The 114,430-nt window shown below is 74.0% G+C and carries 93 protein-coding genes, 1 other RNA gene and 1 riboswitch (1 of these 95 cut by a window edge); of the genes, 47 read left to right on the top strand and 47 right to left on the bottom strand.

The features are described from left to right. Window positions 1-621, bottom strand: partial view of an aldo/keto reductase gene (locus PUR61_RS12740; RefSeq protein ID WP_329878910.1) — the 5' portion only. It extends 414 nt beyond the left edge of the window; 621 of the gene's 1,035 nt are visible here — the first part of the coding sequence; it begins with the start codon at window positions 619-621; its stop codon lies off the left edge, out of view. Window positions 622-756: 135 nt separating this feature from the next. Here PUR61_RS12740 and PUR61_RS12735 point away from each other — a divergent pair, with 135 nt between their 5' ends. After that, window positions 757-1,704, top strand: a complete 948-nt coding sequence (locus PUR61_RS12735) for a hypothetical protein (protein ID WP_443035159.1) — start codon at window positions 757-759, stop codon at window positions 1,702-1,704. A gap of 89 nt (window positions 1,705-1,793) precedes the next feature. Here PUR61_RS12735 and PUR61_RS12730 read toward each other — a convergent pair whose 3' ends face one another. After that, the gene (locus PUR61_RS12730; protein ID WP_329878908.1) at window positions 1,794-2,855 is read right to left on the bottom strand and encodes a 3-dehydroquinate synthase family protein; all 1,062 of its coding nucleotides are present in this window, start codon (window positions 2,853-2,855) and stop codon (window positions 1,794-1,796) included. 167 nt (window positions 2,856-3,022) lie between these two features. On the opposite strand from PUR61_RS12730, the gene PUR61_RS12725 reads away from it, so the two are divergent. Next, window positions 3,023-5,557 (top strand): ATP-dependent Clp protease ATP-binding subunit, encoded by a 2,535-nt coding sequence (locus PUR61_RS12725; RefSeq protein WP_443035162.1) that lies wholly within the window; start codon window positions 3,023-3,025, stop codon window positions 5,555-5,557. Window positions 5,558-5,613: 56 nt separating this feature from the next. Here the strand turns inward: PUR61_RS12725 and PUR61_RS12720 are convergent, their stop codons facing one another. Further along, the gene (locus tag PUR61_RS12720; protein WP_329879031.1) at window positions 5,614-6,498 is read right to left on the bottom strand and encodes a metallophosphoesterase family protein; all 885 of its coding nucleotides are present in this window, start codon (window positions 6,496-6,498) and stop codon (window positions 5,614-5,616) included. 507 nt (window positions 6,499-7,005) lie between these two features. Here PUR61_RS12720 and PUR61_RS12715 point away from each other — a divergent pair. From PUR61_RS12715 to PUR61_RS12690, 6 genes are all read left to right on the top strand, one after another. After that, window positions 7,006-7,908: a S1 family peptidase gene (locus PUR61_RS12715; protein ID WP_329878906.1), complete on the top strand. Its 903-nt coding sequence runs from the start codon at window positions 7,006-7,008 to the stop codon at window positions 7,906-7,908. Window positions 7,909-8,058: 150 nt separating this feature from the next. Then, window positions 8,059-9,516: a S28 family serine protease gene (locus tag PUR61_RS12710; RefSeq protein WP_329878905.1), complete on the top strand. Its 1,458-nt coding sequence runs from the start codon at window positions 8,059-8,061 to the stop codon at window positions 9,514-9,516. A 154-nt stretch (window positions 9,517-9,670) separates the two neighbouring features. Continuing rightward, window positions 9,671-10,300: a TetR/AcrR family transcriptional regulator gene (locus tag PUR61_RS12705; protein WP_329878904.1), complete on the top strand. Its 630-nt coding sequence runs from the start codon at window positions 9,671-9,673 to the stop codon at window positions 10,298-10,300. After that, window positions 10,284-11,918 carry an acyl-CoA dehydrogenase family protein gene (locus tag PUR61_RS12700; protein WP_329878903.1) on the top strand — a complete coding sequence of 545 codons (1,635 nt, stop codon included), beginning with the start codon at window positions 10,284-10,286 and terminating at the stop codon, window positions 11,916-11,918. Before PUR61_RS12705 ends, PUR61_RS12700 begins: the two co-directional genes overlap by 17 nt. Continuing rightward, a complete protein-coding gene (locus tag PUR61_RS12695) occupies window positions 11,915-12,844 on the top strand; it encodes an amidohydrolase family protein (protein WP_329878902.1) in 930 nt (309 codons plus the stop codon). Before PUR61_RS12700 ends, PUR61_RS12695 begins: the two co-directional genes overlap by 4 nt. 181 nt (window positions 12,845-13,025) lie before the next feature. Next, a complete protein-coding gene (locus PUR61_RS12690; protein WP_329878901.1) occupies window positions 13,026-13,451 on the top strand; it encodes a hypothetical protein in 426 nt (141 codons plus the stop codon). Window positions 13,452-13,455: 4 nt separating this feature from the next. Here PUR61_RS12690 and PUR61_RS12685 read toward each other — a convergent pair whose 3' ends face one another. The 3 genes from PUR61_RS12685 to PUR61_RS12675 all read right to left on the bottom strand — a co-directional run bounded on the left by PUR61_RS12685 (window position 13,456) and on the right by PUR61_RS12675 (window position 15,740). Beyond that, entirely contained in the window at window positions 13,456-14,295 is an 840-nt protein-coding gene (locus tag PUR61_RS12685; protein ID WP_329878900.1) for an MmyB family transcriptional regulator, read from the bottom strand. A gap of 45 nt (window positions 14,296-14,340) precedes the next feature. Then, window positions 14,341-14,823, bottom strand: coding sequence for a DUF2269 family protein (locus tag PUR61_RS12680; RefSeq protein ID WP_329878899.1), 483 nt, complete (start codon window positions 14,821-14,823; stop codon window positions 14,341-14,343). A gap of 140 nt (window positions 14,824-14,963) precedes the next feature. Next, on the bottom strand, window positions 14,964-15,740 hold the full coding sequence (locus PUR61_RS12675; RefSeq protein WP_329878898.1) for a 4'-phosphopantetheinyl transferase family protein: 777 nt from the start codon (window positions 15,738-15,740) through the stop codon (window positions 14,964-14,966). A gap of 210 nt (window positions 15,741-15,950) precedes the next feature. On the opposite strand from PUR61_RS12675, the gene PUR61_RS12670 reads away from it, so the two are divergent. Then, window positions 15,951-17,513, top strand: a complete 1,563-nt coding sequence (locus PUR61_RS12670; RefSeq protein ID WP_329878897.1) for a choice-of-anchor A family protein — start codon at window positions 15,951-15,953, stop codon at window positions 17,511-17,513. Between the two features lie 108 nt (window positions 17,514-17,621). Here PUR61_RS12670 and PUR61_RS12665 read toward each other — a convergent pair whose 3' ends face one another. Then, the gene (locus PUR61_RS12665) at window positions 17,622-18,251 is read right to left on the bottom strand and encodes a TetR family transcriptional regulator (protein ID WP_329878896.1); all 630 of its coding nucleotides are present in this window, start codon (window positions 18,249-18,251) and stop codon (window positions 17,622-17,624) included. A gap of 62 nt (window positions 18,252-18,313) precedes the next feature. Between PUR61_RS12665 and PUR61_RS12660 the strand changes: the two genes are divergently transcribed. Further along, window positions 18,314-19,267 (top strand): hypothetical protein, encoded by a 954-nt coding sequence (locus PUR61_RS12660; protein WP_329878895.1) that lies wholly within the window; start codon window positions 18,314-18,316, stop codon window positions 19,265-19,267. A gap of 110 nt (window positions 19,268-19,377) precedes the next feature. Here the strand turns inward: PUR61_RS12660 and kynU are convergent, their stop codons facing one another. Continuing rightward, window positions 19,378-20,604, bottom strand: a complete 1,227-nt coding sequence (kynU, locus tag PUR61_RS12655; RefSeq protein ID WP_329878894.1) for a kynureninase — start codon at window positions 20,602-20,604, stop codon at window positions 19,378-19,380. A gap of 44 nt (window positions 20,605-20,648) precedes the next feature. Then, window positions 20,649-21,479 carry a tryptophan 2,3-dioxygenase gene (locus PUR61_RS12650; protein WP_329878893.1) on the bottom strand — a complete coding sequence of 277 codons (831 nt, stop codon included), beginning with the start codon at window positions 21,477-21,479 and terminating at the stop codon, window positions 20,649-20,651. 264 nt (window positions 21,480-21,743) lie between these two features. Between PUR61_RS12650 and PUR61_RS12645 the strand changes: the two genes are divergently transcribed. Beyond that, the gene (locus tag PUR61_RS12645; RefSeq protein ID WP_329878892.1) at window positions 21,744-22,178 is read left to right on the top strand and encodes an Lrp/AsnC family transcriptional regulator; all 435 of its coding nucleotides are present in this window, start codon (window positions 21,744-21,746) and stop codon (window positions 22,176-22,178) included. Window positions 22,179-22,266: 88 nt separating this feature from the next. After that, window positions 22,267-22,818 carry an NADPH-dependent FMN reductase gene (locus PUR61_RS12640; RefSeq protein WP_329878891.1) on the top strand — a complete coding sequence of 184 codons (552 nt, stop codon included), beginning with the start codon at window positions 22,267-22,269 and terminating at the stop codon, window positions 22,816-22,818. An 88-nt stretch (window positions 22,819-22,906) separates the two neighbouring features. On the opposite strand, the gene PUR61_RS12635 is transcribed toward PUR61_RS12640, so the two are convergent. After that, entirely contained in the window at window positions 22,907-23,542 is a 636-nt protein-coding gene (locus PUR61_RS12635; protein WP_329878890.1) for a MarC family protein, read from the bottom strand. 207 nt (window positions 23,543-23,749) lie between these two features. On the opposite strand from PUR61_RS12635, the gene PUR61_RS12630 reads away from it, so the two are divergent. The 3 genes from PUR61_RS12630 (at window position 23,750) to PUR61_RS12620 (ending at window position 27,460) form a co-directional block, all read left to right on the top strand. Beyond that, window positions 23,750-24,310, top strand: a complete 561-nt coding sequence (locus PUR61_RS12630) for a DoxX family protein (RefSeq protein WP_329878889.1) — start codon at window positions 23,750-23,752, stop codon at window positions 24,308-24,310. Between the two features lie 271 nt (window positions 24,311-24,581). Then, window positions 24,582-25,280, top strand: coding sequence for a hypothetical protein (locus PUR61_RS12625; RefSeq protein ID WP_329878888.1), 699 nt, complete (start codon window positions 24,582-24,584; stop codon window positions 25,278-25,280). A 347-nt stretch (window positions 25,281-25,627) separates the two neighbouring features. Continuing rightward, window positions 25,628-27,460 carry a glycosyl hydrolase family 18 protein gene (locus tag PUR61_RS12620; protein WP_329878887.1) on the top strand — a complete coding sequence of 611 codons (1,833 nt, stop codon included), beginning with the start codon at window positions 25,628-25,630 and terminating at the stop codon, window positions 27,458-27,460. 205 nt (window positions 27,461-27,665) lie between these two features. Here the strand turns inward: PUR61_RS12620 and PUR61_RS12615 are convergent, their stop codons facing one another. Continuing rightward, window positions 27,666-28,226, bottom strand: a complete 561-nt coding sequence (locus PUR61_RS12615; RefSeq protein ID WP_329878886.1) for a MarR family winged helix-turn-helix transcriptional regulator — start codon at window positions 28,224-28,226, stop codon at window positions 27,666-27,668. A 181-nt stretch (window positions 28,227-28,407) separates the two neighbouring features. Here PUR61_RS12615 and PUR61_RS12610 point away from each other — a divergent pair, with 181 nt between their 5' ends. The 4 genes from PUR61_RS12610 (at window position 28,408) to PUR61_RS12595 (ending at window position 33,368) form a co-directional block, all read left to right on the top strand. After that, on the top strand, window positions 28,408-29,718 hold the full coding sequence (locus PUR61_RS12610) for an MFS transporter (protein WP_329878885.1): 1,311 nt from the start codon (window positions 28,408-28,410) through the stop codon (window positions 29,716-29,718). 284 nt (window positions 29,719-30,002) lie between these two features. Continuing rightward, window positions 30,003-31,631, top strand: a complete 1,629-nt coding sequence (locus PUR61_RS12605) for a dolichyl-phosphate-mannose--protein mannosyltransferase (protein WP_443035158.1) — start codon at window positions 30,003-30,005, stop codon at window positions 31,629-31,631. 3 nt (window positions 31,632-31,634) lie between these two features. Then, complete coding sequence (locus PUR61_RS12600) at window positions 31,635-32,573, top strand: ABC transporter permease (RefSeq protein WP_329878884.1); 939 nt, start codon at window positions 31,635-31,637, stop codon at window positions 32,571-32,573. Window positions 32,574-32,783: 210 nt separating this feature from the next. Then, window positions 32,784-33,368, top strand: coding sequence for a TMEM165/GDT1 family protein (locus PUR61_RS12595; protein ID WP_329878883.1), 585 nt, complete (start codon window positions 32,784-32,786; stop codon window positions 33,366-33,368). Window positions 33,369-33,425: 57 nt separating this feature from the next. Here PUR61_RS12595 and PUR61_RS12590 read toward each other — a convergent pair whose 3' ends face one another. After that, complete coding sequence (locus PUR61_RS12590) at window positions 33,426-34,649, bottom strand: peptidoglycan-binding protein (protein WP_329878882.1); 1,224 nt, start codon at window positions 34,647-34,649, stop codon at window positions 33,426-33,428. 403 nt (window positions 34,650-35,052) lie between these two features. Between PUR61_RS12590 and PUR61_RS12585 the strand changes: the two genes are divergently transcribed. Beyond that, the gene (locus PUR61_RS12585) at window positions 35,053-37,137 is read left to right on the top strand and encodes a DHA2 family efflux MFS transporter permease subunit (protein WP_443035157.1); all 2,085 of its coding nucleotides are present in this window, start codon (window positions 35,053-35,055) and stop codon (window positions 37,135-37,137) included. A gap of 59 nt (window positions 37,138-37,196) precedes the next feature. Here the strand turns inward: PUR61_RS12585 and PUR61_RS12580 are convergent, their stop codons facing one another. Further along, complete coding sequence (locus tag PUR61_RS12580; protein ID WP_329878881.1) at window positions 37,197-37,721, bottom strand: MarR family winged helix-turn-helix transcriptional regulator; 525 nt, start codon at window positions 37,719-37,721, stop codon at window positions 37,197-37,199. A 116-nt stretch (window positions 37,722-37,837) separates the two neighbouring features. Between PUR61_RS12580 and PUR61_RS12575 the strand changes: the two genes are divergently transcribed. Then, window positions 37,838-38,155 carry a cupin domain-containing protein gene (locus PUR61_RS12575; protein ID WP_329878880.1) on the top strand — a complete coding sequence of 106 codons (318 nt, stop codon included), beginning with the start codon at window positions 37,838-37,840 and terminating at the stop codon, window positions 38,153-38,155. Window positions 38,156-38,274: 119 nt separating this feature from the next. On the opposite strand, the gene PUR61_RS12570 is transcribed toward PUR61_RS12575, so the two are convergent. From PUR61_RS12570 to PUR61_RS12555, 4 genes are all read right to left on the bottom strand, one after another. Beyond that, complete coding sequence (locus PUR61_RS12570; RefSeq protein WP_329878879.1) at window positions 38,275-39,156, bottom strand: phosphotransferase; 882 nt, start codon at window positions 39,154-39,156, stop codon at window positions 38,275-38,277. Window positions 39,157-39,225: 69 nt separating this feature from the next. Further along, the gene (locus tag PUR61_RS12565) at window positions 39,226-39,711 is read right to left on the bottom strand and encodes a glycine-rich domain-containing protein (RefSeq protein ID WP_329878878.1); all 486 of its coding nucleotides are present in this window, start codon (window positions 39,709-39,711) and stop codon (window positions 39,226-39,228) included. A 338-nt stretch (window positions 39,712-40,049) separates the two neighbouring features. After that, window positions 40,050-40,892 (bottom strand): helix-turn-helix domain-containing protein, encoded by an 843-nt coding sequence (locus PUR61_RS12560; RefSeq protein ID WP_329878877.1) that lies wholly within the window; start codon window positions 40,890-40,892, stop codon window positions 40,050-40,052. Continuing rightward, a complete protein-coding gene (locus PUR61_RS12555) occupies window positions 40,889-41,344 on the bottom strand; it encodes a DUF6879 family protein (RefSeq protein WP_329878876.1) in 456 nt (151 codons plus the stop codon). Before PUR61_RS12555 ends, PUR61_RS12560 begins: the two co-directional genes overlap by 4 nt. 322 nt (window positions 41,345-41,666) lie before the next feature. Between PUR61_RS12555 and PUR61_RS12550 the strand changes: the two genes are divergently transcribed. Together PUR61_RS12550 and PUR61_RS12545 are read left to right on the top strand one after the other, a co-directional pair. Further along, window positions 41,667-41,999, top strand: a complete 333-nt coding sequence (locus PUR61_RS12550) for an antibiotic biosynthesis monooxygenase family protein (protein ID WP_329878875.1) — start codon at window positions 41,667-41,669, stop codon at window positions 41,997-41,999. Window positions 42,000-42,303: 304 nt separating this feature from the next. Continuing rightward, entirely contained in the window at window positions 42,304-43,194 is an 891-nt protein-coding gene (locus PUR61_RS12545; protein WP_329878874.1) for a helix-turn-helix domain-containing protein, read from the top strand. Between the two features lie 46 nt (window positions 43,195-43,240). On the opposite strand, the gene PUR61_RS12540 is transcribed toward PUR61_RS12545, so the two are convergent. The 6 genes from PUR61_RS12540 to PUR61_RS12515 all read right to left on the bottom strand — a co-directional run bounded on the left by PUR61_RS12540 (window position 43,241) and on the right by PUR61_RS12515 (window position 50,428). Beyond that, window positions 43,241-44,092 carry an ECF transporter S component gene (locus PUR61_RS12540; RefSeq protein WP_329878873.1) on the bottom strand — a complete coding sequence of 284 codons (852 nt, stop codon included), beginning with the start codon at window positions 44,090-44,092 and terminating at the stop codon, window positions 43,241-43,243. Next, window positions 44,089-45,699, bottom strand: coding sequence for an ABC transporter ATP-binding protein (locus PUR61_RS12535; RefSeq protein ID WP_329878872.1), 1,611 nt, complete (start codon window positions 45,697-45,699; stop codon window positions 44,089-44,091). Before PUR61_RS12535 ends, PUR61_RS12540 begins: the two co-directional genes overlap by 4 nt. After that, window positions 45,696-46,976: a CbiQ family ECF transporter T component gene (locus PUR61_RS12530; protein WP_329878871.1), complete on the bottom strand. Its 1,281-nt coding sequence runs from the start codon at window positions 46,974-46,976 to the stop codon at window positions 45,696-45,698. The genes PUR61_RS12535 and PUR61_RS12530 overlap by 4 nt, the downstream gene beginning before the upstream one ends. 189 nt (window positions 46,977-47,165) lie before the next feature. Further along, window positions 47,166-47,876 (bottom strand): SCO2322 family protein, encoded by a 711-nt coding sequence (locus tag PUR61_RS12525; RefSeq protein WP_329879028.1) that lies wholly within the window; start codon window positions 47,874-47,876, stop codon window positions 47,166-47,168. Window positions 47,877-48,034: 158 nt separating this feature from the next. Continuing rightward, window positions 48,035-49,312: a prenyltransferase/squalene oxidase repeat-containing protein gene (locus PUR61_RS12520; protein WP_329878870.1), complete on the bottom strand. Its 1,278-nt coding sequence runs from the start codon at window positions 49,310-49,312 to the stop codon at window positions 48,035-48,037. Between the two features lie 88 nt (window positions 49,313-49,400). Then, a riboswitch (cobalamin riboswitch) is annotated at window positions 49,401-49,522 on the bottom strand. A 219-nt stretch (window positions 49,523-49,741) separates the two neighbouring features. Next, a complete protein-coding gene (locus tag PUR61_RS12515; RefSeq protein WP_329878869.1) occupies window positions 49,742-50,428 on the bottom strand; it encodes a TetR family transcriptional regulator in 687 nt (228 codons plus the stop codon). Between the two features lie 320 nt (window positions 50,429-50,748). Between PUR61_RS12515 and PUR61_RS12510 the strand changes: the two genes are divergently transcribed. From PUR61_RS12510 to PUR61_RS12500, 3 genes are all read left to right on the top strand, one after another. Beyond that, window positions 50,749-52,059, top strand: a complete 1,311-nt coding sequence (locus tag PUR61_RS12510) for a glycosyltransferase family 4 protein (RefSeq protein ID WP_329878868.1) — start codon at window positions 50,749-50,751, stop codon at window positions 52,057-52,059. Window positions 52,060-52,258: 199 nt separating this feature from the next. Further along, the gene (locus tag PUR61_RS12505; RefSeq protein WP_329878867.1) at window positions 52,259-53,062 is read left to right on the top strand and encodes a class I SAM-dependent methyltransferase; all 804 of its coding nucleotides are present in this window, start codon (window positions 52,259-52,261) and stop codon (window positions 53,060-53,062) included. Then, window positions 53,059-54,186, top strand: coding sequence for a prenyltransferase (locus PUR61_RS12500; protein ID WP_329878866.1), 1,128 nt, complete (start codon window positions 53,059-53,061; stop codon window positions 54,184-54,186). Before PUR61_RS12505 ends, PUR61_RS12500 begins: the two co-directional genes overlap by 4 nt. Before the next feature lie 172 nt (window positions 54,187-54,358). On the opposite strand, the gene PUR61_RS12495 is transcribed toward PUR61_RS12500, so the two are convergent. From PUR61_RS12495 to PUR61_RS12480, 4 genes are all read right to left on the bottom strand, one after another. Then, window positions 54,359-55,312 (bottom strand): hypothetical protein, encoded by a 954-nt coding sequence (locus PUR61_RS12495; protein ID WP_329878865.1) that lies wholly within the window; start codon window positions 55,310-55,312, stop codon window positions 54,359-54,361. A gap of 311 nt (window positions 55,313-55,623) precedes the next feature. Further along, window positions 55,624-56,763 carry an N-acetylmuramoyl-L-alanine amidase gene (locus tag PUR61_RS12490; RefSeq protein WP_329878864.1) on the bottom strand — a complete coding sequence of 380 codons (1,140 nt, stop codon included), beginning with the start codon at window positions 56,761-56,763 and terminating at the stop codon, window positions 55,624-55,626. Between the two features lie 39 nt (window positions 56,764-56,802). Then, window positions 56,803-58,110, bottom strand: a complete 1,308-nt coding sequence (locus PUR61_RS12485) for a hypothetical protein (RefSeq protein ID WP_329878863.1) — start codon at window positions 58,108-58,110, stop codon at window positions 56,803-56,805. Between the two features lie 266 nt (window positions 58,111-58,376). Beyond that, window positions 58,377-59,030, bottom strand: a complete 654-nt coding sequence (locus tag PUR61_RS12480; RefSeq protein WP_329878862.1) for a class I SAM-dependent methyltransferase — start codon at window positions 59,028-59,030, stop codon at window positions 58,377-58,379. A gap of 186 nt (window positions 59,031-59,216) precedes the next feature. On the opposite strand from PUR61_RS12480, the gene PUR61_RS12475 reads away from it, so the two are divergent. Next, window positions 59,217-60,305 carry an alcohol dehydrogenase catalytic domain-containing protein gene (locus tag PUR61_RS12475; RefSeq protein WP_329878861.1) on the top strand — a complete coding sequence of 363 codons (1,089 nt, stop codon included), beginning with the start codon at window positions 59,217-59,219 and terminating at the stop codon, window positions 60,303-60,305. A gap of 122 nt (window positions 60,306-60,427) precedes the next feature. Here the strand turns inward: PUR61_RS12475 and PUR61_RS12470 are convergent, their stop codons facing one another. The 3 genes from PUR61_RS12470 to lanL all read right to left on the bottom strand — a co-directional run bounded on the left by PUR61_RS12470 (window position 60,428) and on the right by lanL (window position 66,056). Continuing rightward, on the bottom strand, window positions 60,428-60,598 hold the full coding sequence (locus PUR61_RS12470) for a hypothetical protein (RefSeq protein ID WP_329878860.1): 171 nt from the start codon (window positions 60,596-60,598) through the stop codon (window positions 60,428-60,430). Window positions 60,599-60,894: 296 nt separating this feature from the next. Further along, on the bottom strand, window positions 60,895-62,901 hold the full coding sequence (locus PUR61_RS12465; RefSeq protein ID WP_329878859.1) for an alpha/beta fold hydrolase: 2,007 nt from the start codon (window positions 62,899-62,901) through the stop codon (window positions 60,895-60,897). Beyond that, window positions 62,898-66,056, bottom strand: a complete 3,159-nt coding sequence (lanL, locus tag PUR61_RS12460; protein WP_329878858.1) for a class IV lanthionine synthetase LanL — start codon at window positions 66,054-66,056, stop codon at window positions 62,898-62,900. The genes PUR61_RS12465 and lanL overlap by 4 nt, the downstream gene beginning before the upstream one ends. A 529-nt stretch (window positions 66,057-66,585) precedes the next feature. Between lanL and PUR61_RS12455 the strand changes: the two genes are divergently transcribed. The 3 genes from PUR61_RS12455 to PUR61_RS12445 are packed head-to-tail and all read left to right on the top strand — an operon-like array spanning window position 66,586 to window position 69,333. Further along, window positions 66,586-67,422 carry a Nif3-like dinuclear metal center hexameric protein gene (locus PUR61_RS12455; RefSeq protein WP_329878856.1) on the top strand — a complete coding sequence of 279 codons (837 nt, stop codon included), beginning with the start codon at window positions 66,586-66,588 and terminating at the stop codon, window positions 67,420-67,422. 23 nt (window positions 67,423-67,445) lie between these two features. Then, window positions 67,446-68,189, top strand: a complete 744-nt coding sequence (locus tag PUR61_RS12450) for a zinc ribbon domain-containing protein (RefSeq protein WP_329878854.1) — start codon at window positions 67,446-67,448, stop codon at window positions 68,187-68,189. A gap of 4 nt (window positions 68,190-68,193) precedes the next feature. After that, window positions 68,194-69,333, top strand: a complete 1,140-nt coding sequence (locus PUR61_RS12445; RefSeq protein ID WP_329878852.1) for a bifunctional RNase H/acid phosphatase — start codon at window positions 68,194-68,196, stop codon at window positions 69,331-69,333. A 132-nt stretch (window positions 69,334-69,465) separates the two neighbouring features. Here the strand turns inward: PUR61_RS12445 and yaaA are convergent, their stop codons facing one another. Next, on the bottom strand, window positions 69,466-70,251 hold the full coding sequence (gene yaaA / locus PUR61_RS12440; RefSeq protein WP_329878850.1) for a peroxide stress protein YaaA: 786 nt from the start codon (window positions 70,249-70,251) through the stop codon (window positions 69,466-69,468). Between the two features lie 40 nt (window positions 70,252-70,291). Further along, a complete protein-coding gene (locus PUR61_RS12435) occupies window positions 70,292-70,750 on the bottom strand; it encodes a DUF3995 domain-containing protein (RefSeq protein WP_329878848.1) in 459 nt (152 codons plus the stop codon). 242 nt (window positions 70,751-70,992) lie between these two features. Between PUR61_RS12435 and PUR61_RS12430 the strand changes: the two genes are divergently transcribed. From PUR61_RS12430 to rnpB, 3 genes are all read left to right on the top strand, one after another. Further along, a complete protein-coding gene (locus PUR61_RS12430; protein WP_329878846.1) occupies window positions 70,993-72,459 on the top strand; it encodes an RNB domain-containing ribonuclease in 1,467 nt (488 codons plus the stop codon). A 108-nt stretch (window positions 72,460-72,567) separates the two neighbouring features. Further along, entirely contained in the window at window positions 72,568-74,010 is a 1,443-nt protein-coding gene (locus PUR61_RS12425) for a DHA2 family efflux MFS transporter permease subunit (protein WP_329879027.1), read from the top strand. Window positions 74,011-74,023: 13 nt separating this feature from the next. Beyond that, window positions 74,024-74,421: RNase P RNA component class A (gene rnpB, locus PUR61_RS12420), an RNA gene on the top strand. Between the two features lie 116 nt (window positions 74,422-74,537). On the opposite strand, the gene PUR61_RS12415 is transcribed toward rnpB, so the two are convergent. From PUR61_RS12415 to PUR61_RS12405, 3 genes are all read right to left on the bottom strand, one after another. Continuing rightward, window positions 74,538-74,798, bottom strand: a complete 261-nt coding sequence (locus PUR61_RS12415; protein ID WP_329878844.1) for a Prokaryotic metallothionein — start codon at window positions 74,796-74,798, stop codon at window positions 74,538-74,540. A gap of 117 nt (window positions 74,799-74,915) precedes the next feature. Continuing rightward, window positions 74,916-75,314, bottom strand: a complete 399-nt coding sequence (locus PUR61_RS12410) for an ACT domain-containing protein (RefSeq protein WP_329878842.1) — start codon at window positions 75,312-75,314, stop codon at window positions 74,916-74,918. Between the two features lie 188 nt (window positions 75,315-75,502). Then, a complete protein-coding gene (locus tag PUR61_RS12405) occupies window positions 75,503-76,093 on the bottom strand; it encodes a dihydrofolate reductase family protein (protein ID WP_329878840.1) in 591 nt (196 codons plus the stop codon). Between the two features lie 307 nt (window positions 76,094-76,400). Here PUR61_RS12405 and PUR61_RS12400 point away from each other — a divergent pair, with 307 nt between their 5' ends. Next, a complete protein-coding gene (locus PUR61_RS12400) occupies window positions 76,401-77,066 on the top strand; it encodes a PadR family transcriptional regulator (protein ID WP_329878838.1) in 666 nt (221 codons plus the stop codon). A 91-nt stretch (window positions 77,067-77,157) separates the two neighbouring features. Here PUR61_RS12400 and PUR61_RS12395 read toward each other — a convergent pair whose 3' ends face one another. Together PUR61_RS12395 and PUR61_RS12390 are read right to left on the bottom strand one after the other, a co-directional pair. Next, on the bottom strand, window positions 77,158-77,355 hold the full coding sequence (locus PUR61_RS12395; RefSeq protein WP_329878836.1) for a hypothetical protein: 198 nt from the start codon (window positions 77,353-77,355) through the stop codon (window positions 77,158-77,160). A gap of 28 nt (window positions 77,356-77,383) precedes the next feature. Then, window positions 77,384-77,614 (bottom strand): hypothetical protein, encoded by a 231-nt coding sequence (locus PUR61_RS12390; RefSeq protein WP_329878834.1) that lies wholly within the window; start codon window positions 77,612-77,614, stop codon window positions 77,384-77,386. A gap of 425 nt (window positions 77,615-78,039) precedes the next feature. On the opposite strand from PUR61_RS12390, the gene PUR61_RS12385 reads away from it, so the two are divergent. Further along, window positions 78,040-78,741 (top strand): bifunctional DNA primase/polymerase, encoded by a 702-nt coding sequence (locus tag PUR61_RS12385; protein WP_329878832.1) that lies wholly within the window; start codon window positions 78,040-78,042, stop codon window positions 78,739-78,741. 92 nt (window positions 78,742-78,833) lie between these two features. Here the strand turns inward: PUR61_RS12385 and map are convergent, their stop codons facing one another. Next, a complete protein-coding gene (gene map / locus PUR61_RS12380) occupies window positions 78,834-79,679 on the bottom strand; it encodes a type I methionyl aminopeptidase (protein WP_329878830.1) in 846 nt (281 codons plus the stop codon). 98 nt (window positions 79,680-79,777) lie between these two features. On the opposite strand from map, the gene PUR61_RS12375 reads away from it, so the two are divergent. Further along, window positions 79,778-80,041, top strand: a complete 264-nt coding sequence (locus tag PUR61_RS12375; RefSeq protein WP_329878828.1) for a hypothetical protein — start codon at window positions 79,778-79,780, stop codon at window positions 80,039-80,041. A 111-nt stretch (window positions 80,042-80,152) separates the two neighbouring features. On the opposite strand, the gene PUR61_RS12370 is transcribed toward PUR61_RS12375, so the two are convergent. After that, window positions 80,153-81,514: an MFS transporter gene (locus PUR61_RS12370; protein ID WP_329878826.1), complete on the bottom strand. Its 1,362-nt coding sequence runs from the start codon at window positions 81,512-81,514 to the stop codon at window positions 80,153-80,155. A gap of 158 nt (window positions 81,515-81,672) precedes the next feature. Then, a complete protein-coding gene (locus PUR61_RS12365) occupies window positions 81,673-82,386 on the bottom strand; it encodes a hypothetical protein (RefSeq protein ID WP_329878824.1) in 714 nt (237 codons plus the stop codon). Window positions 82,387-82,433: 47 nt separating this feature from the next. Between PUR61_RS12365 and npdG the strand changes: the two genes are divergently transcribed. Together npdG and PUR61_RS12355 are read left to right on the top strand one after the other, a co-directional pair. Then, window positions 82,434-83,126, top strand: coding sequence for an NADPH-dependent F420 reductase (gene npdG, locus PUR61_RS12360; protein ID WP_329878822.1), 693 nt, complete (start codon window positions 82,434-82,436; stop codon window positions 83,124-83,126). A gap of 246 nt (window positions 83,127-83,372) precedes the next feature. Continuing rightward, entirely contained in the window at window positions 83,373-83,570 is a 198-nt protein-coding gene (locus PUR61_RS12355) for a hypothetical protein (RefSeq protein ID WP_329878820.1), read from the top strand. 62 nt (window positions 83,571-83,632) lie between these two features. On the opposite strand, the gene PUR61_RS12350 is transcribed toward PUR61_RS12355, so the two are convergent. Continuing rightward, on the bottom strand, window positions 83,633-84,448 hold the full coding sequence (locus tag PUR61_RS12350; RefSeq protein WP_329878816.1) for a site-2 protease family protein: 816 nt from the start codon (window positions 84,446-84,448) through the stop codon (window positions 83,633-83,635). A gap of 259 nt (window positions 84,449-84,707) precedes the next feature. Here PUR61_RS12350 and PUR61_RS12345 point away from each other — a divergent pair, with 259 nt between their 5' ends. Continuing rightward, on the top strand, window positions 84,708-88,163 hold the full coding sequence (locus tag PUR61_RS12345; RefSeq protein WP_329878814.1) for an AfsR/SARP family transcriptional regulator: 3,456 nt from the start codon (window positions 84,708-84,710) through the stop codon (window positions 88,161-88,163). 141 nt (window positions 88,164-88,304) lie between these two features. Here the strand turns inward: PUR61_RS12345 and PUR61_RS12340 are convergent, their stop codons facing one another. From PUR61_RS12340 to panB, 3 genes are all read right to left on the bottom strand, one after another. After that, window positions 88,305-89,117 carry an ABC transporter permease gene (locus tag PUR61_RS12340; protein ID WP_329878813.1) on the bottom strand — a complete coding sequence of 271 codons (813 nt, stop codon included), beginning with the start codon at window positions 89,115-89,117 and terminating at the stop codon, window positions 88,305-88,307. Then, the gene (locus PUR61_RS12335) at window positions 89,114-90,145 is read right to left on the bottom strand and encodes an ATP-binding cassette domain-containing protein (RefSeq protein WP_329878812.1); all 1,032 of its coding nucleotides are present in this window, start codon (window positions 90,143-90,145) and stop codon (window positions 89,114-89,116) included. The genes PUR61_RS12340 and PUR61_RS12335 overlap by 4 nt, the downstream gene beginning before the upstream one ends. Before the next feature lie 217 nt (window positions 90,146-90,362). Then, on the bottom strand, window positions 90,363-91,232 hold the full coding sequence (gene panB / locus PUR61_RS12330; protein ID WP_329878810.1) for a 3-methyl-2-oxobutanoate hydroxymethyltransferase: 870 nt from the start codon (window positions 91,230-91,232) through the stop codon (window positions 90,363-90,365). Window positions 91,233-91,541: 309 nt separating this feature from the next. Between panB and PUR61_RS12325 the strand changes: the two genes are divergently transcribed. The 3 genes from PUR61_RS12325 (at window position 91,542) to PUR61_RS12315 (ending at window position 95,400) form a co-directional block, all read left to right on the top strand. Further along, window positions 91,542-93,200 carry an MFS transporter gene (locus PUR61_RS12325; RefSeq protein WP_329878808.1) on the top strand — a complete coding sequence of 553 codons (1,659 nt, stop codon included), beginning with the start codon at window positions 91,542-91,544 and terminating at the stop codon, window positions 93,198-93,200. 244 nt (window positions 93,201-93,444) lie between these two features. Next, window positions 93,445-94,086, top strand: coding sequence for a TetR/AcrR family transcriptional regulator (locus tag PUR61_RS12320; RefSeq protein WP_329878806.1), 642 nt, complete (start codon window positions 93,445-93,447; stop codon window positions 94,084-94,086). A 264-nt stretch (window positions 94,087-94,350) separates the two neighbouring features. Then, window positions 94,351-95,400: an endonuclease/exonuclease/phosphatase family protein gene (locus tag PUR61_RS12315; RefSeq protein WP_329878803.1), complete on the top strand. Its 1,050-nt coding sequence runs from the start codon at window positions 94,351-94,353 to the stop codon at window positions 95,398-95,400. A gap of 25 nt (window positions 95,401-95,425) precedes the next feature. Here the strand turns inward: PUR61_RS12315 and PUR61_RS12310 are convergent, their stop codons facing one another. Further along, entirely contained in the window at window positions 95,426-97,183 is a 1,758-nt protein-coding gene (locus tag PUR61_RS12310; RefSeq protein WP_329878802.1) for an NAD+ synthase, read from the bottom strand. 152 nt (window positions 97,184-97,335) lie between these two features. Here PUR61_RS12310 and PUR61_RS12305 point away from each other — a divergent pair, with 152 nt between their 5' ends. Together PUR61_RS12305 and PUR61_RS12300 are read left to right on the top strand one after the other, a co-directional pair. Then, complete coding sequence (locus PUR61_RS12305; RefSeq protein WP_329878801.1) at window positions 97,336-98,697, top strand: glutamine synthetase family protein; 1,362 nt, start codon at window positions 97,336-97,338, stop codon at window positions 98,695-98,697. A gap of 166 nt (window positions 98,698-98,863) precedes the next feature. Then, complete coding sequence (locus PUR61_RS12300; RefSeq protein ID WP_329878800.1) at window positions 98,864-100,075, top strand: hypothetical protein; 1,212 nt, start codon at window positions 98,864-98,866, stop codon at window positions 100,073-100,075. Here PUR61_RS12300 and PUR61_RS12295 read toward each other — a convergent pair. Next, window positions 100,042-101,211, bottom strand: coding sequence for an acyltransferase family protein (locus PUR61_RS12295; RefSeq protein ID WP_329878798.1), 1,170 nt, complete (start codon window positions 101,209-101,211; stop codon window positions 100,042-100,044). The two genes, PUR61_RS12300 and PUR61_RS12295, sit on opposite strands and share 34 nt — an antisense overlap. Before the next feature lie 445 nt (window positions 101,212-101,656). On the opposite strand from PUR61_RS12295, the gene PUR61_RS12290 reads away from it, so the two are divergent. Next, window positions 101,657-104,686, top strand: coding sequence for a bifunctional [glutamine synthetase] adenylyltransferase/[glutamine synthetase]-adenylyl-L-tyrosine phosphorylase (locus PUR61_RS12290; protein WP_329878796.1), 3,030 nt, complete (start codon window positions 101,657-101,659; stop codon window positions 104,684-104,686). Between the two features lie 128 nt (window positions 104,687-104,814). On the opposite strand, the gene PUR61_RS12285 is transcribed toward PUR61_RS12290, so the two are convergent. Beyond that, window positions 104,815-105,726, bottom strand: a complete 912-nt coding sequence (locus tag PUR61_RS12285) for a phosphatase PAP2 family protein (protein ID WP_329878794.1) — start codon at window positions 105,724-105,726, stop codon at window positions 104,815-104,817. A gap of 319 nt (window positions 105,727-106,045) precedes the next feature. Between PUR61_RS12285 and pulA the strand changes: the two genes are divergently transcribed. Both pulA and PUR61_RS12275 read left to right on the top strand, forming a co-directional pair. Beyond that, window positions 106,046-111,550: a pullulanase-type alpha-1,6-glucosidase gene (pulA, locus tag PUR61_RS12280; RefSeq protein WP_329878792.1), complete on the top strand. Its 5,505-nt coding sequence runs from the start codon at window positions 106,046-106,048 to the stop codon at window positions 111,548-111,550. A 546-nt stretch (window positions 111,551-112,096) separates the two neighbouring features. After that, on the top strand, window positions 112,097-114,430 hold a 2,334-nt coding region (locus tag PUR61_RS12275), incomplete at its 3' end, for a M4 family metallopeptidase (protein ID WP_329878790.1).

Raw genomic sequence — 114,430 nt, 5'->3', positions numbered from 1 at the left:
GGGCCCCCAGGGCAGGACGCCCATGCCGTGCCGCTGTGCGGTCGGCAGGACGTGGGTCTCCACGGAGCGGGCGAGGGCGGAGTACTGCGGCTGCTCGCTGCGGAACCGGACGTGTCCGCGCCGTTCGGAGACCCACTGGGCCTCGACGATCTGGTCCGCGGGGAAGTTGGAGGTGCCGACCGCGCGGACCTTGCCGGAGCGGACGAGGTCGGAGAGCGCGGAGAGCGTCTCGTCGATGTCGGTGTCCGGGTCGATCCGGTGCACCTGGTAGAGGTCGATGTGGTCGGTGTCGAGGCGGCGCAGCGATCCCTCCACCGCCCGCGTGATCCAGCGCCGGGAGTTCCCGCGGTGGTTGGCGTCCGGGCCCATCGGGCTGTGGAACTTGGTGGCGAGGACGACGTCGTCCCGGCGGCCCCGGATCGCCCGGCCGACGATCCGCTCCGATCCGCCGTCGCCGTAGATGTCGGCGGTGTCCACGAGGTTGATGCCCGCGTCCAGGGCCAGCCGGATCGTCCGGACGCCCTCCTCCTCGTCGGTGTTGCCCCAGGAACCGAACATCATGGCCCCGAGGGCGAATTCGCTGACCGATATGCCGGTGCCGCCCAGAATCCTGTGTCTCATGCGACGTGTGCCCTCCGTCGTCGGACCGGTCGGATGAACGGTTCCACTCTGACCCAGCGGCCACGGGCACGCCAGGGGACGTGTGCGAGATGTCCGTTTTCTCTCCAGGTCGGCTGGTATGGTACTTCTCGCCCGATGACTGACGCTCCGTCAGTATCCTTTCTGCACAACCTCGGGAGGCCCCGCGTGCGTACCGTCCTCGAACGCGCCGAATGGTTCGTCTGGCTCTCCGCCCGTCCGCTGGAGCAGCACCGCTTCGCCCACCACTTCCTCGGCGGCGGCGCCGACGCCGTGGAGACCGCGCTCGCCGCCTACGTCCGCCCCGACGGCGGCTACGCGTACGCGCTGGAGGCGGACGTGCGCGGGCCGTCCTCGCAGCCGCTGGCCGCGGCCGCGGCGCTCAACGTCCTGGACGAGATCGGCCGGTGCGACGCCGCCCGCACGGCGCGGCTCCGCAGTCACCTGCCGAGTCTGACCTCGCCCGACGGGGGCCTGCCGACGCTCCATCCCGGCATCGCCGGCTACCCGTCCTCGGCCGTCCTCACGGTGCGGCCGAACCCGTCGGGCAGCCTGCTGGCCACCGGGGTGATCGTCGGCCGGCTGCACCGCAACGGCATCGAGGACCCGTGGCTGGACGCCGCGACCGAGTTCTGCTGGCAGGCCGTCGACGGTCTGACCTCCTCCCACCCGTACGAGGTGGAGGCCGCCCTCGCCTTCCTGGACGGCGTTCCGGACCGGGGGCGGGCCGCCAAGTCCGCCCAGCGGCTCGGCGAACTCGTCCGCGACCAGCGGCTGGTGGTGACCGACCCGGCGCGGGCCGAGGAGTTTCCGGTCCACCCCGCGTACGCGGCGGGGGAGTACCACTACGTCACCGACGTCCTGCGGACCCCCCGTTCGCTCGCCCGGGAGTGGTTCACCGAGCAGGAGGTGGCGCGTTGCCTGGACCACCTGGCCGCCGTGCAGCAGGAGGACGGCGGCTGGCCCGTGCTGTGGCGGCTCTGGGCCCCGGGCTCGGCGGCCGAGTGGCGCCCGATCGTCACCCTGGACGCCCTGCGCACCCTGCGGGCCCACGGCCGGCTCTGACCGTTCCCGCCGGCCGGACCCCGGACCCGGACGGACCCCGGACGCCGCCGGGTCCGCCAGCGCCTAGGGTCCGCCGGGTCCGCCGGCGCCTAGGGTCCGTCGGGCGCGGCCGGGCGGCTCCCCTCCGGATCGCGCTCCATCGCGTCCAGGGTGCGGGCCACCACCTGCTCGGCCACGTCCGGGACCAGCTCGACACCGCGCGGCCCGTCCAGCACGAACGCGAGCCCCGTGCCCGACAGGGCCTTCTTGTCCTGCCGCATGAGGGCGATCAGGGCAGCCGTCCCGACCCCGGCCGGCAGCCGCTCGCGCAGCCCGTACGCGCGCACCGTCGCCAGGTGCTCGGCCACCCGCTCCGGGCCGATCCGGCCCAGCGCACCGGCCAGCCGCCCGGCGAACACCGTGCCGATCGCGACGCCCTCGCCGTGCCGCAACGCGAAGTCGGTGGCCCGTTCCAGGGCGTGGCCCAGGGTGTGTCCGTAGTTGAGGATGTGCCGCAGCCCGCCGTCCCGTTCGTCGGCGGCCACCACCGAGGCCTTCAGCGCGACGCTCGCGGCGATCTGCTCGTGGACGGGCAGCCCGCGCAGGTCGCCGGCGCCGATGAAGTGGCAGCGGGCGATCTCGCCGTACCCGTTCGCCCACTCCACCGGCGGGAGGGTGCGCAGGTGGTCGGTGTCGCACAGCACGGCCCGGGGCTGCCAGTAGGCGCCGACCAGGTTCTTCGCCTCGGGCAGGTTGACCGCGGTCTTCCCGCCGACCGCCGCGTCCACCTGCGCCAGCAGGGTGGTCGGCAGATGGATCACGGCCACCCCGCGGTGGTACAGCGCCGCGGCCAGGCCGACCGCGTCGGTCGTGGTGCCGCCCCCGCAGGAGACCACCACGTCGTGGCGGGTCAGGCCGTATCCGGCGAAGGCCCGGCAGAGCTCCTCCACCGTGGCCAGGGTCTTGCGGTGCTCGCCGTCCTGGGCCGGGACGAGCAGGGACGGCACGCCCGGGTCCGGGACCTCCTCCGGCGGGCGGGCCGACACCACCACGGCCCGGGCCGCGCCGGTGGAGGCCACGACGGAGGGGAGCAGGTGCCGGACCCCGGGGCCGATGTGCACGGGGTAGGAGCGGTCACCCAGCCGTACGTCGATCCGTCGAGGAGTCGTCATGTCCACAGCGTGCCGACTCCGGATGCCCGTGAACAGAGCGCCTCCCGGGTGCCTCCCGGGCCCCTTCCGAGCCCCTCGCCCGACCGCCCGCGCTCGGGAGGCGGGGCCGCACGGCCTGTGTTTGTGTGGGGGCGCAGCCCGCTCGGGAGAGGTGAACCACCGTGACCATGCCGCCGTTCGGATCGAACGACCCGTTCTCCGACCTGCTCAGCCGGTTCTTCGGCATGAGCCCGATGGCGTCCCCACCCAACGTGCAGCGGGTGCCGATCGGCCGGCTGCTCAGTGAGTCGGCGCAGGAGCTGCTCGGCCTGGCCGCGCAGCGTGCCGCCGAGGACGGGAGCAGCGATCTCGACACCGTGCACCTGGTGTGGGCGTCCACCCGGGTGGATCCGTCGCGCCGGATGCTGGAGCGGGCCGGGATCGACCCGGACCGGCTGGCCGGCGACCTGGCGGAGGCGCTGCCGGTCGGCGCGGAGACGCCCACCGGGGACGGCCGGCCCGCGTTGACGCCGGCCGCCAAGCGGGCGCTGCTCGCCGCGCACGCCCGTTCGCAGGCGGCGGGTGCCTCGTACATCGGGCCCGAGCACATCCTCGGGGCGCTGCTGGAGGAGGAACGGTCGGGCGCGGGGGCGGCCCTGCGGAACGTGGCCCCCTCGCAGGAGGCGCTGCGCACGGTGCTGGACGGCCGCAGCTCCGGTGGCGAGCGCAGCTCCGGCGGTGCGCAGCCGAGCCGGACGCCCACCCTGGACGAGTACGGCCAGGACCTCACCGAGGAGGCGCGGGCGGGCCGGCTGGACGCGGTGGTCGGCCGGGCCGAGGAGATCGAGCAGACCGTCGAGATCCTGTCCCGCCGGACCAAGAACAACCCGGTGCTGATCGGCGAGCCGGGCGTCGGCAAGACGGCGATCGTGGAGGGGCTGGCGCAGCGGATCGTCTCCGGTGACGTGCCGCAGAGCCTGAAGGAGAAGCGGGTCGTCACCCTGGACCTCACCGGGCTGGTGGCCGGCTCCAAGTACCGCGGCGAGTTCGAGGAACGGCTGAAGAGCGTGATCGACGAGGTCACGGCGGCCGAGCAGAGCGTGATCCTGTTCCTCGACGAGCTGCACACGGTGGTCGGGGCGGGATCCGGCGGCGAGGGTTCGATGGACGCGGGCAACATCCTCAAGCCGGCCCTGGCCCGTGGCGAGCTGAGCGTGGTCGGCGCCACCACCCTGGACGAGTACCGCCGGCACATCGAGAAGGACGCCGCCCTGGAGCGTCGCTTCCAGCCGGTGCTGGTGCCCGAGCCGACCGTCGAGGAGACCGTCGAGATCCTGCGCGGCCTGCGCGACGCGTACGAGGCGCACCACCAAGTGCGCTTCACCGACGAGGCGTTGGACGCCGCCGCGACGCTCTCCGACCGCTACGTCAGCGACCGCTTCCTGCCGGACAAGGCGATCGACCTGCTGGACCAGGCGGGCGCGCGGGTCCGGCTGCGCAGCCTGAGCGGATCGACGACGGCGATGCCGGTGCAGGACCGGATCACCAAGCTGCGACGCGAGCTGGAGGAGGCGGTGGCGGACGAGGAGTTCGTCCGGGCCGCCAACCTGAAGGCCGAGCTGCGCCAGACCGAGGACGAGCTGGCCGCGCTCGCCGAGGACCGGGAGGAGGTCGTCGCCGTCACCGCCGAGGACATCGCGCAGGTACTCTCCCGCCGTACCGGCATCCCGGTGGCCGAGTTGAACGCCACCGAGCGTGAGCGGCTCCTGCGGCTGGAGGAGCACCTGCACGAGAAGGTGATCGGGCAGGACCAGGCGGTCACGGCCGTCGCCCAGGCGGTGCGCCGCGGTCGGGCCGGCATGGGCGACCCGGACCGGCCGACCGGCTCGTTCCTCTTCCTCGGGCCGACCGGTGTCGGCAAGACCGAGCTGGCCAAGGCCCTGGCCGCGCTGCTCTTCGGCGACCCGGACCGGATGATCCGCTTCGACATGAGCGAGTTCCAGGAGAAGCACACGGTCTCCCGGCTGGTCGGCTCCCCGCCCGGGTACGTCGGGTACGACGAGGCGGGCCAGCTGACCGAGGCGGTGCGCCGCAAGCCGTACAGCGTGCTGCTCTTCGACGAGGTGGAGAAGGCCCACCCGGACGTCTTCAACCTGCTGCTCCAGGTCCTGGACGACGGGCGGCTGACGGACGCGCAGGGCCGCACGGTCGACTTCCGCAACACCGTGGTGATCATGACCAGCAACATCGGGTCGCAACGGATCCTCGACCACGCCGGCGACGTCGACGAGATCAAGGACGAGCTGATGCGGGACCTGCGGACGCAGTTCCGGCCGGAGTTCCTCAACCGGATCGACGAGGTGATCGTCTTCCACGGGCTCACCCGCAAGGACCTGCTCCAGGTGGTGGGCCTGCTGCTGGACCGCAGCCGGCGCCGCCTGAAGGCGCAGGACGTCCGGCTGGAGGTGACGGACGACGCCAAGGAGTGGCTGGTGAACCGGGGCTACCAGCCGGAGTTCGGGGCCCGGCCGCTGCGCCGGACGATCCAGCACGAGCTGGACAACCGGATCTCCAACCTGCTGCTGGACGGCAGCGTGCAGGAGGGCGACACGCTGGTGGCGAAGGTGTCGGGCGGCGAACTGGTGGTGGTGACGGAACGGCCGGAGCCCTCGGCGACCTTCGCGGAGGCCGAGGAGAAGGCCGAGGAGAAGGCGCCGGAGTAGGGGCGGCAGGGCGGGGAGGCGGCGCGTCGGGAGTGACCGGCGCGCCGCCCGGGCGTTCAGGACTGCGGGAAGACCTCGCGCAGCAGCGGGTCCGGCAGGCCGCGCTTGCCCCACTCGCGCGGGTAGCCGAGCGAGACCTCCTCGAACCTGACGCCGTCGTAGCTGGTCCGCCGGGGGATGTGCAGGTGGCCGTAGATCATCGCGGCGGTGTTGAAGCGGCGGTGCCAGTCGGCGGTCAGCTCCGTGCCGCACCACTGGGCGAACTCGGGGTACCAGAGGATCTCGGTGGGTTCCCGGACCAGCGGGTAGTGGTTGACCAGGACGAGCGGCAGCTCCGGGTCGTGCCCGGCCAGCCGCTTCTCGGTGAGCCGGACGCGCTCGCGGCACCAGGAGTCGCGGTCCGGGAACGGGTCCGGGTGGAGGAACCGCTCGTCGGCGCAGACCACGCCGGACTCGTAGGCGGCGGCCAGCGACTCCTCCTTGGTCGTGGTGCCGGGGGCCCGGAAGGAGTAGTCGTACAGCACGAAGAGCGGCGCGACGGCGACCGGGCCGCCGGCGCCGGTCCAGACCGGGTACGGGTCCTCGGGGGTCACCACGCCGAGTTCGCGGCAGAGCCGGACCAGGTACTCGTACCGGGCGACACCGCGCAGCTGGACCGGGTCGTTGGGGTGCGTCCACAGCTCGTGGTTGCCGGGCGCCCAGATCACCTTGGCGAAGCGCTCGGCGAGCAGGCCCAGCGCCCAGCGGATGGTGGTGGTGGACTCGGCGACGTCACCGGCGACGATCAGCCAGTCGTCGGGGGACTCCGGGCGCAGCTGCTCCACCAGGTCGCGGTTCTGCTGGTAGGAGACGTGCAGGTCGCTCACGGCGAGCAGGCGTCCGGCCCGCCCGGGCCCGGTGTCGCCGCGCCCGGCGGTGGTCCTGTCGGTCGCTCCGGTCACTTCGGTCACTTCAGCCCCCATGTCGTCACCCGGCCTCCGGCCAACAGTACGGGGGGCGGACGGGTGTGTGCCCGCAGAGTGGCCGGATCTCGACCACCGGAGGCGGGGACCGGACCCCGGAGGACCCCGGTCGGCGCCGGGTCGGACCCGGCCCGGCGCCGGCCCGAGCCCGGCCCGAGCCCGGCCCGGCGCCGGAGACCGAACCGCCGGAGCACGCCGAGGTCGGCCGACCCGGGGCGTGAGCCGGCGGGTTGCGGCCACGGCCCGGCTCCGGCTGCGGCTGATCAGCGTCGGCCGTCGGCACCGGCCGGTGGACGGCGTCGACGCCAATAGCCCTCAGAGGCAGGTGAGTTGACGCTCCGGTCGTTCGGCCGGCGCGTCGGGGTCGGTCGGGGCGGCCGAAATCGTCGCCCCGGTCGGGGCGTCCGGATCCGGACTCGGCCCGACTCTTGACAACACGTCATGTCCGCGACAGCTTTGGTGCACCCCCACACCGAGAGGTCTCTCATGAAGAAGCCGCTCATAGGCACGCTCGCCACGCTCCTGTTCGCCGGGGCCACCGCCCTGGCCGGAGCCCCCGTGGCGACCGCCGCCCCCTCCGTCACCGCCCCGACCGCCGTGACCGCCGAAGCCGCGGCCCGGACCGTCGCGGCGGCGCCCGAGGGTCAACAGGCGCTCGCCGCAGTCACCTTCGCCGGTACCGTCGCGCTCAACAACTGTTCCGGCTCGCTCGTCCGGCTCCCCAACTCCACCGCCAACGACCCGGCCCTGGTGCTCTCCAACGGCCACTGCCTGGAGACCGGCATGCCCGGCCCCGGCCAGGTGGTCGTCAACCGGGCGTCCAGCCGCACCTTCACGCTGCTCAACGCGAGCGGCGGATCGCTCGGCACGCTCCGTGCCACCAAGATCGTGTACGGCGCCATGACCGACACCGACGTGTCGATCTACCAGCTGAACACCACCTACGCCGCGATCCAGTCGCAGTACCGGATCGCCCCGCTGACCGTCGCGGCCACCCACCCGGTCCAGGGCACCCCGATCAAGGTCGTCTCCGGGTACTGGAAGAAGATCTACTCCTGCTCCGTCGACGGGTTCGCCTACCGGCTGAAGGAAGCCGAGTGGACGTTCAAGGACTCCGTCCGCTACACGTCCAGTTGCAACGTCATCGGTGGCACCTCGGGCTCGCCGGTCGTCGACGCCAACGGCACCGTCGTCGCCGTCAACAACACGATCAACGAGTCCGGCCAGCGGTGCACCCTGAACAACCCCTGCGAGGTCGACCAGAACGGCGCGGTCACCGTCCGCCGGGGGATCGGCTACGCCCAGGAGACCTACACCATCCCGGCCTGCTTCGCCTCCGGGAACCGGCTCGACCTGACCCTGCCCGGCTGCACCCTGCCGCGCCCCTGACCAGCACGTTCACCCCGATGGGCCATCCGCGACCTGCGGGTGGCCCATTCGGCCGTCTACCGGACGGCCGGTCCGTACGGCAGCCGCCCGCCGGCTGTCGGAGAGTACGGACAGAGCATCGAACAGTTCCGTTGACCCGATGGAGAGTTGATGACCAAGAAGCTCAGAGGGCTGTTGGTAGCCGTCCTGCTGATCCCGCTGTTCGGCCTCGGCCTGGCCACCCCGGCGCTCGCCGAGGGTGCCGCCGCGGGCGCGTCCTCCGTCGCCGACGACCCGTCGGCCGACATCAAGGACCGCCTGGCGGCCATCCGCGGACTGACCGTGACCGAGGAACGGCCCACCACCACCGGCCACCGCTACTTCCTGCTCACCTACACCCAGCCGATCGACCACGACCGCCCCTGGCTGGGCAGCTTCCAGCAGCGGCTGAGCGTGCTGCACCGCGGCTACGACCGCCCGACCGTCTACTTCACCAACGGCTACGCGCTGCGCACCACGCCCTCGCGCACCGAGCCGGCCCGGCTGGTCGACGGCAACCAGGTCTCCGTCGAGTACCGCTACTTCACGCCGTCCCGGCCCGTGCCCGCCGACTGGAGCAAGGCCGGCATCCGTCAGGGGGCCGCGGACTCGCACCGGATCATCACCGCGCTGAAGCGGATCTACCAGGAGGAGTGGCTCTCCACCGGCGGTTCCAAGGGCGGCATGTCGTCGACCTACCACCGCCGCTTCTTCCCGGACGACGTGGCCGGCACCATCGCCTACGTCGCGCCGAACGACGTCGACGACCGTGAGGACTCCGCCTACTCCCGGTTCTTCCGGAACGTCGGCACGCCCGAGTGCCGGGCCGCTCTGACCGCCGCCCAGCGCGAACTGCTGGTCCGCCGCGACCGGCTGTTCGCCCGCTACACCGCCGACAACGCCGCCGCCGGTTCCACCTTCACCACCACCGGCAGCGCCGACCGGGCGTACGAGTCCGGCGTGCTCGACACGGTCTGGGCGTTCTGGCAGTACAGCCTGGCCGCCGACTGCGCCAAGGTCCCGGCCGCCACCGCCACCGACGACGAGCTGTACGCCTGGTTCGACGCCCAGTCCGGCATCACCGGCAACAGCGACCAGTCGCTCGCCAACTACACGGCGTACTACTACCAGGCCGGCACCGAGCTGGGCGCGCCCAGCTTCGACGTGTCGCACCTGAAGGGCCTGCTGCACTACGACTACAAGGAGCTGTACTCGCCGCGCACCTACGTGCCGAAGAACATCGCGATGCGGTTCGACCCGTCCGCGATGCGCGACATCGACCGCTGGGTGCGGAACTCCGCCGAGCGGATCATCTACGTCTACGGCCAGAACGACCCGTGGGGTGCCGAGCCGTTCCGGCTGGGCCGGGGCAGCGAGGACAGCTACGTCTACACCGTGCCCGGCGGCAACCACGGCGCCAACATCGAGAAGCTGCCGGCCGCCGAGTCGGCGGCGGCGACCGCCAAGGTGCTGGAGTGGGCCGGACTCGGCGGGGACGCCGCGGCCGGTTCGCTGAGCGGGCAGTACCACGTCCCGCCGATCGGCCCGCTCGACGAGGAGGGGCTGAAGCAGGACCGCGTCCGCCTGTAGAGCACGCGCCTGCCCGCGCCCGCCTGTAGGGCGCGGTAGCCGAGCACCACCCCCGGGGGCCACCCGCCGACCGCGCGTCGGCGGGTGGCCCCCGGTCCGTTCCCGGGACCGCGCGCCTCTCCCCGAAGCAGTGAATCGGTGCTTCAATTCTTTCATGGCCTACCGACGCACGCCCGCCGTACAAGCCCGCCTGGACGCCCAGCGCGAGGCGGTGCTCCAGGCCGCGGTCGGGCTGCTCGCCGAGCGCGGCTACGGCGGCTGCACCATGGCCGCGGTCGCGGACCGCGCCGGGATCGCCACCGGCTCGATGTACCAGCACTTCGCGAGCAAGGCCGAGCTCTCGGTCGAGCTGTTCCGCCGGGTCGTCACCCGGGAGGTGGCCGCCGTGCACGAGGCCGTCGCCCGGCACGACACCCCACGGACGCGTATCGCGGCCGTGGTCGAGACCTTCGCCGCCCGCGCCCTGCGTGCGCCACGGCTCGCCCACGCGCTCCTGGTCGAGCCGGCCGACACCGTGGTGGACGCGGAACGCCTGGTGTTCCGGCGGGCCTTCCGCGACGTGATCGCCGCCGAGATCACCGCCGCCCTCGCCGCCGGCGACGTGCCCGGCCAGGACCCGGAACTGACCGCCGCCGCGATCGTCGGCGCGGTCGGCGAGGCGCTCGCAGGTCCGCTCGCGGCGGCCCGTCCGCCGGACACCCGGACCGCCCCGCCCGAGGTGGTCCCCGCCCTGGTCTCCTTCACCCTGCGTGCCCTGGGAGGACGCGATGACAGCGACGCATGAGGTCACCAACCAGGTACCCCTGCCGTACGGACACGACACCGCCGCCGATCCGGCCCTGCTCGCCGCCCTGCACCGGGCCGGCGCGGGCTGGGCCGAGCCGGAGCTGCACGAACTCGGCCGGCTGGCCGGCTCCGAACAGGCCGCCGAGTGGGGCCGGCTGGCCAACGAGAACCCGCCGGTGCTCCGCACCCACGACCGTTTCGGCCACCGGATCGACGAGGTCGAGTTCCACCCGTCCTGGCACGAGCTGATGCGCACCGCCGTCGGCCACGGCCTGCACGCCGCGCCGTGGCGGGACGACCGGCCCGGCGCGCACGCCGCCCGCGCCGCCAAGTTCCTCGTCTGGGGCCAGGTCGAGGCCGGTCACACCTGCCCGGTCTCGATGACCTACGCCGCCGTGGCCGCCCTGCGCGCCGCCCCGGCGCTGGCCGCCGAGTTCGAGCCGCTGCTGACCTCCACCACGTACGACTTCGGGCTGCGGGCACCGCAGGGCAAGCGGGGCCTGATCGCCGGCATGTCGATGACCGAGAAGCAGGGCGGCTCGGACGTCCGCACCAACACCACGGCCGCCGCCCCGCGGCCGGACGGCAGCTACCGCCTCACCGGCCACAAGTGGTTCACCTCGGCGCCGATGTCCGACCTCTTCCTGACCCTGGCCCGGGCGCCCGGCGGGCTCAGCTGCTTCCTGCTGCCGCGGGTCCTGCCCGACGGCACCCGCAACCGGATCCACCTCCAGCGGCTCAAGGACAAGCTGGGCAACAAGTCCAACGCCTCCGCCGAGATCGAGTACGACGACGCGGTCGGGTGGCTGGTCGGCGAGGAGGGCCGGGGCGTCCCGACCATCATCGAGATGGTCAACATGACCCGCCTCGACTGCACCACCGGTGCCGCCTCCGGCATGCGGCTCGGCGCCACCCGGGCCGTCCACCACGCCCTGCACCGGCGGGCGTTCGGCAGGGCACTGGTCGACCAGCCGCTGATGCGCAACGTGCTCGCCGACCTCGTCGTCGAGTCCGAGGCGGCCACCACGGTGGCGATGCGCCTCGCCCGGGCCACCGACGCGGCGCTCGCCGGGGACACGGGCGAGGCGCTGGTCCGCCGGCTCGGCCTGGCGGTGGCCAAGTACTGGGTCTGCAAGCGCGGTCCGGCGCACGCCGCCGAGGCGCTGGAGTGCCTCGGCGGCAACGGCTACGTCGAGGAGTCCGGGATGCCCCGGCTCTACCGCGAGGCGCCGCTGGTCTCGATCTGGGAGGGATCCGGCAACGTCGCCGCCCTGGACGCGCTGCGCGCCATGGCCCGGCGCCCGGAGACCGTCGAGGCCTTCCTCGGCGAGCTCGACGCCGCCGCCGGCGCGGACCGCAGGCTGGACGCCGCCGTCGCCGGGCTGCGCAAGGAGCTGGCCGGCCCGGAGGACCCGGAGTTCGGCGCCCGCCGGCTGGTCGAGTCGATGGCTCTGGCCTTCCAGGGTTCGCTCCTGGTCCGGTACGGGGACCGGGCGGTGGCCGACGCGTTCTGCGCCTCCCGTCTCGGCGGCGACCACGGAGCGGCCTTCGGCACGCTGCCGGCCGGCGTCGACGCGGGCGCGATCATCGACCGCGCCCGCCCGGTGCCGGCATGACGGGTCCGGCCGAGCAGGCCGTGCAGGCCGAGCAGGCCGCTCGGGAGGCCCGGGACGCCGAGACGGCCGGGGTCCGCGCCTTCTGGCAGGGCCTCGGCCTGCCCGGACTGATCGACGTGCACACGCACTTCATGCCGCAGAACGTCCTCGACAAGGTGTGGGCGTACTTCGACGCGGCCGGTCCGCTGGTCGACCGGCCGTGGCCGATCACCTACCGCGAGGCCGAGGACCGGCGGGTCGGGTGGCTGCGGGAGTTCGGTGTCCGGGCGTTCACCGCGATGCTCTACCCGCACAAGCCCGGCATGGCGGGGTGGCTCAACGGCTGGGCCGCCGAATTCGCCGCCCGCACCCCGGACTGCCTGCACACCGCCACGTTCTTCCCCGAGCCCGGGGCACCCGGGTACGTGGCCCGGGCGATCGAGGGCGGCGCCCGGGTCTTCAAGGCGCACCTCCAGGTCGGCGGCTACCACCCGGCGGACGAGCGGCTCGACGAGGTCTGGGGCCTTCTCGCCGAGACCGGTACGCCGGTGGTGACGCACTGCGGATCGGGGCCGGTCCCCGGCAAGCACACCGGCGCCGGGCCGATCGGCGAGGTGCTCGCCAGGCACCCCCGGCTCGTCCTGGTGGTCGCCCACCTCGGCCTGCCCGAGTACACCGACTTCCTCGACCTCGCCGAGCGGTACCCGGAGGTCCGGCTCGACACCACCATCGCGTTCACCGACTTCGTCGAGCGGGACACCCCCTTCCCGCCCGCCGAACTGCCGCGCCTGGCCGGGCTCCGGGACCGCGTCCTGCTCGGCAGCGACTTCCCCAACATCCCCTACCGGTACGTGCACCAGCTGGACGCGCTGGAGCGGACCGGACTGGGGGAGGACTGGCTGCGCGCGGTCTGTCACGACAACGCGGCCCGCCTCTTCGGCATCTGACGAGACGTCAATACCTGGCGCGGGCTGCGGCGCGGCCCTCCCCGGGCGGCCGGCCCGACCGGCGGGGAGGCCATGACCTCGGAGGTAATCGACGCCTTCCGGGCGGCCCGCCAGAGTGGGCGGTACCGGGTCGCGGGACCGCGGCCCGGGATCCGTTCCGACCACCGGAGGCCGATCCGCCATGTCCGCGAACACCCTTGCCGCCGCCCGTCCGACCGCCCCCGCCTCCCCGAAGGCCCTGCGCGGCTACCTCGCGCTGGACGCCGTCGTGACCGGCGGCAACGGCCTCGCCTACCTGGCCTTCTCCGGCCCGCTCGGTGACCTGCTCGGCGTCGGCCGCTCGACGCTGGTCGAAATCGGTGTGCTGCTCACGGTGGTCGGCCTCGCCGTCGGCCTGCTGGCAGCCCGTCCGCAGCCGCCGCGGCTCGCCGTGCAGGCGGTGATCGAGGTCAACCTGGCCTGGACGGTGCTCAGCGTCCTGGCGATGGAGCTCTGGCTGGAGCCGACCACCGCCGGCCTCTTCTGGATCCCGGTGCAGGCCGGCACGGTGCTCCTCTTCGCCGTCCTCCAGTTCACCGCGCTGCGCCGCCGGGCCGTCGCCCGCTGAGGGGTCACCGCTCCGGTCCCACGGCGGCCTGGAGGAACGCGACCGTCTCCGCGTCGGCCGGGAGGAAGGCCTCCAGGGCGAGTTCGGAGACGGTCACGTCCATCGGGGTGTTGAACGTCGTGATCGTCGACAGGAACGACAGCACCCGCCCCCCGAAGGCGATCCGCAGCGGCAGCGCGAACGGGAACAGGGCGGTGACGTCCTCGTCGTCCGCGCCGTCGTCCGCCGCGCCGCCCACCGGGTCCGGATAGGCGCCGACCTCGTCGAGCAGCGCCCGCAGCGGCTCGGAGCGGATCAGCCCGACCTGCCGTTCCATCCGCTCCAGCAGGTGCTGCCGCCACTGCCGCAGGTTGACGATGAGCGGGGCCAGTCCCTCGGGGTGCAGGGTGATCCGCATCGCGTTGAGCGGCGGTTCCAGCAGGTGCGGGGCGACCCCGGCGAGCAGCATCCCGAGCGAGCGGTTGGCCGCCAGGACGCGGAAGGTGCCGTCGACCACCAGCGCCGGGTACGGGTCGTGCGAGGCCAGCAGCCGCTCCATGCCGGAGCGCAGCGCGTCCATCGCGGGGTCGTCCAGCTGCTTCTCGGGGTAGTGCGGCGCGTACCCGGCGGCCAGCAGCAGGGTGTTGCGCTCGCGGACCGGGACGTCGAGGTGCTCGGCGAGCCGGAGCACCATCTCCTGGCTGGGCCGGGCGCGTCCGTTCTCGACGAAGCTGATGTGCCGGGCCGAGGAGTCGGCCAGCAGGGCCAGTTGCAGCTGGCTGAGCCGGCGCCGCTCCCGCCAGCCGCGCAGCAGGACGCCCACGCCCGAACCGGTCTCCGGCCCCATCCCCGCGATGATCGTCATGGGCGGGACAGTAGTACGGAGGCCGTACCGGCGGGGGTGGCGGGGTCAGGCGCCGGTGGTCGATCCAGGTCGGATGATCATCAGGACCACGACCACCGCCCAGAGCAGGTTGAACACGCCGGCGGTCATCGGAAGCAGCTTCAGTCCCCGGACGGCCTTGCCGTGCTCGGCCGTCTCGGCGTCGAGGTCGAGCGCGTCCACCGCGGCCTGCTGCGCGGGCAGGACGAACAGCAGCAGGGACAGCGCCGCGACCGCGGTGAGCACCATCGAGACGATCAGCCAGGACTGGTCCAGCACGTCCATCACCTGGGCGACCCCGATGCCGAGCACCGGGACGGCTATCCCGAGCAGCGCGTAGACCTGGGTGATCCGGTGCAGCATCCGGAGCACGCCGGCGTCGGCCGCCTTGTCCGGGCCGCCGGCGAGTGCCGCCGACGCCCGGCGGGGGAACATGCTGACGGCCACGGCCACCGGACCGATGAACAGCACCGAGGCGAGGACGTGCAGGCTCAGCAGGAACTTGGCCATGGCGGGGCACCCTAGGGACTCAACGGGGGCTGCGCGGGCGATCGCGGCGCGGACAGCCGGGGCGTCCGGTTCCTCCGCCCTGGTCAGGACGCTAACACCGCTTATCCGGAGCCCCTCCGGGCGGGTGGATCCGCGGCCGGTCAGCCGGCCGGCGGCGCCAGCACCACCACGCGGGGCGGCACGGCGCTCACCGCCGCGACGGCCGCGCCGTGCGCGTCGTCCACCCAGTCGAGCAGGTACAGCTCCTCGAAGCGGCTGAGCAGCGGCCCGCCGGCGGGCAGGTCCAGGGCGAGGCCGGAGAGGTCGACGCCGGCGAGTTCGTCCAGGCTGGTGCGGCCGATCTTGATCAGCGACTCCTTCCGGACCCAGAACCGCAGGAAGGCCGACGCCGGGTCGGCGTGCGCCTCGACCTGCCGCAGCTCGGCGGCGGTGAGCACTCGCCCGGCCACGTCGAGCAGGCTGCCGCTGCGGGCGTTCAGCTCGACGTCGACCCCGATCGGCCGGTGTCCGGCGGCGGCGGCGACCACGCCCTTGGTGTGCGAGAGGCTGACCGAGACGTCCGGGTGGTCGGGCAGGTACGGCTTGCCGTGGTCGCCCTTGCCGCAGTCGGGGCAGTTCTGCGCCAGGGTCAGCCCGGCGGCCGGGACGCCGAGCAGCCGGGCGGCGCAGAGCCGGACCAGGATGTGCGCGGCGGTGAAGTCGACGCGCGCGGCCTCGTGGCGGAACCGGGCGGCGCGCTCCTTCTCGACGGCGGTGAGCAGGTGCTCGCCGGCCTCGGGGTGGCGCAGCACGTCGGCGCTGGCCGCGACGGTGGCGACTGCGGCGTCCGGGCCCGTGTCCGCCCCCGTGCCCGTGCCCGTGTCCGCGTCCGGGCGGGTGTCCGGGTTCTCGTGCGTCTGCTGGGGCTCGGAAGTCATGGTCACAACCTAGCGGGGAGGGGTGGCCCACGGGGCCGGTCGGCCGTTCGACGGATTGTCGGATCGCTGCTGATGGTCTGTAGGGTGTGGATCGTCCGATTTGATATTTGATGTCCCGGATCTGAGGGAATCAGGTGGGATGATCCTGTATCAAACGGAACGAGGCAGGTTGTGCAACCTGCCCTTTTCTCTGCGCGGAGGAATGTGTCGATGGATCAGGGCACCGGTACGCCGGATCACAGAAGAACCGCCGTGGAGCGCGCGCCGGCCGCCGGCCGGCGACGGACCGTCCGGGTCGCGGTGGCGACCGCCGTCGCGGCACTGCCGCTGGCGGCGGTGCTGACGGTCGGCTCCGCCGCGCCGCTGGCTCCGCCGCTGGGCGCCTGCAGCGGGCCGGACTGCCCGGCCACCTGGCCGCCGCCGAACAACGGCGACTTCCCCGGCCGGGACGCCACGATCAACGTCTTCACCGGCGGCGACTACACCGTGAACGGGCGGGCCGCCGAGGCCGAGGGCAAGATCGTCGCGCTCGGTGACTTCACCGTCGACAAGAGCGAGGGCGGTGGCGCCTACAACGCGGGCGTGGTCGGCGTCGGCTCCCGCGTCGTGCCGCCGAACGGCAGCGACTTCCTCACCGTCGGCGGCAACGTGACCATGCTGCCCGGCAACTCGCTGCTGATCGGCGGCAGCGACTCGCAGGGCCAGGCCTTCGGCAACCTGCGCTACGCGGGCACGCTCACCGGCACGGTCGCCATCGACCCGACCGGTCAGGCGATCCAGGACGCGAACGCCGCCGCGCCGTACCAGTCGGTGCTCACCCAGATCGAGGACGTCTCCGCCTGTGTCGGGCGGGCGACGGCCACCGGCACCGTGGCGGTCACCATGACCGAGGCGACCTTCACCGGTGACGGCACCAGCATGAAGCAGGTCTTCAACGTCACCGGGAGCCTGGGTGCGGCGGCCCGGCAGATCGGCCTGGTGTTCAACAACATCCCGGCCGGTGCCACCGTCGTGGTCAACATGCTGTCCGACGACGCGAACATCAACACCTACACCGGGACGGGCCTGCCGGGCGACCCGACCACCGAGATGCGCTCCAAGCTGTTGTGGAACTTCCCCACGGCCACCTCGGCGCAGATCCTCGGCAGCGCGCAGTTCCAGGGCTCGGTGATGGCCGGCAACCCGGCCGGCACCACCACCATCGCCATGCCGGGCATGAACGGCCGGGTCTACCTGGCGGGCAACCTGATCCAGACCGGCAACGGCGGCTACGAGATCCACAGTTACCCGTTCGACGGGGACCTGCCGGACTGTGAGGTGACGCCGAGCCCGTCGCCCACCTCGCCGACCTCCTCGCCGACGTCGCCGACCGCGAGCCCGACCTCCCCGACCGCGAGCCCGACCTCGCCGACGGCCTCGCCCACGTCCCCCACCGCGAGCCCGACGTCCCCGACGGCCTCGCCCACGTCCCCCACCGCGAGCCCGACCTCGCCGACGGCCTCGCCGACCTCGCCCACCTCCTCGCCGAGCTCGTCCAGCGCGGCGCCGACCAGCCACGGGCCGACGAGCCACGGGCCGGGCGGCCACGGATCGGGCAGCCACGGTCCGACCGGCCACCACCCGGCCCCCGGCAAGCCGGGCGGCGGTGGCGGTGAACTGCCGTCGACCGGCGCGGGCAACGGCCCGGTCGTCCTCGGCCTGGCCGGCGTGGGCCTGCTGGGCCTCGGCGGCCTCGCCGTGCTCGCCGCCCGCCGTCGCGGACGCCACAGCTAGCCGCGTTCCGCAGTCCCGGCCCCGGGCCGCCCGGTCACCTCGACCGGGCGGCCCGGTCCGTTCCCGCCGGGACCGGCGCCCACCCGGGGTGCGCGGCCCGGCGGCCGTTCACCGGGCGGGCGGCCACCCCGCGAGGCCCGACCCCAGCAGGCCGAACCCCGCGGTCACCGCGGCTTCCACCCTCGTGCGGACCGCGTCCACCGGCTCGCCCGCCACCATGCCCCGCCGGATCTCCGCGAACACCGCCCGGTGCGCCCCGGCGATCGCGCCCGCGACCAGCCGGGGGAGCGGGGCGTCCGCGGGTGTCCCGGCCTCCTCGGCCAGTGCCGCCGCCAGCGCCCGCTCGGCGCGCTCGCCCAGATCGAGCAGCCGTGCGCGGAGCGCCGGGCTCTCCGCGACCAACCGCCAGAACACCGCCGCCTGCGGGCTCAGCCCGTACGTCGGCTCGCCCGCGTCCAGCCCGGCCAGCAGGTCCGTCCGGACGGCGTCCACGACGGACGCTCCCGCCGGACGCTCCCGCACCACTCGCGCCAGGTGGCCCTCCACCTCGTCCTGCCGGTCGAAGAAGAGGTCCTCCTTGGTGGGGAAGTAGTTGAACACCGTGTTGGGCGAGACCCCGGCGGCCCGGGCCACCTCGACCACGGTCACCTGCTCGAACCCGCGCTCGGCGAACAGCCCCATGGCGGTGTCGGCCAGCAGGGCGCGGGTCCGGTGCTTCTTGTCCTCGCGAAGTCCCATGCCGGAATCATAGTGCCGCACCAAACTTGCAGTGACACCAATAATGTCGGCTACGGTGAGGCATGACCTTCACCTTCGGCATCTATCCCGGCGGCCTGCTCGGCGACGACACCGGCACGGTCGCACCCGTAAGCCCCGACGACCCGGACCGGATCACGGCCGCGCTGCGTGACCTCCAGGGCGGGGCGCCCACCCTGCTCGTCCGCGCCTACCGCTCGTACCCGGAGGAGCCGGCCACCCCGCCCACCCCGGCCGGGCCGGAGCGCTACGCCGTCGAGGGCCGCCGGCTCGACCTCGTCCTGCAGTTCCGCGAGCCGACCGGACGGCTGGACGGCTGGCTCGACTTCGTCCGGCGGACCGTCCGTACCGAGGGCCACCGGATCGGGGTGCTCCAGATCTGCGAGGAGCCGAACGCCGACTCGCCGGTGCTCGACGGCTCCGTCCCGAACGTCCGGCAGGCCCTGGTCCAGGGGGTGGTGGCGGCCAAGGAGGAAGCACTGGCCTGCGGCCTCGACCTCGCGGTGGGGTTCAACGCGGTGCTGACCTTCGACCCCGCCGACACGTTCTGGCCGGACCTCGGCGCGCTCGCCGACGAGCGGTTCCACCGCGCGCTCGACTACGTCGGTCTGGACTTCTTCCCCGACGTCTTCCGCCCCGTCCCGGCCGAGCGGCTCGCCGAGGTGGTCGCGGCGGTGCTCGCCGGCTTCCGGAAGGAGAGCGTCGCCGCGGCCGGTATCGGCCCGGCGGTGCCGATCCGGATCTGCGAGCACGGCTGGCCGACCGGGCCGGACCGCTCGGAGGGGCGGCAGGCCGAGGTGGTGGAGGAGGTGGTCCGGACGGTCGCGGGCCTCGCCGCCGAGCTGAACGTCACCGGCTACGGGCACTTCGGCCTCCGGGACGCGGACAGCGCCGGCCCCGGTCTCTTCCACCACTTCGGCCTGCTCCGGGACGACTACACGCCCAAGCCGGCCTTCGGGGTCTACCGGCGGCTGATCGCCGAACTGACGGCGGTCTGAAACCGGCCCGACGACGGCCCCGACGACGGCCCCGACGGAGGTCCGGCGGCGGCCCCGGACGGGCGGCGGCCCCTCGCCCGGTCCTGCGGGGGAGGGGCAGCCCGGGCCGGTCAGGTCACCTCGCCGCGGCGGGCGAAGCGCTCGTCCTTCCACTCGCCGCTCTCCAGCACCTCCGCCAGGTGCCGCGCGGCGTCCCACACGTCGGTGTACGAGAGGTAGAGCGGGGTGAAGCCGAACCGCATGAGGTCCGGCGCCCGGAAGTCCCCGATCACCCCGCGCGCGATCAGCGCCTGCACCACCGGGTAGCCGTCGGCGTGCCGCAGCGCGACCTGGCTGCCCCGCCGGGCGTGCTCCCGCGGGGTCGCCACCTCGATCCCGTCCAGCCCCTCCACGAGCGAGACGAACAGGTCGGTCAGCGCCAGGCTCTTGGCCCGGACGGCGGCCCGGTCGACCCGCTCCCAGACGTCCAGCGAGGACTCCAGCGCGGCCTGTCCGAGCAGCGAGGGCGAGCTCGTCAGGAAGCGGCCGATGCCGTCCTTCGGCGCGTAGCCCGGCTCGAAGGCGAACGGGCGGGCGTGTCCGAACCAGCCGCTCAGGGGCTGCTCCGGGCCGGCCTCCAGGTGCCGGCCGGCCACGTAGAGGAAGGCCGGCGAACCGGGTCCGCCGTTCAGGTACTTGTAGGTGCAGCCGACCGCGAAGTCCGCGCCGCTTGCGCCGAGTTCGACCGGAAGCGCGCCCACCGAGTGGCAGACGTCCCAGATCATCAGCGCCCCGGCGGCCTGCACCCGGGCGGTGATCCCGGGCATGTCCAGCAGCTCGCCGGTGCGGTAGTCGACGTGCGAGAGGACGACCGCGGCGACGTCCGCGTCCAGGTGGGCGTCCAGCTCCGCCGGGTCCACCAGCACGCTGCGGGCGCCGGGGACGAGCCCGGTCACGCCCTCGGCGATGTACAGGTCGGTCGGGAAGGCCGCGCCGTCGCCGAGCACTGTCCCCCGACCGGGGCGCAGCCGCAGGGCGGCGGTCAGCACCTTGAACAGGTTCACCGAGGTGGTGTCGCAGACCACCACCTCCTCCGGGGCGGCTCCGACCAGCGGCGCGATCCGCCGACCCAGCCGGTACGGCTGCTCGAACCAGCCCGCGTCGTTCCAGCTGCGGATCAGCTCCCGGCCCCACTCCTCCTCGACGACCTGCCGCACCCGCCCGGGGGTGCGGACCGGCAGTGCGCCGAGCGAGTTGCCGTCCAGGTAGACCACCCCCGGCGGGAGGGCGAACTCCCCGCGGAACGCCGCCAGCGGGTCGGCGGCGTCCAGCGCCCCGCACTCCTCGCGCGTGATCATGCCCAGCCTCTCGTTCGTTCTGCCCGTGCCGCCGGCCGCGCCGGTCACAGCTCGTTCCGGACGGTCCACAGCTCCGGGAAGACGTCCTGCTCGGCCGCGCGGCGCAGCCAGGTCAGGCCGCTCGAACCGCCCGAGCCGGGCTTGGCGCCCATCGACCGCTTCACCGACGCCAGGTGGCGCTGACGCCAGCGGGTCACCCGTTCGGCGACGTCCAGCAGCGCCTCGGCGAGCGGCAGCAGCCCGGCGAACTCCGGCTCCGTGTAGACCCGCCGCCAGGCCGCCGTCACCGCCTCGTCCTCCTGGTACCGCTGGTCGGACGCCTCGTGCGGCACCGCCAGGCCGCGCCGGGCCAGCAGCGCCAGCGCGTCGTCGTACAGGCCGGGAGCGTGCAGCGCACCGGTCAGTTCGGCGAGCGTCTCCGGGGTGTCCCGGTACATCCGCAGCAGCGCGGCGTTCTTGTTGCCGATCAGGAACTCCAGGTGCAGGAAGGCCGACGACTGGAAGCCCGAGGCCTCGCCGAACACCGAGCGGAAGGCGTTGAACTCCTGCGGGGTCAGCGTGGCCAGCAGGTCCCAGGACTCCACCAGCACGTCCTGGGCGTGCGTGCCGCGCCGCAGCGCGGCCAGCGCGGTCGGCAGGTCGTCCTCGCGCATCGCCTGCTGGGCGAGGGTCCACTCGTGCCGCAACAGGTCGAAGAGCAGCTCCATCACCTGGGTGGTGACGATGAACGAGAGTTCCGCCGGGACCTTGCTGAGCGGGTGCTGCAGGCTGTGCAGTTCCTCCAGCCGGGCGTAGCGGGCGTACGGGGTGCCCCGACCCGGCTCCCCGCCCCGACCGAACGACAGGCTGGGTGTCTCCACCGTGTCGTGCCCCATGCCGATCCCTTCTGGTTCTGCGGCGACGGACATCCAGGGGTCCGACAGCCGGACGGCCGATAGCCGGACGGGCCCGGAATTCGGTCCTGCCGCCCCGGGCGTCGCCGCGGCCCCATTGTGCGGCGGCCCCGGCCCGCATTTGAATGGGTGGCGGGCACGGCAACCGCGACCGGGCCTGTCGTACGAGAGGCGTTTTCCCGATTCTCCTCACGATCGCAAAGCAGCGGGATCCAGCCACTCGAAACCGATCCGCGAGGAGCCGTGATGGACGCCGTCGACCGCCGTCTGCTGGCCGAGCTGCAGGCCGACGCCCGGCTCTCGTACAACGAACTCTCCCGCCGTGTGAGCCTCTCCGCACCCGCCGTCGCCGAACGCGTGCGCCGTCTGGAGGCCGACGGGGTGATCACCGGCTACCACGCCCACGTGGACCTGACCCGCTCCGGGCTGCCGATCACCGCCCTGGTGCAGATCCAGTGCTACGGACCGCGCTGCCTGCTGCGCGACCCCGCGGTGGCGGCCTGGCCGGAGGTGCTCCAACTGCACCGGGTGACCGGAGGGGCCTGCTGCGTCCTGCTGGTCGCGGTGCCGACGATGGCCGACTTCGAGGCGCTGACCGACCGGCTCGGCGGCTACGGGCAGCCGTCCAGCTCGATGATCCTCTCCAGCCCGGTGCCCTGGCGGCCGGTGGAGGTGCCGTAGCCCGGGGCGGAAGCGGTGCGCAGGCGGCCGGGCGGCGTGGACGGCCCGGCGGCGGACCGGGGCCGGCGGAGGGAGTAGGTTCCTCGCCATGCCGAACGACCCGAACGACCGTCACATCCTGCTGCTCCCGGGCAGCCTGCGCGCCGGATCCGCCAACGAGACGGTGCTGCGCACGGCCGCCGCCGTCGCGCGCTTCACCGAGGGCATCACCGCCACCTACTACACGGGTCTGGGCGGGCTGCCGCACTTCAACCCGGATCTGGACACCGACCCGCTGCCGGAGCCGGTCACCGGGCTGCGGGCCGCGATCGAGGCCGCCGACGCGCTGCTGATCTGCGCCCCCGAGTACGCGGGCACCCTGCCGGGCGCCTTCAAGAACCTGCTGGACTGGACGGTGGGCGGCATCGAGATCGCGGAGAAGCCGGCTGCCTGGATCAGCACGGCCGGGCCGGGCCGGGGGCTCGGTGCGGAGGAGGCGCTCCGGACCGTGCTCCGGTACACCGGGGCGGTCGTGGTGGAGGAGGCCTGCGTGCGGGTCCCGCTGGCGCGCGGGGACGTCGGGCCGGACGGGCTGGTCGCGGACCCGCTGGTACGGGACCGGATCGGCGAGGTGATGGTCCGGCTGACCACGGCCGGCTGAGCTGGGCGGGCCGACCGCGGCCCCGCCCGCCCGGCCGGCGCCGTGCCGGCCGCCGCCCACGCCCGGCCGCCGCCCTGCCCGTCGGGGCTCAGTGCCCGTCGGGCAGGTGCAGGCCCAGCCCGGCCAGTCCGTTCAGGAACAGTTCGACGCCGACCGCCGCCAGCAGCAGGCCGAGCAGCCGGGAGACCACCTCCAACGAGGTGCGGTGGGTGTGGCGCATCAGCGGGGCGAGGACGGACACGCAGACGTAGTTGATCAGCACGACGGCGAGGTACGCGCCGGCCACGGTGACCCGCCAGCCCCAGTCGTCCTTGGTGAGCGAGCCGACCAGCACTGCGGTGACCGCCAGCGGGCTGGCGATGTAGGGCAGCAGCAGTTCGCGGATGCCGTCCACCATCGGGTTGGCGAGGTGCTCGTCCTCCTCGTCGGTGCCCCCGCCCAGGTGGACGCCGAAGACCAGTGCCATCGCGTAGGTGAAGAAGATCGTCCCGCCGGCCAGCTGCAACGACTGGTCGCTGATGTGGAACAGCGACGTGACGAAGTCGGCGCTGAAGGCGAGCACCACGCCGATCACCGCCGAGATGATCGTGCTCCAGGCGGCCAGACGACGCAGCTCCGCGGTGGACCGGGTGCCGGCCAGCCGGGCGAAGGACAGCAGGACCTTCGGCGGGCCCACGACGGCGAAGAAGGCGATGAAGGCGCTGCTCAGGTTGAAGACGAACATGGGCCAAGCATCCCTTCGGCGGTCGGCGCGGTCCGGCCGCCACGCCCCCGGGCACGGTGTGGTCCGGCGCCGGCCACGCCGGTGGCGGTTCATTCCCGGCCGGGCCTGAAATCGCCCGGATGGCGGTCCCGAGTCGAGCCGTCGGGCGTCGTCCGGTGCTATGGAAACCGGATCGTCCCTCCGCTGGTGACTGGAAGAGGATGCGACATGGCTCTGAACCGTATCGACCTGGGTCTGCTGGCCCTGCGCGGTGCCGTCGGCGGGGTGTTGATCGCCCACGGCACCCAGAAGCTGTTCGGCTGGTTCGGCGGCGGCGGCCTGGACGGCACCGCCAAGGCGATGGAGGCGATGGGCTTCCACCCGGCCCGGCAGAGCGCCCTGGCGGCGGGGCTCGGCGAGGCGGGCGGCGGCGCGCTGCTGGTCGCCGGCCTGGCCACGCCCGCGGCCGGCGCCGTGGTCGCCGGCACCATGGCGGGCGCGGTCGCCGTGCACGCCCCGGCCGGGTTCTTCATGACCTCGGGCGGCTACGAGTACCCGGCCTTTCTGGGGGCGGCCGGCCTGGCGCTGGGGCTGGCCGGCCCCGGCCGGTACTCGCTGGACCACCTGACCGGGCACGTCTTCAACCGGCCGTGGGTCGGCGTGCTGGCCTTCGCCGGCAGCGCGGCCTCGGCGTACGGGGTGGTGGCGCGGCGCCGGCACGTCGTCCGGTTGCAGGAGGAGCGGGCGGCCGTGGAGGCGCAGGAGCAGGAGGGCGCGGGGCTCTCCTGAGCACCTGCGGGCGCTCCCCGGGGGTGTGCCGGGCCGACCCCCGGCCGCCCTCCGGGGCGCGCCGGGCGCCGCTCCGGCCTCCCGCCCGGGCACCGCGGCCCCGGGTCTGCGGCCCCGGGCACCGCCGGGCTCCCGCCCGGGTGCCCCGGGGGCGGCTCCGGAGGGCGCTCACCCGAACGCACCAGCCCTGATGGCAGGCCCGCCCCGGCCCCCGGAGGGTGGGCGGGAGGCGTGCCGGGCCCTCCGGCGCAGGCCAGAATCGAGGACCCCGATGGATCGCCAGCCGCTCAGCCGCACTGCGGCTCCGTCCCGCCGGACCGTCGCCCGGCCCGGGCTGACCGCGCGGGACCGGGCCGCCCCGCCCCGGCCCACCGTCCAGGACCAGGCCGCGCCGGCCGTCCGCCGTCCGCGCCGGGCGCTGGCGGCGGTGCTGGGCGCCGCGGTGCTCGGCGGGGCCGCACTGGCCGGCTGCTCCTCGGACTCCGCGCCGAGCAGCGCCGTCTCCTCGGCCGCCGCCGCGGTGCAGTCGGGGATCGCGGGCGCCGCCTCGGCCGCCGCGTCGGCGGCGAGCTCGGCGCTGTCCTCGGCGGCGGGCGGGCTCTCCTCGGCGGCCGCGTCGGTGGCGGGCGGGCTCTCGTCGTCCGCCGCGTCGGCGCAGGCTGCGGCGTCCTCGGCGATCGCCGGGATCAAGGGCGGCCTGGATGCCAAGGGGGACACGTCGCTGGGTGCGGTGACCACCGCCTCGGACGGCAAGGTCGAGGTGCCGGTCACCGTGAACAACCACGAGCAGCAGGCCAACCGGTACGTGGTCCAGGTCAACTTCACCGACGACTCCGGCAACGTGCTGGACGCGGCGGTGGTCAACATCTCGGACGTGGCGGCCGGACAGAGCGGCCAGGGAACCGCGCGCAGCAACCGGGACCTCACGGGCTCGGTCAAGGCCGTAGTCGCCAATGCCGTGCGGTACTGAGCCGCCGGCGGCCGGTACCGGTCGCCTGCTCCGGCCGGGCCGACCCCGCTGACCCGCAGGTCAGCGGGGTCGGCCCGGCCGCGGGGGAACCTTAAGGGCGGCTCAAGCCTCAACATCACCCCTTGACGGGGTAGTTGGTCTAGTCCATTTTAGTGCCCAGGTGCAGGGAGCCCCTGAACCGGCGTCAGTGGTTCGCCACTGGCGCCGGTTCGGCTTATCCCGGCGTCCGTCGAAGGCATGCTCTCGCTCGATTCCCCATCCCGTTCTGTCATGTCCTGGTCGTACGGCCCCACCCCGTACGAGCGCCCGGGACGGACGGAATCCCCCACACCAGGAGTCACGCACCCATGCTCCGTTCACGCATCGAAAGGGCCGGGGCCCCGGTTCAGGAGGGCGGCCGTCGTCGGCGGTCCAAGAGCCTGACCGCGATCGCCGCCGGTACCACGGCCTCCCTGCTGCTCGGCGCGGGCCTCGCCCTCTCCGGCGGGACCGCGGCCAACGCCGCCGTCACCAACACCACCGGCGCGCCCGCCACCAGCGGCGGCATCAAGGTCGCCTACTTCGACCAGTGGTCGATCTACGCGAACGCGTACTACCCCAAGACGATCCAGGACACCGGCGTGGCCGGGAAGCTGGACTACCTGGTCTACTCGTTCGCCAACATCCACCCGACCAACCTCTCCTGTTTCCAGGCCACCAAGGCGGCCAACCAGGACGACAACAACCCGAACGCCGGTGACGGCGCGGGCGACGCGTTCGCGGACTACCAGAAGAGCTTCGGTCCGGACATCTCGGTCGACGGCGTCGGCGACGCCTGGGGCCAGCCGATCGCGGGCAACTTCAACCAGCTGAAGAAGCTGAAGGCGAAGAACCCCAACCTCAAGATCCTGATCTCGCTGGGCGGCTGGACCTACTCCAAGTTCTTCTCGGCGGCGGCGGCCACGGACGCCTCCCGCAAGAAGCTGGTCTCGTCCTGCATCGACATGTTCATCAAGGGCAACCTGCCGGTCGACGCCGGCTACGGCGGCCCGGGCTCGGCGGCCGGCATCTTCGACGGCATCGACATCGACTGGGAGTACCCGGGCGGTGGCGGCCACGCCGGCAACCTGGAGAGCCCGAACGACAAGCAGAACTTCACCCTGCTGCTGAAGGAGCTGCGTGAGCAGCTCGACGCCCAGGGCAAGGCCGACAACAAGACCTACGCCACCGCGGCGGCGGTCGGCGCCGGCCAGGACAAGATCCGGAACGTCGAGACCGACAAGATCGGTCAGTACCTGACGTTCCTGGACATCATGACCTACGACATGCACGGTGCGTGGGACGCCAAGGGCCCGACCAACCACCAGGCCCCGATCTACTCCGGTCCGAACGACCCGATGACCCCGGCCAAGCCGGGCAACGGCAAGTACTCGGTCGACGCGGCGATCAAGGCGTACACCGCGGGTGACCCGGACTACGGCATCCCCGGCGGCTTCCCCGCCAAGAAGATCAACGTGGGTGTCCCGTTCTACTACCGTGGCTGGACCGGCGTCCAGAACAACGGCAAGAACGGCCTCTTCCAGCCCGCCACCGGCCCCGCCGCGGGTGCCGCGCTCTCGGGCAACGTCCCCGGCATCCAGATGTACAAGGAGCTGGCCGGCTTCGTCGACAACCCGGCGAAGACCTTCTGGGACGACACCGCGAAGACCACGTACTTCTACGACGGTTCGACGTTCTGGTCGGGTGAGGACGCCCGTTCGATCCAGGCGAAGATCGACTACGCCCACTGCAACGGCCTCGGCGGCTCCTTCGCCTTCTCGCTGTACGACCTGGGCACCAAGACCGCGCTGTTCGACAAGATGGTCGAGGCCACCAACGGTTCCGCCGCCGCCTGCCCGGCCGCGCCGACCACGCCGCCCACCACGCCTCCGACCACCCCGCCGACCACGCCGCCGACCACGCCGCCGACGACGCCGCCGACCACCCCGCCGACGACTCCTCCGACGACGCCGCCGACCACCCCGCCGACCACCCCGCCGGGTTGCGCCGCTGCCCCGAGCTGGGACTCGGCCACCACCTACGCCACCCCGACCAAGGTCTCCTGGAAGGGTCGCTACTACACCAACAAGTGGTGGACCAAGGGCGACGACCCGTCGCTGGCCGGCCAGTGGGGCGTCTGGACCGACAACGGTCCCTGCTGAACCCCCCGGTTCGACCACCTGAGCACCTGAGCACCTGAACGCCCGAGCACCTGGAGATCCGCGGGGCGGAGACCCGAGTGCCCGAGTGTTCGAGGGCCTGACGGACCCTCGCACCGCAGTACACAGCAGTACACAGCAGTACACAGCAGTCCGGCCCGCCGGGGGTGTCTCCCCGGCGGGCCGGACTGCTGTCGTTCGCGGGCCGTCAGCCCAGGTCGGCGGTGCGGCCGAGGGCGTCCGGCTGGCTCTCCTCGATCCGGCGGAGCATCCGCGCCAGGATCCCGGAGAGGACGGTGCGCTCCTCGCCCACGACGTCCTGGAGCAGTTCCTCCTCGAAGCCGGCGGCCATCCGCATCGACTCCAGCCACTTGTCGCGGCCGAGGTCGGTCAGCTCGATGATCACCCGGACCCGGTTGGCCTCGTCCCGTTCCCGGGTGACCAGGCCCTCGGTGACCATCCGGTCGATCCGGTGGGTCATCGCGGCCGGCGTGAGTCCGAGCCGCTTGGCCAGCTCGCCGGGGCCCAGCTGGTACGGACTGCCCGACACCACCAGCGCCTTGAGCACCTCCCACTCCGCCGAGGTGATTCCCAGCACAGTGAGCTGCCGGTCGTAGGCGACGGTCATCCGCCGGGCGACCCGGGAGAGCGTCTGCACGATGGTCTCCACCTGCGGATCCACCATGGGGAATTCCCGCTGGTAGACGGCCACCTGCTCGGCGATGCCCAACTCGCGGTCGGTGGCCGGCGCGGGCTTCTCTGCAGTCATGCCGACCAGTGTCGCATGAAGAGGTGCACTCCTTAAGCCTTTGACTCAGCACTCTTCCAGTGCTAAGACTTTAGGGTCAAACTTTAGCTCTTAAGTCTTCCGGTCTTAAGAGTATCCAGTGAAAGCCAACGGATCCTTGACGGGTCCGGCCTTGGCGGAGCTCGACGAAGGGGTGTGCACGGTGACCGGCACGGTGAAGCAGCAGAGGCAGCAGCGTCGCGGGGCGGGCGGCCCGCTGCGCCGCGTCCAGATCGGCAACGCGCTCAGCGCGTTCGGCAGCGGGTTCACGATGCCGTACATGTTCGTGTACGTGGACCAGGTGCGGGGACTGGGGTCGCTGGCCGCCGGGATGGTGTTCACCGTCTTCGCGCTGGCCGCGCTCGCCGTCCTGCCGTTCACCGGCCGCGGCATCGACCGGTACGGCCCGCGTCCGGTGCTGCTCGCCGGCGCCGCGCTCGCCGCCACCGGCGCGTTCGCCTTCGGTCACGCCACCGACACCCCGGCCCTGCTGGTCTCCTCCTTCCTGTTCGGCGCGGGTGTCACCACCTGCCAGCCGGCGCTCGCCACCATGATCGTCCGCTGCTCGACGGCCGTGACCCGTTCGCACGCCTTCGCTCTGCAGTTCACGCTGATCAACCTGGGCATGGGCATCGGCGCGCTGGTCGGTGGACAGATCGTGGACGTCGCCGACCCGGCCAGCCTGACCCGGCTCTTCACCATCGAGGCCGCGACCTTCCTCGGCCTCGCCCTGGTGACCGGCACCGCCCGGATCCCGAACGCCGCGCCGGTGGCGGTCCAGGGGAAGGCCGGCGGTCCGCAGGGCCTGCGCGCCCTGGTCGCCGACAAGGCGATGTTCCGGCTCTGCCTGCTCGCCGGGCTGATCTTCTTCACCTGCTACGGCCAGTTCGAGTCCGGCGTCGCGGCGTTCGCCACCGACACCGTCGGCACCGCCCCCTCCACCCTGGGCATCGCGATCGGCGCCAACGCGCTGACCATCGTGGTGCTGCAGATGTTCGTGGTGCGGATCACCGCCCGCCGCCGGCGGACCACCGCGATGGCCGCCGCCGGAGTGGTCTGGCTGGGCGCCTGGACGATGGCCCTGGTCGCCGGTCTGATCCGGACCGAGACGATGGCGGCCACCGTCGCGATCGTCTCGATCTACGCCCTGTTCGGCGTCGGCGAGTCGCTGCTCGCGCCCACCCTGGGCCCGATCGTCGCGGACCTCGCCCCGGCCCGGCTGCTCGGCACCTACAACTCCGGCTACGCCCTCGTGAAGCAGATCGCGATCGCCGTCGGCCCGGCCGTGGGCGTGCTGCTGGTCGGCTCCGGCACCTGGCCGCTCTACCTGGCGGCGATGGCCGGCTGCACCGTGCTGATCGTGGTGATGGCGCTGCGCCTGCGGCCGTACCTCACCGCGGCCCAGGACAACGCGGCCCCGGCCGTGGTCCGCACGCCGGTCCCGGTGGTCCGGGAGCTCCAGACCGCGGCGTGACGCCGGGCGCGCGACCGGCGTCCCGACCGCGGGGCGCGGGCCGCGCGCGACGGCAGCGGCGACGGGGGCGCGGGACGGCAGCGGGCGATCACGACGGGTGACCGCCGGGGGAGCCCGCCACCGGGTGGGACAGGTGTACGAAACGGGCGCCGGACCAGGATCGAGCAGGTCACCTGGACGGCGCCCGTCGCGCTTGGCTTCGCGACCACCGGCACATAGTGTCAGTGGCTGTTGACCGCCCGGCCCCGGCCGGCACAGGCGAGACAGGCGAAATCGGCGAGGCTATGACGCAAGTGGCGCTCACGCACCCACCCGCACCACCAGCCCCCGCAGCCCCGGAACCGGGGCGGCGGGGGCTGCTGCGCAAGGCGGCCGACCGGGCCGACTGGCTCGGCCCGATCGGTGTGGCGCTCTTCGCCGGACTCCTGCGGTTCTGGAACCTCGGGTACCCCAACGCCTTCGTCTTCGACGAGACCTACTACCCCAAGGACGCCTGGTCGCTGCTGCGACAGGGCTACGAGGGCACCTGGCCGGAGAACGCCAACTCCGAGATCCTGGGCGTCCCGCAGCACATCCCGCTCACCGCGGCCCCCGAGTTCATCGCCCACCCGCCGCTCGGCAAGTGGGTCATCGCCCTCGGCGAGTGGGCCTTCGGCCTGCACCCCTTCGGCTGGCGGTTCATGACCGCGCTGCTGGGCACGGTCGCCGTGCTGATGCTGGCCCGGATCGGCCGCCGGCTCTTCGGCTCGACCCTGATCGGCTGCACCGCCGCCCTGCTGATGGCGGTCGACGGCCTTCAACTGGTGATGAGCAGGGTCGGCCTGCTGGACGGCGTCCAGATGTTCCTGGTGCTCGCCGCCTTCGGTTCGCTGCTCGTCGACCGCGACCACGCCCGGGTCCGGTTGGCCGCCGTCCGGGACACCTACGGCGGTGACGCCGTCCGGCTCGGCCTGCGCCCGTGGCGGATCGCCGCCGGTGTGTTCCTCGGCGCCGCCTGCGGGGTCAAGTGGAACGGCGCCATGGTGCTCGCCGCCTTCGGCCTGCTCACCGTCCTCTGGGACCAGTCCGGTCGGCGCTGGGCCGGCGCCCGCCGTCCCTGGCGCTCGATGCTCCGCCGCGACGCGCTGCCCGCCTTCCTCTCCACGGTCGGTGTCGCCTTCGTCGTCTACGTCGGCGGCTGGGCCGGCTGGCTGTTCACCGGCGGCGGCAGGGGCGGCACCGGCGGAGGTTTCGACCGGCACTGGGCCGACGACCGGGCCGGGCTCTCCGCGGACAGCTTCCTCGGCGTCCCTCTCCCGCAGGTCCCGATGAGCTGGGTGCCGGCGCCACTGCGCAGCCTCTGGCACTACCACGCCCAGATGTACGACTTCAATACCGGCCTGAGCACCCCGCACACTTACCAGTCCAACCCGTTCAGCTGGCTGGTCCAGGGCCGTCCGGTCTCCATGTACTGGGAGCAGGTGCCGAACGGGCAGCGCGGGTGCACCGCGTCCGGCGGCTGCGCGTCGCAGATCCTCGGCCTGGGCACGCCGCTGCTCTGGTGGGCGGCCTGCTTCGCGCTCCTCTACCTGCTGTGGCGCTGGTTCTTCCGCCGCGACTGGCGGTCGGGCGCGGTGCTCTGCGGCGTCGCCGGCGTCTACCTGCCGTGGTTCCAGTACCAGGAGCGGACCGTCTTCTCCTTCTACATGGTGGTGCTCGTCCCCTTCCTCTGCCTGGCCGTCGCCCAGATGCTCGGAGCGATGCTCGGGCCGGAGGGGTGCACACCCGAGCGGCGACGGATCGGTGCGGCCGGGGCCGGGCTGATCGTGCTGGCGATCATGGCCTGCTTCGCCTTCTTCCACCCGCTGTACACGGCGGAGGTGATCCCGATGACGTCCTGGCAGGACCGGATGTGGTTCACCAGCTGGATCTGACCCGTGGCGGCGCTCGCGGCCGCGCAGGACCAACTGCTCCCGGTCACCCCGGCGCTCGGGGTGGTCACCGCGCTGCTGCTGGCCGCGGCGGTCGCGGTCGCGGGGTGGGGTCGGCTCGGGCGCGGGTCCGCGGTGCTCCGGGCCGGGCTGCGCGCGGTGGTGCAGCTGGCTGCCGTCGCCGTGGTGATCAGCTGGGTGGCCGGTTCGCTCGGGTGGTCGGTGCTCTTCGTGCTGTTGATGTTCGCGGTCGCGGTGCGGACCGCCGGGCAGCGGATGGTGGACGGCCCGCGCACGGGCGGTGGGCGGCACGTGCGGAGCGGTCTGCGGGCGGCCGTCGGCCGGGGGATGCCCGGCGGTCGGCGCACGGCGGGCGCGGGCGCCGAGGAAGCGGCGGGCGGAGAGGGGGCGGCCGGTGGAGAGGGGATGCCCGGCGGGGACGGTCGCGCCTGGATGTGGGCGGCCGCGCCGATCGGGGCCGGGGTGCTGCCGGTGCTCGCGCTGCTGCTCGGCACCGGGCTCCTGCCGCCCGAGGGCCTCTCCGTCATCCCGGTCTCCGGCATCCTGATCGGCGGTGCGCTCACCGCCACCTCGCTCTCCGGCCGGCGCGCCCTGGACGAGCTCCGGCAGCGGCACGGCGAGGTGGAGGCCGCGCTGGCGCTCGGTTTCGAGGAACGGGACGCCAGGCTGGAGATCTGCCGCAGCGCGGCCGCCACCTCACTCGTCCCGGCGCTCGACCAGACCCGGACGGTCGGCCTGGTCACGCTGCCCGGCGCCTTCGTCGGCATGCTGCTCGGCGGGGCGTCACCGGTCCAGGCGGGCGCCGTGCAGCTGTTCGTGCTGGTCGGGCTGCTGGCGGTGGAGGCGGTCGCGGTCGTGGCGGTGCTGGAGCTGGTGGGCCGTGGCCTGGTCCGCGCCGGGCGGCCGGGGGAGGGGATCGGGTAGGGTGGGTGCCGTTGAAGGGGAGTAGCCCTCCACCGGACCGTCGACATGCTGGCCCCCTGTGGGGCCCGGCGCCCGGGGCACACCGCACAGGGGTGCCGGCGAGACCTTCGGCCGCAGTGCTGTGATGTTCCAACCAGCGCTGTCGGGCCGAAGCGTCCCCTGACGGAGCCGCGGGAGTCCGGCGGCCCGACCCGAGGGACCGAACCCCCGATGAGCCTGACCGTAGCCGCGATCACCTTCGGCATCGTCTTCTTGTCCGAACTGCCGGACAAGACCGCCCTGGCCAGTCTGATGCTCGGCGCCAAGTACCGCGCCGGCTACGTCTTCGCCGGCATCGCCGCCGCCTTCGCCCTCCAGGTGGGCATTGCCCTGGTCGCCGGGCACCTGCTCTCGCTGCTGCCGCACCGCTGGGTGGAGGGCGTCACCGGCGTGCTGTTCCTGGCCGGCGCGGCGATGCTGCTCTTCCACGGCGGTGGCGACGAGGACGGGCACGAGGCCAAGGAGCCCACCGCCAACAGCTTCTGGAAGGTCGCCGGAGCCAGCTTCGTGGTCGTGGCGATCGCCGAGTTCGGCGACCTCACCCAGATCATGACCGCCAACCTTGCCGCCAAGTACGCCGACCCGCTCGCGGTGGGTCTGGGCGCCTGGCTGGCGCTCTGCGCCGTCGCCGGGATCGCGATCCTGGGCGGGCAGAAGCTGCTGAAGCACGTCCCGATGAAGATGATCATCCGCGTGGCGGCGGGTGTGATGGTGCTGATGGCCGGGTTCAGCATCTTCCAGGCGATCACCGGCTGACGCCCGGAGTCCTGCCGCAGCCGGCCCGGCCCCCGACCGACGGGGTGCCGGGCCGGTTCAGCAGGTGGTGCGCTTCGCCAGGGCGGCGGCCGTGTGGGGCCCGTAGACCCCGCTCTCGTCGCCCTGCACCCCCTGCAGCACCTGGAAATAGGCGACGGAGCTCTCGGTTCGACGGTCGAAGTTGCTGGTCGTCGGGACGCTCATCCAGCACATGACGACGGCCAGCTTCTTCTGCAGGGTGAGGACCTCCGGCCCGTTCATCCCGTACTTCAGTGGCTGGAAGGTGGGCGTCGGCGTCGGGGTGGCCGTCGGAGCGGGCGTCGGGGTGGGGGTGGGCGTCGTGGCCGGCGGCGTCTCGGCGGAGGGGCTCGGCGCCGGGGCGACCGGGTCGGGAGCCGGTGCCGGAGCCGGGGGAGCGGCGCTCACGGGCGGCGTGCTCGGCGCGGGCGCCGCGGTGGTGGCCGTCGACCGGGTCGGGCTCGGCTTGGCGGTCGTCCTGGTCGGGCTCGGGGAGCTGCTGGTGGGCGCCGGCGCGCTCGGGCTCGGCTGGGCCGGGGTGGTCGGGTCGACCGGGGCCGGCGCCGCTGTCGTGGTGGGGACGGGCACCGCCAGACGCTCCGGCTCGGCGGAGGGCGTCACCGCGTACGCGATGCCGACGGTGACCGCCAGCAGCGCGGCGCCGGCCGCGACCAGCACCCCCCTGCGCCGGGCGAGCGGGACCGGACCCGCGTCCTGCTCGGCCGCGCGCCGGGCGGCCCGGCCGCCGGGGGCGGGCGCGGCGCCGTCGGTCGCGGCGGAGTGGGACGCGGAGCCGTGGGCGTCGTGGGCGAACGGGAAGACACCGAGTTCGCCGGCCTCGGGAGCGGCGGGCTCGGCGGGCGGGAGCCCCTCGGGCGGCGACGCGGCGTACGGCTGGTGCTGCGGGGGGAACGGCGGGGGGAACTGGGGGGCCGACGCGAGCGGCGGGAGCACCGTCGTCGCGTAGGCGTCGGCGTCCGGGCCCAGCGGTGGGGCGACCGGAGGACGGTCCGGCGGCGGGGGCGTCGGGGCCGTCCGGGGCCGGGCGGCCGACGGCAGCACCGTGGTGGCGAACGGATCGCCGGCGGTCCCGTCCGACGGGCCGTCCGAGACCTGCCCGACCGCCTGCGGCACGTACGGGCGGACCAGCGGCGGGCCCTCCATGTGCGGCAGGACGGTGGTCTCGTCGAGGGCGCGGTCCGGGAAGCACCTGCACCCGGCGGAGCGCACGGTGCCGCACGTCGGGCAGTGCTGGTCCGGCATCGGCCGGCCCTCCTCGGTTCTCGCTCGGTCTCCCGGACTCGGACTCGTGTTCCAGGTGGCGGACGGGCCTGATTATGCAGGACGTCCCTGAGACGGGACAGGGGCGTCCGGCCCGATGTGGGGGCCTTGTGCCGGTTGGTGTCGGTTGGGAACTGATGAACGGTCGGTGTGGCAGGCCCGGCGTCCACATGTCGGGCGCGTGGCGGTGCCGCTTACGTTCGGCTCAACTGAACGGAGCAAATCCGGGCATTTCTGACAGCATGGTGAATCGGGAGTGATCATCCGAACGGCGCCCCCGGGCGCACCGGGCTGCCGTGACCGCCGCCACCGCTGCCCCCGGCACCACCACTGCCGCCGATACCGCCGATACCGCCGACACCGCTGACACCGCTACGGAGACGCCATGACGGATCCGATCGCCGCGTCCGACCGAGGCCCCGACCGGGCCCCGGTGAGCGAGCCGGGCCCTCCGGAGGCCAACGCCCCCAACCTCTGGGTGCCGATCGGCGCCCTGCTGCTGGCGATGCTCCTCGCCGCGCTCGACCAGACCATCGTCTCGACCGCCCTGCCCACCATCGTCAGCGACCTCGGCGGCCTCGAACACCTCTCCTGGGTGGTCACCGCCTACATGCTGGCCTCCACCGCGGCCACCCCGCTCTGGGGCAAGCTCGGCGACATGTACGGCCGGAAGGTCTTCTTCCAGGCCTCCATCGTGATCTTCCTGCTGGGCTCGGTGCTCTGCGGCATCGCCCAGAACATGGGCGAGCTGATCGCCTTCCGCGCGCTCCAGGGGTTGGGCGGCGGCGGCCTGATGGTGCTCTCCCAGGCCATCGTCGGCGACCTGGTCGCCCCCCGGGACCGCGGAAAGTACCAGGGCCTCTTCGGCGCGGTCTTCGGCGTCACCAGCGTGCTCGGTCCACTGCTCGGCGGGCTCTTCGTCGACAACCTCAGCTGGCGCTGGGTCTTCTACATCAACGTGCCGGTCGGCGTGGTCGCCCTGGTGGTGATCGCCACCGTGCTGCACGGCGCGGAGGTGAAGCGGAGTCACCGGATCGACTACCTGGGCACGGTGCTGATCGCGTCCGTCGCGACCTGTCTGGTGCTGATGACCTCGCTCGGCGGCACCACCTGGGCATGGGGCTCGTGGCAGATCGTCGGGCTGGGCGTGCTCGGCGTGCTGCTGCTGGTCGCCTTCGTCCTGGCCGAGCGGGCGGCGGCCGAACCCGTCCTGCCGCTGCGCCTCTTCAGGTCCCGGACGTTCAGCCTGGTGGCCGTCATCTCCTTCGTCATCGGCTTCGCGATGTTCGGCGCGCTGACCTACCTGCCCACCTTCCTCCAGGTGGTCATGCAGGTCTCGCCGACCATGTCGGGCATCCACATGCTGCCGATGGTGCTCGGCATGCTCGCCACGTCGATCGGTTCCGGTCAGATCGTGGCCCGCACCGGCCACTACCGGGCGTTCCCGATCGCCGGGACGGCTGTCACCGTTGTCGGCCTGCTGCTGCTCTCCCGGCTGGACGAGCACAGCAGCACCTTCGAGATGAGCTGCTACTTCCTGGTCTTCGGCCTCGGACTGGGCCTGGTGATGCAGGTCCTGGTGCTGATCGTGCAGAACTCGGTCGGGTACGAGGACCTGGGCGTCGCGACCGCGGGCGCCACCTTCTTCCGCTCGATCGGCGCCTCCTTCGGCGTCTCGATCTTCGGGACGATCTTCGCGTCCGGGCTGAACGGCCGGCTGCGGACCGCCCTGGCGGGTGCCACGCTCCCACCCGGCTTCAACCCCGACGCGATCACCTCGGACCCGCGCGTCATCAGCGGTCTGCCGGCCGCGACGCAGGCCGACATCTACCACGCGTACGCGGAGTCGATCACCCGGGTCTTCCTCTACGCGGTGCCGGTCGCCGTGGTGGCGTTCGTGCTCTCGCTGTTCCTGAAGGAGCAGAAGCTGCGGACCACCGTGACCGCTCCCGACCTCAGCGAGTCGATCGGCCTCAACCCGGTGCAGCGCTCCTCGCTGGACGAGATCAGCCGGGCGCTGTCCGTGCTGAGCAGCCGGGAGGCCCGGCGCGACCTGTTCAAACGGATCACCGCCACCGCGGGGCTCGACCTGAAACCCGCGTCCAGCTGGCTGCTGCTCCAGATGCACCACCAGGGGTCGGTCGAGCCCGCCGAACTGGCGGAGCGTCGGATCGTGCCGTTCGCGGTGGTCGAGGAGGCGGTGCGGGAGGTCGAGGGCAACGGCCTGGCGTCCCGCACCGGCGGCCTCCCGCTGCGGCTCACCGAGCCGGGCGAGGAGGTGGCGCTCAAGCTGGTCGCCGCCCGCCGGGAGCAGCTCGCGGACCTGTTGGGCGACTGGGACGAGAAGCAGTTCGACGACCTCGCCGCACTGCTCACCCGGCTCTCCTCGACGCTCTGCGCCGACCGCCGCGACCGCCCGGACCCGGTCGGGCACGAGCTGCCCTACCACGGCGAGGGCCGCTCCTTCTGACGCTCCTTCTCCTCTCTCTTCTTCTTCCCCTCCTTCCCCTCTCTCCCCGTCGCCCCTCGCTACGGGGCCCCGAACCAGCGCGGGGTGTCCAGCCGGAACGGGTCCCCGGGCGCGAGGGTGCGCAGGGCCGCCTCCAGGGCGCGCAGGTGTTCCTCGCCGCCGAGGGTCGCGGACCACTGGCCGCGCAGCTCCTCGAAGATCCGGGCGGAGCGGACGAGGCAGTCGACACCGCGGGGGGTCAACCTGACCACCTTGCGCCGGGCGTCGGCCGGATCGGTCCCGCGTTCGACGTAGCCGAGCTGTTCGAGGTGCTCGACGGTCTTGCCGGCGGCCTGCTTGGAGACGCCGAGGCGCCGCCCCAGCTCGACCGCCGTGGTGCCTTCCGGCCCGATCGCCTGGAAGACGAAGCCGTGCATCGGCCGGAGGTCCGGGTGGCCTTCGCGGGCGATGCGCTCGTGCAGCTCGTCGATGATCACCCGGAAGGCGAGCAGCAGGCGGAGCGGCAGCTCGTAGCCGGGCTGCGCCCGGGATCCGGGCGTGGTCCGGGGGGCCTCGTCCTGCTGCGGGTCGTTCTCCCTTGACACGATCGACAACCTCATTGACCATATAGACAACTTGATTGTCCATTGTAGGGGGTCAACCGCTCTTGTCCGTCATCCGCAGTACCGAGGCCCGTCGTACCGAGACGCCCAACGCCGTCATGACCACTTTCGCCTCGCCCGCCCAGGGCGGTACGGGCCTCGCGCTCTGGAAGGTCGAGATGGCACCCGGGAGCTCGGGCCCCCGCCACGCCATGGACACCGAGCAGGTGTGGACCTTCCTCACCGGCTCCGCCGCCGTCGACCTGGCGGGTGAAGCCCTGGCGGTCGCCGCCGGGGACACCCTCGTCCTGCCGGCCGAGGTCGTCCGCCGGATGAGCTCCGAGGGCGGCTTCACCGCCGTGGTCGCCTCCCCGACCCCGTCACGGGCCGTCAACCCGGAGACCGGCGACCACGTCGTCCCGCCGTGGATCGCCTGACCTGCGACGGCGATCGACCGGGGTGCTCGCCTGCCGTGCTCGGCCCGCCTTCCCCGACTGAGGGTGCGGAGGTCCGGCTGCTGCGCGGAGGCGTCGGCGGCCGGACCTGTTCCGGGCGGCTACCCGAGACGGTGGCGAAGCCAGGCGAGTCCGTGAGCGCCCAGGGCGTCCCACTGCCGCCCGGGCGTCTCGGCGGCGCGGAGGGTCCACAAGCCGGTGAGGATCGCGACGAAGGCCGTGACGGACCGGTGGGGCGCGGCACGCCACAGGGAGACGCCGTCGGCCCACCGCTCGGCGCGCTCGGGAGTGTGCCCTGCCTCGATCAGCCGGACGACCACGTAAGCCGTGTCGGCCCATGCGGCGCCGGGGGCGGGGAAGGCCCAGTCGACGACGCGCACGGCTGCGCCGTCCACGAGGAGGTTCGGGCCGGTCAGATCGGTGTGGACCAGGGTCCTGCCGTCGATCAGGTCGGGTGCTTCGCGTTCGGCCAGGACCAGCGTGTCCAGCCGTGCCACGGTCCACGGATCGAGTCGGTCCCGGTGCCGGTTACCGAGGTGGTGCCAGAAGTCCTGTCCCGACCACCGATCGGCCAGGCTGAAGGCGCGCAGGGGCGGCGCCGGGGTCAGTGTTCCGGCGAGCGTCTCCAGCGTCCGGGCGACCAACGGCAGGTCGGCGGACCCCGGAGAAAGATCCGCGTGCCTGCCGGGAACGTGCTCGAACCCCAGGGCCAGCCACCCGCCGGCCTCGACCTTCCAGAGCATGCGGGGCGCGATGTGCGGCGGCAGCACGGAGTTCACGACGGACTCCAGGCGGTGCATCCACGCCTTCGGGTTGTCCTCGCGCACTGCCTTGCAGAAGACCGGCCCGCCGGTCGTCTCCAGCGTGGCGGCGAAGTCGGACACCGTTCCCGCCGTGGGAGGAACGGCGGCGGTCACCGTGCCGGTCCGCCCTTCGATGCTGATGCGCAGGGCGTCCGGTAGCTGCTTCCAGATGTCGGCCATCGGGGGTTCCTCGGGGTCGGGCCCGCCCGGTCCCGGACCGCAGGGCTGGGCGGGCGATCTGATCGGCTCCTAGCTGCTGTGGCAACCGCGGTGGCACTGCGCGCAGTTACCGCTGCCGCTGGTGTCGCTTCCGTCTCCTCCGCTGCCCTCGGAACACTCGGCGGACATGCTCCACAGTTCGGGGTCCACGGCGTACCCGCTCGCCCCGATGACGGCCACCGTGGTGGCGATGCCGACGCCTTCGGCGGACTCGCCCGCGCCCTCGGTCGGCACGTGGTGGAGGAACCGGCCGGACAGCGAGCGGCAGAACTCGGCGTAGTCGGTGGTGTGCAGGATGAACGTGTGCCATCCGATGTCCACCAGGCTCGACGGGGCGAGCCTGGCGCCGGGGTTGACTGCGCACGCTCCCAGGAAGGCGAGGGCCTGGTCCATGACTCGCTCGGCGAGCGCGAGGTCCATCTCCTCCTCTCCGGCGATCCGGGTGACCATCCGCTCGAACAGGGCCGGGTCGACGAGGGACCGGCCCGTGATCCGCTCCGTGCTGATCGACATCATGTGGACTCTCCTGACTCTGAGGTCGGACCCGATCCGCTTCTGCGGCCATGGATCCTGCAGTCCGCCATCGGGGACGGACGGGCGGGGCTCTGCACGGCGGCGGTCCGAGCGGGTCGGTAGTGCCGCCCGCCGTTGACGCTGCTCGGTCGTCAACGGCGCATCACCGAGCCCTTCGTGGGTGAGGACCGGCCGGGGGCGGCGGGTCCTTCAGGGGGTACGGGTGGGCCTTCCGCGTCGGTCGAAGCTCCTTGGCCGGCACGCTATGCCTGCGGGAACCACCGATGGGCCTGTGATTCTCGAATATTCCAGGGCTCGCGGGCCGGATGCGCGAGGATTCCTCAGACGGCTCCGAGTGCCCTACGGCACCGCGCCAGAACCCTGTGGGCGTCCGGTCCGAAGACGGCTGCGCCGGCCATCGTTTCCCAGGCGCGCGCGTACAGGGCCACGTTCTCCGCCTGGTCCAGCCACAGTTCCGCGTGCCAGTCCTCGACAATGACAAGCCGTTCGTCATATATCCAGAAGCCGTTGGCGGGCGGAAGGGCGAGCTGGGCCTCGAACGGCACGATGCCCAGGGTGACGGTGTCCAGACCGATCACGCCGCTGAGCCGGTCCAACTGAGCGGCCATGACGGCGGGCGGGCAGAGCCGGGCACGCAGCGCGGCCTCCCACATGACGATGCGGTACTGCTTGCCCGGCCGGTAGAGGGTTTCCTGCCGTCGAACGCGGGCTCGTACCGCCTCCTCGACATCGCGCGGCGACCGGTGGAGGTCCACGTACGCGTTGAACACGTGTCGGGCGTAGTCGGCCGTCTGGAGCATGCCGACGATCATGGAGCCTTCCCAGGCGCGCATGACCGTCGACCGCTCGTACTCGATCGTCAGCGTGTCCTGCACCGGCCGGTGTCCGGCCGCGAGTTGCCGTCGCCAGGACCGGGACTGCGACTCGAACGCCCGCAACCTGGCCGTCAGTTCGGGCCCCGCGCCAGGCCGGCCGACACCCGTTGCCCAAGCCCTGAGGTCGTCGTGGGTGGCGGTCTGTCGGCCGGTCTCCAGCTTGCTGACCTTGGACTGGGTCCAGCCCAGGTGCTCGGCCAGTTGCCGGCCCGTGAGGCCGCCCTCGGTGCGCAGCTCGCGGAGCCGCAGGCCGAGGGCGATTCTCGCTTGTCGGAAGTCGGTGGTCACGCGCCGGACGGTACCCCGGCGACGAACGCCCGATGCGGCGTGGCGAAGTGCCGGGCAGCGTCCCGGACCTGGCAGGCGCGAGCCACCTGGACCGGGTCGGTGATCAGCTCCACGCCGGTCAGATCGTCGTCGGGGTCGAAGCGCAGCAGGGCGATCACGCGCGAGTCGAACAGCCAGGTGTCCTCCGCCGGAAGGCCGAGACGATCGGCGTCGGCGCGCCAGAGGTACCGGATGTCCTCGCCCACGGCACTGTTCCGTTCGGCGTTGTCGAGCAGGTACCGCTGCCCCGGGGTGGGCGGGCTGTCCTTGACGTTGCGGAGCTGGGCCACTTCGTCGGGGTCGGTGACGGCGTCGCCCTGCACCAGCACCTCTCCGGTCTCGACATCCTCGTAGAGCGTCGGGCATCCGTTGTTCCCCGAGTTGCTTCCGATGTACCGCAGTCGTCGGCTCACAGCCGCTCCCCTCGCTGTCGGTCAGGCCGAATCAGGATGCCGTGGAATCGGTCCGAGGACGGCGTTGATTCTCGAATATTCCCCTGAGGCGACAGAAGACCCCGTCCGGCCGGTGAAGGCCGGACGGGCACGGGCCGCTGCTCGTCGGCGATCCATGGAGACAAGACCGGTGGCGCGCGCCGAACCGGCGACCACGTCGTCCCGCCGTGGATCGCCTGACCTGCGACGCTTCGTCCGCGTGAGGTGTAGCAGACTGCCTTCTCAGTGAACAGGGCCCGCTCCCCGACCTTGCGTCGGGGGCGGGCGGACGAGGAGGTACGGCGTGTCCGTCGTCAAGATCAATGTCCTGACCGTCCCCGCTGAGCAGCGGGAGGTGCTGGAGAAGCGCTTCGCCGCCCGGGCCGGTGCGGTGGAGAACTCGGACGGCTTCGAGTACTTCGAGCTGCTCCGCCCGGTCGAGGGCACCGACCAGTACCTCGTCTACACCCGCTGGCGCGACGAGGAGTCCTTCCAGGCCTGGCTCGCCGGGCCCATGCAGGCGGCCCACCGCCAGGGCCGGCCGGCCGCCGAGGGCGAGGCCCCGCAGCGCCCGGCCGCCAGCGGCTCCACCCTGTGGTCCTTCGACGTGGTGCAGTCCGCCGCCCCGAAGGTCTGAGGCCGGCTGCTCCTGACGGTGCGTTCCGGACGGCTCGTCCGGGGCGCACCGTCGTCGGGTCCCGCTTCGCGGCTGCGGGCGAGGTGCGTGTCGAGCCGGTCGGTGCCGGGGCAGGGCGCGTTGTGGGGTGTCGGCGTGCGCCGGGGTGAGTGCGCGTGCGCCGCCCGATCGGGTGATCCGGATGGGGTTTCCGGGGCGGTCTGCTGGATTAGCGTGATCATTGCGCTCAGCAGCAGCGTTCCAAGGAAAGCCCCGGCGGTGCGGCAACACCCCGGGGAACGGCACCAGGAGAAAGCGCTCCACGATGCAGATCAATCGTATCCCCAAGCACGCGCCCGGGTACACGATCCTCGACAACGGGCATGTCGTGCGCAAGCACTCGCTCAGCTGGGCGGCCCGTGGGCTGCTCGGGTACCTCCTCAGCCTGCCCGACGGGGCGCGGGAGGACGTCCGGACCCTGGCCGCGAAGAGCGTCGAGGGCCGGGCGACGGTGGCCCGGGCGTTGCGCGAGTTGGAGGAGGCCGGGCACTACGTCCGCCGGACCTCGCGCGATCCCCTCACGGGCCGGGTCCGGACGCTGGTCTCGGTGCACGAAGTCCCGGTGGTGGGAAAGGCCGTTCACACGGTGCCGCCGGTTCCCGCGTCCCCGGCCGCCGGGCCCGCCGGAGCCGGTGCGGCAGGCGCCGGGAAGGCGGGAGGCCCTTCCCCGAAGGCAAGGACGACGAGGGAGAAGGAAGCCGGGAAGCCTTCCGTCCTTCCGTCCGGGACGGGCAGGCCGGTCGCGGCGCCGCCCCGGAGGACCGAGGGCCTGGGCCTGTTGATCGAACTCGGCCGCCGGGATCCGCGGTTGGCGCTGGCGGGGAAGCCGTTGACGGACCAGGCCGCCCGGGTGGAGGGCCTGCTGGCGGGCGGCTGGGCGCCGGACGCCCTGGCGGGCATCCTGTCCGCCCCGCTGCCGGAGAAGGTCACCCGCAGCGTCGGGGCGATCCTCGGCGCCCGGTTGCTGGGTGTCCCGCCGATGCCGCCGATGCCGCCGGTCCCGCCGGTCTCAACGGGCCTGCGGACGGCGGGTGTCGGGGTGGCCGTGGTCCCGGTTCAGAGGCGGCACCACGAGTGTCCGGGGCGGGGCGGCATGTGCGGGCGTCATGTCGGCGGAGCGGGGAAGCTCTGTGCCGGTTGCAGCGGCTCCCGGTAGCGCGGATCCGCCCCCGGGAGAACCCCGATGCCCTGGGGCGCCGCCGTCAGTCCTCCCGCGGCGGGTGGAAGGCGACCGGGGCGGCGAAGGCTGCGCGGCGGGTGGCCCGGCGCAGGGCGCGCAGGACGGGGGTGCCGAGGGTGAGGCAGAGGGTGACGGTGAGAACGGCGCGGGGGAGGTCCCACCCGAGCGAGGTGGTGAGGCAGTAGACGGCGAACCGGACCAGGTTGTCGGAGATCGGATCGCCCGGGACGAAGGAGATCGAGCTCGCGAGCCCGGCGATGTAGGGCCAGCCCTGGAGGTTCATGATCATGCCGTAGAGGAGGGACGCCCCCGCCCCGTAGACGGCGAGCATGACGAGCTCGCGCCGGCCGCGCACGCGGTCCGGGCCCGGGAGGAGCCCCGCGCCGAGGCTCACCCAGCCCATGGCGAGCATCTGGAACGGCAACCAGGGCCCCACCCCGCCGGTCAGCAGGGCGGAGGCGAACATCGAGAGCGCGCCGAGCACGAAGCCGAAGCCCGGACCGAGGACCCGTCCGGCGAGCACCATCAGGAAGAACATCGGCTCCAGCCCGGCCGTGCCCGCCCCGAGCGGCCGCAGGGCGGCGCCGGCGGCGGCCAGCACGCCCAGCAGGGCGACCGCCTTCGCGTCCAGGCCGGGGGCGCCGCCGCCCGCCGTGCGGCCCTCGGAGATCTGGGCGACGACGACGGCGAGGAGCAGCGGGAGGAGCAGGGCGAACAGCCAAGGGGCGTCGGTGGAGTGGCCGACCAGGGCCGATTCGGCGGAGGCGAGCAGCGGCCACCCGAACGCGGCCACCCCGACCAGCGAGGTGAGGAGGAGGGCCGTGATCGAGCGACGACCGAGCGGGACGGGACGGTTCAGGCCGTTCTTGCTCATTCCGCGACCTCGGCGAGGGCGCGGGCGACCTGCGGGACGGTGAGCCAAGGGCCCGGAGCGAGCACCTTGGCGACCTGCGGGGCGAACGCCGGTGAACCGAGTACGACTTCGGGCGTCGGGCCGTCCGCGACGATCTCGCCCTCGGCCAGGATGGCCGTGCGGTGGGCGAGTTCGGCGGCCAGCTCGACGTCGTGGGTGGCGAGGAGGACGGCGTGGCCGTCGGCGGCCAGGTCGCGCAGGATCTCGACGAGCCGGGCCTTGGCCGCGTAGTCCAGGCCCCGGGTGGGTTCGTCCAGGAGGATGAGCGGCGGGCGGGCGGTGAGCACCACGGCCAGGGCCAGGGTGAGGCGCTGGCCCTCGGAGAGGTCGCGGGGGTGGGCGGCGTCGGCGAGGCCGGGCAGCAGGCGTTCGACGAGGGCGCGGCAGGTGCCGGGTTCGGCGCCCGCGTCGCCGTCGGCGGCGGCGCACTCGGCGGCGACGCTCTCCCCGTACAGCAGGTCGCGCGGGTCCTGCGGGACGAGGCCGACGTGGCGGATCAGGTCGGCGGGCCGGGTGCGGTGCGGGGTGCGGCCACCGACCGTCACGGTGCCGGATGCCGGCGCGTGCAGGCCGACCAGGGCGCCGAGCAGGGTGGACTTGCCCGCGCCGTTGCGCCCCATCAGGGCGGTGATCTCGCCCGCGTGGAGGGCGAGGTCGACGCCGCGCAGCGCCGGGACGGAGCCGCGACGGACGGCCAGGCGGCCGGCCTCGGCCAGGACCGTGCCGAGGGGGGCGGGGGATCCGGTGGGGTGGTGGCCGTCCAGGCGGGTGCGGAGGCCGGCGGCCCGGCGGCGGGCGTCGCGGACGGACAGCGGGAGCGGGTGCCAGCCGGCCAGCCGGCCGAGTCCGACCACCGGCGGGTGGACCGGCGAGTGCGCCATCACCTCGGCGGGTTCGCCGAGAACGGGCGGCGTGCCGGGGGTCAGCAACAGGACCTGGTCGGCGTACTGGACCACGCGCTCGAGCCGGTGCTCGGCCATCAGCACGGTGGTGCCCAGGTCGTGGACCAGCCGCTGGAGCACGGCCAGTACCTCCTCGGCGGCGCTCGGGTCCAGGGCGGAGGTGGGCTCGTCCAGGACCAGGACGCGCGGGTGGACGGTGAGCACCGAGCCGATGGCGACGCGTTGTTGCTGGCCGCCGGAGAGCGAGGTGAGCGCCCGGTCGCGCAGGCCGGCGAGGCCGAGCAGGTCGAGGGTCTCCTCGACGCGCCGCCGCATGACGTCCGGCGGGAGGCCCAGCGACTCCATGCCGTAGGCGAGTTCGTCCTCGACGGTGTCGGTGACGAAGTGCGCCGGCGGGTCCTGGCCCACGGTGCCGACCAGGTCGGCGAGTTCGCGGGGGCGGTGCTTGCGGGTGTCGCGCCCGCCGACGGTGACCCGGCCGTGCAGCACGCCGCCGGTGAAGTGCGGGACGAGGCCGCTGACCGCACCCAGCAGGGTGGACTTGCCGGAACCCGACGGGCCCACCAGAAGGCAGAGTTCGCCCTCGGGAACGGTCAGGTCGACGCCGCTGAGCGCGGGCGCGTCGGTGTCGGAGTACTGGACGGTGACCTGCTCGAAGGTGATCACGAGGCCCTCCGGGGCGGGGTCGGTGCGTCGTTCGGGTCGGTGCCGGTGCCGGTGCCGGTGCCGGTGCCGGTGCCGGTGCGGGTGTCGGTGCGGAGGCCGGGGCGGGTGCGGGCCCCGGTGTCCGTCCCGGGATCCGGTGGCGGCCCGGTGTCCGCACCGGTCGGGCCGGTCGCCGTGGTGGGGCGGGGCACCGGGGTGACGAACGCCGGCACCAGACCGACCAGGACGGCCAGGACGGCGGTCAGCGGCAGGACGGGGACGGTCGGCGGCACCACGGTGGGCGCGAAGGCGGCCGGGTAGCCGGCGGCGAGCCACGTCGTCAACGCGGCCACGGCCGTGCCCGATCCGGCGGTCAGCCACTCGGGCAGCGCCCACGGGTCCGGGCGGTAGCGGGTCCGGACGGAGCGCCGGCTGCCCAGCAGGAGTCCGGTGAAGGCGGCGGCCAGGCCGAGGAGGAGCACGGGCGCCGCCCAGCCGGCGCCGCCCGCCGTCAGCAGCCCGTACGCGGCGAGGCAGATGCCGAGCAGCCCGGCCAGGGTGAGTGCGGCGGTGGCCCGGGCCAGCCGGCGCGGAACGTCGGCGGTGCGGCCGAACCCGCGGGTGTCCATCGCGGCGGCCAGCGCCACCGAACGCTCCAACGCCCCCTCCAGGACGGGTAGTCCGACGCTCAGGACGGCGGCGACGCCCCGGTCGCTGCGCCCGCGCAGACGGCGGGCGGCGCGCAGTCGTTGGATGTCGGCGACCAGGTTCGGCGCGAAGGTCATCGCCACCACGACGGCCACGCCCGCCTCGTAGAGCGCACCGGGGAGGGTGCGCAGCAGACGGGCCGGGCTGGCCAGGGCGTTGGCGGCGCCGACGCACACCAGCAGGGTGGCCAGCCGGAGACCGTCGTACAGCGCGGCGAGGAGTCCCTCGGCGGTGACCCGGCCGCCGATCCGCACCCCCTGCGCCCAGACGGGAAGGGGCACTTCGGGGAGGGTGAACAGGACGTGGGTGCCGGGGACCGGCGAACCGAGGAGGACGGCGAAGACGAGGCGGATGCCGAGCACGAGGAGGCCGAGGCGGAGGAACGTGCCGTAGGAGCGCGACCACGGCGCGTCGGTGCGGCGGGCGGCGACCACGTAGCCGGCGACGGCGGCGAGGAGGAGCAGGAGGAGGGGGTTGGTGGTCCGGGTGGCGGCGGCGCCCAGGCCGAGTGCCCACAGCCACCAGGCCCCGGGGTGCAGTTGGCGGGGGCCTGGCGCCGGTCGGCGGCGGGCGGCACGGGGTGTGGGCACGGTGGGGTCCTGGGGTCCTGGGGAGCGGGGGTCGGGGGAGCCGGGGCGGGGTGGGACGGGTCGGCGGGGCGGCGGGGCGGGTGGCCGGTCCGGTCCGGTCCGGACCGGTCCGGACCGGACCGGTCGGCGGACGTCGGTCGGTCTACGGGGCGGGGCGGCGGTGACCCGGTGCGCGGACGGCCGTCGTCCTCATCGGCGGCGGCGCGTCCGGTGGACGGCGCCCGCCACGAGGAGGGCGATGAGGGCGACGCCGGCGATCACGCCGAGGTCGGGGCCGCCGATGCCGGACGAGGCGTCGTCGTGCGAGTCGGTCCCGGAGCCGCTTCCGGCTGCGTTCCCGGACCCGCCGACCGGCGTGGTGCCGGCGGCGGACGGCCGGTCGGCGTTGCCGAGCTGCTCGCCGCAGCCGGTCCGCGGGTAGCCGGCGATGGCGCAGAGCAGCCCGTTGCCGTCGTACCGCAGCGGCGGTGCGACGGTGGCCAGCACCTCCGCCGAGGTGGCCCGGGCGCTGACGACGGCGCAGGCGGTGCGCGGTTCGGGCGGGGTCTCGCGGGCGGGTGCGTCGGCGGGGGTGCCGAAGTCCAGTACTACGGCGACCCGCTTGCGCCCGCTCTGTTCCGGGGTCGCCCCGCAGACGGTCGCGAAGTCCCCCGGGGTGCCGGGTCGCGCGGCCTCCTGGCCGCCGTCCGGGCTGACGGCGAACCGCCAGCCCTCGACGGCGCCGTCCGGCGGGACGTGCACGGCGGGCCCCTGCTGCTGGTAGGCCCAACCGCTGCCGGACCACTTCCAGAACGACCAGTACCGGTACCCGGCCGCCTGTGCGGGAGCCGCTCCGAGCACCAGCAGGATCAGCACCCCGGTGACCAGCCCGGCGAGGAACCGGACGGCCGCGGGCGCCACCCGCCGCCAGCACCGCCGTCGTCGCTCGGCGGCCGAGAGCCCGGCCGAGAGCCCGGCAGCGGGGCCGCCCGCGCTGCCGGGCGCACCCGAGCCGGACGCACCCGGTGACGGGGAGGAACCGGCCACCCGGGGGTGGCCGGCCAACGGGGCGGGGTCGGTCACGGCCTGGCGCCGCGCTTGCGCTGGAGGCTCAGCAGCAGGCCGCCGCCGATGCCGATGAGCAGGCCGATGCCGAGCACCCAGTACGTGCTGAGGCCGCCGCCGTCGCCCTTCTTCGCGGTCTCGGACGCGGACGCGGTGGGCGACCCGTTCGCGGCGACGGCCTTGGGTGCCGGGCCGAGGGCGGTCAGCTGGGCGACCAGGTCGCTCCCGCCGAACGTCGCCGGGTCGCGCTGCGCCGCCTGCGCGACCAGCAGCAGCGTGGCGGTGGCGGCGGCGTCGGTGCCGCCCTTGGTCCAGGTGCCGCCCTCCTTCGCCAGCCAGTCCACCGCACCGGCGGCCTGCTGCGGGTGCCCGCCCTGGACCAGGCCGAGCACCGCCCAGGCGGTGGCGGTGTAGTCGGGGGTCGGCGCCGCGCCGGCCAGCTTCAGCATCAGGTGCTGCCCGTCGGACGCGAGCTGCGTGGTCAGGTAGGCGGCCACCGCCTCGCCCGAGTCGGCGCGCGGCACGGGCGCGGCCGTGGCGCCGTCGGTGCAGGTGAGGGGCTTGGGGGCGGCGTCGGTCCGGTTGGTGTTGGTGACCGGGAGCTTCCCGCCGGCCGCGGCGAGCGAGGCCTGGCCGGTGGCCAGGGCGTTCGCCTCGCCCGCGGCGTCCGGGGCGGACTGGTAGATGAAGGCGCCGCGCTGGTCGGCGGGGGCGGCGCAGCCGAGCTGGAAGGTCGCCAGTCCGTCGAAGGCGTTCTTGCCGGCCTTGGCGACCCCGGCCGGGTCGGCCTTGGCGGCGAACAGGGCGTTCACGGCGAGGCCGGTGGAGTTGGCGTCCCCGGGGTTGCCGGGGTTGTAGGCCCAGGTGCCGTCCGCGTTCTGGTTGGCCTTGAGCCACTGGACGCCCTTGTCGACGGCGTCCTGGTGCCCGCCGAGGGAGACCAGCGCCTGGATCGCCGCAGCGGTCGCGTTGCTGTCCGCCTGCGTGGGGTCGCAGGCGGCCGAGACGTCGGCCCGGTAGGAGAGCCAGCCGCCGTCGGCGCACTGCCGGCCGGTGAGCCAGGAGACGGCGGAGTCGGCCGGGGTCACCTTCGCGGCGGCGAGCGCGGTGAGCGAGAGCGACTGCCGCCACACCGCGTCGTAGGTCGGGTCGCCCTTGCCGTACAGGCCCTCGGGGAGCGCGGTGGCACCGGCGCCGGGGGTGGGGGTGTCGGCGAGCGCCGGGGCGGCGGCGGTGCCGGTGAGCAGCGCGGCGGTCAGGGCGGCAGCGCCCAGGCGGGCGGCGGTGAGCATGGTGGGAGGTGTGCCTTTCGGTGAGCGGTGTCGGCCTGGGCAGGCCGTTCCGTAGCCCTCGACGGTGCCCGGCGGTGGTCCGCCCGGCTGGGCCGCTCGCCTCTCCCCGGGCGCTCCGACTCGCCCGGCAGGCGTGGTGCCGGGCTCACGGTTGCGGGGTCAGTGCCGGATTCGCACCGGCTTTCCCCGGAGGAGAAACGGGATGGAATTGTCCTGCATGCCGACTTTAGCCGCCGCGCCGGGCGGGGTGGATCCGGCGGGGCGAGAACACGTTCCAGTCCTGGAGGGGGTGGAGGGGGCGTGGGGGGAGAGTGGGCGGAGAACGAGGAGGCGGCGGAGGGGGAGCGTGAAGGGAGGGTGTGCGGAGGGGGGGCGAGGGCGGAGGGGGCGGGTGGAGCGGGGGCCGTCCCGGGGCGGGACGCCGAGCCCTCAGGGCAGGGTGAGCAGCCGGGCCGCCGTGTGCAGGTCGGCGCGGACCTCGGCGATCGAGGCGCGGCCGGAGAGCCAGGCGACGAGCGCGGCGTGCCAGGTGTGCTCGATCACCCGGACGGCCGCGCGCTGGGCCTCGGTCGGTGGTTCGGACTGGCCGATGGCATCCAGGATCAGCCGGCCGGTGGCGACCGAGACCTGGTCGACCTCGGCGCTCACGGAGCGGTCGGCGAAGGAGAGCGCACGGACCATGGCCTCGGCGAGCAGCGGTTCGCGCTGGAGGGCGTGGAACGCCCGGGTGAGCGCCTCGGCGACCCGCGGGGCGGGTTCGCGCTCGGCCGGCGGGTGCCGTCGGACCTGCTCCTGGAGGCCGCGCAACTGCTCCAGCATGACCGCCACCAGCAGGTGCACCTTGGACGGGAAGTACCGGTACAGCGTGCCGAGCGCCACCTGGGCGCCCTCCGCGACCTCCCGCATCTGGACCGCCTCGTACCCGCCGCGGGCCGCCAGCGCGGTCGCGGTGCGCAGGATCCGGCGGCGCCGTTCGGCCTGCCGGGCGGTGAGCGGCGGTGTCGGGCCGACGGCGGTCGGCGGCACGTCGGAGACCGGTGCGGCAGGCGGCGCACCGGGCGGCGTGACGGTCGGCAGGACGGGGGCGGCGGGGGCGGTGGACGTGGGCGGAGGCATGGCGGACGACGGCAAGGGGGCTCCCGGGGCGCGAGAGTGGCGGGCTGCTCCGGCGGTGCCCGGCGGCTCCGGGCGGTGTCCGGGCAGTGCCCGGGCGTCCGCTTCCACGGCCGCTCGGGCGACTGTTCGGGCGGGCTGCTCGGGCATGGTGCTCGGGCGTGGCGTGAATCACCAGCCCTGGCTCCTGAGCGGAAGCTACGGGCCGGTATCTTCGAGGTCTCTCATTGTTCACCTGGTTTCCGGCGAACTCCACACCACACTGAAACCTGATCTACTTTAGCGACCGGCAGCACCGACAGCAGCAGAGACGAGGGCCGACGATGACCGCGCAACCGCTGCGGATTGCCCTGCTCTCGTACCGGGGCGACCCGTTCTGCGGCGGCCAGGGCGTGTACGTGCGGCACCTGTCCCGCGAACTGGCCCGCCTCGGCCACCACGTCGACGTGATCGGCGCCCAGCCGTACCCCGTGCTGGACGAGGTCGAGGGGCCCGGTTCGGTCCGCCTGGTCGAGCTGCCGAGCCTGGACCTGTACCGGACGGACGACCCGTTCCGCACCCCGGCGCTGGACGAGTACCGGGGGCCGGTGGACCTCCTGGAGTACGCCACCATGCGCACCGGCGGGTTCCCCGAGCCGCTGACCTTCTCGCTGCGCGCCCGCCAGTACCTGGCCCGGCACCGCGGCCGCTACGACGTCGTGCACGACAACCAGACGCTCGGCTACGGCCTGCTCGGGCTGGCCCGCCACGGCTTCCCGCTGGTCACCACGATCCACCACCCGATCACCGTCGACCGACGGGTCGAGCTGGAGGCGGCCACCAGCAGGATCAGGCGGCTGTCGCTGCGCCGCTGGTACGCCTTCACCCGGATGCAGCGCCGGGTCGCCGCCAGGCTTGACCACATCATCACCGTCTCCGGCACCTCGAAGCGTGAGATCGCCGAGCACCTGGGCGCCGCGCCGGGCGCCGTCTCGGTGGTGCCGATCGGCGCCGACACCCGCCTCTGGTCCCCGTCGGCGACGGTGGACCGGGTGCCCGGGCGGATCGTCACCACCTCCAGCGCCGACGTGCCGCTGAAGGGCTTGGTGCACCTGGTCGAGGCGCTGGGCAAGCTCCGCACCGAGCGGGACGCGCACCTGGTCGTGGTCGGCAAGCCGCAGAAGGGGGACGGGCCGATCGCCGAGGCGGTGCGCCGGTTCGGGCTGGAGCGGCACATCGAGTTCCGGCACGGCCTGACCGACCGGGAGCTGGTCGACCTCTACCGCTCGGCCGAGGTGGCCTGCGTGCCGTCGCTGTACGAGGGCTTCTCGCTGCCCGCCGCCGAGGCGATGGCCACCGGCACGCCGCTGGTCGCGACCACGGGCGGGGCGATCCCCGAGGTGGCCGGCCCGGACGGCGAGACCTGCCTCGCCGTGCCGCCGGGCGACGCGGGCGCGCTGGCGGCGGCGCTCGGGCGGCTGCTGGACGATCCGGCGCTGCGCGCCTCGCTCGGTGCGGCCGGACGCGAGCGGGTGCTCGCACGGTTCACCTGGGAGCGCGCCGCCGAGCTGACCGTCGAGGGTTACCGGGCGGCCGTCGCCACCGGGGCCGGCCGGAACGCCCGGTCCGGTCCGGGCTGGCGCTACGTCGCCTGACGGGCGGCCGTCGGGCGGGTCCGCCGGGCCGTCGGTCCGGCGGCGGGTCGGTCTCCGTCGGTGAGCCGGTCCGTCGGCGAGCCGGTTCGGGGGTGGGCCGATCGGCCGGCGGGTTCGCCCGACGGCCGCCCGGTTCGTGCAACGCGATATCTCTGACTCGGCGTCAGAAACGTTTCCTACCAAGGAATGGGAGCCCGCAGTGCTGACCGTTGATTTCTCGCGCTTCCCGCTCGCCCCCGGCGACCGGGTGCTCGACCTGGGCTGCGGCGGGGGGCGGCATGCGTTCGAGTGCTACCGGCGCGGTGCCAACGTGATCGCCCTCGACCAGAACGCCGAGGAGATCGCCGAGGTCAGGAAGTGGTTCGCCGCCATGGAGCAGGCCGGCGAGGCCCCCGAGGGCGCGTCCGCGGTCGCGATGGAGGGCAACGCGCTGGCCCTGCCCTTCGAGGACGAGTACTTCGACAAGATCATCATCTCCGAGGTGATGGAGCACATCCCGGACGACAAGGGCGTGCTCAACGAGATGTTCCGGGTGCTCAAGCCCGGCGGTCTGCTCGCCGTCACGGTGCCGCGCTGGCTCCCCGAGAAGATCTGCTGGGCGCTGTCCGACGAGTACCACGAGGTCGAGGGCGGCCACATCCGGATCTACCGGGGCGACGAACTGCTCGGCAGGCTCAAGGACGCCGGCCTGGAGCCGTACGGGACCCACCACGCGCACGCGCTGCACTCGCCGTACTGGTGGATCAAGTGCGCGGTCGGCGTGGGCAACGACAAGGCGCTGCCGGTCAAGGCCTACCACCAGCTGCTCGTCTGGGACATCGTCGGCACCCCGGTGATCAGCACCCTCACCAAGGCCGCCGAGCGGGCACTCAACCCGGTCATCGGCAAGAGCTTCGTCGCCTACGCCTCCAAGCCCCGCCGGTCCGGCGTGACCGCCTCCGCCGCTGCGAACGCGGACACGGACACGGGCGCGGGCGCGGGCGCGGCGGGCGGCTCGGAGTGACCGCCGCCGTCCCCGAGGTCCTGCTGCTCGACGGCGTGCTCGACGCCGAGCAGGCCGCCGGCACCGTCCGCAGCATCCTCGCCGAGCAGCAACCCGACGGCGCCATACCGTGGTTCACCGGCCACCACCTCGACCCGTGGGACCACACCGAGGCCGCGATGGCCCTGGACACCGCGGGCGAGCACGCCGCCGCCGAGGCCGCCTACCGCTGGCTGGCCGCCCGCCAGAACCCGGACGGCTCCTGGTACGCCGCCTACGCGTACGGCCAGGGTGCCGGGGGTGCGGGCGGCGCCGGGGGTGCGGAGACCGCCACCGGCGGCTTCGCGGACGGGGAGGTGTGCAACGCCGCCAAGGAGACCAACTTCTGCGCCTACGTGGCCGTCGGCGTCTGGCACCACCACCTCTCCACCGGTGACGACGCCTTCCTGGACTGGATCTGGCCCACCGTCCGGCGGGCCCTCGACTTCATCGTCGCCCGGCGGCTTCCCGGCGGCCCGATCTCCTGGCGGCTCGACGAGCACGGTGAGGCCGCAGGCGAGGCGCTGCTCACCGGTTCGTCCAGCATCCTGCACGCGCTCCGCTGCGGACTGGCCGTCGCCGACTACCTGGAGGAGCCGCAGCCCGACTGGGAGCTCGCGGCCGGCCGGCTCCGGCACGCCATCTCCCACCACCCCGAGCGGTTCCTCGACAAGGACCGCTACTCGATGGACTGGTACTACCCCGTCCTCGGCACCGCGCTGCGCGGCCCGGCCGCGCTGGAGCGGATCGAGCGGGACTGGGACCGGTTCGTCGTGCCCGGCCTCGGCGTGCGCTGCGTCAGCGACCGCCCCTGGGTGACCGGCGGCGAGAGTGCCGAACTGGCCATGGCCCTCTGGGCGATCGGCGAGTCCGACCGCGCGGTGGACATCCTGCGCTGGATCCAGAAGCACCTGCGGCACACCGACGGCTCGTACTGGACCGGGTACGTCTTCGAGGACGACGCGATCTGGCCGGAGGAGCGCACCACCTGGACGGCGGGCGCGCTGCTGCTGACGGTCGCGGCGCTGGGCGGGGACCCGGCGACGGTGGCGGTGTTCGGTGGTGACGACCTGCCGACCGGGCTGGTGGTCCAGGACTGCTGCTGAGCCCTGAGCCCTGAGCCCTGAGCCCCTCGGGGCCGGGGCCTGAGTCGGGCCGGGGCCCGGCCGGTGCTCGGACCGACGACATGCCGAAGGGGCGGGACCGGATCGCGCCGGTCCCGCCCCTTTCGGTGTCGTGCGTGGTGTTCCCGTGTCGCACGCGGGGCGTGCGGCCGGGTCAGCCGCGCTGGATACCGGCGGTGTCGACCAGCAGGCCCTGGGTGCCGTCCTGGAGCTGGGCGACCAGCGCGGTGCCGCGCTGCTCGACCGCCAGGTACCAGGTGCCCGGGACGAGGTCGCCGACCGGAGTGCCGACCGGGTTGTCCTTCGGGGCCAGCTGGCGCGGCGCCGGGACGGCGAACCAGAACGGCGCGAAGTCGGACGCGGGCGCCTGCTGGGCGGCGGCCTGCGCCGGCCGGGCCTGCTCGGTCTGCGCCGCGTGCTGGGCGGCGACGTCCTGCGGCTGACCGGCCTGGGACTGGCCCGGAAGCGGCTGGCCGGGCTGGCCCGCCTGCGCGCCCGGGTAGCCGTAGCCGCCGGGCTGGCCGCCGAACGCCGGGGCCTGCGCCTGGTTCGGGTCCTGGCCGGGGCCCGGGTAGCCGTAGTGGCCGACCGGCTGGCCGGGCTGGCCCGCCTGCGGGGCCGGGTAGCCGCCGCCCGGGTAGGGCTGCACGGCCGGCTTGTCGCTGACCAGCGGGGTCTTGAGCACCGGGATCAGCTGACCTCCGGCGGCCGCACCGGCCAGCACGATCAGCGCGATGACGGCGAGCCAGGCGCCGAAGCCGTGGCCGATGCCCTCCAGGCCGCCACCGAGGGACCAGAGCGCAGCCCAGAGCGCCGCCACCGAGAAGGCGATGCCCCACTGGTCCAGCCGCAGGCCGAGGATCTGGCGGTTGGCGGCGGCCTGGCCCTGGAAGCGCTGCACCAGGATCAGGGCGGCGGCCACGAGGCCGAGCAGGAAGACCGAGGGCAGGACGGGGAACAGGACGCTGTCCCAGGCGTTCGTCGAGGTGTCGCCGCAGTACTTGCCCTTGCACTCGACGGTCCAGTAGGGCAGGAAGGATGCGATGAAGAGCAGGACGGCCGCACCTGCGACGGCGGCGTCTCCCTTGGTGAGAGCGCGCAGATTCACTAACGTTCCCCTCGTTGGTGTGTCGTGGTCGGCGGGTTTCGTGTCGGCGCCCGACGCGGTCGGCTGACCGGCCGGAAAACCCCGAACGGACCAGAAGCCTAGGGCCAACCGCCCGGCGGGTGCACGGCGGGCTCGGCAATGGGGCGAAGTCGTTGCAAACTGCGCGGTTCCGACCCCTGCCGTCCACCGGCCCGCCCACCGGCTGTCGACTCCTCAGGACGCCTGTTGTGCGGCGTACCTCACAGTGTGCTCCACGGCGCGTTCTCGGGGAGCTGCCTGCCGGGTCGCCGCCGCGCTGTTCGCGGCGTCGCCTACCGGGTGGTCAGAAACGTCGTCAACGCGTCGGCGATCCCCTGGGCGGCCTGCTGGCGCCACTGAGGGTCCGTCATTCGACGGGCGTCCGTCGGGTTGCGCATGTTACCGCACTCGATGAACACCTTGGGTACGGTCGACAGATTGAGCCCGCCGAGATCCGAACGGGTGTCCAGCCCCTGGCTCGCCGTGTAGTCGGCGTAGGGCTCGCCGGTGGCGGCGCGGAAGCCGTCGCGCAGCAGGAGGCCGAGCCGGTGCGAGGGGGCGACGATCGCCGAGGTGTCCGCCCGGCCGGCGACCACCTTGGCGGGCATGATCACGTGGAACCCGCTGCCGCTCGCCGGGCCGCCGTCGCCGTGCACCGAGACGGCCGCGTCGGCGTGGGCGGTGGTGCCGGCCCTGGCGCGCTCGTCGATGCACGGTCCCCACGGGCGGTCGCCGTCGTGGACCAGCACCACCGTCGCACCCCGTGCGGCGAGGATCGCACGCGCCCGGCGGACCACGTCGAGGGAGTACTCGGCCTCGGTGTAGCCGGCGTTGGTGGAGGTGCCGGTGGTGTCGCACTCCTTGCGGGCGTTGCCGATGTCGACCTGCCGGTTGATCTCGGCGGTGTGCGAGAAGTTGCCGGAGTTGTGGCCGGGGTCGAGCAGGACGGTGCGGCCGGCGAGGGCGGTGGAGGAGACGGGGGCGGCGCCCGCCGCGGGGGTGGTGGGGGCGCCCGGGGCGGCCGGGGGCGTGCCGGTGGTGGCCGGGGCCGTCGCCGGGGCGTCGGTGACGGCCGGGGTCGTCGCGGGGGCGCCCGTCGCCGGGGCGAACGGAGTGGCGCCGGACGCGTCGGGAGCGGGTGGTGCGGCGCCGGCCGGTGCCGGGGCGGCGGTCGCCGGGGCGGTCGGGGCCGAGGCGTGCGTGCCTCGGTCGGGGGAGCCGACCGCCTGCCAGCCCAGCCAGCCGGCCAGACCGAGGGGGCCCAGCACGCCGATCACGGTGACGGTGCGCAGCAGGGCGGAGCGCCTGCGGGGCCCGGTCTGCCCGGTCGGTTGAGCCGGTCCGGTCGGTCGAGCCGGTCCGGCCGGGTCGGACGGCCCGGTGGGCGGAGCCGGGTCGGTGGGGCCGGACGGGCCGTGGGCGGTGCGGGTCACGGGTGGTTCTGGTCCTGTTCCTGTGCCGTACGGGGTGGTTCAGATCCGGTCCTGGGTCCGGACGGTCAGGCCGAACTGGTCGGCGATCGTCTTCCACTTCGCCACGAAGTCCTTCTTCGCCTGGGTGGCCCGCGGGTTGAGCTCGTCCGCGCGCTTCTTGTCGGCGGTGTTCGGGGCCGTGCCCGAGCAGCCCTGGGTGGCGACCGCCCGGGCCCAGCTCGCGTACGCCCGGTCGACGTCCGCGGACAGCTGCCAGGCGGATGTCAGCGACTGCACCGCCTCCGCGCCGCCGGGCAGGTCGGTGAAGCTCAACGCGGCCAGCTTGGTGAGGAGTTGGTCGCGCTGTTTGGCTCCGTTGTCGAACACCTGGGCGGCGGCGTCGATGTCGGGCTTGGACGGGCAGCTGCTCACCTTCGCGACCGCACTGCCGATCGGCGCCTTCGCGCCCTCGCCCTGGGTCAGCAGCTCGTCCAGCGCCTTGGCCTGCGGCTGGGCGTTCGGGCCGCCCCCGGCGGTCGGGCTGGGGGTCGCGCTCGCGCTCGCCGAGGGGGTGTCGGTCGGGGTCGGTGCGCCGGTGCCGCCGGTGGGCGCAGGGGCCGGCTGAGGGGCCCCGGACGGTGCGGCGCTGTCGGCGGTGGCGGAGGTCGGGGACGGGGCGGCCCGGTCGGTCGTGGAACCGTCGTCCCTGATGGCCCAGAGGATGCCGCCGCCCAGCGCCAGGACGAAGAGCAGGGCGAAGCCGATCAGCAGCGGCGCGCGCTTGCCGCCGCGGTCGTCCTCGTCGTCGACGTCCTCGTAGCCGGTCGGGTAGTCCGGCGGGGGGTAGCCCGGCTGCGCGTAGTTCGGCGCGTAGTCCGGCTGCGGGTGGTGCTGCGGGTGGCCCTGCGGCGGTCGGCCCGGGTACGGAGCGGCACCGGGGCCCTGGCCGTACGGCGGCGGGGGCGGTTGCTGCCCGGGCTGCTGCGGCTGCTGGTACGGCGTGCCGTACGGCGGCACGGACCGGGGTGGAGCCGGCTGGGGCGGGACCGGCAGGGGGATGCGGGCCGTCGGGGCGTCGTAGCCGGGCGCGGGGTCCGGGGCGGCGGCCAGGTACGGGCGGGCGCCCAGCGGCGGTCCCTGGTCGCCGACGGCGCCGGCGGAGGGCTGCTGCTGCGGGGCGGCGGGCGGCTGGGGGTGGCCGGCCGGAGCGACGGGGCCGGTGGGCGGTCCTGCCGGTGGGCCGGCCGGCGGCGTGGTGGGCGGGCCGGCGGCTGCGGCCTGCTGCTGAGGTCCGCGCACCCAACCGCCGGCGCCACCGCGGGCGGTCGGGTCCCAGACCGCCGGAGCGGTGTTCTGCTGGTCCGTCATTGCGCTAGCCCCCACGGTCTGCCCGGATGCTCTGCTGTGTCGTGCGGCCGTGCCGCGGTCGCGGGCGCCCGCGACCGCGCGGACACCGTACCGTCCGCGCCCCCGCCCGACAGCCCCGGCACGACGTTAGAGCATCCGTGATCGGCCGTGGGACGGCTCGGCCGATTCCCGGCCGCGCCCCGGGGCCCCCGCCCGGGTTCCGGTCCGCGTTCCCCGGGTCCTCGGGCCGCACCCGCCGGGTCCGCCCGCAGATCAGGGCGGGCGACTCAGGCGGCGGCGCGGCGCAGCACCCGCAGCGATCCCGTCACCGAGACCTCCTCGAACCCTTCGGCGAGTGCCCGCAGGTACACCCGGTAAGGGGCCTGGCCGCCGTCGGCCGGGTCCGGGAAGACGTCGTGCACCACCAACAGGCCCTCGGGCGCCAGGTGGGGCGCCCAGCCCTCGTAGTCGCCGGTGGCGTGCTCGTCGGTGTGGCCGCCGTCGATGAAGACCAGGCCGAGCCGCCCGCCCCAGAGGGCCGCGATCTGCGGGGAGCGCCCGACCAGGGCCACCACGTGGTCCTCCAGACCCGCCGCGTGCAGGGTCCGGCGGAAGCGGGGGAGGGTGTCCATCCGGCCGACCTCCGGGTCGACCAGGGTCGGGTCGTGGTACTCCCAGCCGGGCTGCTGCTCCTCGGAGCCCCGGTGGTGGTCGACGGTCAGGGCGACGGTGCCGGTCTCCCGGGCGGCGGCGGCCAGCAGGACGGCCGAACGGCCGCAGTAGGTGCCGATCTCCAGCACCGGCAGGCCGGTGCGGCGGGCGGCGGTCACGGCGGCGGCGTACAGCGCGAGGCCCTCGTCCACCGGCATGAACCCGGTCGCGCCCTCGAACGCGGTCAGCACCTCGGGCCGGGGGCGCGCGGTCTCCAGGAGGTCGGACATGGTGCTGCTCCTCGGCGGGGTGGGGGGTGGCGGGGGTCCTGCTCGCCGTCGGACCCTACTGGACGGTACGGCGCCGTCCGGCCCCGGGACCCCGCGCGCCACCGGGTGGAACGTGTTCCACTCCGCCCCGGCGCGTCGTGCCAGAATCGGCCCGACCGTCGATCCGAGGAGAACCGGAGCAGCCGCATGCGCGCAGCCGTCCTGCACAAGACCGGCCAGGACACCCTGGACGTCCGCGACGACGTGGTGGCGGTCGGTTTCGGCCCCGGCAAGGTGAGGGTCCGGCTCCGGGCGGCCAGCCTCTGCCACTCGGACCTGTCGGCGATGAGCGGGGTGCTGCCGCAGCCGGCACCGTTCGTGCCGGGTCACGAGGGCGCGGGAGACGTGGTCGAGGTCGGCGAGGGGGTGACGGACGTCGCCGTCGGCGACCGCGTGGTGCTCTGCTGGATGGCGCCGTGCGGCCGTTGCGCCCACTGCGAGCGCGGCCGGGGCCACCTGTGCGTGGCCAGCCTGCGGCGCCTCGGTGCGCCCGGTTTCCGCTTCGGTGCGGAGGGCGGGTTCGTGGAGGCGTCCGGCTTCTACGGCACCGGCACCTTCGCGGAGGAGGTGGTGGTCGACCGGGACGCGGTCGTCCCCGTGCCGGCCGACCTGCCGTACGAGCCGGCCGCGCTGATCGGCTGCGGTGTGACCACCGGCATCGGCGCCGCCGTCCACACCGCCCGGGTCGAGCCCGGCGCGTCGGTCGCGGTGATCGGCGCGGGCGGGGTGGGCGTCTCGGCTGTGCAGGGCGCGCGGGTCTGCGGTGCCGGCCGGATCGCCGTGGTCGACCCGGTGGCCTCGCGCCGGGAGCGGGCCCTGGCCTTCGGCGCCACCGAGGCGCTCGCCCCCGAGGAGCTCAAGGCGGCGGCGAAGGCCCTGCCGGGCGGCGGGTTCGACTACGTCTTCGAGGCCGTCGGCCGCTCGGCCACCGTCCGGGCGGGGTACGACGCGGCTCGGCGCGGCGGCGCCGTGGTGGTGATCGGTGCCGGGGCCCAGGACGATCTGGCGAAGTTCAGCATGGGGGAGCTGTTCTTCAACGAGAAGCGGCTGCTGCCCTCGCTGTACGGCGGGGCACCGGTGCCGCGCACCGTCGCCCTGGTGGTGGAGCTGTGGCGGGCCGGGCGGATCGACCTGGCGGGGATGGTCACGCACCGGGTGGGGCTGGCGGACGTCAACGAGGCGCTCGCGCAGATGCGGGGCGGCGAGGCGCTGCGGACGATCGTGACGCTGGACTGACCCTCCGGCGGGTGGCCCCGCCGGATGCGGCCCAGGGCCCGCCGGAGTGTCCGGCGGGCCCTGGCGCGCGTGGTGCGGGTGCGAGTGGTGCGAGTCGCACGGGGGTGCGGGGTCGGTGCGGGTCAGCCCCGGCCTGCGGCGGCGCGGTGCCGGCCGTGCGGGTCGGCCTCGGGCACGTCGTCGGAGGCGGAGCGGCCGCGGTGGCGACCGTGCGACGCGGCGCCCTCGGCCGTGGTCTCGTCGGCGTCGGTCCCGTTGGCCAAGGGTCCGGTGGTGTCGGTGAGGGTGGACATCAGAATCGTCTTTTCCGTGCGGAGGTGAGGGTGTTTCGGCGCCCGGCCGTCACCGCCGCCGCGGTCGGGGCCCGGTCGGGCACTCGACCCGGGCGGCGGCGCCGGGGCGTCTCCGGGCACGCACGGCCGGTGATCGCGGCCCGTGCCCCGGTCACCTTAACCGCCGGAGCGGGCGAGATCCCAGCGAGGTCACGACGAGCACCGCACCGGCTCCACGGCCCCGGACGGCCGTGCCTGGGCCCGGGCCGGACGGCCGGGCGGTCGGAGCGGGGACCTGTCCCGGACCGGACCGGGACCTATCCCGGACGGCCGGTGCGCAGGAACGCGGCGAGCAGCTCGTGCAGCACCGCGCCGCCCTCCTCGGCCAGCACCTCGTGACCTGCGCCGGCCGCCTCCACATACCGGAAGTCGGTCCCCTCGGTGCGTCCGATCCGCAGCAACTCGTGGCGAAGCGACCTTGATTGGCTGACCGGCGCCACCTCGTCCCGGTCGCCGTGCACGATCAGCAACGGGGCGCCGATCCGGTGGGCGAGCTGGAGCACGTCACGCGGCCCGCGGGCGTCCGCGATCGGTTCTCCGCCGCCCAGCCGGGTGGTCAACGCCCTTACCGGGGTGGCGGCTTCGGCCAGCAGCCGGGCTCCGGACAGGAACGGCGCGACGACCGCGCAGCGGGCCACGTGCTCGGCCGGAGCGTGTGCCGCCGCCAACAGGGCCAGGAAGGCTCCGTAGCTGACCCCGAACAGGGCCGGCGGCTCCAGACCGAGCGCGGCGCGCTGCCCCGCGATGCCCTCCAGCAGGGACAGGACGTCGTCGAGGTCCGGGCCGCCCCAGGCGCCCCGGATGGCCATCGCGTGCGCCAACCCGTAGCCGGTGGAGCCGCGTTGGTTCGGCGCCAGCACCGCCAGCCCTTCGGCGGCCATCCGCTGCAGCGCCGGGTCGAACTCCAGTCGCCACGCGTCCGCCGGGCCGCCGTGCAGCGCGAGTACCAGGTGCGGGCTGCTCAGCCAGCCGTCCCCGCCGTACACCACGGCCTCCAACGGCCCCGCCGGGCCCGCCAGTTCGAGGCTCTGCGCGGGGTGCCAGCGCCCGCCCTCGCCCGGCGGGGTGGAGCCGTCCAGGCGCCAGCCCGGCTGCGGGGTCCGCGGGCCGGGGCGCGGGGCGCCGGGGTACCAGGGCAGGACGGTGTCCCGCCACGGCCCGGGCAGACCGGTGCCGAGCGGTGCCAGCTGCAGGGGCAGCGGCGTCGCACCGGACGCGGCGGGCGCCGGGCCGTGCGCCAGCAGCGCGTCCACGTCCAGGGTGGCGAGTGCCGTCGGGTGGTCGGGCGCCGAGTACGGCATCCGCAGCCCCGCCGCCGACCAGTGCCCGACCGCGCCGAGCCGCCCCGGCGGGACCGGCAGCTGCTCCAGCCGCCCGGCGGCCGGAGCCCACAGCGCGAGCGAGGAACCGGCGCCGTGGTCGACCTGGAGCACCACCCGGGCCCCGCCCCCGGTCGGTCGCAGCGCCACCGGGCGCAGGAGCATGCCCGCGACGTGCAGGCACTCCGGGAACCGCAGCGGCGCGTCGCCGCCCAGCACGCCCCAGCCGATCCGGTCGGTCCCGGGCGCGTCGCTGCGCACCATCGCGAACCGGCTGTCCGGGTCGAACAGCACCAGCCGGTCGTTGCTCCGCTCGCCGATCTCCAGCAGCGGGGTGACCGCTCCCGTGCGCAGGTCCAGCACCACGGTGCGGACCAGGCCGCCGCCCACCCGGTCGAGCGCCAGCAGGGCGCCGGTGTGGTCCAGCCAGACCCCGCCGCCGTGCAGCCCCGGGAACTCGGCGACCTGGTGCGGTGCCGAGCCGTCGGCCCGGACCAGCCAGACCGTGGTGGCCGGGCGGGTGTCGGTGCCCAACGCCAGGGCGACTGGGGCCCGGGGGCCGGTCGGGGCACCGGCCGGCAGCGGCAGGAGGCGCAGCCCGGGTGCCCGCAGGGTGGCCAACGGCCTTTCGGCGGTGACGAGTCGGCCGTCCTGGTCGGTGGTGCGGGACAGCGTCACCAGGTCGTGCCGGTCGCCGTCGTGCCGGCAGACCAGCACCGAGCCGTCCGGCGGCGCGACCAGCTGCGACCGGGGGTCCTCCGAGCGGTTGCCGGGCAGCCGGAGCCCGGCCGCCGAGGCGGGGCCGTCCGGGGGCAGGCGCCAACTCTCCACGTACCAGCCACCGTCGGCGGCGGACGCGAGACAGGCGGCGTGGCTGCCGTCGGTCGCGAAGGTGAAGCCGAGCCGGCGCAGCGCCTGCGTCGCGGTCCGGGTGGCCACGTTCATGTCGTCCTCGCCTCCGCCGGTTCGACCCTCTGCCCGTCCGTCTGCCCGTCCGCCGGCCCGTCCGCCGCTCGGCCCGAGGTCGCGGTAGTGGTCGCGGACGGGAGCGGTGCCGGGTCCGTCCAGAGCCGGGGCCCGCCGTACCGCAGCCGCAGCAGGAAGGCCAGTGCGCCCGCCGTGCCGGTGCCGTACGCCGCGGCGCACCCGGTGCCGGTCTCGTCCGGCAGGACCAGCAGGCCGTCCCGCAGGGCCGGACGGGCCGCGAGCAGTGCGCCCACCTCGTGGGCGGAGGAGAGGAACTCCGGATCGCCGGTGGCTTCGGCGAGGTCGAGCAGGTACTCGCCGTCGCCGGCCAGGCCGTGGCAGGCGGTGATGCCGCCGTGCCACCGCGCTGCGGCCGCCGCCCGTCCGGCGGCCAGGGCCAGCCGGTGGGCGTCGGCATCCCCGGTGGCCCGCCAGAGCCGGAGCAGGAAGGTGCCCGCGCCGGAGGATCCGCTGCACCAGTGCGCCAGCCGGACGTGCTCGGGATCGTCGGCGCTCTGCGGCCACCACGCGGTCTCCCCGGAGCCGGCCCGGTCGAGGCGGGCGGTCGCGGCGAGCGTGCGTCCGGCGGCCGTGGCGCCGTCGAGCAGCGCGCCGTCGCCGGTGGCCTCGGCGGCTGCCAGCAGGAAGGCGCCGATGCCCGCGACGCCGTGGGCGAAGCCGAGGTGGGTGACACCGGCGAGCACGGAGTCGAAGTCCTCCGGCACCGGCCACACCGTGCCGTACGGGGCCTGCCGCGCGGTCGCCAGCAGCCCGTGTCCGCAGCGGGCGGCCCGGTCGAGGAACGCCGCGGTGTCCGGTGCGAGGCGGTCCCGCGGCCCGCCGACCGGGGGCCCGCCGACCGTCGGGCCGCCGACCGTCGGGTGGGGCGGCACCCCGGTGGCGAAGCGGAGTTGGAGGTAGCCGGCACCGGCCGCGCCGTGGCAGACGTCGGGGTTGGGCCACGTGACGGGTATCCGCGCGGCCAGCTCCGCCGCCCGCCCGGCCAGGGCGCGGTCGTCCAGCGCGTCGGCGGCGTCCAGCAGCGCCCAGGCGGCGCCGGACCGGCCGAAGTGCAGGCCGGGCAGCACCACCGGCTCGGCGGCGCAGCGGCGTTCGACCCACTCGGCGGCCGTTCGTGCGGTCGTCCGGGCCACGGTCCGGACCTCGGCCGGTAGCCCGTGGGTCGCGGCCGCCCGGGCCAGGACGGCCAGCACGCCCGCCGCACCGTGCTGGACGTTGCACGGATCCGACCGTTCCCCGGCCGGTACCACCGGCCAGAGGCGGTCGCGCCGCAGCGGCGTCGCGGTGGCGGCGAGGTGGCGCAGGCCGTCGTGGAGCACCCGGTCGACGGCGCCGCCGTCGGGGTCGGCCTCGTCCCCGCCCGGTCCTGGCACGTGCGGTCGGGCGGCGGGCAGGGCGGTGCCGGTGTCGGTGTCGGTGCCGGTGGCGCCGCCGTACACGGACGCGAAGTGCGGCGTCCCGTCGTCGGGGACCGGACGGCCGCCCGGTGCCCAGGCACCGCCATCGCCACCACCGGACTCCGCGGCCGCGCCGGACCCGCGCCCGGCCGCCCCCGCCCCGGCCGCCGTTCCCGCCAGCACCTCCCGGGCGCGGGCCACGCTCCACCGCCGCCGGGGCTCCTGGGCGCGGAGCCCGAGGACGGCCGGGGCGAGGCGGCGGGCGGTGGCACCGGAGCGCGCCGCGAGGGCAAGCCAGCGGCCCAGCCGGTCGGCGACCGGGCGGGCGCACGGGAGGTCCTCGGGCAGCAGCGGGTCGTGGCCGGTGGCGAGCAGGAAGAAGAGCCCGCCGAGCGCGTAGAGATCGGTCTCCGGGTCCGCGGTGGAGGCGCCGCCGGCGACCAGCGTGAGCCGCCCGGGGCCCTGTTCGGGGGCGCGGTACCCGGGGGCGCCGGCCGAGCCGGCCCGGCTGCCGGCCTCGGCGGCGAGCTCCAGGCCGACCAGCCGCAGCGAGCCGTCGGGCAGGACGAGGACGTTGCCGGGGGAGAGGTCCCGCAGGACGAGTCCCTGCTCGTGCACCCGCTCGACGAGGTCGAGCAGGGCGTGGGCCACCGGTCCGGCCTCGGCCCAGTCGACGTCGGGGCTGCCGTCCCGGCGCAGCCGGGCCGCGACCCAGCTGCCGAGCGGCTGTCCGGCGATCCGTTCCTGGACGAGGAAGAGGGAGTCGTCCTGTTCGACCAGTTCGACCGGTCGGGGGGCCAGGCCCCGGCCGTCGAGCCGGGCCAGCAGAGCGGCCTCGTGCCGCAGTGCGGTGCGGGCGTCGGTGCCGGCGCGGTCCACCTCGATGTGGGCGCGCGCCTGCTTGACCACGACCTCGGTGCCGCCGTCGGTGTCCCGTCCGAGGAAGACGCCGCCCTCGGCGCCCTTCCGGAGGGTGCCGGTGATCACGTACCGCCCGGCCAGCAGGACCCCGCCGCTGCCGCGCCGCCGTGCCGGGGGCCGGCCCGCGCCGGGCCCGTCCTCGGCGGGATCCCGCACCAGCGGGTCCCGGGCCCACGGCGGGCAGCGGTACGCGGCCTCGCTGACGTCCTCGACCCGTTCGCCGCCGGGCCCGCGCAGCATGGACCGGTAGCCGCCGTCGTTGCCCAGTTCGGCGCGGGCCGCGATGGCGCCGTACCGGTAGTGGACGAGGCTGCCCGGCCGGTACGGGCGGTCGGAGAGCACCACCGGCCCGGGCAGGCCCTCGGTGGCGCGGTGCAACGCGGCGGCCAGCCGCCGGAACTGCGGCTCGCCGTCCGGGTAGACGGTGATGAACTTGCCCGCCGAACCCCGTTCGCGGTGGCGCGAGTTGATCTCGTGCAGCTGGGTCGACCCGGTGGCGAACCGGAACGTGCACGGGTCCTCGGCCAGGATTTCGGTGACGGCGGCGAGCACCACGCCGCCGACCGCCGAGGCGGCGCTGACGTGGAGCTTCCAGCCCTCGTCCGCGAGTTCGCCCGCGGGCGGCCTGGCCGTGCACCAGGGGCCTTCGGCGGCGATCCGCCAGTCGCCGCCTCCCCGGCCCCCGGCTCCGGCCAGCACCGCCCGCGTCATCTCCGGCCACGGGCCGACCGCATCCGGCCCGTGGTCCGCCGAGTCCGTTCCCCCGGCCGTACGCAGCGATGTGCCCGCTTCCATCCGCCACCACATCCCTTCGTCTGGGCCGGTGCCCGCCGGTGCCCACTGCTCCGGCACCCGGGCACCCGGCCGCGGCCTGAATCGGTCCCTCGGTGGGCGCGGGAGTTCGGCCCCGGCCGTGTCCGCCCAGGGCCCGCGGTCCGGCGGTCTCCTGCCGGTGGTCCGTACGGGTCCGCGCGGGTCCGCGCCCGTGGCCGGGCGGGGCGTCCGCCCGACCTCGGGGGCGGTGCAACTCCCTTTTGCAGGAGTGAAGTTACTTTCAGTAGTGAGGGATGCTCAACGCGAAGCCGGTCACTTCACTCGTAAGGGTGATCCGGGCGCCGTTTCGCATGTGTGCGAGGCATCCCGTGTGCGGGACCCGGGCCGTGCGGCCCGGCGCGTACGGCCCCCGAGCGCCCTCCGGACGGCGCGCGCCGGCCGCCCGCGCACCCCGAACCACAGGTTGACGCGCGTCCGTGCACCGGACGGCCCGGGCGCCCGTGCGAACCGGGAGGCCCGGCCGCCCCCGCGCGCACGGTAGTCTCGACAGGTGCCGAAACTGTCCGACGTCATCGCCGCCCTCGAAGAGCTGTACCCGCCGCAGTGGGCGGAGTCCTGGGACGCCGTCGGCCTGGTCTGCGGAGACCCTCAGGCCGAGGTCCGACGCGTGCTGTTCGCCGTCGACCCCGTGCAGGCGGTCGTCGACGAGGCCGTCGAGTGGGGGGCCGACCTGGTCGTCACCCACCACCCGCTCTACCTGCGCGGCACCACGACCGTCGCCGCCACCGGCTTCAAGGGCCGTGTCGTGCACACCCTGATCCGCAACGGGATCGCCCTGCACGTGGCCCACACCAACGCCGACCACGCCGACCCGGGCGTCTCGGACGCGCTCGCCGAGGCGGTCGGCGTGACCGTCACCGGCCCGCTGGTCCCGGACCCGACCGACCCGCTGGGCCGGCGCGGCACCGGACGGGTCGGCCTGCTGGAGCCCCCGCTGCCGCTCGCCGCGTTCGCCGCGAAGGTCGCCGCGGGCCTGCCGGCGACCGCCGCCGGCGTCCGGATCTCCGGTGACCCGAACCGCCTGGTGAGCCGGGTCGCGGTGTGCGGCGGCTCCGGCGACAGCCTCTTCGCCGAGGTGCGCGCGGCCGGCGTCGACGCCTACCTCACCGCAGACCTGCGCCACCACCCGGCCTCGGAGGCCGCCGAGACGGCGCCGATCGCCCTGGTCGACGCCGCGCACTGGGCCACCGAGTGGCCCTGGCTGACCCTGGCCGAGCGGGCGCTGAACGGCGCCGGCGAGAAGCGCGGCTGGGCCGTGGAGACGAAGGTTTCTCACACGGTCACCGACCCGTGGACCGCGCACGCCCCCATGTCCTTCCCCGCCTGACCCGATTCACAGGAGCTCTCCGCTTGAACGCCGCGCCCGCCGACCAGATCCGCCTGCTCGACCTCCAGGCCATCGACTCCAAGCTCGACCAGCTGGCCCACCGGCGGCGCAGCCTGCCCGAGCACGCCGAGATCGAGAAGGTCAACGCCGACCACATCGCGCTCAAGGACCTCGTGGTCGCCGCCCAGGCCCAGCTCGGCGACACCACCCGCGAGCTGACCAAGGCCGAGCAGGACGTGGAGCAGGTCCGCGCCCGGTCCGCCCGTAACCAGCAGCGCCTGGACTCCGGTGCGATCAACTCGCCGAAGGACCTGGAGAACCTCCAGCACGAGATCGGCTCGCTGGCCAAGCGCCAGGGGGACCTGGAGGACGTCGTCCTGGAGATCATGGAGCGGCTGGAGTCCGCCCAGACCCGGGTCACCGAGCTGACCGCGCGGCTGGAGCACTCCACCGTCGTGCTGACCGAGGCCGAGGGCCGCCGGGACGCCGCGTTCGCCGAGATCGACGGTGAGGTGGCGAAGATCCGGCGCGACCGCGAGACCGTCGCCGCCGTCGTCCCGGCCGACCTGATCAAGGTCTACGCCCGCCTGCGCGAGCAGCAGGGCGGCGTCGGCGCGGCCCGCCTTTACCAGCGCCGCTGCGAGGGGTGCCGCACCGAGTTCTCGATCACCGAGCTCAACGCCATCAAGGCCGAGCCGGTCGACAAGGTGGTCCGTTGCGAGAACTGCGGGCGGATCCTGGTCCGCACCGCCGACTCGGGCGCCTGAGCCGGTGGCGGGGCGCAGGTTCGTCGTCGAGGCGGACGGCGGGTCCCGGGGCAACCCGGGGCCGGCCGGCTACGGCGCGGTGGTCCGCGACGGCGACACCGGCCGGATCATCGCCGAGGCGGCCGAGTTCATCGGCCACGCCACCAACAACGTCGCCGAGTACAAGGGCCTGATCGCCGGACTGAAGGCGGCCCGGGACCTCGACCCGGACGCCTCGGTGGACGTCCGGATGGACTCCAAGCTGGTCGTCGAGCAGATGTCCGGGCGCTGGAAGATCAAGCACCCGGACATGCAGCCGCTCGCCGCCGAGGCCCGGACCGTCCTGCCGCGCGGGCAGGTCAAGTACACCTGGATCCCGCGCGAGCGGAACAAGGACGCCGACCGGCTCGCCAACGAGGCGATGGACGCGGGCAAGGCCGGCCGCCAGTGGGAGCCCAAGGCCCCCAAGGCCGCCGCCGTCGAGGAACCGCCGCCGGAGACCGCCGCGCCCAAGGCCGGCTGGGCCGGCGACGCCGACCTCGGCACGCCGACCACCTTCGTCCTGCTCCGGCACGGCGAGACCCACCTCACGCCGGAGAAGCGGTTCTCCGGCAGTGGCGGCACCGACCCGGAGCTCTCCGAGAAGGGCCGTTGGCAGGCCGAGCGGGCCGCCGAGGCGCTGGCCGCGCGCGGCTCGGTCCAGGCCGTGGTCGCGTCGCCGATGCTCCGCACCCGCCAGACCGCCGAGACCGTCGCCGCCCGGCTCGGCCTCGACGTCCGGTACGAGGAGGGGCTGCGCGAGGTCGACTTCGGGGCCTGGGAGGGACTGACCTTCGGCGAGGTGCAGGAGCGCCACCCGGAGGACCTCACCGCCTGGCTGGGCTCCGCCAAGGCCAGGCCGACCGGCGGCGGCGAGAGCTTCACCACCCTCACCCACCGCGTCGGGGTGGCCCGGGACAAGGTCCTCGCCCGCTACCCGGGGAAGACCGTGCTGGTCGTCTCGCACGTCAGCCCCATCAAGACGCTGGTCCGGCTGGCGCTCGGCGCACCGCCGGACGCGCTCTACCGGATGGAGCTGTCCGCCGCCTCGCTCTGCGCCGTCCAGTACTACGCGGACGGCAACGCCTCGGTGCGGCTGCTCAACGACACCGGGCACCTGCGCTGACCGTGCGGGCTCGCGGAACCGCGCGCACCCGCGCCGGGGACCGCCGGGGACCGCGGAAGGGCCGGTCGGGAACGACCGGCCCTTCGACGTGCGGTACACGTGCCGGCGGACCTCGGTGCACCTCAACGGACCTCAGTGCACCTCGGTGACCACCACGTCCAGCTGCCACGGCTTGCGCGCGGTGCCCTCGGCGGCGACCTCCACCCGGTAGCCGAGCCCCAGCAGCGCGTCCACCAGCTCACCGGGCGCCTTGGGCGCGGCGTCCGTGACCAGCAGGTCGCGGACCAGCCGGCCCTTGGTCGCCTTGTTGAAGTGGCTGACCACGGTGCGCCGGCCGTCCCGTTCCTGGAGCACCCGGACGGTCGCCGTCCGGGACACCACCTCGCCGGCGGGCTTCCAGGCGGCCGCGTACGCGGCGGAGCGCAGGTCCAGCACCAGCCCGTCGGCCACCTCCGGCAGCACGGGCGCCATCGCACCCCGCCAGTACGCTCCGAGCGCCCCCAGGCCGGGGAGTTTCACGCCCATCGAGCAGCGGTAGGGCGGGATCCGGTCGTCGATCCGCACAGCGCCCCAGAGCCCGGAGAAGACCAGCAGCGTCCGCGCCGCCCGGTCGTACGCGGCCTCGTCGAGCGTCGCCAGTCCCAGGTTGTCGAAGAGCACCCCGGTGTACACCTCCCCGGCCGGGAGCGCGCCCGTCGTCGGCAGGCCGGCGTTCCTCGCCACCTCGCCGCGCAGGCCGGGACTCAGGCCGAGCACCTCGGCGGCCGCGTCGCCGTCGCCCCGGCAGAGGTCGACCAGGGTCTCCAGCACCCGGGCCCGGGCCGCCGTCAGCCCGGGCAGCGACAGCCCGTCGAGCGCCAACGGCACACCGTCCCCGGACGCGGCCTTCCCCTCCGAGGGCGGCAACAGGACCAGCACGCGTACTCCTCAACACTTCGTGGCGGCGGACCCGGCCACCCTACGCAACCGGCCCCCGCTCCCGGTAACCCGTCGCCGCGACCGCCGCGGCCCCGGCGCCGAGCGCCAGGCAGAGCGGCGAGTAGTACCGGGTGTCCAGGCGCCGGAACCGCTCCGAGCGCCCGAGCAGCCCACCACCGAAGAGCAGCAGCCCGCCCGCACCGCGCGCCAGCATCACCGCAGACACCGCCCGCACCCCCGCCCGGCGCAGCCGCGCGGGCCCGACCGCCGGCACCACCCCGGCCTCCGCGGCCACCAGGTACGCGGCCGAACCCAGCAGCCCCGCCACCGCCGCGCACGCCGCGGCCGGGGGCACCCCCTCGCCGGTGCCGACCACGGTGTCCGCGAACTCCTCCGGCGTCCGCAGCGGCCACGGCGTCACCGTCCACAGCGCGTGCAGAGCCCCGGTCCCCGCCAGTACCCCGGCCACCGCCGACCCCACGACCTTCGACCCACGCATCGCCCGATCCCCCTCCTCCGTTGCGATCACCAGCTCCCCCCACGCTACGACCCCCTACACCGCCACCCCGCGCCCCACCGGCCCCGCCACGACGACGACGTGGCCGCTGCTGCCAAGGACTGCAGGTCGCTGCTGGGCCGCTGAGCCCGGCCGCGCGGCCGTCGCAGGACCGGCCGGACATCGGCACGCCGCCCGCGGGCGACGTCCGGCCGGAACCACCCGGCCGGCCCTACGCTGCCTCCATGCCCCGCCGAAAACTGCGTGTCAAGGCCGCCGACTCCGCCCGGATCAACGCCGAACTGGCCGAGTTGCGGGCCCGACCGGAGATCCGCACCGAGTGGCCCGAGGCCGTCCTGGCGGAGGCCGAACAGGCCGCCGAATGCCCGCGCCTGCCCGAGTACGACGCCACGGACCTGCCGCTGTTCACCGTCGACCCGCCCGGCTCCCGCGACCTCGACCAGGCGATGCACCTCGCCCACCGCCCCGGCGGCGGCTACCGGGTGCACTACGCCATCGCCGACGTCGCCGCCTTCGTCCGCCCCGGCGGGGCGATCGACGAGGAGGCCCGCCGCCGGGTCGAGACCCTCTACTTCCCCGACCGGCGCGTCCCGCTGCATCCGACCCGGCTCTCCGAGGACGCGGCCAGCCTGCTGCCCGGAGAGCTTCGCCCGGCCCTGCTCTGGCAGCTCGACCTGGACGCGGACGGCGCCGTCGTCCTCGCCGACCTTCGGCGCGCGGTGGTCCGCTCCCGGCGCCGGCTCGACTACGCGACCGTCCAGCGCGCCGTGGACGCCGGCGGAGCCGACGAGCAGCTCGGCCTGCTCGCCACCGTCGGCCGGCTCCGTGAGGAGCGGGAGCGCGAGCGCGGCGGGATCAGCCTCCCCGTCCCCGAGCAGGAGATCGAGGAGACCCCGCGCGGCTATGCGCTCGGCTACCGCGCGCCCACCCCCGCCGACGGCTGGAACGCCCAGATCTCGTTGCTCACCGGCATGGCCGCGGCCGAGCTGATGCTCGACGCGGGCGTCGGCCTGCTGCGCACCCTGCCCGCCGCCCCGCCCGCCGCGTACGAGCGGCTGCGCCGCACCGCCCGCGCGCTGGACGTGGACTGGCCGGACGGCCTGCCGTACCCGGAGCTGATCCGCTCCCTCGATCCGCAGCGCCCGCTGCACGCCGCGTTCCTCGACGAGTGCACCGGCCTGCTGCGCGGGGCCGGCTACGCCGCCTTCGACGTGAGCGGCGGCGTGCCCGCGCCCGCCGACCCGGTGCACGCCGCGCTCGCCGCGCCGTACGCGCACTGCACCGCGCCGCTGCGCCGGCTGGGGGACCGGTTCGCCCAGGAGGTGTGCGCGGCGGTGGCGGCGGGGGAGGAGGTGCCGGCCTGGGCGCGCGAGTCGCTGCCCGGGATCCCGGCGCTGATGGCGGCGGGGGACCGCCGTTCGGGTGAGGTCGAGCGGGCCTGCATCGACCTGGTGGAGGCGGAGCTGCTGGCCGGCCGGGAGGGCGAGGACTTCGCCGCGGTCGTGGTCGACGTCGACGGCAAGCGGCCCGGTCGCGGCACCGTCCAGCTGCGGGATCCCGCCGTCCGGGCCCGTTGCGAGAGCCCCGACGGCGCGTCAGGCGGCGGGGGTCTGCCGCTCGGCGAGCTGGTGCGGGTCCGGCTGGTCGTCGCCGACCCCGCCACCCGTACGGTCCGCTTCACCGCCGTCTGACGGCCCGGCCGGTGGGAGGATCGACCCGTGGCCGAAGCGACCTCCCCCAGTCCACCGCCCGCCGCCCCGCACCCGGGCCCGTCCGCCGATCCCGGCCGGCGCCGCCGCCTGCTGATCCTGGCGATCTGCTGCCTGAGCCTGTTCATCGTCGGGCTCGACAACACCGTCGTGAACATCGCCCTCCCGGAGATCCAGAAGGACCTGGACGCCCCCGCCTCCGGCCTGCAGTGGATCATCGACGCCTACACCCTGGTGCTGGCCTCGCTGCTGATGCTGTTCGGGTCGGTGGCCGACCGGTTCGGCCGCCGCCGGGTGTTCCAGACGGGTCTGCTGCTCTTCGTGCTCGGCTCGCTGCTCTGCAGCCTGGCTCCGAGCCTGGAGTGGCTGGTCCTGTTCCGTGCGGTGCAGGCGGTCGGCGGCTCGATGCTGAACCCCGTGGCGATGTCGATCATCACCAACACCTTCACCGAGCCGCGCGAACGGGCCCGGGCGATCGGTGTCTGGGGCGGCGTGGTCGGCATCTCCATGGCGCTCGGACCGCTGCTCGGCGGCTTCCTCGTGCACGCCGCCGGCTGGCCGGCGATCTTCCTGATCAACGTCCCGGTCGGCCTGGTCGCCTTCCTGCTGACCGCGCGCTACGTCCCCGAGTCGCGCGCCCCCCGCGCCCGACGGCTGGACCCGGTCGGACAGCTGCTCATGGTGGCGCTGCTCGGCTGCGGCACCGCCGCGATCATCGAGGGCCCGGAGCACGGGTGGACGTCCCCGCTGATCCTCGGCCTGGCCACGACGGCGCTGGTCGCGCTGGTGGCCTTCCCGCTGTGGGAGCGCCGGGTCGCCGAGCCGCTGGTCGACCCGCGGTTCTTCCGCAGCGCGCCGTTCACCGGCGCCACCCTGACGGCGGTCTGCGCCTTCGCCGCGCTCGGCGGCTTCCTCTTCCTCAACACCCTCTACCTCCAGGACGTCCGCGGCTACAGTCCGGTCGAGGCGGGCCTGTGGACGCTGCCGATGGCCGGGATGATGCTGGTGTGCGCGCCGCTCTCGGGCCGGATCGTCGGCAGCCGGGGCCCGCGCGGCCCGCTGGTGCTGGCCGGGATCGGCCTCACCGGCAGCGGCCTGCTGCTCACCCGGCTGGCCGCCGACTCCCCGCCCGTCCTCCTGCTGGTCGCGTACGCGCTGTTCGGCTTCGGCTTCGGCATGGTGAACGCGCCGATCACCAACGCCGCGGTCTCCGGCATGCCCCGCGCCCAGGCCGGTGTGGCGGCGGCCGTCGCCTCGACCAGTCGGCAGGTCGGCCAGTCGCTCGGTGTCGCGGTGATCGGTACGGCGGTCACCTCGGCGGTGATCGGCCCGGTCGTCACGGGCTTCGCCCCGGCCAGCCACGTGGGCTGGTGGATCGTGACCGGTCTCGGCGTCGCCATCCTGGTGATCGGGCTGGTCACCACCACCGCCTGGGCCACCGCGACCGCGGCCGGGGTGGCCGCCCGGCTCGGCGGCGAGCCGCCCGTCGCCCGGGCCGCGGTGCGGGAGGCGCCGCCCGAGCGGCTACGATGACCACTACGGCGGAAGAGCCGGCCGGGCGGCCGCGACGGGTCCCAGGACCCGCCGAGGAACGTCCGGGCTCCACAGAGCAGGGTGGTGGGTAACGCCCACCCGGGGTGACCCGCGGGACAGTGCCACAGAAAACAGACCGCCCGCCGCTTCGGCGACGGGTAAGGGTGAAACGGTGGTGTAAGAGACCACCAGCGACCGGGGTGACTCGGCCGGCTCGGTAAACCCCACCTGGAGCAAGGTCAAGATCGGCGCCTCCGGGTGCCGTGCGCGGATGACCGAGGGCTGCTCGCCCGAGTCCGCGGGTAGACCGCACGAGGCTGTCGGCAACGGCAGCCCTAGATGGATGGCCGCCTCCCCGGCTCGCGCAAGCGGCCCGGGAGACAGAACCCGGCGTACAGGCCGACTCTTCCGCCGCCGACTCGGGGAAAGGCCCCCCGACCTGCGAAACGGCAGGTCGGGGGGCCTTTTCCGCTACCTCGAAACCCCGCCGGAGCGCTCACGTGCCGGCCGGCCCGGGTGGGGCGGGTCTACGAGGACGGGCGGGTGCCGACGGCGTCGCGGATCTGTTCGCCGAGGCCGCCGTTGACGCGGGCGCAGTTGGCGCAGCAGAAGAACATGCCGGCGACCTCGACGCCGTGGCCGACGATCCGGACCTGGCACTGCTCGCAGCGCGGGGCCAGCTTCTCCATCGCGCACTCGAAGCTGTCGAAGGTGTAGACGTCGCCGGTGAGGGTCTTGATCTCGAAGGCGAGCCAGTAGTCGTTGCCGCACGTGACACAGGTGGCCATGGTGGCGCACTTCCTTCCGGGGCGGGTCCAAGAGGGGCGGGGCTGACCGGTCGGGCGGGTCGCCCGGTCCTTCCAGTCTCGGAGCCCGCCCGGGGAGCGGCCACCCGGTGCACCCGGTCAGGCGGGCCGGTCGGCGAACTCCTCCAGGACCCGGACGGCGCGGTCCGCGTCGTCGGCGGCGACGAAGAGGTGGTCGTGGTGGAAGCCGGCCACCACGTTGCAGCTGATCCCCTCCTCGGCGAGCCGCCCGGCCACTGCGGCGGTGAGGCCGACGGCCTCCAGCGCGGAGTGGATCTGCAGGGTGATCCAGGCGGCCACGTACTCGTAGCGAAGGCCGAGCGCGTCGGCCTCCTCCTGGGCCACGACCACCGTCACCCCCTCGGGTTCGGCGACCGTGACCACCGGCCGCATGCCGGCGGGCACCCTGGCGGGCAGCGTGCAGTACACGTACCGCCCCGGGTTGAGCTGTGGGCGCATTCCGCGCAGCAGTGTCGCGAGGTCTCGTTCTCCGGCCATGCCCGTCACCGTAGTGGCACCGCCGCAGGTCGCGGCCTCGCCGGGGGCATGTCGGACCGAGATGTCGGGCGGAGTGCCGGGCGGGGTGTCGGACCGGCCGCTCGGGGCGCGGGTCGCAGCGATGCGCGAACGCAGCCGGAGGCCCGATCCTGTGTCACCGTTCGCAGCGGACCGGTTCGCGCACCGGCTCAGCTCGGTCGACGGCGCACCCGGTAGCGCAGGTGGAGCACCCGGTTGCCCTGAACCACCACGTCCGGGCCCTCCAGGAGGTGCTGCGCGTGGACCGACCCGAAGAAGCGCCTGCCGGACCCGAACACGACGGGTACGACGTCCATGCGCACCTCGTCGACCAGGCCCGCGGCGAGCACCTGGCCACCGACGTCGCCGGCGGCGACCTCGACCGTGCGGTCTCCCGCGAGTTCCTGTGCCTCGGCCACGGCGGCCTCGACGCCGTCGACGAAGTGGAACGGCGCCCCGGGGTCCCAGCCCTCGGGCGCCGGCCGGTGCGTCACGACGACCACGTGGTCGATCCCGCCCGGAGGCGTCCCGTCCCAGCCGTCCGTCATGTCGAAGACGCGGCGGCCGACGATCGTGACTCCGATCTGGTCCCAGTACGGCCGGGTGTGGTCGTAGGACGCCCGCGAGACCTTCAGCGCGCCGTTCTCGTCCAACGGGACGTCACCGTTGGACAACCAGTCGAACAGTGGTCCGGGCTGGTCGTTCTCGTCCGCGACGAAGCCGTCCACCGACACCGAGCTGTACATGACCACCTTGCCCACGGGGCTCTCCTCTGCTCTGGGATGCCCCAAATTAGCGCGTCGTGAGCCCTCGCTCCTCCCCGTGCTCCTTTGGGGCCCACTTCGGCTCGGCCCCTGGTGAGCCGCAGCCGCGGGCCTGACCTGGGGCGGTCCGACGTCGACGGCGATCGGTCCGGGTCGCCTGTTGCAGGACATCGGTGGCCGTGTCGGTAGCGTTGACGGACGACACTCAGCGATATATCGTCGAAGTATCGAGACAGTAACTCGACTGTCTTGAACGATCGTCTGTGCGGCCGCGTTCCCGCGGCCGGTACGGGAGGTGGGTGCTATGCGTCCAGGACGATTCCGCGAAGAGGGCCCGTACGGCGGACGCCGTCGGGGGCCGGACTTCGCCGGGGGTCCCGGAGAGTGTTTCGAGGGCCGAGAGGCGTTCGGCCCGTTCGGGCCGCCGCCGTTCGTCGGCGGGCCCGGACGGCCGCCCGGGCCGCCGTGGGGCCGCGGCTTCGGCGGGCCCGGAGGGCCCGGCGGGTTCGGCCCGCGCGGCCGTCGCGGCCGGGCTCGGCGCGGGGACGTGCGTGCCTCGCTGCTGGCGCTGCTCAAGGAGCGGCCGATGCACGGCTACGAGATGATCGCCGAGATCGCCGAGCGCTCCGGCGGGGCCTGGCGGCCCAGCCCGGGTTCGGTCTACCCGACCCTCCAGCTGCTGGAGGAGGAGGGCCTGATCACGGCGGAGGAACTCGGCGGCAAGCGGCTGGTCTCGCTCACCGAGGCGGGCCGGGCCGAGGCCGACGCCGGGCCGGACGAGCCGTGGGCGGAGGCCGGTCAGGACGTCGACTGGGCCGCGGTCCAGGAGGTCGGCCAGGCGCTCGGCGCGGTGGAACACGCCGTCCGGCAGGTCATGGCGACCGGGACGGAGGCGCAGCGGGTCAAGGGCCTGGCCGTGCTCACCGAGGCCCGGAAGAAGCTGTACCTGATCCTGGCCGAGGACGACTGACCGTCAGTAGCCGCCGGTGCCGGGTGAAGGCGGCCCGGCGCCGACGGTCGGCCGGTGACGGGGGTGCGGGGCGCGGGAGGGACCGGCGGGCTCAGGCCCGAACGGCGAACAGCGCCACGCAGGCGAGCAGCAGCACCGTCCAGCCGAACCAGAGCCAGCCGTTGGATCCGAGCACCGCGCTGTAGGCGCTGATCAGTACCAGCAGTCCGGCGGTGACCCCGGCCACCTGCCGGTTGTGGTGCGCCACCGACTGGGCGCGGGTTCGGGGGTGCCGTACGGTCCTCGCCATCGCCGTCCTCCCACCAGGAGGGCGGCCGTCACCCGGTAGCGCGGGCGGTGGCCGCCTCGTCGTACTCGTAGCGCCAGTACCAGCGGGTGCCCCGCTGCTGCTTGGCCCGGACGTACACCAGTGTGCGCGCCGGAGTGTCCCCGTGCGAGGGGACCGGCACGGTGTACTTCTTGGGCACGCCGTACATCGGCCCCAACGGGATGGGGAGGATCCGGCCGTCCAGGGGGCCGCCGACGAATTCGGTGTCCGCGCTCTTCACCCCACCAGGGTCTCATCCCGCCGCAGGTGGCGGACCGCGTGCGGGTGCCGGGCGGAGGTGCTGTGACGGTCGGGTGCCGGGAGTGTGACCGGAGAGGCACCGCCCCCGGTCAACCGGAGGGTCCGCGCACCCTTATCCTTCCTGTTACGCCCTCGGGGTCCACCCGGGTCAGCGGGCCCGTACGGGCCGGGCGAGGCGCACTTGACCGTGCCCGCCGGGCCGCCGAGCCGCAGCCGTCGTGCTGCCGTGACTCCGTACCGTGACCCCGGCGTCGGCCGTCCGGCAACCCCGGCACCGGCCGGCAGGGCGCGGTACTGCAGGGCCGAGCACCACCCGGGAAGCAGCGGGGGGCGCCGTGCGTTGCGTCGGAGTGGTACGTCGAACGCTGTGTCACACCAGGCACGGCGACGCACGGAAGGGGCCCGATGGAATCCGGCAGCAGGTGGACGACCTGGTGGCAGAAGCGTGACCGTGAGCGGGCCCGGGCGGCGGACACGGACAGTCCCGCCGCCAGACTGGACCAGCTGCTCGGCGCCGTCCGCGCCGGCTTCCCGTTGGCGCCCGCCGCGCATCCGGCCGGCTACCGATGTTCCTGTGACCGGGTCGCCTGTCCGGCGCCCGCCCGGCACCCGGTCTCGTTCGCCTGGCAGACCCAGGCCACCACCGACCCGGAACAGCTCGCCCGCTGGCTCTCCCGAGACCCGCAGGCCAACTTCATCACCGCCACCGGCCGCGCGCACGACGTCCTGGACGTGCCGGCCGAGGCCGGGCGGCTCGCCCTGGAGCGGCTCACCGCGCTCGGCGTGGACGGCCCGGTCGCCGCCGTCGGCGAGGACCGCTACCTGTTCTTCACCGCCACCCGGGGTACTCCGGTGGACGAGGACGAGTGGTGGCCGAGCGCCCTGGACTCCACCCCGGACACCATGTCCGAACACCCCGGCCTGCGGTGGCACTGCCGCGGCTCGTACACCCTGCTCCCGCCGGCCGCGCTGCCGGACGGCTCGGAGGTGCGGTGGCTGCGCGGGCCCGAGCAGCCGCTGCCGGACTCGCTGCGCGTGCTGGACGTGCTGACCGACGCCTGCACCGAGGTGGGCGCGGTCGCCGAGGAGCAGTGGCTGATCGGGTAGCCGGCCCGCCGAGCCCGTCCCCGCCCCGCCCACGTTCTGCCCCGCCGGGGCCGCGCCCCTTCGGCGCGGCCCCGGCGGGAACGGTTTCCCCGCTACGGCAGGGTGAGGACCTCGGCGCCGTCCGCCGTGACGACCAGCGTGTGCTCGAACTGGGCGGTCCGCTTGCGGTCCTTGGTGACGACGGTCCAGCCGTCCGGCCAGATCTCGTAGTCGTAGGTGCCCAGCGTGAGCATCGGCTCGATCGTGAAGGTCATCCCGGGCTTGATCACTTCGGTGGCCCGCTCGCTGTCGTAGTGCGGGATGATCAGGCCGGAGTGGAACGACGTGTTGATGCCGTGGCCGGTGAAGTCCCGCACCACGCCGTAGTCGAAGCGCTTGGCGTAGGACTCGATGACGCGGCCGATCACGTTGATCCGGCGGCCGGGCTTGACCGCCTTGATCGCCCGGTCGAGCGACTCCCTGGTCCGCTCGACCAGCAGCCGGGACTCCTCGTCGACGTCGCCGCAGAGGTAGGTGGCGTTGAGGTCGCCGTGCACCCCGTGGATGTAGGCGGTGGCGTCGATGTTGACGATGTCGCCGTCCTGGAGGACGGTCGAGTCCGGGATGCCGTGGCAGATGACCTCGTTGATCGAGGTGCAGACCGACTTGGGGAAGCCCCGGTAGCCGAGGTCCGACGGGTAGGCCCCGTGGTCGCACATGTAGGTGTGGGCGACGGCGTCGAGCGCGTCCGTGGTGACTCCGGGCGCGATCAGCTTGGCCGCCTCGGCCATCGCCTGTGCGGCGATCCGGCCGGCGATCCGCATCTTCTCGATCGTCTCGGCGGTCTGCACCTCGGGCCCGGTGTACGGCGTCGGAGCGGGCTTCCCGACGTACTCGGGGCGCGCGATGTTCGCCGGGACCTTGCGGGTGGGGGACTGGATGCCGGGTACGAGAGCCATGGCCGCGAGTCTATGGCAGCACCTGTCGCCGGGTGTGCGGACGGAGTCCGGCCGGGGAATGATCGCTACGACGCAGCCGCCGAACGGAAGTGACCGCCATGCCTCTGGGATTCCACCGCAACAAGCCGACCGGCAAGCCCGGTGAGTGGTTCTACTGCATCAAGCACGGCAAGGTCGAGGAGGGGCCGGAGTGCCCGGCCAAGGACCGCCTCGGCCCGTACGCCACCCGCGAGGAGGCGGCGCACGCGCTGGAGACCGCCGAGCTCCGCAACCGGGAGTGGAAGAACGACCCGCAGTGGAACGACCGGCCGCAGGGCGGGACCGGGAGCGCCGCGGACGCCGGGGACGCCGACCGGCCGTAGGCCCGCTCCTCCGGATCCCGCCGGGCCGGGCGGCAGCGCGGTGCCCCGGGGTCCTGCCGGCGCGGAGGCCGCGCGCCCCGCGGTCCCGGCGCGACGGCAGGGCGGACGGCCTCAGGCGCCGGCGGCCCCCTGCCGCGCCGGTGCCCGCTCGCTCTCCTCCCGCTGCGCCGCGGCCCGCTCGTGCTCCGCGCGGACGGCGGCGGCGTTCGGGTCGGTGCGGTCGTCGTAGCCGAGCAGGCTGGGCAGGGCCGCGGCGAGTGCGACCACGCCCACCACGCAGGCGACGCCGCCGGCCCAGACCGAGGCGCGGACGCCGACCAGGCCGGCCATGCCGCCGGCCCGGACCTGGCCGAGCTGCGGACCGACCGAGTAACTGAGCAGCTCCACCCCGGCCATCCGGCCGCGCACCTCGTCCGGGATGGACTGGTTCCACATGGTGGAGCGCGCGATGCCGCTGATCTGGTCGGCGCCACCGGCCATGGCGAGGCAGAGCAGCACCAGCCAGACCGAGCCGGAGAACCCGGCCAGCGTGATCGCCGCGCCCCAGCCGAGGGCGGCCAGCACCAGCATCCGGCCGTGCCGGTGGATCCGGGACGTCCAGCCGCTGGTCGCCGAGACGGCCAGGGCGCCGACCGCCGAGGCCGCGTACATCGGGCCGAGCGCCCAGTCCGCGGACAGGTCCGAGGCGAGGAACGGGAAGATCGCCACCGGGAAGGCGAACAGCATGGCGACCAGGTCGATGGCGTAGGTGCCCAGCAGGTCCTTGCGGCTCCAGGCGTACTTCACGCCGGTGAGCACCGCCCGGAGGGTCGGCTTCTCGGCACCGGTGGGCGGCGGCACAGCCCGGATCCGGGCGAGCAGCAGCAGCGAGGCGCCGAAGGTCAGCACGTCCAGCGCGTACGCGGTCTGCACCCCGGCGAACGCCACGATGACGCCGGCCAGCGCCGGGCCGGCCACGGAACCGACGTTGCGGTACAGGGAGTTGAGCGCGAAGGCGGCGGTCAGCTGGTCGTGCGGGACGATCCGCGGGGTGAGCGAGTCCAGAGCCGGGCGCTGCAGGCCGTCGGCGGCGGCGACCAGCGCCGCCACCAGGTAGATCGGCCAGAGCACGGGCGTCGGCAGCAGCGCGTTGAGCAGCAGCAGGGCGCTCAGCACCCCGAGCCCGGCCTCGGCGAAGAGGACCAGCCGGCGACGGTCCAGGGCGTCGGCGAGGGCACCGCCCCAGAGGCCGAAGACGATCAGCGGGACCAGCTCGAAGGCGCCGATCAGGCCGACCGCGACGTAGGAGTCGGTCAGTTCCTTGATCTGCACAGGGAGGGCGACGTACGTCAGGAAGCTGCCCAGACTGGTCACACAGCCGGAGAACCAGAGCAGGCGGAAGTCCCGGGAGGAGCGCCAGGGGGTGAGGTCGGGGGCGACCGAGCGCAGCAGGGAGCGCGCCCGACCGCTCGGAGGATGGTCGGCATCGTTCACGAACGACCATCTTCGGCGGGTGATCCGCCGCGTCGCAACAGGTTTTCGCCCGGCCGGACGCGCCCCGGACGTGCCCCGGACGTGGCTCGGGCCTTCCCGGAGTCTCCCTGCGGGGCGACGCCTCCCGGGGGCGGGCCGCTGTGGCGCGGCCGTGGCGCTCACCAGCGGCTGATCGCGGGGCCCTCCGTGAGCCGGCCGGCGAGGGCGGCCAGCCGGTCGAGCGCCGACCGCCGGGCCCGGGCCTGCCCGGCGGCGGCGCTGACCAGGTGCTGGGCCAGGTCGAAGGGCTCCTCCTCGGCGGTGCCGACGGCCAGCCGCCGGTGCGCCAGGGCGGCGAGGTCGGCCAGGCCGCTCGCGCGGGCCGAGCCACTCGTACCGGCCGCACCGGGCGCGCCGGGGAGGCCGGGGACCGCGCCGCCGGGGCCACCCGGCCCGCCCCGCAGGGCCCGGTCCGGCGCCCGGTCCATCGCCCCGTCCATCGTCAGCACCGTGGCGCCGTTCCGGCGGGCGTCGTGCACCCGCTCCAGCAGCGGCGCGCCGGCCGTCGTCGGGGCGACCACCAGGACCGTCGCTCCGCGACCGGCCTCGGTCAGCCGGCGCAGGCCGTGCGCCAGGTGGGCCGGCGCCCGGTCCGGCACCCGGTGCCGCAGCAGGGTCGGGGCCAGCCGGGGGACGTCCGACCAGGCGGCCTCGTCCTCCAGGTGGGCCGCCAGGTGCCAGGGCTCGTACCCCTCGGTGCCGACCAGTAGCAGCCCGTCGGCGCCGCGCCGGGAGACCGCCTGCCGCAGCGCGCCGGCGAAGCCGCCGACCGCTTCCAGCCAGCCACTTCCGGCCAGCCGCTCCCGGAGTGCCGAAACTCTCACCGCGTCCATGGCCGACAGGATGTCGCGGCGGGCCGCCGGTTTGGCAGGATCGGCCCATGACTTCCCTCGATTCAGCGACAAACCCGGCCCACGAGTTGCCGGACGTCTCGCAGCTGGTGGTCGGTGTCCTCGGCGGCACCGGCGACCAGGGGCGGGGGCTGGCCCACCGGCTGGCCAAGGCCGGTCAGCAGGTGATCATCGGTTCGCGTGACGCGGCCCGCGCGGAGGCCTCGGCGGCCGAGCTCGGCCTAGGAGTACGCGGCGCCGACAACGCCACCACCGCCCGGGAGAGTGACATCGTGATCGTCGCGGTGCCCTGGGACGGCCACGCCGCCACGCTCACCGCGCTCCGCGAGGAGCTCGTCGGCAAGATCGTGGTGGACTGCGTCAACCCGCTCGGCTTCGACAAGCAGGGCGCCTTCGCGCTCGTCCCGGAGGAGGGCAGCGCCGCCCAGCAGGCAGCCGCCCTGCTTCCGGACTCCCGGGTCACCGCCGCGTTCCACCACCTCTCGGCGGTGCTGCTGCAGGACGAGTCCGTCGAGCAGATCGACACCGACGTGATGGTGCTCGGCGAGGAGCGGGCCGCCACCGACATCGTGCAGGCGCTGGCCGGGCGGATCCCCGGTATGCGCGGCATCTTCGCGGGCCGGCTGCGCAACGCGCACCAGGTGGAGTCGCTGGTCGCCAACCTGATCTCGGTCAACCGCCGGTACAAGGCGCACGCGGGTCTGCGGATCACCGACGTCTGATCGCCGGGCGCCCCCGGCGCCCCGGCCCCCCGGTCTCGGGGTCCCGGTCCCGGGGTCCGGTCATCGGCGGGCCGGCCGCCGGGGTCCGGCCCGCCGGAGGGGCCTGCGGTCGGCTCGTCGTACCGCCCGCCCGTCCTACCGTCCTACCGTCGCACCGGAGCGTCGGCCTCACCCCTGGACCCGGTCCGGAGGTGAGGTCGGCGACAATGGGGGCCGTCCGTCCCCCGGTCCTAGGAGACCCCCGCCATGCCCCGCACGTCCCTGCTCGCCTCGATCGTCGTCGTCCTCGCGCTGGCCGCCTCCGTGGTCTCCCTGGTGCAGGGGTGGTGGCTGGGCCTGATCTGGCTCCCGCTGGCGGGCATCGCCAGCAACGTGCTCTGGATGAACCTGCGCCGCGAGAAGCAGACCCGGGCCGCCGCCGAGCGGGCCGCCCAGGGCGCGTAGGCGCGGGCGGCGGCTCCGGGCTCCCGGGCGCTGTCGGCCCCGGGTGCTGTCGGCTCCGGGCGTCAGTCCTTCCAGAACATGAACAGCTCGTGGCCCAGCTGCGGGTAGATCCGGTCGACGCCGAGCAGCTCCATCACGCCGTAGACGGCCTCGAAGAACCAGTGGTTCACCTCGGGCTGCCAGAGCAGGGCGAAGACCGCCAGCATGCCGTACGGCGCGAAGGGCTCGATGGCCCGCCGCGTCTTGTGCGAGAGCCAGGGTTCGAGGATCCCGTAGCCGTCCAGGCCGGGGATCGGCAGCAGGTTGAGCAGGGTCGCGCTCAGCTGCAGCATGCCGAGGAAGCCCAGCCCCAGCGCCAGCGGCGAGACGTTCAGCTCGTAGCCGTTCCAGACCGCGTGCACCTTGGGGTCGTCCAGCCAGCCGGCGCCCACCGGGACCAGCAGCAGCACAGCGGCGGCCAGGTTCACCAGCGGTCCGGCCGCCGAGATCAGGCTGTGCTTGAGGCGTCCCTGGATCCGGTGCCGCTCGATCCAGACCGCGCCGCCGGGCAGGCCGATGCCGCCGAGCAGCACGAAGACGATCGGCAGCACGAAGCTGAGCAGCACGTTGGCGTACTTGAGCGGGTTGAGGGTCAGGTAGCCCTTGGCGCCGACGCTGAGGTCGCCGCCGTGCAGCGCGGTCCGCGCGTGCGCGTACTCGTGGAGGCAGAGCGAGACCATCCAGCCGGCCACCACGAACAGGAAGACGCCGAACCGGGCGTTGCCGTACCCCTGGGAGACCGCCCAGCCGGAGGTGACGAGGATCGCGAGCAGCACCCAGAACACCGGGCTGATCCGGCGGTCCTCGCTGCGTGAGCGCTGCGTGGCGGCGAAGGTCATGGCGTGGGAGCTCCGGGAGTCTGGGGACGGGGTGCGCGGGTCCGGAATGCGGGCAAGGGTCGATCATGCCGGGCAGGCCCGCCGCCGGACAAGCCGTTCCGAGTGAACGAACGGAGCCCCGCGTCGGGTTCCGCGCGCAGGGACGCAAGGTGGAGGGAAGGCGGGGGAAAGGCGGAGGAGGCGGGCGGGCGGAGGGGCGGGACGGGCGGGCCCCGGACAAATGTGCGTGGGCGCGGCGCCGATCGACCAGAATGGTGCGGTGCACTACGGCATCCTCGGCACCACCACCGCCCACCACGACGACGGCACCCCGGTTCCACTCGGCGGTGCGCGGCTGCGCGCGCTCCTCGCGGCGCTCGCGCTGCGGCAGGGGCGGCCGGTGCCGGCCGACCTGTTGGTGGACGAGGTGTGGGACGCCGAGCCGCCGCAGGACTCCTCGGCCGCGCTGCAGACCCTGGTGGGCCGGCTGCGCCGGACCATCGGCCGCGACCAGGTCGGATCCGGCCCGGCCGGGTACTGGCTGACCGACCCGGACACCGACCTCGCCGAGTTCCAGCGGCTGGCCGGTGAGGGCCGCGGCGCCCTGGAGCAGGGCGACCACGTCTCGGCCGCCGAACGGCTGCGGGCGGCTCTGGCGCTCTGGCGCGGCCCGGCCCTCGCCGACCTGCCGGACCGCAGCGGCCCGGCCACCCGGCTGGAGGCCCAGCGCGAGGAGGCCCGCCGGCACCGGATCACCGCCGACCTCGGCCTCGGCCGGGCCGCCGAGCTCGTCGCCGAACTCGCCGAGCTCACCGAGCGGCAGCCGTTGGACGAGCCGGTGCAGTACCTGATGGTCCGGGCGCTGCACGAGAGCGGCCGGACGGCCGAGGCGCTGCGCCACTACGACCACACCCGCCGCGTGCTGGCGGACGAGCTCGGTGTCGACCCGGGCCGCCAACTACAGTCCCTGTACGCCGAGTTGCTGACTCCTGCCGAGGCCGTCAGATCACCCGCCGGCGGGCCCGCCGGGGCAGCGGACGCGACTCCCGCGTCCGGCGCCGCCTCCGGCCCTGCCGCCGGGGCAGGCCCCGCGACCGGCGCCGAACCGGCGCCGCCCGTCCGAAGCGCGGGCAACCTGCGCGGCAGGCTCACCAGCTTCGTCGGCCGGGAGAACGACCTCGCCGCCCTGCGGGCCGCGCTGGGGGCCAGTCGGCTGGTCACCCTGACCGGCCCCGGGGGCTCCGGCAAGACCCGGCTCTCGATCGAGGCCGGCCGGGTCGAACAGGGCGTCGGACACTGGCCGGACGGCGTCTGGCTGGCCGAACTCGCCCCGCTGGAACGCCCGGACGCGGTACCGGGCGCGGTGGTCTCGGCGCTCGGACTGCGCGAGACCGTCCTGCACACCAGCGGCAGCATGGTCGCCGACGTGATCGAGCACCGCGGCGACGACCCGGTGCGCCGGCTGGTCGAGCACTGCGGGCGCCGCCGGATGCTGCTCGTCCTCGACAACTGCGAGCACCTGATCCAGGCCGCCGCCGACCTCGCCGACACCCTGCTCGCCGAGTGCCCCGGCCTGACCGTGCTGGCCACCAGCCGCGAGCCGCTCGGCGTGCCCGGCGAGACCGTCCTGCCGGTCGAGCCGCTGCCCGACCCGGTGGCGCTGCGGCTGCTGGCCGAGCGCGCCACCGCCGCCCGCCCCGGCTTCGACCCGCGGAGCGACCCGGAGGCCTGCGCCGAGATCTGCCGGCGCCTGGACGGCCTGCCGCTCGCCATCGAACTGGCCGCCGCCAGGCTGCGGGTGATGACGGCCCGGCAGATCGCCGACCGGCTGGACGGCCGGTTCGCGCTGCTCACCGCCGGGAGCCGCACCCTGCTGCCGCGCCAGCAGACGCTGCGCGCGGTCGTCGACTGGAGCTGGGACCTGCTCGGCAAGCGCGAACGCGCGGTGCTGCGCCGGCTCGCGGTGTTCGCCGGCGGCTGGACCCTGGAGGACGCCGAGGCGGTCTGCTCGGACGAGACCGAGGTGCCCCGCGAGGAGTTCGCCGACCTGCTGTTCTCGTTGGTCGACAAGTCGCTGCTGGTCGCCGACCTCGGCGGGGACGGCCCGCCGCGCTACCGGATGCTGGAGACCATCCACGAGTACGCGGACGAGCGGCTCGCCGAGGCGGGGGAGGCGGAGGCGACCGAGCGCCGCCACGTCGCCCACTTCCGCGAGCTGGTCCGGATCGCCGACCTGAGCATCCACGGCCCGGAGCAGCTGAGCTGGCTGACCGTGCTGGAACGGGAGCACGACAACATCCGGGCCGCGCTGCGCCGGGCCGTCGACCGGCAGGACGAGGGCGAGGCGCTGGTCCTCGCCCTGGGCATGAGCTGGTACTGGTCGCTGCGCGGCTTCAGCCTGGAGGCCCGGGGCTGGTACGACGCGGTGCTGGCGATCGGCCCGGACCCGTTCGCCCCGGACGCCCCCGCACCGGTGCCGCTGGAGCTGCGGGTGCTGGAGTACTCGCCGCCGATGCCCGAGAAGGCCGTCGCGGAGGCCCGCCGGGCGGTCGTCATCTACCGGCTGGCCAGCCTGTTCGAGGGGAGCCTGGACGTGCTGGCCGATCCGGTGGCGATCTCCTCCGCGCGCCGGATCACCGAGGTCTACACCCCGGACCTCCCGCAGTCCTACCGCTTCCCCGGGCTGATGCGGGTCTTCGGCGCCTTCCTGGTCGGCGAGCTCGGCCGGCTGAAGACGATGCTGGACGAGGCGGTCGAGGGCTGCCGGGTGTACGGCGCGGCCGGCGACCTGGCGTTCATCCTGCAGATCCGGGCCAAGATGATGAACGACTGGCCGAACGGTGCCGAGCAGAGCGTCCGGGACGGCGAGGAGTCGCTGGAGCTGTTCCGCCGGGCCGGCGACCGCTGGGGGATGTCCCAGGCGCTGGCCGCGCGCGGCGAGTCGCTGGCCAACGAGGGCCGCGCGGAGGAGGCCGTCGAGGCCTACCGGCGGGCGATCGAGCTGGCCGAGGAGCTGGGTGCGCCGCAGGAGGTGCCGATGCTCCGGGTCCACATGGGCTCCGCCATGCTGGGCAGGGACCTGGCCGAGGGGGAGCGGCTGATCCGGTCGACGCTGGCCGGGGTCCAGCCGGGACAGAACCAGGCGGCCAACGGCGCCCTGCTGTTCGGCCGGATGATGCTCTGCGGCCTCGCCACCCATCGCGGCGCCTACGACGAGGCCCTCGCGGAGCTGGACCAGCTGAACTGGAGCAGGCTCGGCATGTTCGCCCCGGACGTGATGGGCGGGATGCTGGCGGTCACCCGGGGCTGGATCACCGCGCTCGCCGGGGATCCGGAGCAGGGGATCGACCTCGTCTCCCAGGGGCGACAGCTGCTCCGTACGGTGCAGGACCGCGCGAGCGGCTTCATCGAGCAGATGTCGGTGATGATGATGCCGCCCGTGATCGGGGTGCTGGACGCCTTCGCCCAGCGCGACGGGGACCACGAGCCGGCCCGCCGGGCGGCGACGCTGCTCGGCGCGCACGCCGGGCTGAGCGGGCCGAAGGGCGGCTACCTGGACCGGGTCGAGCGGGTGCGGGCCGAGCGGAGCCTGCGCGGGATGCTCGGTGACGAGGCGTTCGAGGCGGCCTTCGCCGAGGGGCACGGGCTGTCGGTGACGGAGAGCGGAGAGCTGCTCGACCGGTTGGCCCTCTGGCCCGACGACGGAGCCGGCGGGCCGGTCCGCCCGGCCGGCTGATCCGACCGGCCGGCCGGACCGGCCGGTTCGGCCGACCGCGCCGGGGGTTCCGTCCCGTCCCCCCGGCCCGGCCGGCCTGTCCTGTGGCGCGGCCCCGGGGAGGTCTCCCCGGACGTCCCCGGGCCGCATCGGGTGCGCCGCTCAGGTCCGCTTGCGGAAGCGGGCCACGGCGAGCGGCGCGAAGACCGCGGTGATGCCGACCGACCAGGCCAGCACGATGAGCACCGGGTGGGCCACCGGCCCGTCGCCGTTCAGCAGGTGGCGGCAGGCGTCGGCCAGCGCGGAGAGCGGGTTGACCTTGGTGAAGGACTGCAGCCAGCCGGGCATGGTGTCGGTCGGCGCGAAGATCGAGCTGCCGAACTGGAGCGGCATCAGGACCAGCATGGAAACCCCCTGGACGGCCTGGGCGCTCTTCAGCGCCATGCCGAGCAGCATCGAGATCCAGACGACGGACATCCCGAACAGCAGCGACAGACCGATCGCGGCCAGGACCTCCAGCGGGCCGGTCTTCACCTCGAACCCGAGGATCAGCGCGAACCCGATCAGGATGGTGAAGGAGACGAGCGCCCGGCAGGTCTCCGCGCCGATCTTGGAGAGCAGCACGGACGAGCGGCCGATCGGCAGGGTGCGGAACCGGTCCATCACCCCGGTCTGGAAGTCGCTGTTCAGACCGGTGCCGACCGCCATCGCCAGGGTGATGCCGGTCTGCCCGAGCAGTCCGGGGATCATGTACTGCTTGTAGGCGTCCTGGCCGCCCGAGATGGCGCCGCCGAAGACGTAGACGAACAGCACGGTGAAGATGATCGGCATCAGCACCGCGTCGAACATCGACTCGGGGTCGGCCTTGATCCGCATCAGGTTGCGGCGGGTCAGCGCGCCGACGTGCCGCAGGTGGCCGGAGAGGCCGATCCGGGTGTCCTCCGCCCGGGAGGGCGTGAGCGTGGCGGTGGTCATGCGACGGGCTCCTTGGCGAGGCTGGGGACGGAGTCCGCGGGGGCCGGACGGTCCGCGGGCTTGCCGGTGATGGCGAGGAAGACCTCGTCGAGGCTGGGCACCTTGGTGTCGATGCCGGCGATGGCGAACCCGCGGGTGCCGAGGACCCCGACCACGGCGGTGAGCTGCTCCTCGCCGGTGATCGGCACGGAGAGAAGGCCGGTGTCGGTGGAGAAGGTGGCGGTGGCTATGCCGCTGTCGTGCAGGCAGCGGGCCATCTCGGGCAGCTCGGCGCGGTGCGTCGGGCGGACCTGGAGGGTCTGGCCGCCGACCTGGGCCTTGAGCTCGGCCACCCCGCCGGCCGCGATCACGCGGCCGCGGTCGATGACGGTCAGCTCGTCGGCCAACTGCTCGGCCTCCTCCATGTACTGGGTGGTGAGCAGCACGGTGGAGCCCTCGGAGACCATCCGCTGCACCTCGTCCCAGACCTCGTTGCGGGTCCGCGGGTCCAGGCCGGTGGTGGGCTCGTCCAAGTAGAGGACCCGGGGGCGGCCGATCATCGAGGCGGCCAGGTCGAGGCGGCGGCGCATGCCGCCCGAGTACGTCTTGGCGACCCGCTTGGCGGCGTCGGTGAGCGAGAACCGCTCCAGCAGTTCGGCGGCGCGGGCCTTGGCGTCCTTGCGGGAGAGGTCGAGCAGCCGGCCGATCAGGTAGAGATTCTCGTAGCCGGAGAGCATCTCGTCGACGGAGGCGTACTGGCCGGTGAGGCCGATCGTGCGGCGCAGCTGCTTGGGCTGGCGCAGGACGTCGAAGCCGCCGACGAAGGCGGTGCCGGCGTCGGGCTTGATCAGGGTGGAGAGAACGCGGACCAGGGTGGTCTTGCCGGCGCCGTTGGGGCCGAGCACGCCGAGCACGGTTCCCTCGCGGACGGTGAGGTCGACACCGTCGAGCGCCTTGGTGGCGCCGAAGTGCTTGACGATGCCGCGGACCTCGACGGCATTTCCCGCGGCGGGCCCCCGGTCGTTCGGGGCGGTGGCGATTCGTGTCATGCCCCTAGGTTGTCCGGCCCCGCTGTCAGCCCGCTGTCAGCGTCCGGTCCCTCCCCCCGCGGAGTCCGCCGACCGCTGTCGGCCTGCTGTCATCCCGCCGGCGGTGCGCCCGCGCCGCGGACCCGGCCGGTGTGCCCTCGTGCGGTGTGCCCTCATGCGGATACGCCGCGCCCGGGGTCCCGTCGGCCGGCCGACGGGACCCCGGGCGCGGTTCGCGTCAGTGGAAGGTGTGCTCCGGGGCGGGGAAGGCGCCGGACTGCACGTCCGCGGCGAACTCGCGGGCGGCCTCGCCGAGGACGGCCCGCAGGTCGGCGTACTGCTTGACGAACTTGGGCACCCGGCCCGCCGTCATGCCGGCCATGTCGGTCCAGACGAGGACCTGCGCGTCGGTGTCCGCACCCGCGCCGATGCCGACGGTCGGGACGGCGAGCTGCTCGGTGACCCGGGCGGCCAACTCGGCGGGCACCGCCTCCAGGACCACCGCGAAGGCGCCGGCCTGCTGCACGGCCTTGGCGTCGCGCAGCAGCTGGTGCGCCGCCTCGTCGCCGCGGCCCTGGACCGGGTATCCGCCGAGCGCGTGCACCGACTGCGGGGTGAGGCCGATGTGCGCCATCACCGGGATACCGGCCTCGACCAGCAGCTCGATCGCGCGGGCGCTGCGCTCGCCGCCCTCCAGCTTGACCGCGCCGACTCCGGCCTCCTTCATCAGCCGGACCGCGTTGTGCATGGCCTGGGCCGGGGACTCCTGGTACGAGCCGAACGGCAGGTCGGCGACGATCATCGCCCGCTTGGTGCCGCGGACGACGGCGGCGGCCAGCATGACGATCTGGTCCATGGTCACCGGCACGGTGGTCTCGTAGCCGAGGTGGCAGTTGCCGGCGGAGTCGCCGACCAGCAGAACGGGGGTGCCGGCCTCGTCGAAGACGCCCGCGGTGAGGGCGTCGTAGGCGGTCAGCATCGACCACTTCTCACCGCGCTGCTTGGCGCCGGAGAGGTCGCGGACGGTGACGCGGCGATTGGTGACCCCACCGTAGAGGGTGGCGGTCGACGCCTGGTTCTGGGCAGGCGAAGGCGAAGAAGCGTTCATCGAACAGGCTCCTGAAAGGTTGTCGTCTCGTGGCGCCGTGCGGCGTCCCCGGATCCCCTCCATGCTTGCACGCCCCGGCGCGGGCGCAAAGAGGCGCGCAAGCCGTGCGGTGCGATCCAGGACACACCGGACCCCCGGGGGCGGACCGGGCGTGACGGGCGCGTGCCGGGTGCGGAGCTTTGCCCGGTCTTTACGAAACGGATTCGTCTCGTATCGAAAAGGGCGCTACGCTGACCGAGGGGGTTACGAGACGTAAGCGGCTCGGAAATACCCGCCAGTGTCACGCCGTACCACGGACGGGAAAACCAAATGACCACCGCAGCCGCGCCACCCCGCGTGCCGGAAGCCATCCACCGCCGGCGCTGGGCGATCCTGGGCACTCTCGTGCTCGCCCTGCTCGTCGTCGTGCTCGACAACTCGATCCTCAACGTCGCGATGAAGACCATCGCGTCGCCGGCGCCCACCGGGATCGGCGCCAGTCAGAGCGACCTCGAATGGTCGATCAACTCGTACACCCTGGTCTTCGCCGGGCTGCTGTTCACCTCCGGCCTGCTCGGTGACCGCTTCGGCCGGAAGCGGGCCCTGCTGGCCGGCATGGCGGTCTTCGGGATCGCCTCGCTGCTCTCCGCGATGGCCAGCACACCGGCCGAACTCATCGGCTACCGCGCGCTGATGGGTGTCGGCGGTGCGCTGGCGATGCCCGCCACGCTCGCCATCATCATGAACGTCTTCGAGCGGTCCGAGCAGCCCAAGGCGATCGGCATCTGGGCCGGCGCCGTCGGCCTGGCCATAGCCATCGGCCCGATCACCGGCGGCCTGCTGATCGAGCACTTCTGGTGGGGCTCGGTCTTCCTGATCAACGTGCCGGTGGTGATCGTCGCGCTCGTCGCGATGGTGCTGCTCGTCCCCGAGTCCAAGGACCCGAAGCCGGGCCGGCTCGACCCGATCGGCGTGCTGCTCTCCATCATCGGCCTGGTGGCGCTGATCTACGGCATCATCAAGGGCGGCGAGCTGGCCGACTTCACGGTCGTCGAGGCCTGGGGGCCGGTCCTGCTCGGTGTGCTGGCGCTGGCCGCCTTCGTGGTCTTCGAGAGCCGCACCGAGAGTCCCGCGCTGGACATCAGCTGGTTCCGCAACAGGGTCTTCAGTGCCTCCGTGGTCGTCATCGGCGTGGTCTTCTTCGGGCTGATGGGCGTCTCGTTCTTCGGCGTCTTCTACATCCAGAGCGTGCGCGAGTACACCGCGCTGCAGGCCGGACTGCTGATGCTGCCGCTCGCGGTCGCCCAGCTGCTGTTCGCCCCGCGGGCCCGCCTGGTGGTCGACCGGTTCGGCGTCCGCGCCACCTGCGCCGGCGGCATGGTCCTGATGACGGCCGGCTTCCTCGGCTACATGCTGCTGAGCGCCACCACCCCGATCTGGGTGCTGGTCGTGCTCGGCCTGCTGATGGGCACCGGCATGGCGCACGTCATGCCGCCGGTCACCGTCGCGATCATGGGCTCGCTGCCGCGCGAGAAGGCCGGTGCCGGCTCGGCGGTCAACAACACGTTCCGGCAGGTCGGCGGTTCGCTCGGGGTCGCGGTGCTCGGCGCCGTGCTCTCCGCCGTCTACCGCGACGGCATGTCCGACCGGCTGGCGCAGCTGCCCACCGAGGAGCTGCGGGAGAAGGCGGGCGAGTCGCTGGAGGCCACCCGGGCCGTCGCCGGGCGGCTCGGGGAGAAGGGCCAGGACCTGATCGGCCCGGCGAACGACTCCTTCATCCACGCCATGCACGTGGTGGCCGGGCTCTCCGCCGGGATCCTCGCCGTCGGGGCCCTGCTGGCCTGGTTCCTGCTCCCCGGCCGGGTGCCGGCGGGCGGCCCGGCGGGCGGCCCGGCGGGGCAGGACGGTCCGGGCGCGGCGGCGGCCGGCGGGCAGCGGCTCCCCGGCCAGAGCGGTCCGGACCGGAAGTCCGCCGTCGCGGACGCCTGACCGTTCCGGCGGGTGCCCGGCCGTGCCGGTGGGCACCGGACCGTGCCGGTGGGCGCCCGGCCGTAGCGGCGGGCGGCTGACCTGCGGCACCGCTGAGCGAGAATGGGGGCCCTGCCCGCTTCGGAACGTCCGGAGCGGCGGGGCCGCCGTCCGTACCGGGGTCTCGGCCCGTCCCGGTCGTGGGCGGGAGAACCGGGAGTGGAGCGACGTCGTGTGTCCGCGAGGAGCCAGGGAGAAGAGCGGGATGAAGACGGACCCCACGGCCGAGCCGGCCTCCGTCGGGCCGCGGCGCGGCCGACCCCGCAGCGAGGCCGCCGAGCAGGCCATCTTCGCCGCGGTCGAGGAGCTGATGGCGGCCGGCACCAGCCTGTCCGCGCTGACCATCGAGGGCATCGCCACCGCCGCCGGCGTCGGCAAGGCCACCATCTACCGGCGCTGGCCCAACAAGGAGGCCCTGCTGGTCGACATGCTCCACCGGATGGAGGCGCCGGTCCCCGAGTCGAGCGGCGGCTCCGCGCGCGACGACCTGATCGCGATGGTCGAGTACATGCGGATGCGGGGCCTGGCCAAGCGCTCCCGCTGGGTGCTCAAGGTCGCGCTCGGGCAGATGCAGAGCTGGCCCGAGCTGCACACCGCGTACCGCGAACGGGTGATCGGCCCGCGCCGGGAGCTGGCCCGGCAGGTGGTCCGCCGGGGAGTCGCGGACGGTCTGCTCCGGTCCGACCTCGACGAGGAGCTGCTCGGCGACATGCTGCTCGGACCGATCCTCGCCCGCAGCATCCTCTGGGACGACTCCGACCTGGAGGACCCGGAACTGGCGGTCCGGATGGTCGACGCCGTCCTGGAGGGACTCGGCGGCCCGGCGTTCCGCGCCGGGGGTTCCTGAACCACCCCGGTGGGGCCGGGGCGGGCCGTGACCCGGCCGCCGTCGGTCCGGTCACCGGCCCGCGTCGCCGGTCCGCCCGGGTCGACGTGGCATGGCTCACCAAACCCGGCCGCGCCGGAACCCCGGTCCACCGGCCGGACGTCTGTCCCGGCATAGGCTGAGCCGGGAATCCGACCAAACCGGCACCAGTCCGGCACGTCGCCCGCCGCTCGGCGGCGGCGGACATCGGACCGGACAGACGGCGTGAAAGACGGGAGCCACGGTATGGCGCAGGCGGACAGGACGGATCTCATGGCGGCGGCGGAGGCCGGTGACCAAGGGTCCGCCCGGCGCCCGGCGGCCGGCTTTCTCGCCCTGCGCGGCTGGGGCCGGGACGCCCGGGGGAGCCGTACCTGGCGACGCGGCCTGGTGGTCGCCGCCCTGGCCCTGCTGACCGCGGCGCTGCTGGCGTTCCACGCCGAGGTGCCGAACAGCGTCGGCAACCTGGGCAGCCTGCTGGAGACCTTCCTGCCCTGGCTCGGCCTGGCCGTGCCGGTGCTGCTCGTCCCCGCCCTGCTGCGGCGCTCGGCCACCGCACTGATCGCCCTGCTGCTGCCGGTGGCGATCTGGGTCAACCTGTTCGGCGGCCTGCTCACCGACAAGAGCGGCGGAGCCGGCGACTGGACGGTCCTCAGCCACAACGTGGCCGCCGGGAACACCGACCTGCCGAGCACCGTACGGCTGCTGAAGGAGTCCGGCGCGCAGATCGTCGCGCTGCAGGAGCTGGAGTCCAAGGCGCGGCGCACCTTCGAGAACGAGCTCGCCGACACCTACCCGTACCACGCGGTCGAGGGGACCGTCGGCCTCTGGTCGAAGTACCCGATCGGGGAGGTCGCGGTGGTCGACATCAAGATGGGCTGGACCAGGGCGTTCCGCGCGCAGGTCACCACCCCGCAGGGCCCGGTCGGGGTGTACGTCGCGCACCTGCCGTCGGTCCGGCTCAGGGCCGAGGGCGGCTTCACCGTCAACCAGCGGGACGCCAGCGCCCAGGCCCTCGGCGACGCCATCCAGGCCGACCCCCTGAAGAAGGTCCTGCTGCTCGGGGACCTCAACGGCACCATGAACGACCGCAGCCTGGCCCCGATCACCTCGCAGATGCGCTCGGCCCAGGGCGCCGCCGGCGACGGGTTCGGCTTCAGCTGGCCGGCGGCCCTCCCGATGGCCAGGATCGACCAGATCATGAGCAAGGGCGGCCTGAAGCCGACCGACTCCCGCACCCTGGACCGGGACGGCAGCGACCACCTCGCGGTGGCCGCCACCTACCGGTACCGGTGACCCGGTCCCGCCGTGCCGTTCCCGGTCAGCCGCGCCGCCACCGGTTGGTGATCGGGAGGCGGCGGTCCCGGCCGAAGCCCTTGACCGAGATCTTCGGGCCCGGCGGGTACTGCCGCCGCTTGTACTCGGCGGTGTCGACCAGCCGGACCACCCGGTCGACCACCGCCGGGTCGAAGCCCGCCGCCACGATCGCGTCCCGGCCCTGGTCGCCCTCCACGTAGAGGCCGAGCACGGTGTCCAGGAGGTCGTAGTCGGGCAGCGAGTCGGTGTCCTTCTGGTCCGGCCGCAGCTCGGCGGACGGCGGCTTGCTGATGGTGTTCTCCGGGATCGGAGGCACCTCCCCGCGCCGTTCGGCCTCCTCGTTGCGCCAGTGCGCCAGCCGGAAGATCAGCGACTTGTAGACGTCCTTGATCGGGCCGTACGCGCCCACCGAGTCGCCGTAGAGCGTGGAGTAGCCGACCGCGAGCTCGCTCTTGTTGCCGGGCGCGAGCACGATGTGCCCCTCCTGGTTGGAGATCGCCATCAGCAGGGTGCCGCGCAGCCGGGACTGCAGGTTCTCCTCGGCCAGACCGGTCAGGTCGGTGGCCGCCAGGTAGGCGTCGAACATCGGGGCGATCGAGACCGTCCGGAAGTTCAGGCCGGTGCGGCGGGCCAGCTCGGCCGCGTCGTCACGGGAGTGCTGCGACGAGTAGCGGCTCGGCATCGAGACGCAGTACACGTTCTCCGCGCCGATCGCGTCCACCGCGAGGGCCGCCACCAGCGCCGAGTCGATGCCGCCGGAGAGACCGATCAGCACCGAGCGGAAGCCGTTCTTGCGCACGTACGCCCCGGTACCGGCGACCAGCGCCGCCCAGATCTCGGCCTCGTCGCTCAGCCGCGGCGCGACCTCGGCCCGGGGCGCCGGCGCGGCGTCGGCCGTCCCGGCCGTCCCGGCCAGCTCGGTGCGGACCAGGCGCAGGCCGTCGGCGAGCAGCAGCCCGTCGGTGTGGTCGCTGCTGGCGACCGGCAGGTCGAGGTCCAGGACCAGCAGGTGCTCCTCGAACTGCGGCGAACGGGCCAGCACGTCGCCGTCCGTGCCGACCACGATCGAGTCCCCGTCGAAGACCAGCTCGTCCTGGCCGCCGACCATGTTCACGTACGCGAGCGCGCAGCCGGCCTCGGCGGCCCGGCGCCGCACCAGCTCCAGCCGGACGTCGTCCTTGTTCCGCTCGTACGGCGAGCCGTTGATCACCAGCAGCAGACCGGCCTCGGCCTCGCGGGCCGCGGTCACCCGGCCGCCGTCCTGCCAGATGTCCTCGCAGATCGCGAGCGCGACGTCCACGCCGTGCAGGCGCAGCACCGGCAGCTGGTCGCCGGGCACGAACCAGCGGAACTCGTCGAACACGCCGTAGTTCGGCAGGTGGTGCTTGGCGAAGCGGGTGACCACCTCGCCGTGGAACAGCACCGCCGCGCAGTTCTGCGGCGACCCCGCCGGCCGGCCGAACCGGGGCGAGGCCTGCTCGGACCGCCCGAGGTACCCCACCAGCACCGGCACCTCGCCGAGCCCCTCGCCGGCGAGCCGTTCGGCCAGTTCGACCAGTCCGGACCGGGACGCCTCCACGAACGAACGGCGCAGGGCGAGGTCCTCGACGGGGTATCCGGTGAGGGCCATCTCGGGGAACGCGACCAGCTGGGCACCGGCCTCGACGGCCTGCTTGGTCCAGTGCACCACCTCATCGCTGTTGCGTGCGATGTCACCGACCCACGGGTCGGTCTGGCAGAGGGCGAGACGGAGATTGGGCATGCCCCCGAGTGTAATCGTCGATCTGACGCAATGTCTCGGCCGGGGTTGCCGCTGCCTTCGGCCGCGGCGATCCGCCATGATGGGGGTCAGTCGCTGTCGGGGTGGTTTCCGGGCGTAACACGAACGTAAAGAGCAGAGGTGAGACTGTCCCCATGGGCAAGCAGCAGGAGTTCGTGCTTCGGACGCTCGAAGAGCGTGACATCCGGTTCGTCCGGCTGTGGTTCACCGACGTGCTGGGGTTCCTGAAGTCGGTCGCGGTGGCGCCGGCCGAACTGGAGCAGGCGTTCGAGGAGGGCATCGGGTTCGACGGCTCGGCGATCGAGGGATTCGCCCGGGTCTACGAGTCGGACATGATCGCCAAGCCGGACCCGACCACCTTCCAGATCCTGCCGTGGCGCTCGGAGACGCCCGGCACGGCCCGGATGTTCTGCGACATCCTGATGCCGGACGGCTCGCCCTCCTTCGCCGATCCGCGGTTCGTGCTGAAGCGGACCCTGGAGAAGGCCTCCGCCCAGGGCTTCACCTTCTACACGCACCCCGAGATCGAGTTCTTCCTGCTGAAGAACCTGCCCGGCGACGGCACCGCGCCGATCCCCGCCGACCAGTCGGGCTACTTCGACCACACCCCGCGCGGGGTGGGCCACGACTTCCGCCGCCAGGCGATCACCATGCTGGAGTCGATGGGCATCTCGGTCGAGTTCTCGCACCACGAGGGCGCGCCCGGCCAGCAGGAGATCGACCTGCGGTACGCCGACGCACTCTCCACCGCCGACAACATCATGACCTTCCGTCTGGTGATGAAGGAGGTCGCGCTGGAGCAGGGCGTGCACGCCAGCTTCATGCCGAAGCCCTTCTCCGACCACCCGGGCTCGGGCATGCACACCCACCTCTCGCTGTTCGAGGGCGACCGCAACGCCTTCCACGAGTCCGGTGCGGAGTACCAGCTCTCCAAGGTCGGCCGCTCCTTCATCGCCGGCCTGCTGCGGCACGCCGCCGAGACGGCCGCCGTCACCAACCAGTGGGTGAACTCCTACAAGCGGATCTGGGGCGGCTCGCAGCGCACCGCCGGCGCCGGCGGCGAGGCCCCCTCGTACATCTGCTGGGGGCACAACAACCGCTCCGCGCTGATCCGCGTCCCGATGTACAAGCCGGGCAAGCAGGGCTCCACCCGGGTCGAGGTCCGCTCGCTGGACACCGGCTGCAACCCGTACCTCGCCTACGCGGTCACCCTGGCCGCCGGCCTGAAGGGCATCGAGGAGGGCTACGAGCTCCCGCCCGGCGCCGACGACGACGTCTGGGCGCTCACCGACGCCGAGCGCCGGGCCCTCGGTATCCAGCCGATGCCGCAGAACCTCGGCGAGGCCATCGACCTCATGCAGCGCAGCGAGCTCGTCGCCGAGACCCTGGGCGAGCACGTGTTCGACTTCTTCCTGCGCAACAAGCGCCAGGAGTGGGAGGAGTACCGCTCCGAGGTCACCCCCTTCGAGCTGCGGAAGAACCTCCAGGTGCTCTGAGGCTGACGCCGAGTCAAGGACCCCCGGGCCCGCTGTCGTTCGAATGGATGACGGCGGGCCCGCCGTTCGGGTGGGTGCGAACCCCGATGGCGGAATGTGAGGAGAGTGTGACGGTGGGTTGTGATCCGATAAGCGTGATCAACCCCTCCCACCTGAAGAGGACCGCATGCCCTCCTCCATCGTCAGCCGCGCCGCCGCCTCCCGTCTGATCGCCCGCCGGATCGGGATCGCGGGGGTCGCCGTCGCCGCCGTCGCGGGACAGTTGCTGTCCGGCCCGGTCGCCGACGCCCGCGGGTCGGGCCCGAAGGGCCCGGAGCTGCGCGCCGACACCATCGCCTCGAACCCGCTGCCCTTCACCACCCGGTTCCAGGGAGACTTCCACGGGTCGGTCACCCGGATCAGCAACTCGCTGATGACCTGTGACGAGAGCCAGCCCCCGGTCGACCCGGCGCAGCCCGCCTGCGCGGACGCCCGCACCGGGGCGGGCAGCCGCCCGATCAACAACAACTACCAGATGAAGTACATCAACATCGATCCCGGTTCGGTCGGCCCGCTGGGCGACCCCATCTACTCGGCCAGCTCCGCCGACCTCGGCCTGCTCGAAGGCTCCCAGGTCAAGTACGCCCGGCTGTACTGGGGCGGCACCCGGGGCATCGGCGACACGGTGCTGCCGGAGAGCCAGATCGACGAGATCTACCTGAAGTTCCCGGGCGAGAGCCAGTACCGGAACATCGAGAACGACCAGCCGTCCATCGGCTACATCACCACCACCGAGGAGAGCAGCTACCAGGCCTCCGCCGACATCACGGACCTGGTCAAGCAGCACGGCAACGGCACCTACACCGCGGCCAACATGGACTCCGTGGTCAAGCCGCACAGCTGGGGCGGCTGGACGATCGTGGTCGCGTACGAGAACCCGTGCAAGCCGCTGCGCCACGTCCACCTGTGGGACGGCTTCCAGGTCGAGCTGCCGGACAGCCCGCCGCGCGAGTTCGCACTCGGCGGGCTGCGGACCCCGGCCACCGGTCCGGTCGCGGGCAAGCTCGGCTTCGTGGTCTACGACGGTGACCTGAAGTGGACCGGCGACACCCTCGCCATGAAGTCCACCAACGGTCCGCTGACACCCTTCCAGGACGTGAACCACCCGGTCGACGACTCGTTCAACTCCACCATCGAGGAGCTGGCCCCGGCCGACCAGTTCGCCCGGAACCCGTACAACCGCAACAACTTCGGCTACGACTCCAACCGGTGGGACATCTCGCCCTACCTGCGCAACGGGGACACCGACATCTCCATCAAGTTCGACACCGACAAGGACGGCTACGACCTGGGCGTCTTCTACGCCTACGTGAACCTGGACGGCTCCGCGGAGGGCTGATCCCGCGTCACCGGCGAGCGCCGCTGCCGCACCACCCGCACCGGGTGGCGCGGCAGCGGCGCTCCGCCGTGCCGGGGCGTGCCACGCAGCAGGCGCTCGCAGGGGCGCTCGACCCCGTGGTACAGCGCACCGGCGGCCAGGAGCGAGACACCGGCCAGCAGCAGCCAGACGGCCGCCGTCGCCGCCACGGCCCCGGGCGCGGGCCGGCCGGCCGCGTGCAGCCAGCAGCGGATGCCGATCTCGTGCACCAGGTACCAGGCGTACGACCACTCGCCGAGCCGGACCGCCGTCCGCCCGGCCAGCAGCCGCGGCCCGCCGGCCGGCCCGAGGTCCCGCTGCGCGGCGGCCGTCAGCAGGACGGCGAACAGCGGGGCCGGGAAGAGCTGTGCGGCGCTGTACGGGCCCCACCAGACGGAGTCCGGTGCGGCCGTGTGCCACGGCACCAGCAGCAGGTGCCAGCCGGCCACCGCCGCCGCGGCCGGGGCGAGCGGGACGCGGGGGAGCAGCCCGTGCCGGACGGCCAGCCCGGCGACCACGCCGAGTACGAACTGCGGGGTGCGGGTCAGCGGCAGGTAGTCGAGCAGCCAGCCGCGGACGGCCGGGTCGGCCGGCAGCAGCGGACCGGCCAGCCACAGCGCCGGGCCGGCCGCCGCGCAGAGCGCGGCGAGCGGCGTCCAGAGCCGGCGGCGCCCGGCCAGGGCCCGCAGGAGGAAGGGGAAGAGCAGGTAGAACCAGGCCTCGGCGCCCAGCGACCAGGCGGCCGGGTTACCGCCGAACACCGTCCCGGGGGCCCAGGTGTGCAGGAGCGGCAGCGACCAGAGGACCGCCGCGAGCGGCAGGGCGGCGCCGAGGGCGGCGCCGGCACCGAGCGAGAGCGCGGTGGTGAGCGCGTGCAGCGGCCAGATCCGGGCGAACCGGCGGCGGGCGAAGCGGCCCGGGGCGGTCGGCACGCCGTCGTACGTCCAGGCGAGGACGAAGCCGGAGAGGACGAAGAAGAAGGTCACCCCGCTCCGGCCGTACCAGCCGAGCGGGCCGAGGACGGGCACCTCGCCGACCTTGCGGGCCAGGTGGTAGACGACGACCAGCAGCGCGGCCCAGAACCGGAGCCCGGTGAGCGAGGGCAGGCGGGCGGGCATCGGGGCTCCGGAGGGGCGGGGAGGAAGCGGGGAGGAGGAGGTGGGGAGGAACCCGCAGGAACGGACGGGAACGGACGGGAACGGACGGGAACGAGGACGGGCCGGGTGCGGGAACGGCTCGACTCCGGTTCCAACGATCCGGGGCGGGTCCGGGACACGCGCCCCGAACCCGCCCCGGGCCCGGCGCAGCAGACCGGTGCTCCGGTCGAACCGGACCGTGCCGTTCGTGAAGGCGGCCTCCACCCCGCCGAGCGTCCGTCGGACGCAGGAGACCCGGAGCCCCCCGGCCCGGGCCCGCACACGTCCGGCGAGACGCCGAGCAGCAGCGGGACAGCGGAGTCGGCGGCCGGAACCGGCGGCGGGGCGCGCCCCGGCGGGCCCGGCCGCGTACGCTGCTGTGGCGGGCCCGCCCTGTGGCCGGGAGGGCCGGAAAGCCGGAGGGGCGATGGCGGTGGAGGAACAGCGGGCCGGGAGCCGGGTCAGCCGGCCGGAGGTCAGGCTGGTGCGGCGCGGGTTCACCGACCCCGAGCGGGCGCTGCGGCTGCTCGCCGAACCCGCGCTGGACGGGCTCGCCGGGGACCCGGTGCTGCTGGACGCGCTCGGCGCCACCGCCGACCCGGACCTCGCCCTGCTCGGCCTGGCCCGACTGCTGGAGGCCGCCGACGCGACCGACCGCCACACCCTGCGCGACACCCTGACCACCTCGAAGCCGCTGCGGGACCGGCTGCTCGGCGTGCTCGGCGAGTCCACCGCGCTCGCCGACCACCTGGCCCGGCATCCGCACGACTGGCACATCCTGGTCACCTTCGAGCTCCGCGACATGCACCCCGGGCCGGAGGACTTCCGCCGCGCGCTCCACCAGGGCGTCTGGGAGAACGACGCGGGCGCCCGCAGCCGGGCCGACGCGCTGCGGATCGCCTACCGCCGCTGCCTGCTGGCCATCGCCGCCCGCGACCTCACCGGCACCACCGACCTCGCCCAGACCGCCGCCGAACTCGCCGACCTGGCCGGCGCCACCCTGCAGACGGCCCTCGACATCGCCGCCGAACAGGACCCGGACGCCGCCGCGGTCTGCCGCCTGGCCGTCATCGGCATGGGCAAGTGCGGCGGGCGCGAACTCAACTACGTCTCCGACGTGGACGTCATCTACGTCGCAGAGCCGTGCGAGGGCGCCGACGAGCACGAGGCGCTCAAGGCCGCCACCCGACTCGCCGCCGCGCTGACCCGGCTCTGCGCCGACACCACCGGTGAGGGCACGATCTGGCCGGTCGACGCCAACCTCCGCCCCGAGGGCCGCAACGGACCGCTGGTCCGCACTCTGGCCAGCCACCTCGCGTACTACCAGCGCTGGGCCAAGACCTGGGAGTTCCAGGCACTGCTGAAGGCCCGCCCGGTGGCCGGGGACACCGAACTCGGCGAGGCGTACGTGGCGGCGCTGGCCCCGCTGGTCTGGCAGGCCGCCGCCCGGGAGAACTTCGTCACCGACGTGCAGCAGATGCGCCGCCGGGTGATCGAGTCCATCCCCGCACCCGAGCTGGACCGCCAGCTCAAGCTCGGCCCGGGCGGCCTGCGCGACGTCGAGTTCTCCGTCCAGCTGCTCCAGCTGGTGCACGGCCGCACCGACCCGGCCCTGCGCAGCGGCAACACCCTGGAGGCGCTGGCCGCACTCTCCCGGGGCGGGTACGTGGGCCGGGCCGACGCCGCCTCGCTGGACGCCGCCTACCGGTTCCTGCGCTCGCTGGAGCACCGGATCCAGCTGCACCGGCTGCGCCGCACCCACCTGATGCCCACCGGTGAGGAGGACCTGCGCCGGCTGGCCCGCTCGCTCGCGCCGCTGATCAACGGCGACACCCGGGCCGATCCGGTCGCGGCCCTCCAGCGGGACTGGAAGCGGCACGCCGTCGAGGTGCGGCGGCTGCACGAGAAGCTGTTCTACCGACCGCTGCTGGACGCCGTCGCCGAACTGCCGGTCGGCGCGGCCGGCCTCACCCCGGACGCGGCCCGGGCCCGGCTGGAGGCACTCGGTTACGCCGACCCGGCCGCCGCCCTGCGGCACCTCTCGGCGCTCGCCTCCGGGGTGAGCCGCAAGGCCGCCATCCAGCGGACCCTGCTGCCGGTGCTGCTCGGCTGGTTCGCCGACTCCGCGGACCCGGACGCCGGGCTGCTCAACTTCCGGCAGGTCTCCGACGCGCTCGGCCGGACGCCGTGGTACCTGCGGCTGCTGCGGGACGAGAGCGCCGCCGCCGAGCAGCTGGCCCGGGTCCTGTCGGCCGGCCGGCTCGCCCCCGACCTGCTGCTACGGGCCCCCGAGGCGGTCGCCATGCTCGGCGACCCGCAGGGGCTGGTGCCGCGCGGGCGGGCCGCGCTGGAGCAGGAGGTGCTGGCCGCCGTGGGCCGGGCCGACTCGACCGCCGCGGCGGTGGCCGCCGTCCGCGCGGTGCGCCGCCGGGAGCTGTTCCGGACCGCCGCCGCCGACGTCCTCGGGCGGCTCGGTGACGATCCGGCCGAGGCGCTGGACGCCGCCGGGGAGGCGCTCACCGCGCTCAACGCCGCCACCCTGCAGGGCGCGCTGCGGGCCTGCGTCGCCGGCTGGGAGGCCCGGAACGGGGCGCTGCCGACCAGGATCGCGGTGATCGCGATGGGCCGCTTCGGCGGACGCGAGCTCGGCTACGGCTCCGACGCCGACGTGCTCTTCGTCCACGAGCCGCTGCTCGGATCACTGGAGGAGGACGCGGCCCGGGCCGCCCAGGCGGTCTGCAACGAGCTGCGCTCGCTGCTGGCCGCGCCGTCCACCGAGCCGCCGCTGGAGGTCGACGCCGACCTGCGTCCGGAGGGGCGCCAGGGTCCGCTGGTGCGCACCCTCGCCTCGTACACGGCGTACTACCGGCGCTGGTCGCACGTCTGGGAGACCCAGGCGCTGCTGCGGGCCGAACCGGTGGCCGGGGACGAGGCGCTGGGGGAGCGGTTCCGGCAGCTGATCGACCCGATGCGCTACCCGGGCGCGGGGGTGGCGGAGCGGGACCTGGTGGAGATCCGCCGGATCAAGGCCCGGATCGAGGCCGAGCGGCTGCCGCGCGGCGCCGACCCGACCACCCACACCAAGATCGGCCGGGGCGGGCTGGCCGACGTGGAGTGGACCGTCCAGCTGCTCCAGCTCCGGCACGGGCACGGGCTTCCGGCACTGCGCACCACCCGGACCAGGGCGGCGCTGGCGGCGGCGGTGGAGGCGGGGCTGGTCGAGGAGGCGGACGCGGAGGTGCTGGACGCGGCCTGGGTGCTGGCCTCCCGGGTGCGGTCGGCGGTGATGCTGGTCCGCGGCCGGCCGGGGGACTCGTTCCCCGCGGACGCCCGGGAACTCGCAGGGGTGGCCCGCTACCTGGGGTACGGCGCCGGGCACAGCGGGGAGCTGGTGGACGACTACCGGCGGACCACGCGGCGGGCCCGGGCGGTGGTGGAGCGGCTGTTCTACGGGTGAGACCCGGGCCGATCCGGCACCCCGGGCGACCCTCGGGGGTCGCCCCCGCCGCCGCTCCGCACCGGTGCCCCGGACGGACGGCGAAGGGCCCCGCGAAAGATCGCGGGGCCCGTCGGAAGGTCGGGGGGTCAGCGCCGTCCGGCGGTCACCGAGGACTCGCTCCACTGCTCGGGGACCGTGACCGGTTTCTCCTCGGACGTCTCCCGGGCGGGCACCCTGGGCAGCCGGTAGGGCCAGGCGTGGTAGATCAGCCGGGCGGCGGCGAAGCCGACCGCGAGGCAGACGATGCCGCCCACCGCGTCCATCCAGAAGTGGTTGGCGGTGGCGACGATCACCACCAGGGTGGCCACCGGGTAGAGCAGGCCGAGCACCCGGACCCAGGTCGCGCGGGCGAGGAAGAAGATGGTCAGCCCGCACCAGAGCGACCAGCCGATGTGCATCGAGGGCATCGCCGCGTACTGGTTGGAGACGTGGGTGGCCGGTCCGGAGGCCATCGAGCCCCAGGTGCCGTGCGTCTTCACGGTGTCGATGAAGCCGCCGTCGGTCATCAGCCGGGGCGGCGCCAGCGGGAAGAAGTAGAAGCCGACCAGCGCGATGCCGGTGGTGATGAACAGCACCGTGCGCGCCGCGCCGTAGCGGCCCGGCTGCCGGCGGTAGAGCCACACCAGCACGCCGATGGTCACGACGAAGTGCAGCGTCGCGTAGTAGTAGTTCATCCCCGTGATGAGCCAGCCGACGCCGTCCACCGCGTGGTTCACCGAGCGCTCGACGGCGACGCCGAGGGCGCGCTCGAAGTCCCAGATCCAGCCCGCGTGCTTCTGGGCGATCGACTCCTGCTCGGGGACGGCGTTGCGCACGAGGGAGTAGATCCAGTAACTGAGGCCGATCAGCGCCAGCTCGAACCAGATCCGTGGCCGGGCCGGGGAGCGGCGCTGCTCGCGGACGCGGCTGCGCAGCGCAGCCGTACGGGTCTGGGCCGCGCGGGTGGCTCCGTCGGGCATGCGGCCGCCGTTCTGCTGGATCTCGGTCGGTTCCCCCATGGACGAGAAGTCTGCCAGACGTCCCGTAGCCGTCTGCTCATCCTCCGGAAGTGGATTCTTCACCGGCTGTCCCCCTTCAGGGCTAGGGGGTGTCTCCCGCCGGGGCAGGGTGTACGGGCGAATCTGGTGCGAACCGGCGGGACGGGCATACGTCCCATTGTCACGCCGGGCGGCGCGGGTGGCGCAATCGGGGGTCGGGCGCCGCTGCGGCAGGCGTATTTTCCCCGCCCGAAACCCTTTCTGCATCTTGCTGAAACATATTGCAGGCCGCTAGCGTCCTGGCAACTCGCTCACCCCTTCCCCCGCAAGGGAGCCCTCCGTGGCCGATGTCCCGCCCCGCCGCCGGCGGCGCACCACCCGCAGACCCGGCCGGACGGCGGTGCTGCTCGCCGCCTCGCTGACCGCCGCCACCCTCGGTACCGCCGGCCCGGCCGCACTCGCCGCAGGCCCGCCCGGACCGCCCTCGGACGCCGCGCTCGCCGCCACCGCCGGGCGCCACGACCTGACCCGCGAGCAGTTCTACTTCGTCCTGCCGGACCGGTTCGCCAACGGCGACCGCGGCAACGACACCGGGGGCATCATCGGCACCCGGCTGGACCACGGCCTCGACCCGGCCGACAAGGGCTTCTACCACGGCGGCGACCTGGCCGGCCTGCTCCAGCGGCTCGACTACGTCCAGAATCTCGGCACCACCGCGATCTGGATGGCGCCGCTCTTCCGGAACAAGCCGGTCCAGGGCACGGGCGACAGCGCGAGCGCCGGGTACCACGGCTACTGGATCACCGACTTCACCCAGGTCGACCCGCACTTCGGCACCAACGAGCAGCTCAAGGAGCTGATAGCCGAGGCCCACCGGCGCGGCATGAAGGTCTTCTTCGACGTCATCACGAACCACACCGCCGACGTCATCGACTACCGGCAGCAGCAGTACGGCTACCGCACCACCGGGGCGTTCCCGGTCCTGGACGCCGACGGCCGGCCGGTCGACGAGACCGCGGTCGCCGACGCGAACGCCGCCTGGCCGAAACTGGGCAAGGACTCGTTCCCCTACAGCCCGGTCTTCCGCCGGCCGGCCGACGCCACCGCCAAGACCCCGGCCTGGCTCAACGACCCCGCGCTCTACCACAACCGGGGCGACTCGACCTTCGCCGGCGAGTCCGCGACCGAGGGCGACTTCTCCGGCCTCGACGACCTGGACACCCAGAACCCCAAGGTGGTCAAGGGCTTCGAGAAGGTCTACCAGCAGTGGGTCAGGGAAGCCGGTGTGGACGGCTTCCGGATCGACACCGTCAAGCACGTCAACATGGCGTTCTGGCAGCAGTGGGCACCCTCGCTCAAGGAGTTCGCCGCCAAGCAGGGCAACCGCAAGTTCTTCATGTTCGGCGAGGTCTACTCCGGCGACCCCGCGGTCACCGCGCCGTACGTCACCAGGGGCCGGCTCCAGGCCACCCTCGACTTCCCGTTCCAGAACGCCGCCCGCAGCTACGTCTCCCAGGGCGGCTCGGCCCGCACCCTCGCCGACGTCTACGGCCAGGACTACCGCTACACCACCGCCGACACCGACGCCTACGAGCTGCCGACCTTCCTCGGCAACCACGACATGGGACGGTTCGGCTCCTTCCTGCTCGCCGACGACCCCGGCGCCGACGAGGCCACCCTGCTGCGCAGGGACCGGCTCGGCAACGAGCTGATGTTCCTCACCCGCGGCCAGCCCGTCGTCTACTACGGCGACGAGCAGGGCTTCACCGGCGCCGGCGGGGACAAGGACGCCCGGCAGGACGTCTTCACCTCGCAGACCGCCTCCTACAACACCGACCGCGTGCTCGGCGGCGCCACCGGCCCCGCCGACCGGTACGGGCAGGACGGTGAGCTGTACCGGGGCATCGCCGGCCTGGCGAAGCTGCGCCGCGACCACCCGGCCCTCGCCGACGGCGCCCAGGTCGAGCGGTACGCCGCCGACGGACCGGGCGTCTACGCCTTCTCCCGGATCGACGCCGGGCAGCAGGTCGAGTACCTGGTGGCCGTCAACAACGCCGCCGGACCGAAGACCGTCACCCTGGACACCTTCTCGGCCGGCCAGGGCTTCGACCGGATCTACCCGGAAGCGGGCGAGCGGCTCACCAGCGGCGCCGACCGCAGGCTCACCGTCACCGTGCCGCCGCTCTCCTCCGTCGTCCTCAAGGCCGCCGGACGGATCGCCCCGGCCGCCGCCGCGCCCTCGATCACCCTGCGCGCGCCCGCCGCCGGCTCCACCGGCACCGTCACCGTCGGAGCGGACGTCCCCGGTGGCGGGTTCGACCGGGTCACCTTCGCCGCACAGGTCGGCGACCGGCCCTGGCAGGTGCTCGGCACCTCCGACACGGGCCGCCACGCCGTGACCCAGGACCTCGCCGGCGTCGCCCCCGGCACGCCGGTCCGGTACAAGGCCGTCGTCCAGGACGCGGCCGGCCGGCTGCGCTCCGCCACCGGCGGCTTCACCACCGGCACCCCAGACCCCCGGCCGGTGCCCAGCGCCACCGCCCGCCCGTACGCCGTCGTCCACTACCAGCGCAAGAACGGCGACTACGACGGCTGGAACCTCTACGCCTGGGGCGACCTCGCCGACGGCGAGGCCACCCCGTGGCCGGCCGGGCACGGCTTCACGGGCCGGGACGCCTACGGCGCCTTCGCGTACGTGAAGCTCAAGCCGGGCGCCTCGGACGTCGGCTTCGTCGTGGAGAAGGACGGCGTCAAGGACGTCGACGCCGACCGCCGGATCGACGTCGGCGCGACCGGCGAGATCTGGCTCAAGGAGGGCGACCCGACCGTCCGGACCGCCGACCCCGGGCCGGTGAGCACCCCGCCGGCCGGCACGGCGGTGATCCACTACAGCCGGGCCGACGGCGACTACGACGGCTGGGGCCTGCACGACTGGACGGGCGCCGCCACGCCCACCGACTGGGGCAACCCGCTGATGCCGGTGCGCCGCGACTCCTTCGGAGTCGTCTTCGAGGTGCCGCTCGCCCCCGGCGCGACCAGCCTGAGCTACATCCTCCACCGGGGCAACGACAAGGACCTGCCGAACGACCAGTCCCTCGACCTCGCAGGCACCGGCCGCGAGGTCTGGATCCTCGGAGGCCGCGAGGGCTACCTGCTGCCGCAGACCGCCGCCGCCTCCTCGCAGCTGGACCTCGGCTCGGCCAAGGCCCAGTGGATCGACGCGAGGACGGTCGTGGTCCCGGCGGGCTACGGCGCCACCGACGCCGCCCTCGCCGCCGGCACCAGCGCCCAGCTGGTCTACGACCCCGCCGGCGGCATCCGCACCGAGAAGGGCGCGCTGACCGCGGCGGGGCAGTGGATCCGGTTGGAACCGGTTTCGGGCGGGCTCACCGCCGCGCAGCGGACCGCGTTCCCGCACCTCGCCGGCTACCGGGCGTTCACGGTCGACCCGCGCGACGCCACCCGGGTGGCCGCCGCCCTGCGCGGCCAGCTGCTCTTCACCGAACACCTGCCCAGCGGCGCCGTGCTGGCCGCCACCGGCGTGCAGATCCCCGGCGTCCTCGACGACCTGTACGCCCGGCGCACCGGCAAGGTCGACCTCGGCCCGGCCTACTACCGCGGCAAGGTCGCGCTGTCCCTCTGGGCGCCGACCGCACAGGAGGTGTCCGTCCAGGTCTTCGACTCCCCGGCCGGTGGCACTCCGAAGACGCTCCCGCTGAAGCTGGACGACGAGACCGGCGTCTGGGAGATCGTCCGCGACAAGGCCGAGTTGGACGGCAGGTACTACCTCTACCAGGTCAGGGCCTGGGCGCCGGGCGCCCGGCAGATGGTGGTCAACACCGTCACCGACCCGTACTCGGTCGCGCTCTCCACCGATTCGCGGCGGAGTCTGGTCGCGGACCTCTCCGCCGCGGCGCTCAAGCCCCCGGGCTGGGAGGACCACACCGTCCCGGCGGCCGTCCCGCTCGCCCGGCAGCAGATCCAGGAGCTGCACGTCCGGGACTTCTCGGTGGCGGACGCCACCGTCCCGGCCGCCGAGCGCGGCACCTACCTGGCCTTCGCCGAGTCCGAATCGGCGGGCATGAAGCACCTGCGCGAGCTGGCCCTGGCCGGGGTGACCACCGTCCACCTGCTGCCGACCTTCGACATCGCCACCGTCCGGGAGAACCGGGCCGAGCAGAAGCTGCCCGCCTGCGACCTCGCCGCCCTGGCGGCCGACAGCGACAGGCAGCAGGAGTGCGTGGCCGCCGTCGCCGCCGAGGACGCCTACAACTGGGGCTACGACCCGCTGCACTACACGGTGCCGGAGGGCTCGTACGCCACCGACCCCGAGGGGACCGCGCGCACCGTGCAGTTCCGGCGGATGGTGCAGGCGATCCACGCGGCCGGGCTCCGCGTGGTCCTCGACGTCGTCTACAACCACACCGCGGCCGGCGGCCAGGCCGAGCACTCGGTGCTGGACAAGGTCGTCCCCGGCTACTACCAACGGCTGGACGCCGACGGGAAGGTGACCACGGACAGCTGCTGCGCCGACACCGCGCCCGAGCACGCCATGATGAACCGCCTGGTGGTCGACTCGGTGACCACCTGGGCCCGCGAGTACAAGGTGGACGGCTTCCGCTTCGACCTGATGGGCCTCGACCCGAAGTCCACCATGCTGGACGTGCAGGCCGCGCTGCGCCGGATGACTCCGGAGTCGGACGGTGTCGACGGCAGGAACGTCCTCCTCTACGGCGAGGGCTGGAACTTCGGCGTCGTCGCGGACAACGCCCGCTTCGAGCAGGCTACCCAGCTCGCCATGGCGGGAACCGGCATCGCCACCTTCGACGACCGGCTCCGCGACGCGGCCCGCGGCGGCAACTTCCAGCTCTCCTCCGCCCCGCAGCAGGGCTTCGCCTCGGGCCTGTTCACCGACCCGAACGGCTCGCCCGCCAACGGCACGCCCGAGCAGCAGAGGGCGCGGCTGCTGAAGCAGATGGACCAGTTGAAGGTCGGGCTGACCGGCAACCTGGCCGGCTACGCCTTCACCGACAGCTCCGGACGGGCCGTCACCGGCCGGGAGGTCGACTACAACGGCGCCCCGACCGGCTACGCGGCCAGGCCGGGCGAGGCGGTCGGGTACGTGGACGCGCACGACAACGCCGACCTGTTCGACGCGCTGGCGTACAAGCTGCCGCCCGCCACCGCGCCCGCCGACCGGGCCCGGATGCAGGCGCTGGCGCTCTCGCTGACCGCGCTCACCCAGGGCTCCGGCTTCGCCCAGGCCGGCAGCGACCTGTTGCGCTCCAAGTCGCTGGACGCCAACTCCTACGACTCCGGCGACTGGTTCAACGCCGTCCAGTGGGACCCGGAGCGGGGCAACGGCTGGGGCCGGGGCCTGCCGCCGGCGGCGGACAACCGGGAGATGTGGCCGGCCGCCAAGGCCCTGCTGGCCGACCCGCGGCTGGTCGTGGGCGCCGCGGACATCCGGGCGACGAGCGCGCGGTACCAGGAGTTCCTGCGGATCAAGCGCTCCTCGCCGCTGTTCTCGCTGCCCACCCTGGCCGCCGTCCAGCAGCGGCTCTCGTACCCGCTCTCCGGCACGCCCGGCGAGACCCCCGGGGTGATCACCCTGCACCTGGACGGGGCCGGGTCGGCGGGCGCGGAGAAGGGCGTCACGGTGGTGTTCAACGCGACGCCCACGGCGCAGAGCCAGACGGTCGGCGCCCTGGCGGGCACGGCCCAGACGCTCCACCCGGTCCAGGCCGGCGGCTCCGACCCGGTGGTGAAGCAGGCCGGATTCGCCTCCGCCACCGGCACGTTCACGGTGCCGGGCCGGACGGTGGCGGTGTTCGTGCAGGGCTGACGACCCGACGACGGGACCGGGCCCCGCACCGCTGAACGGCGGTGCGGGGCCCGGTTCCATTCAGGGAATGGAGTTGGCCGAAAACCGACCCTGGCACGGCCGGAAAGGTGATGTGCCGTGCCTGTCGGGCGCTGTCGTCCGGCATCCGGACCCGGCTCCGGACCGGATGCGCTGGTCAGTGCCCGCGGGGGGTGATCGAACCTTTCCGGCGGTGATGAAAACGATCTCCGGTAGTTCCCACGGCCGTAACACGGGTGGCGGTCCGACAGATGTACGGGTCGGTAGCTAATCGGCCAATCCATGGCATGCATCTGTCATTCACGGCTCGTTTGCTGCCACGATTCCTCCGGCTGCAGACGAGGGGGCCCCACCCCCCGGTGCAGCTGTCCCAGGTCAGGTACAGCGCATCCCCCCTGCCAGTACGTCAGCTCCGCAACCGCACCCGCGCCGCGCACCCGGCGGCGGGGGCCCCCACTGAGTCGCGACCCCGCGACCAGGTTCTCTCCACCGTCCGCGAACCCCGCGGCGGTCGGAAAAGGAGTCCGCATGTCCCGTTACGCCCACGCCCGGAAGGCAGCGGTTGTCATGGCCGCCTCCACCGCGCTGCTGGTGACCGGTATCCCGGTCATCGCGCAGGCGGTCACCCCTGACGCACCGGCGATCGTCGCCGCGCAGCAGGCGAGCCGGGCCCAGCTGATCGCCTCCGCGAACCAGCAGACCGCCGGCCTCGCCCAGACCCTCGGCCTCACCGGCGAGGAGAAGCTGGTCACCAAGGACGTCGTCCAGGACGCCAACGGCGCCCGCCACCTGCGCTACGAGCGCACCTACGCCGGTCTCCCGGTGCTCGGCGGCGACCTGATCGTCCACCAGGACGCCACCGGCGCCACCCAGGGCGTGACCAAGGCCAGCGACGCCGTGCTCTCCGGCGTGAACACCTCGCCGAAGCTCGCCGCCCCGAAGGCCCAGGAGGCCGCGCTCGCCGCCGAGGCGGGCTCCTCCCTCGACGCCGCCCCGCGCCTGGTCGTCTGGGCCGCCGACGGCGCCGCCAAGCTCGCCTGGGAGACCGTCGTCACCGGCAAGGAGTCGGACGGCACCCCGAGTCGCCTGCGCGTCGTCACCGACGCCACCACCGGCGCCGTGCTCGGCAAGAACGAGGCCATCAAGACCGGCACCGGCCAGGGCGTCTTCGTCGGCAACGTGCCGCTGACCACCACCCAGAGCGGGTCCACGTACCAGCTCAAGGACGGCACCCGCGGCGGCCAGTACACGACCAACATGAACAACGGCACGACCGGCAACGGCACGCTGTTCACCAAGTCGAGCGACACCTGGGGCAACGGGCAGGCCAGCAACAAGGAGTCCGCCGCCGTCGACGCCCAGTACGGCGCCGCCGCGACGTGGGACTTCTACAAGAACACCTTCGGTCGCAGCGGCATCCGCAACGACGGCGTCGGCGCCTTCAGCCGGGTCCACTACGACAGCGGCTACGTCAACGCCTTCTGGGACGACGACTGCTTCTGCATGACCTACGGCGACGGTGACAACAACACCCACCCGCTGACCGAACTCGACGTCGCCGGCCACGAGATGAGCCACGGCGTCACCTCCGCCACCGCCAACCTCAACTACTCCGGCGAGTCCGGCGGCCTCAACGAGGCCACCTCCGACATCTTCGGCAACGCCGTCGAGTTCTACGCCAACCTGCCCGCCGACAACCCGGACTACCTGGTCGGCGAGCTGATCGACATCAACGGCAACGGCACGCCGCTGCGCTACATGGACAAGCCCTCCAAGGACGGCCGCTCGGCCGACTCCTGGTACTCGGGCGTCGGCAACCTGGACGTCCACTACTCGTCCGGTGTCGCCAACCACTTCTTCTACCTGCTGGCCGAGGGCAGCGGCGCCAAGGTCATCAACGGCGTCAGCTACAACAGCCCGACCGCCAACAACGTCACCGTCACCGGCATAGGCCGGGACAAGGCGCTGCAGGTCTGGTACAAGGCGCTGACCTCGTACATGACCTCCACCACCAACTACTCCGCCGCCCGTGACGCGACCCTCAAGGCCGCCAAGGACCTGTACGGCGAGAACAGCCCCGAGTGGATCGCCGTCGGCACCGCCTGGGCCGGCGTCAACGTGGGCACCGTGCCCCCGAACCCGGGCGGCGTCACCGTCACCAGCCCCGGCAACCAGAGCACCAAGGTCGGCACCGCCGTCAACCTGGCCGTCAAGGCCACCGGCGGCACCGCCCCGCTCACCTACACCGCCACCGGTCTGCCGGCCGGCCTGTCGATCAACGGCTCCACCGGCGTGATCACCGGCACCCCGACCGCCGTCGGCACCTCCAACGTCACCGTGACCGCGAAGGACGCCGCGAACAAGACCGGCACCGCCACCTTCACCTGGACGGTCACCGACACCAGCACCACCTGCACCCCGGCGCAGCTGCTCGGCAACGCGGGCTTCGAGACCGGCACCGCCGCGCCGTGGACCGCCTCCAGCGGTGTCGTCGACAAGTCGGCCTCGCAGGCCCCGCACGGCGGCACCTGGAAGGCGTGGCTGAACGGCTACGGCTCCACCCACACCGACACCCTCTCCCAGACGGTGTCCATCCCGGCCGGCTGCAGGGCCACGCTGAGCTTCTACCTGCACGTCGACACCGGTGAGTCCGGCTCGACCGTCTACGACAAGCTGGCCGTGACCGTCAACGGCACCGCGCTGAAGACCTACTCCAACGTGGACGCGGCCTCCGGCTACCAGCTGCGCACCTTCGACCTCTCGGCCTACGCGGGCCAGTCGGTGACGATCAAGTTCACCGGCACCGAGGACGCCTCGCTGCAGACCAGCTTCGTGATCGACGACACCGCGATCGCCACGAGC

It is taken from the genome of Streptomyces sp. BE20 (assembly GCF_036322525.1).
In the GTDB taxonomy this organism is placed as follows: Bacteria; Actinomycetota; Actinomycetes; order Streptomycetales; family Streptomycetaceae; genus Kitasatospora.
Note: the sequence above shows the minus strand (reverse complement) of the source record. Positions and strands in the feature narration are given on the sequence as shown.

Excerpts from the sequence above, each read along its gene's own strand:
- PUR61_RS12735 (WP_443035159.1), top strand. The coding sequence starts at position 757 with ATGACTGACGCTCCGTCAGTATCCTTTCTGCACAACCTCGGGAGGCCC.
- PUR61_RS12730 (WP_329878908.1), bottom strand. The coding sequence starts at position 2,855 with ATGACGACTCCTCGACGGATCGACGTACGGCTGGGTGACCGCTCCTAC.
- PUR61_RS12725 (WP_443035162.1), top strand. The coding sequence starts at position 3,023 with ATGCCGCCGTTCGGATCGAACGACCCGTTCTCCGACCTGCTCAGCCGG.
- PUR61_RS12715 (WP_329878906.1), top strand. The coding sequence starts at position 7,006 with ATGAAGAAGCCGCTCATAGGCACGCTCGCCACGCTCCTGTTCGCCGGG.
- PUR61_RS12710 (WP_329878905.1), top strand. The coding sequence starts at position 8,059 with ATGACCAAGAAGCTCAGAGGGCTGTTGGTAGCCGTCCTGCTGATCCCG.
- PUR61_RS12705 (WP_329878904.1), top strand. The coding sequence starts at position 9,671 with ATGGCCTACCGACGCACGCCCGCCGTACAAGCCCGCCTGGACGCCCAG.
- PUR61_RS12700 (WP_329878903.1), top strand. The coding sequence starts at position 10,284 with ATGACAGCGACGCATGAGGTCACCAACCAGGTACCCCTGCCGTACGGA.
- PUR61_RS12695 (WP_329878902.1), top strand. The coding sequence starts at position 11,915 with ATGACGGGTCCGGCCGAGCAGGCCGTGCAGGCCGAGCAGGCCGCTCGG.
- PUR61_RS12690 (WP_329878901.1), top strand. The coding sequence starts at position 13,026 with ATGTCCGCGAACACCCTTGCCGCCGCCCGTCCGACCGCCCCCGCCTCC.
- PUR61_RS12685 (WP_329878900.1), bottom strand. The coding sequence starts at position 14,295 with ATGACGATCATCGCGGGGATGGGGCCGGAGACCGGTTCGGGCGTGGGC.
- PUR61_RS12680 (WP_329878899.1), bottom strand. The coding sequence starts at position 14,823 with ATGGCCAAGTTCCTGCTGAGCCTGCACGTCCTCGCCTCGGTGCTGTTC.
- PUR61_RS12675 (WP_329878898.1), bottom strand. The coding sequence starts at position 15,740 with ATGACTTCCGAGCCCCAGCAGACGCACGAGAACCCGGACACCCGCCCG.
- PUR61_RS12670 (WP_329878897.1), top strand. The coding sequence starts at position 15,951 with ATGGATCAGGGCACCGGTACGCCGGATCACAGAAGAACCGCCGTGGAG.
- PUR61_RS12665 (WP_329878896.1), bottom strand. The coding sequence starts at position 18,251 with ATGGGACTTCGCGAGGACAAGAAGCACCGGACCCGCGCCCTGCTGGCC.
- PUR61_RS12660 (WP_329878895.1), top strand. The coding sequence starts at position 18,314 with ATGACCTTCACCTTCGGCATCTATCCCGGCGGCCTGCTCGGCGACGAC.
- kynU (WP_329878894.1), bottom strand. The coding sequence starts at position 20,604 with ATGATCACGCGCGAGGAGTGCGGGGCGCTGGACGCCGCCGACCCGCTG.
- PUR61_RS12650 (WP_329878893.1), bottom strand. The coding sequence starts at position 21,479 with ATGGGGCACGACACGGTGGAGACACCCAGCCTGTCGTTCGGTCGGGGC.
- PUR61_RS12645 (WP_329878892.1), top strand. The coding sequence starts at position 21,744 with ATGGACGCCGTCGACCGCCGTCTGCTGGCCGAGCTGCAGGCCGACGCC.
- PUR61_RS12640 (WP_329878891.1), top strand. The coding sequence starts at position 22,267 with ATGCCGAACGACCCGAACGACCGTCACATCCTGCTGCTCCCGGGCAGC.
- PUR61_RS12635 (WP_329878890.1), bottom strand. The coding sequence starts at position 23,542 with ATGTTCGTCTTCAACCTGAGCAGCGCCTTCATCGCCTTCTTCGCCGTC.
- PUR61_RS12630 (WP_329878889.1), top strand. The coding sequence starts at position 23,750 with ATGGCTCTGAACCGTATCGACCTGGGTCTGCTGGCCCTGCGCGGTGCC.
- PUR61_RS12625 (WP_329878888.1), top strand. The coding sequence starts at position 24,582 with ATGGATCGCCAGCCGCTCAGCCGCACTGCGGCTCCGTCCCGCCGGACC.
- PUR61_RS12620 (WP_329878887.1), top strand. The coding sequence starts at position 25,628 with ATGCTCCGTTCACGCATCGAAAGGGCCGGGGCCCCGGTTCAGGAGGGC.
- PUR61_RS12615 (WP_329878886.1), bottom strand. The coding sequence starts at position 28,226 with ATGACTGCAGAGAAGCCCGCGCCGGCCACCGACCGCGAGTTGGGCATC.
- PUR61_RS12605 (WP_443035158.1), top strand. The coding sequence starts at position 30,003 with ATGACGCAAGTGGCGCTCACGCACCCACCCGCACCACCAGCCCCCGCA.
- PUR61_RS12595 (WP_329878883.1), top strand. The coding sequence starts at position 32,784 with ATGAGCCTGACCGTAGCCGCGATCACCTTCGGCATCGTCTTCTTGTCC.
- PUR61_RS12590 (WP_329878882.1), bottom strand. The coding sequence starts at position 34,649 with ATGCCGGACCAGCACTGCCCGACGTGCGGCACCGTGCGCTCCGCCGGG.
- PUR61_RS12585 (WP_443035157.1), top strand. The coding sequence starts at position 35,053 with ATGACGGATCCGATCGCCGCGTCCGACCGAGGCCCCGACCGGGCCCCG.
- PUR61_RS12575 (WP_329878880.1), top strand. The coding sequence starts at position 37,838 with ATGACCACTTTCGCCTCGCCCGCCCAGGGCGGTACGGGCCTCGCGCTC.
- PUR61_RS12570 (WP_329878879.1), bottom strand. The coding sequence starts at position 39,156 with ATGGCCGACATCTGGAAGCAGCTACCGGACGCCCTGCGCATCAGCATC.
- PUR61_RS12565 (WP_329878878.1), bottom strand. The coding sequence starts at position 39,711 with ATGATGTCGATCAGCACGGAGCGGATCACGGGCCGGTCCCTCGTCGAC.
- PUR61_RS12545 (WP_329878874.1), top strand. The coding sequence starts at position 42,304 with ATGCAGATCAATCGTATCCCCAAGCACGCGCCCGGGTACACGATCCTC.
- PUR61_RS12540 (WP_329878873.1), bottom strand. The coding sequence starts at position 44,092 with ATGAGCAAGAACGGCCTGAACCGTCCCGTCCCGCTCGGTCGTCGCTCG.
- PUR61_RS12520 (WP_329878870.1), bottom strand. The coding sequence starts at position 49,312 with ATGCTCACCGCCGCCCGCCTGGGCGCTGCCGCCCTGACCGCCGCGCTG.
- PUR61_RS12515 (WP_329878869.1), bottom strand. The coding sequence starts at position 50,428 with ATGCCTCCGCCCACGTCCACCGCCCCCGCCGCCCCCGTCCTGCCGACC.
- PUR61_RS12510 (WP_329878868.1), top strand. The coding sequence starts at position 50,749 with ATGACCGCGCAACCGCTGCGGATTGCCCTGCTCTCGTACCGGGGCGAC.
- PUR61_RS12485 (WP_329878863.1), bottom strand. The coding sequence starts at position 58,110 with ATGACGGACCAGCAGAACACCGCTCCGGCGGTCTGGGACCCGACCGCC.
- PUR61_RS12480 (WP_329878862.1), bottom strand. The coding sequence starts at position 59,030 with ATGTCCGACCTCCTGGAGACCGCGCGCCCCCGGCCCGAGGTGCTGACC.
- PUR61_RS12475 (WP_329878861.1), top strand. The coding sequence starts at position 59,217 with ATGCGCGCAGCCGTCCTGCACAAGACCGGCCAGGACACCCTGGACGTC.
- PUR61_RS12470 (WP_329878860.1), bottom strand. The coding sequence starts at position 60,598 with ATGTCCACCCTCACCGACACCACCGGACCCTTGGCCAACGGGACCGAC.
- PUR61_RS12465 (WP_329878859.1), bottom strand. The coding sequence starts at position 62,901 with ATGAACGTGGCCACCCGGACCGCGACGCAGGCGCTGCGCCGGCTCGGC.
- lanL (WP_329878858.1), bottom strand. The coding sequence starts at position 66,056 with ATGGAAGCGGGCACATCGCTGCGTACGGCCGGGGGAACGGACTCGGCG.
- PUR61_RS12435 (WP_329878848.1), bottom strand. The coding sequence starts at position 70,750 with ATGCGTGGGTCGAAGGTCGTGGGGTCGGCGGTGGCCGGGGTACTGGCG.
- PUR61_RS12430 (WP_329878846.1), top strand. The coding sequence starts at position 70,993 with ATGCCCCGCCGAAAACTGCGTGTCAAGGCCGCCGACTCCGCCCGGATC.
- PUR61_RS12415 (WP_329878844.1), bottom strand. The coding sequence starts at position 74,798 with ATGGCCACCTGTGTCACGTGCGGCAACGACTACTGGCTCGCCTTCGAG.
- PUR61_RS12410 (WP_329878842.1), bottom strand. The coding sequence starts at position 75,314 with ATGGCCGGAGAACGAGACCTCGCGACACTGCTGCGCGGAATGCGCCCA.
- PUR61_RS12400 (WP_329878838.1), top strand. The coding sequence starts at position 76,401 with ATGCGTCCAGGACGATTCCGCGAAGAGGGCCCGTACGGCGGACGCCGT.
- PUR61_RS12395 (WP_329878836.1), bottom strand. The coding sequence starts at position 77,355 with ATGGCGAGGACCGTACGGCACCCCCGAACCCGCGCCCAGTCGGTGGCG.
- PUR61_RS12385 (WP_329878832.1), top strand. The coding sequence starts at position 78,040 with ATGGAATCCGGCAGCAGGTGGACGACCTGGTGGCAGAAGCGTGACCGT.
- map (WP_329878830.1), bottom strand. The coding sequence starts at position 79,679 with ATGGCTCTCGTACCCGGCATCCAGTCCCCCACCCGCAAGGTCCCGGCG.
- PUR61_RS12375 (WP_329878828.1), top strand. The coding sequence starts at position 79,778 with ATGCCTCTGGGATTCCACCGCAACAAGCCGACCGGCAAGCCCGGTGAG.
- PUR61_RS12365 (WP_329878824.1), bottom strand. The coding sequence starts at position 82,386 with ATGGACGCGGTGAGAGTTTCGGCACTCCGGGAGCGGCTGGCCGGAAGT.
- npdG (WP_329878822.1), top strand. The coding sequence starts at position 82,434 with ATGACTTCCCTCGATTCAGCGACAAACCCGGCCCACGAGTTGCCGGAC.
- PUR61_RS12355 (WP_329878820.1), top strand. The coding sequence starts at position 83,373 with ATGCCCCGCACGTCCCTGCTCGCCTCGATCGTCGTCGTCCTCGCGCTG.
- PUR61_RS12350 (WP_329878816.1), bottom strand. The coding sequence starts at position 84,448 with ATGACCTTCGCCGCCACGCAGCGCTCACGCAGCGAGGACCGCCGGATC.
- PUR61_RS12340 (WP_329878813.1), bottom strand. The coding sequence starts at position 89,117 with ATGACCACCGCCACGCTCACGCCCTCCCGGGCGGAGGACACCCGGATC.
- PUR61_RS12335 (WP_329878812.1), bottom strand. The coding sequence starts at position 90,145 with ATGACACGAATCGCCACCGCCCCGAACGACCGGGGGCCCGCCGCGGGA.
- panB (WP_329878810.1), bottom strand. The coding sequence starts at position 91,232 with ATGAACGCTTCTTCGCCTTCGCCTGCCCAGAACCAGGCGTCGACCGCC.
- PUR61_RS12325 (WP_329878808.1), top strand. The coding sequence starts at position 91,542 with ATGACCACCGCAGCCGCGCCACCCCGCGTGCCGGAAGCCATCCACCGC.
- PUR61_RS12320 (WP_329878806.1), top strand. The coding sequence starts at position 93,445 with ATGAAGACGGACCCCACGGCCGAGCCGGCCTCCGTCGGGCCGCGGCGC.
- PUR61_RS12315 (WP_329878803.1), top strand. The coding sequence starts at position 94,351 with ATGGCGCAGGCGGACAGGACGGATCTCATGGCGGCGGCGGAGGCCGGT.
- PUR61_RS12310 (WP_329878802.1), bottom strand. The coding sequence starts at position 97,183 with ATGCCCAATCTCCGTCTCGCCCTCTGCCAGACCGACCCGTGGGTCGGT.
- PUR61_RS12305 (WP_329878801.1), top strand. The coding sequence starts at position 97,336 with ATGGGCAAGCAGCAGGAGTTCGTGCTTCGGACGCTCGAAGAGCGTGAC.
- PUR61_RS12300 (WP_329878800.1), top strand. The coding sequence starts at position 98,864 with ATGCCCTCCTCCATCGTCAGCCGCGCCGCCGCCTCCCGTCTGATCGCC.
- PUR61_RS12295 (WP_329878798.1), bottom strand. The coding sequence starts at position 101,211 with ATGCCCGCCCGCCTGCCCTCGCTCACCGGGCTCCGGTTCTGGGCCGCG.
- PUR61_RS12290 (WP_329878796.1), top strand. The coding sequence starts at position 101,657 with ATGGCGGTGGAGGAACAGCGGGCCGGGAGCCGGGTCAGCCGGCCGGAG.
- PUR61_RS12285 (WP_329878794.1), bottom strand. The coding sequence starts at position 105,726 with ATGGGGGAACCGACCGAGATCCAGCAGAACGGCGGCCGCATGCCCGAC.